The 115,343-nt window shown below is 60.1% G+C and carries 90 protein-coding genes (1 of these 90 running past the window's edge); 50 read left to right on the top strand and 40 right to left on the bottom strand.

The genetic code is table 11. From position 1 onward, the window contains the following. The 5 genes from T3A99_RS02375 to T3A99_RS02395 all read right to left on the bottom strand — a co-directional run. Positions 1-8,432, bottom strand: an 8,432-nt coding sequence (locus tag T3A99_RS02375) for a non-ribosomal peptide synthetase (RefSeq protein ID WP_322833897.1), incomplete at its 3' end; no start/stop codon positions are given. Positions 8,433-8,490: 58 nt separating this feature from the next. Continuing rightward, positions 8,491-11,553 (bottom strand): amino acid adenylation domain-containing protein, encoded by a 3,063-nt coding sequence (locus tag T3A99_RS02380; RefSeq protein WP_322833898.1) that lies wholly within the window; start codon positions 11,551-11,553, stop codon positions 8,491-8,493. 111 nt (positions 11,554-11,664) lie between these two features. Further along, complete coding sequence (locus tag T3A99_RS02385) at positions 11,665-12,711, bottom strand: TauD/TfdA family dioxygenase (protein WP_076384134.1); 1,047 nt, start codon at positions 12,709-12,711, stop codon at positions 11,665-11,667. Between the two features lie 17 nt (positions 12,712-12,728). Next, entirely contained in the window at positions 12,729-16,157 is a 3,429-nt protein-coding gene (locus T3A99_RS02390; RefSeq protein ID WP_274090195.1) for a condensation domain-containing protein, read from the bottom strand. Positions 16,158-16,164: 7 nt separating this feature from the next. Further along, positions 16,165-17,142 carry a TauD/TfdA family dioxygenase gene (locus T3A99_RS02395; RefSeq protein ID WP_080962841.1) on the bottom strand — a complete coding sequence of 326 codons (978 nt, stop codon included), beginning with the start codon at positions 17,140-17,142 and terminating at the stop codon, positions 16,165-16,167. A gap of 248 nt (positions 17,143-17,390) precedes the next feature. Between T3A99_RS02395 and T3A99_RS02400 the strand changes: the two genes are divergently transcribed. Together T3A99_RS02400 and T3A99_RS02405 are read left to right on the top strand one after the other, a co-directional pair. Beyond that, complete coding sequence (locus T3A99_RS02400; RefSeq protein ID WP_322833899.1) at positions 17,391-19,451, top strand: TonB-dependent receptor; 2,061 nt, start codon at positions 17,391-17,393, stop codon at positions 19,449-19,451. Between the two features lie 109 nt (positions 19,452-19,560). Next, the gene (locus tag T3A99_RS02405) at positions 19,561-20,982 is read left to right on the top strand and encodes a diaminobutyrate--2-oxoglutarate transaminase (RefSeq protein WP_274090193.1); all 1,422 of its coding nucleotides are present in this window, start codon (positions 19,561-19,563) and stop codon (positions 20,980-20,982) included. Positions 20,983-21,097: 115 nt separating this feature from the next. Here T3A99_RS02405 and T3A99_RS02410 read toward each other — a convergent pair whose 3' ends face one another. Together T3A99_RS02410 and T3A99_RS02415 are read right to left on the bottom strand one after the other, a co-directional pair. Then, positions 21,098-21,838, bottom strand: a complete 741-nt coding sequence (locus T3A99_RS02410; protein WP_260990089.1) for an NADPH-dependent F420 reductase — start codon at positions 21,836-21,838, stop codon at positions 21,098-21,100. Positions 21,839-21,948: 110 nt separating this feature from the next. Then, positions 21,949-22,707: an SDR family oxidoreductase gene (locus tag T3A99_RS02415; RefSeq protein ID WP_047225525.1), complete on the bottom strand. Its 759-nt coding sequence runs from the start codon at positions 22,705-22,707 to the stop codon at positions 21,949-21,951. Positions 22,708-22,829: 122 nt separating this feature from the next. Between T3A99_RS02415 and T3A99_RS02420 the strand changes: the two genes are divergently transcribed. Beyond that, positions 22,830-23,399, top strand: coding sequence for a TetR/AcrR family transcriptional regulator (locus T3A99_RS02420; protein ID WP_047225855.1), 570 nt, complete (start codon positions 22,830-22,832; stop codon positions 23,397-23,399). A gap of 70 nt (positions 23,400-23,469) precedes the next feature. On the opposite strand, the gene dctA is transcribed toward T3A99_RS02420, so the two are convergent. Continuing rightward, on the bottom strand, positions 23,470-24,777 hold the full coding sequence (dctA, locus tag T3A99_RS02425; RefSeq protein WP_322833900.1) for a C4-dicarboxylate transporter DctA: 1,308 nt from the start codon (positions 24,775-24,777) through the stop codon (positions 23,470-23,472). A gap of 102 nt (positions 24,778-24,879) precedes the next feature. After that, a complete protein-coding gene (locus T3A99_RS02430) occupies positions 24,880-26,049 on the bottom strand; it encodes a mandelate racemase/muconate lactonizing enzyme family protein (protein ID WP_047225527.1) in 1,170 nt (389 codons plus the stop codon). A gap of 99 nt (positions 26,050-26,148) precedes the next feature. On the opposite strand from T3A99_RS02430, the gene T3A99_RS02435 reads away from it, so the two are divergent. Next, the gene (locus T3A99_RS02435; protein ID WP_047225528.1) at positions 26,149-27,024 is read left to right on the top strand and encodes a LysR family transcriptional regulator; all 876 of its coding nucleotides are present in this window, start codon (positions 26,149-26,151) and stop codon (positions 27,022-27,024) included. Between the two features lie 104 nt (positions 27,025-27,128). On the opposite strand, the gene T3A99_RS02440 is transcribed toward T3A99_RS02435, so the two are convergent. From T3A99_RS02440 to T3A99_RS02450, 3 genes are all read right to left on the bottom strand, one after another. Then, entirely contained in the window at positions 27,129-28,055 is a 927-nt protein-coding gene (locus T3A99_RS02440) for a sugar ABC transporter substrate-binding protein (protein WP_305466152.1), read from the bottom strand. 79 nt (positions 28,056-28,134) lie between these two features. Beyond that, positions 28,135-28,926: a TIM barrel protein gene (locus T3A99_RS02445; protein WP_322833901.1), complete on the bottom strand. Its 792-nt coding sequence runs from the start codon at positions 28,924-28,926 to the stop codon at positions 28,135-28,137. Then, entirely contained in the window at positions 28,923-29,945 is a 1,023-nt protein-coding gene (locus T3A99_RS02450; protein WP_322833902.1) for a Gfo/Idh/MocA family oxidoreductase, read from the bottom strand. The genes T3A99_RS02445 and T3A99_RS02450 overlap by 4 nt, the downstream gene beginning before the upstream one ends. 194 nt (positions 29,946-30,139) lie before the next feature. Between T3A99_RS02450 and T3A99_RS02455 the strand changes: the two genes are divergently transcribed. Then, positions 30,140-32,131: a sigma-54 interaction domain-containing protein gene (locus T3A99_RS02455; protein ID WP_322833903.1), complete on the top strand. Its 1,992-nt coding sequence runs from the start codon at positions 30,140-30,142 to the stop codon at positions 32,129-32,131. Between the two features lie 118 nt (positions 32,132-32,249). On the opposite strand, the gene T3A99_RS02460 is transcribed toward T3A99_RS02455, so the two are convergent. After that, on the bottom strand, positions 32,250-32,507 hold the full coding sequence (locus T3A99_RS02460; protein WP_218277731.1) for an Atu4866 domain-containing protein: 258 nt from the start codon (positions 32,505-32,507) through the stop codon (positions 32,250-32,252). Between the two features lie 327 nt (positions 32,508-32,834). After that, positions 32,835-33,599: an SDR family NAD(P)-dependent oxidoreductase gene (locus T3A99_RS02465; protein ID WP_047225533.1), complete on the bottom strand. Its 765-nt coding sequence runs from the start codon at positions 33,597-33,599 to the stop codon at positions 32,835-32,837. A 243-nt stretch (positions 33,600-33,842) separates the two neighbouring features. Here T3A99_RS02465 and T3A99_RS02470 point away from each other — a divergent pair, with 243 nt between their 5' ends. The 4 genes from T3A99_RS02470 to T3A99_RS02485 all read left to right on the top strand — a co-directional run bounded on the left by T3A99_RS02470 (position 33,843) and on the right by T3A99_RS02485 (position 36,693). Continuing rightward, positions 33,843-34,784 (top strand): helix-turn-helix domain-containing protein, encoded by a 942-nt coding sequence (locus tag T3A99_RS02470; RefSeq protein WP_047225534.1) that lies wholly within the window; start codon positions 33,843-33,845, stop codon positions 34,782-34,784. Between the two features lie 209 nt (positions 34,785-34,993). Continuing rightward, the gene (locus tag T3A99_RS02475; protein WP_047225535.1) at positions 34,994-35,419 is read left to right on the top strand and encodes a YciI family protein; all 426 of its coding nucleotides are present in this window, start codon (positions 34,994-34,996) and stop codon (positions 35,417-35,419) included. A 23-nt stretch (positions 35,420-35,442) separates the two neighbouring features. Further along, the gene (locus T3A99_RS02480; RefSeq protein WP_076384152.1) at positions 35,443-35,850 is read left to right on the top strand and encodes a VOC family protein; all 408 of its coding nucleotides are present in this window, start codon (positions 35,443-35,445) and stop codon (positions 35,848-35,850) included. 198 nt (positions 35,851-36,048) lie between these two features. Continuing rightward, a complete protein-coding gene (locus tag T3A99_RS02485; protein WP_052915277.1) occupies positions 36,049-36,693 on the top strand; it encodes a hypothetical protein in 645 nt (214 codons plus the stop codon). Here T3A99_RS02485 and T3A99_RS02490 read toward each other — a convergent pair. Then, positions 36,688-38,541, bottom strand: coding sequence for a protein Hnh (locus T3A99_RS02490; protein WP_223194322.1), 1,854 nt, complete (start codon positions 38,539-38,541; stop codon positions 36,688-36,690). The genes T3A99_RS02485 and T3A99_RS02490 overlap by 6 nt on opposite strands. Before the next feature lie 56 nt (positions 38,542-38,597). Beyond that, on the bottom strand, positions 38,598-39,278 hold the full coding sequence (locus T3A99_RS02495; RefSeq protein ID WP_076384156.1) for a peptidoglycan-binding domain-containing protein: 681 nt from the start codon (positions 39,276-39,278) through the stop codon (positions 38,598-38,600). A 373-nt stretch (positions 39,279-39,651) separates the two neighbouring features. Between T3A99_RS02495 and T3A99_RS02500 the strand changes: the two genes are divergently transcribed. From T3A99_RS02500 to T3A99_RS02525, 6 genes are all read left to right on the top strand, one after another. Further along, positions 39,652-40,320, top strand: a complete 669-nt coding sequence (locus T3A99_RS02500; RefSeq protein WP_047225539.1) for a GntR family transcriptional regulator — start codon at positions 39,652-39,654, stop codon at positions 40,318-40,320. Between the two features lie 76 nt (positions 40,321-40,396). Further along, the gene (locus T3A99_RS02505; RefSeq protein WP_322833904.1) at positions 40,397-41,203 is read left to right on the top strand and encodes an ABC transporter substrate-binding protein; all 807 of its coding nucleotides are present in this window, start codon (positions 40,397-40,399) and stop codon (positions 41,201-41,203) included. Between the two features lie 11 nt (positions 41,204-41,214). Next, positions 41,215-41,991, top strand: a complete 777-nt coding sequence (locus tag T3A99_RS02510; RefSeq protein WP_047225541.1) for an amino acid ABC transporter permease — start codon at positions 41,215-41,217, stop codon at positions 41,989-41,991. Positions 41,992-41,993: 2 nt separating this feature from the next. Then, complete coding sequence (locus T3A99_RS02515; protein ID WP_107322847.1) at positions 41,994-42,773, top strand: amino acid ABC transporter ATP-binding protein; 780 nt, start codon at positions 41,994-41,996, stop codon at positions 42,771-42,773. Between the two features lie 62 nt (positions 42,774-42,835). Next, positions 42,836-44,446: a gamma-glutamyltransferase family protein gene (locus T3A99_RS02520; protein WP_188250734.1), complete on the top strand. Its 1,611-nt coding sequence runs from the start codon at positions 42,836-42,838 to the stop codon at positions 44,444-44,446. 239 nt (positions 44,447-44,685) lie between these two features. After that, entirely contained in the window at positions 44,686-47,580 is a 2,895-nt protein-coding gene (locus tag T3A99_RS02525; protein WP_188250735.1) for an EAL domain-containing protein, read from the top strand. A gap of 17 nt (positions 47,581-47,597) precedes the next feature. Here T3A99_RS02525 and T3A99_RS02530 read toward each other — a convergent pair whose 3' ends face one another. After that, on the bottom strand, positions 47,598-48,224 hold the full coding sequence (locus T3A99_RS02530; RefSeq protein WP_076384161.1) for a LysE family translocator: 627 nt from the start codon (positions 48,222-48,224) through the stop codon (positions 47,598-47,600). A gap of 303 nt (positions 48,225-48,527) precedes the next feature. Between T3A99_RS02530 and T3A99_RS02535 the strand changes: the two genes are divergently transcribed. Continuing rightward, on the top strand, positions 48,528-49,220 hold the full coding sequence (locus T3A99_RS02535; protein ID WP_047225546.1) for a type 1 glutamine amidotransferase domain-containing protein: 693 nt from the start codon (positions 48,528-48,530) through the stop codon (positions 49,218-49,220). Between the two features lie 110 nt (positions 49,221-49,330). On the opposite strand, the gene T3A99_RS02540 is transcribed toward T3A99_RS02535, so the two are convergent. Then, on the bottom strand, positions 49,331-50,227 hold the full coding sequence (locus T3A99_RS02540; RefSeq protein ID WP_047225547.1) for a LysR family transcriptional regulator: 897 nt from the start codon (positions 50,225-50,227) through the stop codon (positions 49,331-49,333). A 111-nt stretch (positions 50,228-50,338) separates the two neighbouring features. On the opposite strand from T3A99_RS02540, the gene T3A99_RS02545 reads away from it, so the two are divergent. Continuing rightward, complete coding sequence (locus T3A99_RS02545; protein ID WP_076384163.1) at positions 50,339-51,166, top strand: SDR family oxidoreductase; 828 nt, start codon at positions 50,339-50,341, stop codon at positions 51,164-51,166. Positions 51,167-51,211: 45 nt separating this feature from the next. Here the strand turns inward: T3A99_RS02545 and T3A99_RS02550 are convergent, their stop codons facing one another. Next, complete coding sequence (locus T3A99_RS02550) at positions 51,212-52,102, bottom strand: LysR family transcriptional regulator (RefSeq protein WP_047225549.1); 891 nt, start codon at positions 52,100-52,102, stop codon at positions 51,212-51,214. A gap of 168 nt (positions 52,103-52,270) precedes the next feature. Here T3A99_RS02550 and T3A99_RS02555 point away from each other — a divergent pair, with 168 nt between their 5' ends. The 7 genes from T3A99_RS02555 (at position 52,271) to T3A99_RS02585 (ending at position 60,282) form a co-directional block, all read left to right on the top strand. Continuing rightward, positions 52,271-53,353, top strand: coding sequence for a 4-oxalomesaconate tautomerase (locus T3A99_RS02555; RefSeq protein ID WP_188250736.1), 1,083 nt, complete (start codon positions 52,271-52,273; stop codon positions 53,351-53,353). A 41-nt stretch (positions 53,354-53,394) separates the two neighbouring features. Beyond that, the gene (locus T3A99_RS02560) at positions 53,395-54,720 is read left to right on the top strand and encodes a dicarboxylate/amino acid:cation symporter (protein WP_188250737.1); all 1,326 of its coding nucleotides are present in this window, start codon (positions 53,395-53,397) and stop codon (positions 54,718-54,720) included. 140 nt (positions 54,721-54,860) lie between these two features. Beyond that, the gene (locus T3A99_RS02565; protein ID WP_047225552.1) at positions 54,861-56,165 is read left to right on the top strand and encodes a CitMHS family transporter; all 1,305 of its coding nucleotides are present in this window, start codon (positions 54,861-54,863) and stop codon (positions 56,163-56,165) included. An 88-nt stretch (positions 56,166-56,253) separates the two neighbouring features. Continuing rightward, on the top strand, positions 56,254-57,507 hold the full coding sequence (locus T3A99_RS02570) for an OprD family porin (RefSeq protein WP_188250738.1): 1,254 nt from the start codon (positions 56,254-56,256) through the stop codon (positions 57,505-57,507). 349 nt (positions 57,508-57,856) lie between these two features. After that, positions 57,857-58,198, top strand: a complete 342-nt coding sequence (locus tag T3A99_RS02575; protein ID WP_240539567.1) for a hypothetical protein — start codon at positions 57,857-57,859, stop codon at positions 58,196-58,198. Positions 58,199-58,296: 98 nt separating this feature from the next. Further along, positions 58,297-59,199 carry a universal stress protein gene (locus tag T3A99_RS02580; RefSeq protein ID WP_188250739.1) on the top strand — a complete coding sequence of 301 codons (903 nt, stop codon included), beginning with the start codon at positions 58,297-58,299 and terminating at the stop codon, positions 59,197-59,199. A 198-nt stretch (positions 59,200-59,397) separates the two neighbouring features. Then, the gene (locus T3A99_RS02585; protein ID WP_160892096.1) at positions 59,398-60,282 is read left to right on the top strand and encodes a universal stress protein; all 885 of its coding nucleotides are present in this window, start codon (positions 59,398-59,400) and stop codon (positions 60,280-60,282) included. Here T3A99_RS02585 and T3A99_RS02590 read toward each other — a convergent pair. After that, positions 60,279-61,082, bottom strand: coding sequence for a helix-turn-helix domain-containing protein (locus tag T3A99_RS02590; protein ID WP_223194323.1), 804 nt, complete (start codon positions 61,080-61,082; stop codon positions 60,279-60,281). The two genes, T3A99_RS02585 and T3A99_RS02590, sit on opposite strands and share 4 nt — an antisense overlap. A gap of 97 nt (positions 61,083-61,179) precedes the next feature. Here T3A99_RS02590 and T3A99_RS02595 point away from each other — a divergent pair, with 97 nt between their 5' ends. After that, complete coding sequence (locus tag T3A99_RS02595; RefSeq protein WP_188250740.1) at positions 61,180-62,136, top strand: threonine dehydratase; 957 nt, start codon at positions 61,180-61,182, stop codon at positions 62,134-62,136. On the opposite strand, the gene T3A99_RS02600 is transcribed toward T3A99_RS02595, so the two are convergent. Together T3A99_RS02600 and mhpT are read right to left on the bottom strand one after the other, a co-directional pair. After that, positions 62,133-62,324, bottom strand: a complete 192-nt coding sequence (locus T3A99_RS02600) for a hypothetical protein (RefSeq protein ID WP_047225559.1) — start codon at positions 62,322-62,324, stop codon at positions 62,133-62,135. The two genes, T3A99_RS02595 and T3A99_RS02600, sit on opposite strands and share 4 nt — an antisense overlap. A 156-nt stretch (positions 62,325-62,480) precedes the next feature. Further along, positions 62,481-63,698 (bottom strand): 3-(3-hydroxy-phenyl)propionate transporter MhpT, encoded by a 1,218-nt coding sequence (gene mhpT, locus T3A99_RS02605; RefSeq protein ID WP_240539566.1) that lies wholly within the window; start codon positions 63,696-63,698, stop codon positions 62,481-62,483. Between the two features lie 336 nt (positions 63,699-64,034). Between mhpT and T3A99_RS02610 the strand changes: the two genes are divergently transcribed. Then, positions 64,035-65,345: an OprD family porin gene (locus T3A99_RS02610; RefSeq protein WP_322833905.1), complete on the top strand. Its 1,311-nt coding sequence runs from the start codon at positions 64,035-64,037 to the stop codon at positions 65,343-65,345. A gap of 103 nt (positions 65,346-65,448) precedes the next feature. On the opposite strand, the gene T3A99_RS02615 is transcribed toward T3A99_RS02610, so the two are convergent. The 4 genes from T3A99_RS02615 to T3A99_RS02630 all read right to left on the bottom strand — a co-directional run bounded on the left by T3A99_RS02615 (position 65,449) and on the right by T3A99_RS02630 (position 69,230). Continuing rightward, positions 65,449-65,949, bottom strand: a complete 501-nt coding sequence (locus T3A99_RS02615) for a lipocalin-like domain-containing protein (RefSeq protein ID WP_160892106.1) — start codon at positions 65,947-65,949, stop codon at positions 65,449-65,451. A 51-nt stretch (positions 65,950-66,000) separates the two neighbouring features. Beyond that, entirely contained in the window at positions 66,001-67,389 is a 1,389-nt protein-coding gene (locus T3A99_RS02620; protein WP_080962847.1) for a tripartite tricarboxylate transporter permease, read from the bottom strand. Next, entirely contained in the window at positions 67,386-67,862 is a 477-nt protein-coding gene (locus tag T3A99_RS02625) for a hypothetical protein (protein WP_188250742.1), read from the bottom strand. The genes T3A99_RS02620 and T3A99_RS02625 overlap by 4 nt, the downstream gene beginning before the upstream one ends. 69 nt (positions 67,863-67,931) lie before the next feature. Next, a complete protein-coding gene (locus T3A99_RS02630) occupies positions 67,932-69,230 on the bottom strand; it encodes a hydroxymethylglutaryl-CoA reductase, degradative (RefSeq protein ID WP_076384183.1) in 1,299 nt (432 codons plus the stop codon). 137 nt (positions 69,231-69,367) lie between these two features. Between T3A99_RS02630 and T3A99_RS02635 the strand changes: the two genes are divergently transcribed. The 5 genes from T3A99_RS02635 to T3A99_RS02655 all read left to right on the top strand — a co-directional run bounded on the left by T3A99_RS02635 (position 69,368) and on the right by T3A99_RS02655 (position 76,699). After that, entirely contained in the window at positions 69,368-70,738 is a 1,371-nt protein-coding gene (locus tag T3A99_RS02635; RefSeq protein WP_047225565.1) for a PLP-dependent aminotransferase family protein, read from the top strand. Between the two features lie 647 nt (positions 70,739-71,385). After that, positions 71,386-72,081: a tRNA (adenine(22)-N(1))-methyltransferase gene (locus tag T3A99_RS02640; RefSeq protein WP_188250887.1), complete on the top strand. Its 696-nt coding sequence runs from the start codon at positions 71,386-71,388 to the stop codon at positions 72,079-72,081. 193 nt (positions 72,082-72,274) lie between these two features. Beyond that, positions 72,275-74,020, top strand: a complete 1,746-nt coding sequence (locus tag T3A99_RS02645; protein WP_188250743.1) for an OPT family oligopeptide transporter — start codon at positions 72,275-72,277, stop codon at positions 74,018-74,020. A 67-nt stretch (positions 74,021-74,087) separates the two neighbouring features. Beyond that, the gene (locus tag T3A99_RS02650; protein WP_047225571.1) at positions 74,088-75,374 is read left to right on the top strand and encodes a DUF2254 domain-containing protein; all 1,287 of its coding nucleotides are present in this window, start codon (positions 74,088-74,090) and stop codon (positions 75,372-75,374) included. Between the two features lie 83 nt (positions 75,375-75,457). Further along, on the top strand, positions 75,458-76,699 hold the full coding sequence (locus T3A99_RS02655; RefSeq protein ID WP_188250744.1) for a cation:proton antiporter: 1,242 nt from the start codon (positions 75,458-75,460) through the stop codon (positions 76,697-76,699). 69 nt (positions 76,700-76,768) lie between these two features. On the opposite strand, the gene T3A99_RS02660 is transcribed toward T3A99_RS02655, so the two are convergent. The 7 genes from T3A99_RS02660 to T3A99_RS02690 form a co-directional block, all read right to left on the bottom strand. Next, entirely contained in the window at positions 76,769-78,133 is a 1,365-nt protein-coding gene (locus T3A99_RS02660) for an MFS transporter (protein ID WP_160892116.1), read from the bottom strand. 52 nt (positions 78,134-78,185) lie between these two features. Next, on the bottom strand, positions 78,186-79,415 hold the full coding sequence (locus tag T3A99_RS02665) for an OprD family porin (protein WP_076384193.1): 1,230 nt from the start codon (positions 79,413-79,415) through the stop codon (positions 78,186-78,188). A gap of 119 nt (positions 79,416-79,534) precedes the next feature. Next, positions 79,535-80,899: an MFS transporter gene (locus T3A99_RS02670; protein WP_322833906.1), complete on the bottom strand. Its 1,365-nt coding sequence runs from the start codon at positions 80,897-80,899 to the stop codon at positions 79,535-79,537. A gap of 82 nt (positions 80,900-80,981) precedes the next feature. Then, the gene (locus T3A99_RS02675; protein WP_047225576.1) at positions 80,982-82,259 is read right to left on the bottom strand and encodes an FAD-dependent oxidoreductase; all 1,278 of its coding nucleotides are present in this window, start codon (positions 82,257-82,259) and stop codon (positions 80,982-80,984) included. A gap of 91 nt (positions 82,260-82,350) precedes the next feature. After that, the gene (locus tag T3A99_RS02680; RefSeq protein ID WP_047225577.1) at positions 82,351-82,833 is read right to left on the bottom strand and encodes an aconitase X swivel domain-containing protein; all 483 of its coding nucleotides are present in this window, start codon (positions 82,831-82,833) and stop codon (positions 82,351-82,353) included. Next, entirely contained in the window at positions 82,830-84,113 is a 1,284-nt protein-coding gene (locus T3A99_RS02685) for an aconitase X catalytic domain-containing protein (RefSeq protein WP_322833907.1), read from the bottom strand. The genes T3A99_RS02680 and T3A99_RS02685 overlap by 4 nt, the downstream gene beginning before the upstream one ends. Next, positions 84,110-85,822 (bottom strand): dihydroxy-acid dehydratase, encoded by a 1,713-nt coding sequence (locus tag T3A99_RS02690; RefSeq protein WP_188250746.1) that lies wholly within the window; start codon positions 85,820-85,822, stop codon positions 84,110-84,112. Before T3A99_RS02690 ends, T3A99_RS02685 begins: the two co-directional genes overlap by 4 nt. 122 nt (positions 85,823-85,944) lie before the next feature. Between T3A99_RS02690 and T3A99_RS02695 the strand changes: the two genes are divergently transcribed. The 3 genes from T3A99_RS02695 to T3A99_RS02705 all read left to right on the top strand — a co-directional run bounded on the left by T3A99_RS02695 (position 85,945) and on the right by T3A99_RS02705 (position 90,033). Then, positions 85,945-86,877 carry a LysR family transcriptional regulator gene (locus T3A99_RS02695; protein ID WP_047225580.1) on the top strand — a complete coding sequence of 311 codons (933 nt, stop codon included), beginning with the start codon at positions 85,945-85,947 and terminating at the stop codon, positions 86,875-86,877. Between the two features lie 102 nt (positions 86,878-86,979). Then, on the top strand, positions 86,980-88,221 hold the full coding sequence (locus T3A99_RS02700) for a thiolase family protein (protein ID WP_076384201.1): 1,242 nt from the start codon (positions 86,980-86,982) through the stop codon (positions 88,219-88,221). 57 nt (positions 88,222-88,278) lie between these two features. Next, positions 88,279-90,033 (top strand): acyl-CoA dehydrogenase, encoded by a 1,755-nt coding sequence (locus T3A99_RS02705; protein ID WP_322833908.1) that lies wholly within the window; start codon positions 88,279-88,281, stop codon positions 90,031-90,033. A gap of 64 nt (positions 90,034-90,097) precedes the next feature. On the opposite strand, the gene T3A99_RS02710 is transcribed toward T3A99_RS02705, so the two are convergent. Genes T3A99_RS02710 through T3A99_RS02720 form a run of 3 tightly spaced genes read right to left on the bottom strand, consistent with a single transcriptional unit; the run spans position 90,098 to position 92,935 of the window. Further along, a complete protein-coding gene (locus T3A99_RS02710; RefSeq protein ID WP_107322823.1) occupies positions 90,098-91,465 on the bottom strand; it encodes a sensor histidine kinase in 1,368 nt (455 codons plus the stop codon). Next, complete coding sequence (locus T3A99_RS02715; protein ID WP_322833909.1) at positions 91,434-92,120, bottom strand: response regulator transcription factor; 687 nt, start codon at positions 92,118-92,120, stop codon at positions 91,434-91,436. The genes T3A99_RS02710 and T3A99_RS02715 overlap by 32 nt, the downstream gene beginning before the upstream one ends. Then, complete coding sequence (locus tag T3A99_RS02720) at positions 92,120-92,935, bottom strand: MipA/OmpV family protein (protein WP_322833910.1); 816 nt, start codon at positions 92,933-92,935, stop codon at positions 92,120-92,122. The genes T3A99_RS02715 and T3A99_RS02720 overlap by 1 nt, the downstream gene beginning before the upstream one ends. 330 nt (positions 92,936-93,265) lie before the next feature. Here T3A99_RS02720 and T3A99_RS02725 point away from each other — a divergent pair, with 330 nt between their 5' ends. From T3A99_RS02725 to T3A99_RS02760, 8 genes are all read left to right on the top strand, one after another. Further along, positions 93,266-93,970: a heavy metal response regulator transcription factor gene (locus T3A99_RS02725; RefSeq protein ID WP_322833911.1), complete on the top strand. Its 705-nt coding sequence runs from the start codon at positions 93,266-93,268 to the stop codon at positions 93,968-93,970. After that, entirely contained in the window at positions 93,970-95,343 is a 1,374-nt protein-coding gene (locus T3A99_RS02730; protein ID WP_322833912.1) for a heavy metal sensor histidine kinase, read from the top strand. Before T3A99_RS02725 ends, T3A99_RS02730 begins: the two co-directional genes overlap by 1 nt. Positions 95,344-95,477: 134 nt before the next feature. Beyond that, positions 95,478-95,738, top strand: coding sequence for a DUF2790 domain-containing protein (locus T3A99_RS02735; RefSeq protein WP_083714399.1), 261 nt, complete (start codon positions 95,478-95,480; stop codon positions 95,736-95,738). Positions 95,739-95,782: 44 nt separating this feature from the next. Continuing rightward, positions 95,783-96,838, top strand: coding sequence for an oxidoreductase (locus T3A99_RS02740; RefSeq protein ID WP_047225589.1), 1,056 nt, complete (start codon positions 95,783-95,785; stop codon positions 96,836-96,838). A gap of 69 nt (positions 96,839-96,907) precedes the next feature. Next, positions 96,908-98,227, top strand: coding sequence for an NTP/NDP exchange transporter (locus T3A99_RS02745; RefSeq protein WP_322833913.1), 1,320 nt, complete (start codon positions 96,908-96,910; stop codon positions 98,225-98,227). A gap of 322 nt (positions 98,228-98,549) precedes the next feature. Further along, a complete protein-coding gene (locus T3A99_RS02750) occupies positions 98,550-99,962 on the top strand; it encodes an acyclic terpene utilization AtuA family protein (RefSeq protein WP_322833914.1) in 1,413 nt (470 codons plus the stop codon). Beyond that, positions 99,962-100,270 carry a DUF4387 domain-containing protein gene (locus T3A99_RS02755; protein WP_047225592.1) on the top strand — a complete coding sequence of 103 codons (309 nt, stop codon included), beginning with the start codon at positions 99,962-99,964 and terminating at the stop codon, positions 100,268-100,270. Before T3A99_RS02750 ends, T3A99_RS02755 begins: the two co-directional genes overlap by 1 nt. 83 nt (positions 100,271-100,353) lie before the next feature. Next, the gene (locus T3A99_RS02760; RefSeq protein WP_322833915.1) at positions 100,354-101,730 is read left to right on the top strand and encodes an MmgE/PrpD family protein; all 1,377 of its coding nucleotides are present in this window, start codon (positions 100,354-100,356) and stop codon (positions 101,728-101,730) included. Here the strand turns inward: T3A99_RS02760 and T3A99_RS02765 are convergent, their stop codons facing one another. Next, on the bottom strand, positions 101,731-102,924 hold the full coding sequence (locus T3A99_RS02765) for a citrate/2-methylcitrate synthase (RefSeq protein WP_047225593.1): 1,194 nt from the start codon (positions 102,922-102,924) through the stop codon (positions 101,731-101,733). Between the two features lie 335 nt (positions 102,925-103,259). Here T3A99_RS02765 and T3A99_RS02770 point away from each other — a divergent pair, with 335 nt between their 5' ends. The 7 genes from T3A99_RS02770 to T3A99_RS02800 all read left to right on the top strand — a co-directional run bounded on the left by T3A99_RS02770 (position 103,260) and on the right by T3A99_RS02800 (position 111,257). Continuing rightward, positions 103,260-104,549: a CitMHS family transporter gene (locus tag T3A99_RS02770; protein WP_047225594.1), complete on the top strand. Its 1,290-nt coding sequence runs from the start codon at positions 103,260-103,262 to the stop codon at positions 104,547-104,549. 90 nt (positions 104,550-104,639) lie between these two features. Continuing rightward, entirely contained in the window at positions 104,640-106,037 is a 1,398-nt protein-coding gene (locus T3A99_RS02775) for an OprD family outer membrane porin (protein WP_322833916.1), read from the top strand. Between the two features lie 53 nt (positions 106,038-106,090). Next, a complete protein-coding gene (locus T3A99_RS02780; RefSeq protein WP_322833917.1) occupies positions 106,091-107,119 on the top strand; it encodes a phosphoglycerate dehydrogenase in 1,029 nt (342 codons plus the stop codon). Then, positions 107,116-108,483, top strand: coding sequence for an acyclic terpene utilization AtuA family protein (locus tag T3A99_RS02785; protein WP_288911416.1), 1,368 nt, complete (start codon positions 107,116-107,118; stop codon positions 108,481-108,483). The genes T3A99_RS02780 and T3A99_RS02785 overlap by 4 nt, the downstream gene beginning before the upstream one ends. A gap of 1 nt (position 108,484) precedes the next feature. After that, the gene (locus T3A99_RS02790) at positions 108,485-108,799 is read left to right on the top strand and encodes a DUF4387 family protein (protein WP_139049841.1); all 315 of its coding nucleotides are present in this window, start codon (positions 108,485-108,487) and stop codon (positions 108,797-108,799) included. Positions 108,800-108,878: 79 nt separating this feature from the next. After that, entirely contained in the window at positions 108,879-109,883 is a 1,005-nt protein-coding gene (locus T3A99_RS02795; protein WP_322833918.1) for an alpha/beta hydrolase fold domain-containing protein, read from the top strand. A 156-nt stretch (positions 109,884-110,039) separates the two neighbouring features. Further along, complete coding sequence (locus T3A99_RS02800) at positions 110,040-111,257, top strand: alpha/beta fold hydrolase (RefSeq protein WP_047225861.1); 1,218 nt, start codon at positions 110,040-110,042, stop codon at positions 111,255-111,257. Between the two features lie 81 nt (positions 111,258-111,338). Here T3A99_RS02800 and T3A99_RS02805 read toward each other — a convergent pair whose 3' ends face one another. Next, positions 111,339-111,833: a DoxX family protein gene (locus tag T3A99_RS02805; RefSeq protein WP_047225600.1), complete on the bottom strand. Its 495-nt coding sequence runs from the start codon at positions 111,831-111,833 to the stop codon at positions 111,339-111,341. Positions 111,834-112,064: 231 nt separating this feature from the next. On the opposite strand from T3A99_RS02805, the gene T3A99_RS02810 reads away from it, so the two are divergent. Beyond that, positions 112,065-112,973: a LysR family transcriptional regulator gene (locus tag T3A99_RS02810; protein ID WP_173406868.1), complete on the top strand. Its 909-nt coding sequence runs from the start codon at positions 112,065-112,067 to the stop codon at positions 112,971-112,973. A gap of 11 nt (positions 112,974-112,984) precedes the next feature. On the opposite strand, the gene T3A99_RS02815 is transcribed toward T3A99_RS02810, so the two are convergent. Continuing rightward, positions 112,985-115,120: a xanthine dehydrogenase family protein molybdopterin-binding subunit gene (locus T3A99_RS02815; RefSeq protein WP_322833919.1), complete on the bottom strand. Its 2,136-nt coding sequence runs from the start codon at positions 115,118-115,120 to the stop codon at positions 112,985-112,987. A 42-nt stretch (positions 115,121-115,162) separates the two neighbouring features. Then, positions 115,163-115,343, bottom strand: the 3' portion of a protein-coding gene (locus T3A99_RS02820) for a (2Fe-2S)-binding protein (RefSeq protein WP_047225603.1). It continues 275 nt past the right edge of the window; the window shows 181 of its 456 coding nt (coding positions 276-456); its start codon lies off the right edge, out of view — the gene reads right to left on this strand; the stop codon is at positions 115,163-115,165.

Genomic DNA, 115,343 nt, shown 5'->3' on the forward strand with positions numbered 1-115,343 from the left:
AGGGTCGCGCCGGTGATCAGCGGCCAGAAGAACTCCCACACCGACACGTCGAAGCTGTACGGGGTCTTTTGCAGAACGCGGTCGTTCGGGCCAATCGGGAAGGCGTCCTGCATCCAGTGCAGGCGGTTCATCAAGGCGCCGTGTTCGTTCATCACGCCTTTGGGTTGGCCGGTGGAACCGGAGGTGTAGAGCACGTAGGCCAGGTCGTTGGCCTCGACGCTGATCGGCTCTCCAACTTCAGCGTTTGGCAACGCATCCAGCGTCCAGGCTTGATGTCCGGTTGGCAGGCGCGACAGCCACTGCGCTTGGGTCAAGGTGACCTTGGCATCGGCGTCTTCGATCAGGAACGCCAGGCGCGCGGCCGGTAGTTCCGGATCCAGCGGCAGCCACGCGGCGCCGGCGTGGACGATACCGAGCAAGGCCACGACCATCTCCACCGAACGCTCCATGCACAGCGGCACGATGCTGTCGGTGCCCACGCCGGCGGCGCGCAGGGCTCGGGCAACGGTTTGCGCCCGTTGATCCAGCTCGGCATAGCTCAGGCGCTGGCCGTCGAACACCAATGCCGGGGCGTTGGGGCTCAGGGCGGCTTGTTGACTGAGCGCGGTGTGCAGGTCGGGCGGGCCGCTGTAGTTGCGCTCGGTGGCGTTCCACTCGATCAGTTGGCGATGACGCTCGGCCGCTGGCAACGGTGTCCAGTCCCCGAGACGGGTCTGCGGTGCTTCGAGCATGGCTTCCAGCAGTTGTTGCCACTGCTCCAGCCAACGCCGGGCCGTGGTTTCGCTGAACAGCGCGGCGCGGTATTCCAGCAACACCGACAGCACCTCGCCGTCGTGCACTTCCCAGTTCAGGTCGTACTTGGTGGCCTGGGCGGTCACCGCCCGTTCGCGCACCTGCAACTGCGGCCAGTGAGCCGAGGACGAGTCAGCGTTCTGCATGGCGAACAGCACTTGGAACAGCGGCGTCTGGCCGAGGCTGCGCGACGGCTTCAAGTGCTCCACGACCTGGTCGAACGGCACGTCCTGATGCTGCTGGGCATCCAGCACACGGTTGCGCACCTGGCCCAGCAAACCTTCGAAATCCAGCGTCGGATCCAGATCGGCGCGCATGACCACGGTGTTGACGAAGCAGCCGATCAGCGGTTGCAGCTCGGCGAATGGACGCTGGGCCACCGGGCTGCCGACCCGTACGTCGCGCTGGTTGGCGTAGCGCCCCAAGAGCAACTGCGCCGCACCGAGCATGAGCATGTACAGCGTGGCGCCGCGTTGCTGGGCGAACTGCCGCAGGCGTGCCACCAGGGCAGACGGCAATTGCAGTTGCACTGCGCCGGCCGCTGGGGCGAGCTGGTTCGGACGGCCCTGTTCGGTCGGCAGGTCCAGCAGGTAGTCGCCGTCCTCCAGTTGGTTGCGCCAGTATTCCAGTTGGCTGCTGAACGCGGTCTGTTGACTGGGCTCGCGTTGCCAGAGGGCATAATCGGGGTATTGCAGCGCCAGCGCCGGGAGTGCCGCCGGAGTGCCCTGGCACTGGGCGGTGTAGAACTGTCGCAGTTCATCCAGCAGGTTCTGGCTGGAGGCGTCATCGGTGGCGCAGTGGTGCAGGCTGAGCAACAGCAGCGACTGGGCGCCGCCGCTGCGTTGCAGCAGTGTGGCACGCACGGGCACTTCGGCGGCGAGGTCGAAACGGCGGCCAGTTTGCGCGTGGATCGCCGCGTCGGTCAGTTGTTGCCACTGCTCGTCGCTGGCGGCCTGCAGTGGCGTGACTTGCAGGGTGATAGCGACTTGCGGTTCGACGATCAGCGCCAACTCACCGTCGCTATCGCGCACGATGCGGCTGCGCAGAATCTCGTGGCGCTGGACCACGCCGTCCAGGGCCGTTTGCAGGGCCTGGACATTGAGTTCGCCGTCCAGTTGCACGGCGCTGACCACGTTGTATTCACCACCGCCGGCGCTCAATTGTTCGAGGAACCACAAGCGTTGCTGTTCGAACGACAGCGGCAGGCGCGCCGGACGTGCCGGTGCAGCGAAGGTCGCCGCCGGGGCTTGCAGGGGATCGCCCAGCAGCGCGGCCAAGGCTTCCAGGGTCGGGTGTTCGAACACCGAGCGCAACGGTGGCACGCTGGCGAACTGTTGACGCAGGCGGGCAAACAGCGCCGCCGCCAGCAGCGAGTGGCCGCCGAGGTAGAAGAAGTGGCTGTCACGGCCGATCTGCGACGACGGCACGTTCAGCAACTCGGCCCACAGGGCGGCCAGTTGCTGTTCGGCGGCGCTGCGCGGTGGCTGCAGAGCGTCTGGCGCGGCATGGATGTCCGGGGTCGGCAAAGCCTTGCGGTTGAGTTTGCCGTTGTCGGTCAGCGGCAACTCATCGAGCAGTACGAATGCCGAGGGCACCATGTAGTCGGGCAGGGCGGCGCCAATGGCTTTGCGCCAGGCGTGAATATCGGCCTGCTGGTCGCAGGTCACGTAGGCCACCAGGCGCTTGTCGCCGGGCACGTCTTCACGGGCCAATACCACGGCCTGGCGCACGCCCGGTTGGGCGCCGATCAGGGTTTCAATTTCTCCCAGTTCGACGCGGAAGCCACGAATCTTCACTTGATGATCCATGCGTCCTAGGTATTCGAGCTGGCCGTCGGGCAGCCAGCGCACCAGATCGCCGGACTTGTACATCCGCGCGCCGGGCTGCGACGAGAACGGGTCTTCGATGAACACCTTCGCCGTCTGCTCGGCACGGTTGAGATAGCCCAGGGTCACGCCCGCACCGCCGATGTGCAGTTCCCCCGGGACGCCCACCGGCATCGGGTTGAGGAAAGCATCGAGCACGTAAGCGCGCACGTTGGCGATCGGCCGGCCAATGATCGGCCGCAGCGGGAAGTCATCCACCGCGCAACCGGTTGCATCGACCGTGCATTCGGTCGGGCCGTAGGTGTTGAAGAAGCGGCTGCCGGCAATTGACGGCAAGCGTTGCCATAGCTGCGCATCCACCGCATCGCCACCGAACAGCACGAAGCGCGGCAGGTACACCTCGCCACGACGAACGCCGTCACTTTCAAGCAAGGCCTTGAGCTGTGCGGGGGTGCACTCGAAGGCTTCCAGACGGGTGTCGCGGAAGAACCCGGCCAGGGCCTCGGGGTCGTAGCGCACGTCTTCCGGGGTCAGGTACAGGCTGTGGCCGTCGAGCAGCAGGATCAGCTCGGCCACCGAGCTGTCGAAGGCGAACGAATAGTTGAAACTGGTGCGCATCGGCTGGTCGGTGTAGCGGCGATACAAACCATGGATGCGCGCCCAGGCCAGGTTGACCACCGAGCCGTTGGTTACCAGGGTGCCCTTGGGCTTACCGGTCGAGCCGGAGGTGTACATGATGTAGGCCAGGTCTTGCGGGCCGGCGAGCGGGGCAGGGTTGCTGTCCGGCTGGTTGGCGAACAGCGCTGCGTCGCTGTCCAGGCGCAAGCGTGGCAGTTCGGCGCCCAGCTGTTCCAGCAAACCCTGCTGGCCGAGGAACAGTGCCGGCTGCGCGTCTTCAAGCATGTACGCCAGGCGATCCATCGGGTAGGTCGGGTCCAGTGGTACATAAGCGCCGCCGGACTTGAGAATGCCCAGCAGGCCGACCAGCAGTTCCAGCGAACGCTCGACACACAGCGCCACCGGGCGGTTGGCACCGACACCACAGTTGCGCAGGTAATGCGCTACCTGGTTGGCGCGCCGGTTCAGTTCGCCGTAGCTCAGGCTGCGGCCTTCGAAACACAGGGCGTCGCGTTCCGGGGTGCGCTCGGCCTGTTGTTCGAACAACTGGGCAAAGGTCAGGTGCGTCGGCACCTGCATCTCGGTGCGGTTCCACTCGACCACGGTGCGTTGCCACTCCGCGTCCATTAGCAGCGGCAAAGCGGCGACCGGGCGCTGTGGCTCGGCGAGCATGTGTTCGAGCAGATGCTCCAGGCGCGCGAGAGTCTGGCGGGCGCTGTCGGCGACGAACAGGTCGAGGGCGAACATCAGCTCCAGCTGGATCGGCGCATTGGCCGGGCACAGCACGTGCAAGTCCAAGTCGCATTCGGAGTGCCGCAGCGGCGTGTCCAGGGCTTCGAATTCCAGCCCGGGGAAGCGCAACCGCGACTCCATAGCCAGTTGCTGAGCGACCATCACCTGGTACAGCGGCGCATGGCTGAGGCTGCGTGGCAGTTGCAGGCTGTCGACCAATTGTTCGAACGGCAGGTCCTGATGCAGCAAGCCACTGCGCAGACGCTCGGCCACTTGTTTGACCAGGGCGGTGAAGTCGGCTTGCGGCTCGAAGTCCGCGCGGATCGCCAGGTTGTTCAGCAAGATGCCCAGCAGGCCTTCGGTGCCCGGTTGTTCCCGGTGGGTGACCGGGGTGCCGACCAGTACCGTGGCGTCGCCGCTCAAACGGTGCATCAGCACGGCAAAACCTGCGAACAGGACGGTGAACGGCGTGGTGCCGAGGCGACTGGCAAAGGCTTGCACTCGACCACTGAGGTCGGCGCTGAGTTCACGCTGCACGATCCCGGCGCGGTAGCTTTGCACCGATGGCCGTGGATGATCGGTGGGCAAGGCCAGCAGCGGGCTGGCGTCGCTGTCGCGACGGTCCAGGGTGGTGGTCCAGTAATCGAGTTGGCGCTTGAGTTCCGCGCCTTGCAGATGTTCGCGCTGCCAGAGGGCGAAGTCAGCGTATTGCAGTGGCAGGGCCGGCAGTTCGGCGGCGGCGCCCTTGCAACGGGCTTCATAACCCAGGGCCAGCTCGCGCAGGGCGATGGTGGCCGACCAGGCGTCCGAGACCAGGTGATGCAGGGCGATGCCGAGCACATGCTCGTCCGGCGCCAGGCGCAGCAAGCGCGCCCGCAGCAACGGAGGGCAGGTCAGGTCGAACGGTTGCTCGAAGGTGTCTTGCAAGGCATTGAACTGCGCGCCGGCGCGCGCGGTAGCGGTCAGGCTCGACAAGTCTTCGAAGGGCAGCGAGATGTCCAGCGCTGGGCTGATGCGCTGGCAGGGCACGCCGTTGTTATTGTGGATGCCGGTGCGCAGGATTTCGTGGCGCACCAGCAGGTCGTTCAGGCTGGCGTGCAGCGCCTCGATGTCGAGTTCGCCCTTGAGGTGCAGGGCGAACGGGATGTTGAACAGGGTGGTGCCCGGCGTCAGTTGCTCGATGAACCACAGGCGCTGTTGCGAGAACGACAGCGGCAGCAGCGTCGGGCGTGGCCGGGCCTGGTGCATGTTGAGCGTGCTGCTCTGCGGTGCGGCGGCCTCGGCCTGGCGGGCGCCGATGGCTTCGGCCAGCAAGGCCACGGTCGGCTGTTCGAACAACACCCGCAACGGCAGGTCGAGCTTGAATTGGGTGCGCAGGCGGGCAACGATCTGGGTCGCCAGCAGCGAATGCCCGCCGAGGGTGAAGAAGTTGTCTTCCACGCCCACTGTGTCGCGTCCCAGGACCTCGGCCCAGACAGACGCCACGCTGGTTTCCAGCGCGTTGCGCGGGGCGATGCTGTGCTGGGTGTCGGCCTGCCAGTCCAGCTCACGGGCGGCGAGGGCTTTGCGATCGACCTTGCCGTTGTTGTTCAGGGGCAGCTTGTCCAGGCAGACGAAGGCCGCCGGCACCATGTACGGCGGCAGTTGCGCGCGCAGGTGCTCGCTCAGGTCGTCGCTGCCCAGGGCCTGGTCATGGGCCGCCCAGTACGCCACCAGCCAGGCTTCGCCGAAGGTGTTTTCCCGCAGCAGGACCGCGGCTTCCCGCACGTTCGGGTGCTGCGCGAGACGGTGTTCGATTTCCGTCAGCTCGATCCGGTGCCCGCGCAGTTTGACCTGCTGGTCGCGGCGGCCGAGGTATTCGATTACCCCGTCTGCACGCCAGCGCCCCAGGTCACCGGTGCGGTACAGGCGACCTTCGAGTTGAGGATGGTCGATAAAGGCGTCAGCGGTGCGTTGCGGGTCGTGCAGATAGCCGCGGCCGACGCCGACGCCTCCGACACAAATTTCCCCGGCCACGCCAACCGGCACCGGACGCAGGGCTTCGTCCAGCACGTACAGGCGGTTATTGGCGGTCGGCTGGCCGATGGGCATGTGGCTGACTTCGGCCCCCGGTGCTTCGAAGATCGGCTGGAAGGCCACGTCGTCGGCGCATTCAGCCGGCCCGTAGGCGTTCATCAAGGCAATGTCGGGGAACCGGGCGAACCAGTCGCGGGCCACGGTCGGCGGCAGGGCTTCACCGGTGGGCAATACCCAGCGCAGGTCCGGCAGTTGCAAATCGCATGGGCACAGCGCGAGCAGGGTGCGCATCAGGCTCGGGACGATTTCCAGCACGTTCAGGCGCTCGCTGGCGAGCACTTGCAGCAGGCGTTGCGGGTCGTGGGCGACCTCATCCGGAAGAATGTGCACGGTGGCACCGAGCACCGGCGCGGCGAGGAACTGCCACACCGAAATGTCGAACGCCACCGAGGCGGTCTGGGGAATCCGGTCGGCGGCGCTGAGGCCCAGGGCCGGTACTTTGCCGAAGATGTTGTTGAGCATGCCGCGCTGTTCGATCATCACACCCTTCGGAGTGCCGGTCGAACCGGAGGTGAACAGCACGTAAGCCAGGCTGTCCGGACCGGCGAGCACCGGCAGAGGCGCGTCGTTGCCGGACGTCCAGCAGGCCTCGGCGAACAGCGCCTCGGGCGCCCGGTCGAGGCCGCTGAGCAGTTGATCGAGCAGGCCGCTGCAGGCTTCGCTCGCCACCAGCAGAGTCGCGTGGGACAGCCCGAGGATTTCCCGCAGGCGCTCGGGCGGGTGATTGACCTCAAGGGGCAGCATCGCTGCGCCCGCCTTGAACACGGCCAGCATCATGGTCAACAGCGCCAAGCCACGAGGGGCCACCAGCGCGACCAGTTGATCTGCCCCGGCACCGGCCTCGCGCAGGGCATGGGCCAGGCGCGTGGAACGCAGGTCCAGCTCGGCGTAGGTCAGCGACTCACCGGCGCAGATCGCAGCGACCTGATCACCGCGCTGGGCGACCTGGGCGGCAAACAGCTCGGCGTAGCTTTGATCCAGCGGGAATTCATGGGGGTTGAGTGCCCACTCGCCCAGCAACTGTTGGCGCTCCTCGGCGGCCAGCAGTTCGAAGCTGGCCAACGGCGCGTCGGGGGCGGCGAGCATGCTGCGCACCAGGCTGGCGATGTGGCCCAGCAGGCGCTGCACGGTGGCGGCCTCGAAACGTTCGCGGTCATACGACACGCGGATGCCCAGCTGTTCCTCCGGCAGGATCACCACGGTCAAGCCGTAGTGGGTGTGCACGCTGTGGTCCATACCTTCGAGGCTGAACTGGAAGCCGCCTTCGAGGATCTGTTCGTCGATGGGCGCGTTTTCGAATACCAGGATGCTGTCGAACAGGGTCTCGCCCCGGGGGAAATCGCTCCAGCCCTGGATGTCGGTCAACGGCGTGTGCTCGAAGTCGCGCATGTCGACGTTGAGCTTTTGCAGGTCGCCCAGCCAATTGCCGAGCGTGGCATTCGGGTCCACCGACACCCGCAGTGGCAAGGTGTTGATGAACAGGCCGATCATTTGTGCGACGCCGGTCAGGTCGGCCGGACGCCCGGCCACGGTGACGCCGAAGACCACGTCCTGTTGCCCGCTGTAGCGCGACAGCAGCAGTGACCAGACGCCCTGGAAAAACGTGTTCGGGGTGATCCGCCGATTGCGGCAGAACGCCGCCAGCGCCTGGGTTTCCTGCTCGTTCAGGTGAATCAGTTGGTCGTCCACCAGCACCGCATCGGTGTAGCGGTCGCGGGTCACGCCGTTGTCCACGGTCAGTGGTGTGGGCGCGTTTAGCCCTTGCAACTGGCCGCGCCAGAATTGCTCGGCCTTGCCCGCATCCTGGCGTTGCAGCCACTGGATGTAATCGCGAAACGGCCGAGGGCTTTTCAGCTCTGGCGTGCGGTCGTTGCACAGTGCTTCGTAGACTTTGAGGAAGTCCACGGTCACCAGGGAAATGCACCAGGCGTCCATCAGGATGTGGTGGAAGCTGCGAATGAATTCGTAGGACTCGTCAGCCAGGCGCACCAGTCGAAAGCGAATCAGCGGTGGCTTGGACAGGTTGAAGCCGACTTTTTGCTCGTCTTCCAGCAGGGTGCGGATCCGTGCTTCCTGCTCATGGGGGGCGAGCCCGCGCAAATCGAGGGTGTCCAGCGGTACCTTGACCTGACGATGGATCACCTGCACCGGTTGCTTCTGGCTTTTCCACTGGAAACTGGCGCGCAGGGAAGGGTGCAGCGCTACCACCTGGCGCCACGATTCGAGGAACGCGCCTTCATCGATGGCCCCGCCGATGCGGTAGCGATCCTGCATCAGGTACACACCGGAGTCTTCGTGCAGCAGGGAGTGGAACAGCATCCCTTGTTGCAGCGGCGACAGCGGGTAAATGTCTTCGATCGGGTTACCGGTGGTTTTTTCGCTGGTCATTGAAAGGATCCTGCGTAAATAGGGGCGACGGTGATGGCGTGGTGACGAGAAGAACCGTTCACAGGTCGGCCTCGTCCAGTTCGGCCATCAGCGCTTGCATTTCGTCATCGGACAGGCCCGAGGCGCTGAATTCGGTGCTGTCGGCTTGCGGCTCGGCGGCGCTCGGATCCAGCGGTTGCGCGACCTCGGCCATGGCTGCGACGGTCTGGCGTTCGAAGACTTGCTTGGCCGACAGCGCGATGCCTTGCTCATGGGCCTGGGCCACCACTTGCAGGCTCAGGATCGAGTCGCCGCCGATGGCGAAGAAATTGTCGGTGACGCTCACCGTCGAGAGTTTCAAGACCTTGGCGACGATGGCTTGCAGGGTGGTTTCCATGGCGTTGCGCGGCGCCACGTGGGCGCTTTCGTCGAGCTGCTCCGGGTCGGGCAACTGGCGGGTGTCGAGCTTGCCGTTGGGCGTGCGCGGAAAGCTCGCCAGGGTCAGCACCAGGGCCGGCACCATGTACGACGGCAGACGCTCGCCGAGGAAACGCTTGATCGCCTCCGAGTCCGGTGCGTAGCCGTGGGCGGCCAGGATATAGGCGAGCAGGCGCTTGCCGGCGGCATGTTCCTGGACGATCACCGCGGCTTCGCGCACGTCGCTGTGGCTGCACAATTGGCGTTCGATTTCGCCCAGTTCGATGCGGTAGCCGCGCACCTTGACCTGATGGTCCTTGCGCCCCAGGAATGCCAGGCGCCCGTCGGCCAGCCAGCACGCCAGGTCGCCGGTGCGGTAGGCGCGAGTGCCGTCGGCCAGGGTAACGAAAGCCTTGGCGGTTTCTTCGGGTTTGTGGCGATAACCGCGGGCCAGGGTGGGGCCGGCGAGGACGATTTCACCCGGTTCGCCGATGCCGCAAGCCGTGTCGAATTCATTCAGCAGGCGCAGGTCCATGCCGGCGATCGGACGGCCGATGCTGACGTTCCGGCTTGGGTCCAACACCTCATAGGTGGCCCAGACGGTGGCCTCAGTGGGACCGTATTCGTTCACCAGATGTGCGCGTGGCAGGGTCTTGCTGTGTTGCGCGATCAGCGATGGTGGGCAAGCCTCACCCGCGACGATCCAGCAGGCGAGGCTGTCGGTTCCCCCGCTGCGCTGCAATTGATCGAGCAGGGCTTGGTACAGCGACGGCAGCGACAGGCCGTGGCTGACCTGGTGCTGGGCAATCAACTGCGCCAGGCGGGCCATCTCCAGCTCTTCGCCTGGGGCGGGCAATACCAGGCGTCCGCCTTGGGCCAGGGTCCAGAAAATCCCGGCGACCGAACTGTCGAAGGCAAACGACGACAACAACAGGTAGGCGCGCACCGGAGTCTCATAGGCCGCCATGCGCACTTGGGTCGAGAAACTCAAGGCGCCGTGGCTGATTTCCACGGCTTTCGGCGCACCGGTAGAGCCGGAGGTGTAGATCAGGTAAGCGAGGTCGTCGGCGTCCGGCAAGGGCAGCGCCGGACAGTCGCCGAGGTCCTGTGTTGTCAGCTCATCCAGCACGAAGCGTTGCAGGTTGGCCGGCACGCTGTCAGCCAGTTCGGCGCTGACCACGATGTGGGCGATGGCGCTGTCGGCGAGCATGTAGGCGCGGCGGTCGGCCGGGTAGGTCGGATCGACGGGCACGTAGGCGCCACCGGCTTTCAAGACCGCGAGCATGGCGACAATGGCCGCGTTACTGCGGGCGAACAGGATGCCGACGGGCACCCCTGGACCGATGCCGGCGGCGACCAGTTGATGGGCCAGTTGCGTGGCGCAGGCGTCGAGGCGGCTGTAGCTCAGGTCACCGTCCTGGTCGCTGAGGGCGATGGCGTTCGGTTGTTGGCGAACCTGACGGGCAATCAATTCCACCAGCGTCACCGGTTCGATGGAGGGTGCGCTCGCGCCGGCACCGATCAACTGCGATTGCAGCGCGCCACCCAGGGGCAATTGGGCCCAGCCCCGTTGCGGTTCGGCCAGGGCGCCGTGCAGCAGGTGCAGCCATTGTTCGGCGAGGCAGCCCACAGCGTCGGCGCTGAGGACATGGCGGTCGTAGACAACCTGCGCGTGCAGGCTGTCGGGCAACTGGCGGACGTTCAGGCAAGCCTTCAACGGGTTCATGACCGCACTGGCGTGGCGCTCCCGGGCATCGCCGGAGCGCCAGGCAAAAGCGTATCCGGCGTGGTGGTCGCCGGTGTAATAGTCTTGCCAGCCAATCAGCCGTTCCAGGGTGGCGGCCACTTGCGTGCTTTGCTCCAGCAGAGTCGCCTGGTCATCCAGTTCGATGCTCACGGGCAGGCACTGCTCGAACAGGCCCAAGGTGTTTTCCAGTTCCGCGCCGCGACTTTCATGGATCAGAGTGACTGGCACCTGTTGCTGGCCGGCCAGCCGTCCCAGGACCGCTGCCCATGCCGCCAGCAGCAGTTCCGGGGTCAGGGCCGGGTGACGGGCGAGGTCGGCCGGCAGCGTCAGCTCCAGTCGGGTCGGCGCAAATCCACCATCGAGGGGCGATTCCAGCGGCAGCTGCAAGGTGGCCTGTTCGGTGTCGCCCGCAGGTTTCCAGAAGCTCACGCCCGGATGATCCGGTGCGTCTTCCACCAGGCTCCAGCGCCATTCGGCGTAATCGGCGTACTGCAGGGTTTCGGACAGGTCCGTGGCAGTGTCTTGCAGCAATGCAGCGGCCAGCCATTTCAGGCTGGCGAGGTCGAAGTGGCTGCTGGCCGCCGCGAGGTCCAGCACGCCTTGCTCATCGGACAGGCGCACCAGGGTCACCCACAGCGGGGTTGTCCAGTCACGGGGCTGGGTGGCGAGCTGAGCGAGCGCGGCGTCCTGATCGGCGCGGCTGTGCTGGCGCAGGTCCTGGAGGTTCACCGCCAGTGAGCCGGCTTCGTCAATCACCTGCACCGGGTGGCGCAGGCCTGGCACGGGCATCAGGCGTGTGCGCAGGATTTCGCTGCCGGCCATTAGTGCCTGCAGGCGGTTGTTCAGTGCATCGACGTCCAGCGGTTGTGACAGCGACCATTGCAAATGACAGCTGAACGGGTGCTGCGCTGCGCCGTGGGTGTGGGGGTAAACCGATGCCTGTTGCGGGGAAATACGAAAACCTTGAAGTCCGCTCATGTTCATCTCGACTGGAAAAGGGCTTGAGCCTGGATCACCGCACAGACGTCGGGGCTTGCTGGACTCGTGTCAGGCAAGCCGCCTGCGAACGGCGGGTGGACCCGTTGAATGTCAGACGGCAACGTCGCTCGACAGCAGGGCTTCAGCCATGCCGGTCATGATGGCGCGCTTGCCGGTAAAGGGTTCGCGACCGTGCACGGCGAGCATGTTGTCGATGAACAACACGTCCCCTTGCTGCCAACTGAAGCGCACCAGCGAGTCGAGGTAGGCCGCGCGTAGCGATTCCAGGACTTGCGGCTCGATCGGTTCGCCATCGCCGTAAAAGGTGTTGGTGGGCAGGTCGAGGTCGTTGAAGTTGCTTTGCAGCGAATCGCGGATTCGCTCGGGCAGGGTGCTGATGTGGAAGAACGTGGCGTGGTTGAACCAGACCTCTTCGCCGGTGCGCGGGTGGCGCACCACGGCCGGCCCGCGTTGGCGGGTGCGCAGGCGATTGTTGTCTTTCCATTCCACTTCGATGCCGACGCTGGCGCAGTAGGCTTCCACTTCGCGGCGGTCTTCGGACTGGAACACGCTCTGCCACGGCAGGCCGAAACCGTCGCCGTAGTTGCGAACGTACAGCACGCCTTTTTCCCGGAACCGCGCTTCGATCTGCGGGCTGATCCTGGCCTTTACGGCGCGGGTCGAGCCGATCGGTGTTTCACCGCCGGTCTCGGACGGCAGTTGGCAGTAGAAGAACAACCGCAGCGGGAAGCGCGGCGAGTAGGAGTGCTCGTTGTGGGGGAAAATCATCTGGTCGGCCGGGTAGTCGGTCGAGGTGTAGATGTTGCCGCCGACCCGTGTCCGGGGTGACGCGCGGAACATGTATTCCAGCGCTCCGGGGGAGAGGGCGGCGATCACCTGGTCGAACTGCTCGACAGACGCGACGTTGAAGCCGCGAAACAGCAGGGCGCCGTACTGCAGCAGTTTCTTTTCCAGCGACTCGCGTTCCCGGGCGGCCCAGGCGATCAGGTCAACGCCGCTGACCGCCGGTTCGATCACCAGGGGCAGCGCGTGGTCCGGGCTGAGCAGGCGCTCGGTGACCAACTGTTGTTCCGAGACGTTCATGGCTTTGCGACGCACGGCGCCAAGGGCACGTGGCGATGGGGGCACGATAGACATAACGGCATCCGACTCGGTTAAAGGGACAAGGAGCGACGTTTGGCTTGCATCATCTGGCTACGACCGGCCAGCGCCTGGGACTGCTGTCGCTCCCGGGTAAAGGCCTGATCCCAGCTGTCGATGCGCTCGGCCAGTGCCGGCAACGGCTCGTCCAGCAGGCTGTGCATCTGCTCCAGCAGGCGCGTCCACAGGTGTTGCAGGCGCAAGGCACGGTCCCGGTCGAAGTATTCGCCGCGATACTTGAGGGTCGCGGCGAGGCCTTCGTCGCCGTGCACCAGGTCGAGCACCAGGTGGAAATCCCCCGGTGCCTGGGCTACGTCCAGCGCGGACAACTGCGCGCCAGCGATGGCGGTCGGGGTCACCCGTGACGGTTGATAGTTGAGCTTGACCTGGAACAGCGGCGAGTGACCGGGGCGGCGCTGCGGCGCGAGTGCCGAGACCACCAGATCAAAAGGCAGGCCTTGATGGGCATAGGCCAGGCGCGACTCATCGCGAACCTGCTCAAGGAAACCGGCCAGGGTCGCTGCGCCGCGCAAGTCACAGCGCAGGGTCAACTGGTTGACGAAGAAACCGATGACGTCGTTGTGCTCTGCCAGCGGTCGGCCGCTGACGTCGGTGCCCAACAGGAACTGCGGCTGGCCGCCCAGTTGTTTGAGGACCAGTTGGTAGCTGGCCAGCAACAACATGAACAACGTCATGCCTTGTTCACGGGCCAGCGCTGCCAAGCGCTCACAGCCGGTCTGCGGCACGTTGAAGTCCAGGCTGTATTCGCCCGGGGCCTGGCCGCTGCCACCCAGTTCCAACGTTTGCGGCATGCCGGCCAGGTGTTCGCGCCAGAAGCCTTGCTCGGTGGCGATTCGCTGTTCGCTCCAGTGCAGGGCTTCCCATTGGGCGAAAGCCAGGTATTGCCCCGGCAGCGCGGCGTCCGCCGAACCCGCCAGTTCTGCCAACAATATTTGCGCCGAGCGTCCGTCGAAGGCGATGTGGTGCAGCGTCAACAGTAGGTCATGCTGTTGGTCATGGCGGCTGAGCAACTGCGCTCGCAGCACTGGGCCGGCTTGCAGATCGACCGGGGTGGCGTGTTCTTGGGCCAGGCGTTCGTCCAACGTCTGCTGTTGCTGCGCTTGGTTCTGCTCACGCACATCATGATGGACCAGCGCCACAGCCGTGGCCGGCAACACCTGTTGTTGCGGGCCATCGACACTGTCGCGGTACACCGTGCGCAACACGCCGTGACGCTCGACCAGCGTGTTCAGTCGCAGGGCCAACGTCTCGATGTCCAGCGGACCTTGCAGGCGCAGGTGCAGTACCAGGTTGTGGCGGGTGTCATCCGGGTTCAGTTGGCGCAGGAACCACAAGCGACGCTGGGCGAACGACTGATGCCCCTGACTGGGGTTGGTCTGCTCGGTGGGAGCATCGGCCGTTGGCGTTGGATCATTGAGGAAAGCGTGCAGGTCCAGCGCCCATTGCCCCAGGGTGGTTTCCCCGAACAGGCTTTGGGTATCGAGGTTCCAACCCAGGTCCCTGTGCAGGCGCGCGGCAAAGTCGGCCACGCCGATGGAATCCAGGCCCTGGCCGATCAGGCTGAGGTCGAAGTCGGCGGAAAAATACGGATTGACCGCGTGCAGCGTCTGTTCCAGCCATTGGCGGCAGGCGGCTTGGGCCTGTTGCGACGTTTCGGTCGCCAGGCTCTTGAGCTGGGCAAGGTCAAGGGGCTCGTCGTTCGAGGCCAGCGTTCCACCGCTCTGGGCGATGATGCTCAACGTGCCGGCGGCCAGTTGTTTGCGCGCACCTTGACGGGCGATCTTGCCGCTGGTGGTCATCGGGATGGTGCCGGCTTGCACCAGCACAATCTGGTCGATGCCGCAGTCGGCGGCTTCGCGCACAGCGTTTTGCATCGACGCGAACAGCGCCGGATGATGCGCCGGGTCGACGAACTTGCGCTGCGGCTCGGCGACGATCACTAGTTTCTCGCGGCCCAGTGCCGGGTCCATTTGCGCGAAGGCGGCGATGCGTCCGGTACGGATGCCCGGCTCGGCGTCGGTAATGGCGAATTCGATGTCGTGGGGGTAAAGGTTGCGCCCATTGAGAATCAACAGGTCCTTGAGCCGCCCGCAGATCACCACCTGGCCTTCGTGCATGAAGCCCAGGTCGCCGGAGCGCAGGTAATGTTCCGATGAGCCGACTATCCGTGCCTCAAAGGCTTCACGAGTGGCCTCGGGATTCTTCCAGTAGGATTCGGCGTTGCTCGGACCCTTGAGCCAGACTTCGCCGATGCGATTGGCGGCGCAGCGCTCGAAGGTGTGCGGGTCGACGATGGCGATGCTGTGCAAGGCTTGCGGATAACCGCAGGCGACGAACTCCACCGCGGCGGCATCGGCAGCGGCCAGGGCCACGCGACCGCTCTCCAGCACGGCTTTGTCCAGGCGCAGCACCACCGGCAGCGCATCGGCCGGCGTGGCGCTGACGCACAGCGTTGCTTCGGCCTGGCCATAACCGGGGCTGATGGCCAACGGGTTCAGGCCGCAGGCGGCAAAACGCTGGGCGAAGGCTTCCAGGGTGCCGGGATGGATCGGCTCTGCGCCGTTGATGGCGTGTTTCCAGTTGCTCAGGTCCAGCTGTGCGATCAGGTTGTCGCTGACCACGCGGTTGCACAGGGCATAGGCGAAGTTGGGGGCGAAGCTGGCGGTGGCCCGGTAGCGACTCAATGCCTGCAGCCAGGTCGACGGCGCATTGACGAAGGTCTGGGAAGCCATCAGGTAGCACGGCATGCCGCTGTAGAGCGGAGCCAGCATGCCGCCGATCAGGCCCATGTCGTGATACAGCGGCAGCCAGTTGACCATGGCGCCGTGCTCGTCGAAATCGTACGCCTGGCGCATCAGTTCGACGTTGGCGATCAGGTTGCGCTGACGCACCTCGACGCCTTTTGGCGAGCCGGTCGAGCCTGAGGTGTATTGCAGGAAGGCTACGGTCGAACCGTCGATAGCCGGGCGTTGCCACTGGCTGGTCGGTGGTGTGCCCAGGTGCTGGACGGTCAGCACCTCGACGCGGCCCTCCACCAGTTCCTGCAGGCTTTCGCAATGATCCGCCGGTGCCAGAATCAGCGCCGGCTCGGCATCCACTACCACGTTGCGGACGCGGTCGAGGTGGCGCGGTTTGCGCGACGGTGGCGGAAACAACGGCACGGCAATCAGGCCCGCATATAGGCAGGCACAGAAGGCGCGGGCGTAGTCGAGGCTGCTGGGCAGCATCAACAGCACGCGATCACCCGGCGCATAACGCGCTTGCAGCGCGGCCGCCAGGGACTGGGACTGCTCGTGCAGTTGGGCAAAGGTCAGGGTTTCGCCGATGTTTACACCGTCCGGCAAGAAATGCAGGGCAGCACGCTGAGGGAAGTGCTGGGCGTTGGCTTCCAGCACCTCGATCCAATGTTTGAATGAAAACATGTGCAATTCACGCCATGGCCACGATGACTTTGCGGTCACCGGTGAAAGGATTGCGACCGTGTGCCACCAGTCGGTTGTCGAGCATCAGGATATCGCCCGGTTGCCAGGGGAAGCTGATGGCAGTCTCGCGGTAAACCTCGCGCACGGTGTCGAGCATGTCGTCGGCAATGGCCGAGCCGTCGCCGAAATAGACATGGCGCGGCAGGTTCTCTTCACCCACCGCTGCCAGCAGGCTGGCGCGTACGCTCGGTTCGATGGCCGAGACATGGAACAGGTGCGCCTGGTTGAACCAGACCCATTCACCGGTATCGGGATGCTGCTGCACGGCGGCGCAACGCTGGCGGGTGCGCAGGTCGCCATCGGCTTTCCATTCCCACTCGATGTCATTGTCCCGGCAGTAGCGTTCGACCTGGGCACGGTCCTGGGTGTTGAAGACTTTTTCCCAAGGCAGGTCCAGGGCGCCGCTGTAGTTGCGTACGTAGAGCAACTCGCGGCTGGCGAACAGCTCGCGGATCTCGGCGGGCATGCGCTGGTAGATCAGGCGGCTGTCGGCAATCGGGGTCTCGCCGCCGGTTTCACTGGCCTTGATGCAGTGAAACCAGATGCGCGAAGGCCAAGGGCGGGTGTAGGCCTGCTCGTTGTGCAAGGGTATGAATTGATGGGCCGGGTATTCCGTGGAGCTATAGACCCCGGCGAAGACCTTGCTGCGTGGCGTGGAGCCGAATTCGTAACTGGCCAGCGGTGTACCGAAGCTGGCGGCGAAGCGCTTGAAATCGATGGGCGTGGCGACGGTGAAACCGCGAAACAACACGCCGCCAACCGTGGTCAGGGCATGAGCCAGGCGGTCGCGAATCGAGGCGTCCAGATCGTGGATCGACTGTCCCGATGCCCCCTGCACCAGCAGGGGTAGCGACTGGGCGCTTGCATCCGTGGGCGCCATGGAAAAAAGCTCGGAACGCCCGTTCAGGTGTTCGATTGAGGTCATCCTTGTACATCCTCTTTTGTCTTCTTCGACCAGTCACAAGACCTTGAAAGCAGGGCAGCGGTCGGTTGTGTAGGACTCGTCTGTAATGTATTCAGATCAATACAAGACGTCATACTAGGTACAAATGAGATAGATTATCAATACTATTTATTTAATTTTTTTTTTGGATTAGACTCCGCTCCGCTGGCGCCATACAGCCTTCGGCCAGCTCAAAAAACCTAAAAATATCTGTCGCAGGGGAGCGGGGCGTGAATTTCAAAAAGAACACAATTGCGTTGGCTGTAGGGTCGGCAATAGGCCTGAGCAACGCTGCATGGGCGGCCGAAGAAGCCGGCACGATGGAGATTGCTCCGATCACCGTGACAGGTGAAAAAATCGACCGCACGCTTGAACAGACCCAGTCCAGCGTCGTGGTCCTCACCGACAAGAATCTGCGAGAGCACGGCGACAAGGACCTGGTGGATGTATTCGCCCGTACGCCCGGTGTCTATAGCCAGGCCGGCAATGAAAACTGGGGTATCCGTGGTGTGCCGGTGTCCGGTTTTGACGATCAGGGCCCAGCGACCCTCAATGGTGCCGTATCCGTTTATGTCGACGGTGCCGTACAGCCGAACCGTGCGCTGACCCTCAGCCCGGTCCCGCTCTGGGATGCCGAGCAGGTCGAAGTATTCCTTGGCCCGCAATCCACCACCCAGGGCCGTAACTCCCTGGCCGGTGCGGTGGTTATCCGGACCAAGAACCCAACTTTCGAACCGAGCTTCTCGGCACAAACCAATGTGGGCAATTACGGTGAGCGCGGGGCGGCGGTGGCCGGTGGTGGCTCTATCGTCGACGACAAGATCGCCGGGCGTATCGCCGTGGACTATGGCGAAGGTGACGGCTACATCCGCAACACCACATTCAATGACGACGCCAACCCGCGTCGCACCAGCAACACCCGCGGCAAATTGCTGATCCTGCCCAACGACGACACCGATGTCCTGCTGACCTACGCCCACAGCGAGCACCGCCAGGGCGACCGTTCGACCATGCGCGTCAACGGCAAGCCGAGCTATTACGATATCGCGTCCAACACCAAGGCCTTCGACAACCTCAAGCAGGACACCCTCAGCGCCAAGGTGGATTATCGTCTGAACGACGACTGGTCGCTGACGAGCATGACCGCCAATACCAGTACCGACTACAGCAACCGTCTGGACTTCGACCAGAATGCCGTGGACAACGAGGTCGTTCTGCGCAAGCAAGACGGTAACCTGTTCAGTCAGGAACTGCGCTTGAATTACACCTCGGACACGGTGAAGAGCTTTGTGGGTGCGTACTACGGCCACAACAGCAACGACTTCCACGACCGGCTGTTTTTCGATGATGTGCTGTTCGGTACGGTCAAGGGCGATACCACGATCGAGAACAAGGCTGTGTTCGGTGAAGTCAACTGGACATTCGCACCGCGCTGGACCTTGATCACCGGCCTGCGTTACGACCACGAGACTAACGACACCGACGTCGAGCAGGACGATTTCTCCGAGCCCGCCAAAGTCAAAAAGTCATTTGACGCCGTGCTGCCGAAACTCGGCATCGACTATGAGCTGGCCGCGAACCAATACCTCGGTTTCATGGTGCAAAAAGGCTATCGCGGCGGTGGCGTCAACCTGCGTTCCGGTAGCGGTCACCAAGCCTACGATCCGGAATACACCACCAACTACGAGCTGTCCTACCGCGGTTCGTTCTTCGACCAGACCCTGCGTACCCGCGCCAACTTGTATTACACGGATTGGAAGGACCAGCAGATCAGCGTGCGGCAGAACGGTAGCTCCGTCATTGATATCTACAACGCCGGTCGCAGTGACATCAAGGGTCTGGAAGTCTTCGTGGAGAAGGACATCACCGAACAGCTGACCTTGAACGTCGGCGCCGCCGTGACCGATAGCAAATACAAGGACTTCGTCGCTGACAATGGTCAGGACAGGAGCGGCGAGTCGTTCCTTTATTCGCCTAAGTACAAGGCTTCGGTGGGGGGTGTCTATCGCTTCGACGACCGTCTGATACTCGGCACGGACATTGTATATCAGGGCACCGCGCCTTCGGAGTATGAATTCGATTCAAACGGCAAAGTCACTGGCGAGCGTAAGAGCGACGCCTATGTGCTGGTGAACTTCAACGCCGAGTACAAAGTCACCAAGAACGTCGCTGTGTCCGCTTACGTCAAAAACGCCTTCGACAAGGAGTACGTCACCAACAACCGTAACGACGACATCATCGATGTCGGCGCGCCGCGCACGGTGGGGATGATTTTGCGCTACGACATGTAAAACCCATAGGCGCGGGGAGGCAATCTCCTCGCGCCTGCCCTGCAACGTATCGGATGTTTGTTTCCAGGCTGTTCGTTCCCTTCCAAACCCAGCCTCCATGGAGGAAATCATGAGTGCTTTTTCGAATGTCACAGCGGGTGGCGCGCAACAGCTGCGCCTGTTGCACACCGGCCTGTCGAGTCCTTACTGCCTCGATTCGACCCCACTGCTGGACCGTCAGCAACAGCAGGAATCCAACGCCCGCAGTTACCCGCGACGCATTCCGCTGGTGCTTGAAAGAGCCCATGGCATTTATGTGCAGGACAGCCGGGGGCAAGTGTTTGTCGATTGCCTGGCCGGTGCCGGCACCCTGGCGCTGGGCCACAACCACCCGGTGATCATCGAGGCCATCACTCAGGTCATGGCAGCCGGTGTGCCGATGCACACCCTGGACCTCATGACGCCTGTGAAGGACGCATTTGTCCAAGAAATTTTCGCTTGCCTGCCTAGCGAGTTCGCTCGCCATGCACGCATCCAGTTCTGCGGCCCGAGTGGGGCCGATGCGGTCGAGGCCGCGCTCAAGCTGACCCGCACCGCCACTGGGCGGCATTCGGTCCTGGCGTTCGAAGGGGCCTATCACGGGATGACCCTGGGGACGCTGGCCATCAGCGGCAACCTGTCACCGAAAAATGCCCTCGGCGCATTGATGCCAGGTGTGCAGCGCCTGCCGTTCCCGCACGATTATCGTTGCCCGTTCGGGGTGGCCGGCGATCAGGCAGTCACGTTGAACGTGCGTTACCTGGATCACTTGCTCAACGACCCTGAAAGCGGGGTGACCGCACCGGCGGCGCTGATCCTGGAGCCGATTCAAGGGGAGGGTGGGGTCATTGCCGCGCCGGACCGCTGGCTGCAGGAACTGCGCCGATTGACCCAGGCCCACGGCATCCCGCTGATCGTCGACGAGATCCAGTGCGGCATTGCCCGCAGTGGCCGGATGTTTGGCTTCGAGCAATCGGGTATCACGCCGGATGTCATCACCCTGTCCAAAGCCATCGGTGGCGGGTTGCCGCTGTCGGTCATGGTCTACCACGAGTCGCTGGACGTTTGGCAGCCGGGTGCCCACGCCGGCACATTCCGCGGCAATCAGTTGGCGATGGCGGCCGGTACCGCGACCTTGCGTTTCATCCGCGATGAAGGCCTGGTCCAGCACGCTGAAAAGGTCGGCGCTTATCTGCAAAAACAACTGCAGGCGCTGCAAAACGAGTTCGCCTGGATCGGCGATGTACGGGGTCGCGGCCTGATGCTCGGGATGGAAATCGTCGACCCGCAGGGCACCCTTGATGTACAGGGCCATCCGCCGGTGGACACAGCCCGGGCCAAGGCCTTCCAGCAAGCTTGCCTGAAGCACGGCTTGATCGTCGAGCTTGGCGGGCGCCATGGGGCGACGGTGCGCTTCTTGCCGCCGCTGATCATCACTGAGCAGGAGATCGATTTTGTGGGGCAGATCCTGTTTCAGGCAGCAAGCACGCTCAGCGAAGGCTCCGCGCAATAATCATTTTATCCGCCGATGCGCGCCCGCCGTAACGGATTGTGCTTTGCCGGCGTTGAGATTGAGCGACGGCTACCGCCTAATCTGGCGGTGGCCGCGCGATTTAGCAGTTCGATAGTCAGGCTGTCATTGCACGATTCGTGGCAACAATTTGCTCATGTGTAAACTGACCACCGGGAGCCATGAATCTGGCCAGAAGTGCGTCCCGGTTTTGAGGCGCCCTGATTTTATCAGCCGCACACAAGGCCGATTTTAGCTCCGGCAGGGTTAGTTCGGTGCAGTATGCAGGCGTGCCTGGTTGCTGATGCCATGAACTCTCAAGGCTGCCAGCGGCAAGCGCGGTGAACCCGGTATCCTCGACAAGATCCTGCGCGATCGCCTCGGCATAGGGGTCATCCCCAGCCACGGGTAAGGCGATGCGTGTTGAAGACCCGGCTGGTTGGCCTTTGTCGGCAAGAGTCGCTGCGAGAACGGCGTTCCATGCCTTGACGACTGGGCGACCAATCTGCTCGCTTACCCAGATGCTCTCGGGCTTGCCGTCGTCTACCTCCTTGATCGCCCCGTCTCGTCCCGGATAGTAATTGGACGTGTCAATGACGACGACCTTCTCGGGAACATGACTTAACGTTTGGCGCAGATCGGGGTACTTCGCGAAGGGGATCGAGAGGATAACCGCATCCACATCCGACACAGCGTCTTCCTTGGTCACCGCCCGTACACCGATTTCGTTGGCGAGGTCCTGAATACTTTGAGGGTTCTTCGAGTTGGCCAGTTTCACTTCATGGCCGCATGCAGCGAGCTTACGGGCAAGAGTAGCCCCAATGTTGCCCGCGCCGATAATTCCGATTTTCATGTCAATAACCTCCTCGCATACAAACAATATTCAATTACCGTTGCCTGGGTGTGCGAGCGAATTAAGTGTGTGGCGAAGATCCAGCAATACTTCAGGTGTCATCCGCACGGTTGAGATCATTCTGCCGGTGGTTTGTATCCCGCAAGCATTTCGAGTACCTCAGCATGTGAACCGCTCGCTTCAGCAAACCGTAGTGGCTTGGCGCGCTCGACGACCAGTTCTTTTGGGGTCGGAGCGATCTCGAGCAGCTCGAAGATTTCATTCAGGAACTCGTCCAAGGGCATGGCGTGTTCGTCATTTTCCTGTCCAAGCAAAGTGGTACGCACTCCCGGTGGCGCAAGCTCGATGACCTCGACTGATGAGTTCTCCAGCTGCACTCGAAGACTTTGAGTGAATGAATGAACTGCCGCTTTGGTTGCGCTGTAGGTCGGTGTCGCAGGCAGCGGGACGAAGGCCAACGCCGAACTGACATTGATAATCGTGGCACTGGGCTGCTTGAGCAACTGGGGAGTAAATGCATACACCATGCGGATCGTGCCCAGTAAGTTCGTTGTCACGATATCTTCGGCTGTGCTCAGGTATTGGGCATCAGCCAGATCCTCCCAGTGCATGATGCCCGCGTTGTTTATGAGCACGTTCAGATTGGGGTGACTGAGCGCAAGCGCTTCGCTGGTGCGCTGGATGGATTGCGGATCGCAGACGTCCAGCACTACCGATTCAATGCCTGGATGTTCCGACACGATCTTGTCGAGCAGAGCCTTGCGCCGTCCCGCGATGATTACGTTGTTTCCCGCCTGGTGAAGCCTTAACGCCAGACCAAGGCCTATGCCTGAGGTGCTGCCGGTAACCAGAATCGTGTTGCCCGTGCTGTTCATAGTAAACTCCAGTAAGAGAACAAAAGCGGACAGCTGTCCACTTGTGTTGAAAATTACCGGACACCTGTCCGTTTTGCAATGCAGCGAAGGAAATAACTTTGCCCAGGAATGACGAAGTGGCGATGCGTTCTGACGCCAAGAAAAATCGAGAACGAATTCTGAAGGTCGCTGTGGCAGAGCTGACGCTCGATCCTGCGGTCCCGCTGAGTGCGATTGCGAAGAAAGCCGGGGTAGGACAGGGCACGTTCTATCGCCATTTCGCCAACAGAGAGGCGCTGGTATTCGAGGTCTACCAATTCGAAATGCAGCAAGTGGCCTCGTTGGCCGAACAGCTGCTCGCCACAAAACCCCCTAAGGAGGCCCTCCGAGAGTGGATGGACTGCCTCGTTGAATATGCAATGACCAAGGCGGGACTTGCGACCGCGATACGGCAAGCAGCCTCTACTTACGAATTTCCTGGGAAGTCGGGATACGCGCCGGTCCAGGCAGCCGCCGAGTTGCTTTTGAGGGCTAATGAAAAGGCCGGAACGATTCGTAGCGGGGTTACCCACGACGACTTTTTTCTAGCCACTGCTGGAATATGGCAAATAGATTCCCAGAGCGAATGGCGCCCACGTCTCGCCAGATTGATGGACTTGGTGATGGATGGTCTATGCGCAGGTAGCCCTGAAAGCCTGAAGAATAACGTGTAGCTTTCGTCCAAACGCAAACCACTACCGGTCATGCCGTGGTTTAAACGGAATGACCGGAGCGCCTTACGGATTATTTTTGCGCCAGCAATGCCTTTCTTGTCGCCTTTTGGTGTTTCATGGCGGCGATCTCACGCTCGCAGGCCTCGACATCGAACGAGTTGTCCCACTTGGCAACGGCGATGGTGCCGATACCGTTACCGATCAGGTTGGTCACGGCTCGCGCTTCGTTGAGGAACCGGTCAATGCCCAGGAGCAAAACGAGGCCGACCAGAGGAATGGAGTGAATGGTCGTGAGCGTTGCAGCCAGTGTCACAAACCCCGCACCCGCCACCCCAGCCGAGCCTTTTGAAGTCAGCAGGAACACGCCTAGCAGAATCATCTGATCCACAAAGGTCAGTGGCGTATTGGTCGCCTGTGCGATGAAGATGGCGGCCATGGTGAGATAGATACAGGTGCCGTCCGCATTGAAGGTGTACCCCGTAGGCAACACCATGCCCACTACCGATTTTTTGCAGCCAAGCTTTTCAAGTTTCACCATCATTCGTGGCAGCACGGCTTCGGTTGAGCAGGTGCCAAGGGTGATGAGGATTTCATCTTTGAAATAACGAAGAAATTGCAGAAGCGGCATGCCCGACCATCGAGCAACCGTACCCAGCACGACCACGATGAAAAACAAGGTCGTGATGTAGAGCGCGACCAGCAACTGGCCGAGTGACAGCAAGGTGCCAATCCCGTATTTGCCGATCGTGAAAGCCATGCCGGCACCCGCGCCAATCGGCGCCAGGCGCATGACCATTGCAACGATCTTGAACAGGCCTTGCAGGAACAGGTCAAGGGTGTTGATCAGTGGCTTGCTGGTTTCACCCATTTGAACCAGGGCGACACCCATCAATACCGAAAGCAGGATGACCTGAAGCATGACACCATTGGAGAATGCGCCGATGAAGGTTTGCGGGATGATATTGAGAAAGAAATCAATGGTGCCGCCTTGCTCACTGGCAGCTTGGCTGTATTTGCTAATGGCACCTCCATCAAGCGCGCTGGCGTTGATGTTCATACCGACGCCAGGCTTCACGATGTTGACCACAATGAGGCCGACGACCAGGGGGATGGTTGAAAGAATCTCGAAGTAGATCAGCGCTTTCACGCCAATCCGGCCGACTTCTTTGATATTGCCCATCTTTGCGATACCCACAACGACCGTACCGAAAATAATGGGCGCCAACAGCATTTTGATCAGTTTGATGAAGCCATCGGCAAAGGGTTGCAGCTTGGCTCCGATATCAGGCACGAAGTAACCGATTGCTGCACCGATCACGATGCCGATCAGCACTTGCACATACAGCTGGCCATACCAGCGGGACTTGGAGATTTCCACGGAAGCACCTCATTTTATTGTTGTGATGGGCATGTGGCTCGGCGTCAGTGGGTGACGCCGGGGGCTGCGGCCTCTTTCAAAGAGACCGCAGATCGAGGTTGATCAGCCTTCGCCCAACTCACGCATCACTGCGTACAAAGCGGACTTGGCCTCGAAGCCAACACCTGGAATATCCGGCAGACCGACATAGCCGTTTTCCACGCGGATGCCGTCAGCGAAGCCGCCGAACGGCTGGAACACATCCGGGTAAGATTCGTTGCCGCCCAGGTGCAGACCCGCTGCGATGTTCAGGGACATCTGGTGACCGCCATGGGGCACTACGCGGCGGGAAGACCAACCCATTTCTTCCATCACCTTCAGGGTGCGCATGTACTCCACGAGCCCGTAGGACAGAGCGCAGTCGAACTGGAGGTAGTCGCGATCGGGGCGCATGCCACCGTGGCGCAGCAGGTTACGGGCATCCTGGTGAGAGAACAGGTTTTCACCGGTAGCCATGGGCAGTTCATAGTGATTGGCAAGCTCGGCCTGGAGTGCGTAGTCCAGCGGATCGCCAACCTCTTCGTACCAGAAGAGGTTGTACTTCTTGATGGCTTCAGCGTACGCAATACCGGTCTGAAGATCGAAACGACCATTGGCGTCGACCGCCAACCGACGGCCGTCGCCAACCACTTCAAGTACCGCTTCGATGCGACGGATATCTTCGTCCAGCGGTACCGCACCAATCTTCATCTTGACGACGTCGTAGCCACGATCCAGATAGCTCTGCATTTCTGCCTTGAGCTTGGTCTGGTCTTTGCCAGGGTAGTAGTAGCCGCCCGCTGCATAGACCCAGACCTTGTCATCGGCCACGCCGTTACGGTAACGGTCGGCCAGCAGGCGATACAGCGGTTTGCCTTCAATCTTGGCGACGGCATCCCATACCGCCATGTCGATGGTGCCAACGGCGACAGAGCGCTCGCCATGGCCGCCTGGCTTTTCGTTGGTCATCAAGGTTTTCCAGATGGCGAACGGATCCAGGTTGTTGTTTTCATGGTCGACGAGCGTGTCTGGATCCGCTTGCGTGATACGCGCCAGGAAACGATCACGCATCAGTGCGCCCTGGCCATAGCGACCATTGGAGTTGAAACCGTAGCCAATGACAGGCTTCCCATCACGAATTACATCAGTGATGACCGCGACAACCGAGCAGGTCATTTTCGAAAAATCGATGTAGGCGTTAGCGATTGGGGAGGCAATGGAAACAGTTTTTTCACGAATGTCTACGATGCGCATGACGGGGTCCTCTTGTTGTTTGTAGGCCCACGTTAGGCTTTGCGATGGCACCCGCCCAATGCTATTAATGCCGCACCCTATGCACAGGAGGCATGGCCCTTGGAACTCGTCTGGCTTGAAGATTTTTCAGCGCTTGCGGAGTACGGCAGCTTTGTTCGGGCGGCTGAAGCGCGGCACGTTACCCAGCCGGCATTCAGCCGCAGAGTGCGCTCGTTAGAGAGTTGGATGGGGGTGCAGTTGTTCGTTCGAACGCCTCAAGGAGCGACGCTTACTGAAGCTGGCAGGCAAATTTTGCCAAGTGCCCAAGAGGCTGCCAGGCGCTTGTACAGAATGCGCAACGAGGCTCAAGAGGTTGCTGGAATGGCCGCCAAGTCGCTTCAATTCGCGGCAACTCACTCCCTGTCGTTTACATTTTTTCCCAAGTGGCTGCGAAGCTCAGAGAACGGTGCCCCCATTGAGGCTGTGCAACTGCACTCAGACAGCATGGCTGCCTGTGAGCAGATGCTGATACATGGCCAGGTTCAGTTTCTGCTCTGCCACCGCCATCCCGATGTTCCACCGCTACTGGCCCCTGATCAGTTCATCGGCAAGAAGGTGGGTGAAGACGTTCTCGTTCCTCTTGCGAGTGCCTGCGCTAACTTCGGCACCTCGCCTGCGGCATTGCCGTACCTCGCTTACACCCATGAATCCGGTTTGGGGCGTATCGTCGCGCACAGACTGCGTGGCAAAGAAGATTACCTTCACCTCAAACCACTTTTTAGCAGCCACCTTGCAGCGGTGCTAATGTCCATGGCCCTGGAAAGCAAAGGCGTGGCCTGGTTGCCCAGGAGCCTCACCGAGCAAGAAATACTGGATGGGCGCCTGGTCAGAGCGCTCGACGAAAGCTGGGATATACCGCTGGAAATTCATCTGACCCGTCCAGTAGCGCCACTCAGTCCATCTGCCGAAGAATTCTGGGCCAGGGTGGGGCAGTGACTCGGCGGGTTTTATATGACGCGCTGTGTTGCTCAATAGGGTTTGGGGTTGTGCATCGCCGCTGATCCCTTACCGGGATCGCGGCGAAGCGTTGAGCGTATCCGCTACTTGTAATGTTGCTCAAACACCGCCAGTTGCTCGGGCCTGATCAGCTGGAAGGGCACCCAGACGTCCGGTTCTACCGCTTCTCCCTTGATCATCTTGAGTGCTGCTTGTACCGCGCTGCTCGCCTGGGCCTTGGGGTCCTGGAATACCGAGGCGACCAGCATCCCGCGCTTGATTGCCGCCAGGCCGTCAGGCAAGCCGTCGATACCGACAATCGCAATCTCGCCCTTGGCTTTGCCGGCCTGTTGCAGCGCCATGGCCGCACCGATGGCCATCTCGTCGTTGTTGGCGACGATGGCATCGAAACGGCTACCCGCCAGCAACCAGTTACTGGTCAGGTCCATCCCTTTGCTGCGCTGCCACTCGGCACTTTGCTGCTCGACAACCTTGATCCCGGGATAATCCTTGAGCACCTGTTTGACGCCTTCGGTGCGGTCGTGGGTAGCGTTTTGCGCCAGGTCGCCCATGATGATCGCGAGGCTGCCCTTGCCGCCGAGCTTTTCGGCCAGATAGCGCATTTGCAACTGTCCGGCCTCAATGTCATTGGACGCCACGGTGACGACGCCTTTGGGCAAGGTACGCTCGTCGGGGTGACGGTTGACGTAGACCAATGGTGTCTTCGCTTCGACCGCGGCGCGGGTGATGTTGGCCGTGGCGGAGGTGTCCACCGGCAGGACAATGACCGCATCCACTTTCTGATTGATAAAACCCTGGACCTGGTTGAGTTGGCGCACCACATCGCCTTGGGCGTCCTCGAATTGAATCTGCACGTTTTCCTTTTTCGCGGCCTCGTCCAGGCCGTTACGCACGTAGGTCATGAAGTTGTCGTCGACCCTGGCGATGCTGACGCCGATGCGATAGTCGGCGACGGCCCATTGGCTCAAGAGCAATAGCAGGGTGGCGAAAAGCAGTGTGCAACGACGCATGATGGTTTTCCTTTTGTTGTTATGAGTTGAACGTCACCAAGAAATTTGCCGCGGGCTTTAAATGAATCCAGTGCCGGCCTCATCCATCAAGCGTGAAGGCCTGTCTGAAACGCTCAAGCGCGACTTCGCTGTCACCGCTGGCCCAGCCTTCGAGGCCGACGACACCGCTGTATCCCATGCCGAACAACGCCCTGGCAATGGCGCGATAGTGGATTTCGCCGGTGCCGGGCTCCATGCGGCCAGGAACGTCGGCGACCTGGATTTCGCCGATGGCGTTGCCGGCGCGCTGGATCAGTTCGATCAGGTTTCCTTCACCGATCTGTGCGTGATAGAGGTCCAGGTTCATCTTCAGGTGCGGGCTGCCCACGGCCTCGATCAGTGCCAGGGTATCGTCAGCGCGGGCGAAAGGCGTGCCCGGGTGGTCGACTTCAGTGTTGAGGTTTTCCAGCAGGAATACCCGGCCCGCGTCTTCGCCCAGGCGGGCTATTTTTTCCAGTGTCTTGCAGGCGCTCAACCACATGCGGCCGGTGGTCTGGGCAACGGGTTTGACTGGCAATCCTTGATCACCCAGGCCGGTGCCGTGCAGGTTCAGGCTCGGGCAACCCAATTGGGCTGCGACGGCTAGAGATTCCTGGGCGCTGTCGAGCAATTGCTGGATACCCTCGGGATCGGTCAGGTTGCCCGAGATGTAGCCGGTCATGGAGGTGAAATCCGCGCCAGTCGCGACGAGAGCCTGGAGGTCTTTGGTCGTCCAGTTCCATATCTCGACGCTGAAGCCCAGCGCATGGATGCGTTTGACCCGCTCGATAAAGGGCAGGTCGAGAAAGACCATCTCGGCGCTGATCGCCAGTTTGAACGGTATGAAACTCATGAATGAGCTCCTTGTACGCGCACCGGTTTACCCAGTTGGAAGGACTCGATACAAGCGCGAGCAATGGCCAGTGCCGCCCGGGCGTCTTCACCGCTGGCCAGAGGTTTTTCGCCACTGCGTACGCAACTGACAAAGTGGTTGAGCTCAGCCACATAGGCATCACGCAGCAAGTCGGTGTCCATGCGCTGGGTGTCGGCCTGAACCCCATTGGCCAGGTACCGCAGCAGGTCGGAGTCGTTGACGTTGCCCATGGTCAGCATGCCAGCGCTGCCGAACACTTCGCCGCGGACATCGTAGCCATAGACCGCCTGGAAATTCGCTTCGGCCGTGGCGATGGCCCCGTTGTTGAAACGGATCGTGACCACCGCGGTGTCGAGAAATCCTTTGTCTTTGTAGGCCGGTGCGATCAGGGCATCGGCCATCACAAAAACCTCAACCGCTTCGGCGCCCGGATTCAGGTAGCGCAGGGTATCGAAGTCATGGATCAAAGTTTCGAGGAAGATCACCCATTGCGGTGACGCGGCGGGGTTGTTCAGCGCCGGGTCGCGGGTCAGCGAGCGCAGCAGTTGTGGCGTACCGATCCGGCCGGCAACCACGTCCAGATGAGCGGTGCGGAAACTTCTGGCAAAGCGCCGGTTGAAGCCGACCTGGAGTGTCACCCGTGCATCGGCAGCCGCAGCTATGGCGCGATCGGCTTCGTCCAGGGTGATCGCCATCGGTTTTTCACAGAACACACTTTTGCCGGCCCGGGCCGCACTGATCACCAGTTCGGCATGGCTGCGCGCCGGGGCGGCAATCAACACGGCGTCGATGTCCGGGTCATCAAGCAGTTGCTGTGGATCGGCATAGACCTTCTGCACGTCCAGTTCTGCCGCCAGGCGCGCGGCCTGGCCGGGAGTAGGGTCGGCGATGGCAGCGAGGCACGCGCCGGGGATGTGACGGGCGGCGGTGAGGCCGTGGAAACTGCCCATGCGGCCGGCGCCGATAAGGCCAAGGCGGATGATCCTGGATGTACTCACGAGCATGACTCCCTTTATTGTTTTTACGACTCGGCGCTAAGAATGTCCTCGTCTGGATAAGCAGGGAGCAAGCGCTGTGCCAATAATCAACTCATTGATATTAAACAGGTTTTATTCATTGTCGTTTGCATTGATGTTCATTTTGATTACATGTCTATACTGACATGTCGAAAATATGAACATATGGCCGAATAATGAATCAGCAACCTGCCGCCTTGAGCGCCGAAGACCGCGATTACCTCACCGCGCTTGGCCCGGCGTCATTGAACGAAGGGCCCAGCACTGCGCTGGATGAGGCCTGGCGAGCGTGCTTGCAGGGGGTAATCGATCGCCCTGCCGGAATCAGGCGGGTGATTTGGGAGTCCTGGTTGCGCAGCGTCCATGCCGGCCTTGACCCGGAAGACGGCGAGTACCGTTTTGTCGCGCCCGACGACCTCGCCGCGACACTGGCAGCCAACCGGGTGCTGATCGCCGCGGCGGCTCAGGTCATGCGCGGTTTGCTCGCCTACAACCCCAAGGGCCATATCAATCTGACCGATACCCAAGGCACGACTTTGTACTTTTGTGGCCTGGACCTCACCCCCATAGGCAGTCGCCTGCTGGAGTCGGTACAGGGCACCAATTGCACCGGGCTGGCGATCGTTGAAGACCGTTTGGTCTATGTGCTGGCCGAGGAGAACTTCGGGCTTGGTCTGCGCCAGCGCCGCATGCATTGCGCCGCCGCGCCTATCCGGGATGCCCAGGGCCGAACCTTGGGTATGTTGACCTTGACGGCGGAGCCAGGCTGGTTTCACTTCCATACGCTGGGCACCGTCCAGGCCGCGGCCGAGGCGGTCTCGAGGCAGATGGCGCTGCAAACCTTGCTGGAAGAGCAACAAACCGTGCTTGAAGTGCTCAACGAGGGCTTGGTGGTATTGGATGAGCAGGGCTGCATCAAGGCGCTCAACCATTACGCTCGTCAGTTGTTCCGCGTGGGCCATGACCTGCTCGGCAGTCCGTTCAAGGGCCTGGGACAAAGTGAGCTGACCGATGCCGTCCTGCTTGCCAGCGGGGAGGGCGTACGGGACCTGGACTGCACCTTTGAACTGCACGACCACAGCCATCTGGCCTGCCTGGTGTCGGTCTGCCCGCTGGAACAAGGCGGGCGGATTGTTTCGTTGCGCGAAAACCGACGCATTCGGGAAATCACCCGGCGGATCATGGGCACCCAGGCCAGCTACACCTTCGAAACCATCCTCGGCCATTCACGGGCGATTCAGGATGCAGTGCACCTGGCACGGATCGCCAGTCGCAGTGATTCGACCACGCTGATCCTCGGCGAGAGCGGCACAGGCAAGGAGCTGTTCGCCCAGGCGATCCATAATGCCAGCGACCGTTGTGGCGGTCCTTTCGTGGCGGTCAATTGCGGCGCCATTCCCCGTGACCTGGTGCAGAGCGAACTGTTCGGTCATGTCGAAGGCGCTTTCACCGGATCGGCTCGCGGTGGCTCGGCAGGCAAGTTCGAATTGGCCGATGGCGGGACGATCTTCCTCGACGAAATCGGTGACATGTCCTTTGATGCGCAGGTCAGCTTGCTGCGCGTCCTGCAGGAAGGCGAGGTGACACGGGTGGGGGCAAAAAAATCGCTGCGGGTCAACGTTCGCATCATTGCCGCCACTCACCGCAACCTGAGCCAGGCGGTGGCCGAGGGCGCCTTTCGTGAGGACCTTTACTACCGGCTCAACGTCCTGAACCTGACCGTGCCGCCACTGCGAATGCGCCGCGAAGACGTGCCGTTGCTGGCGCGGCATTTTCTCGCGCGTTGTGCCCGGTCGCTCCGCAAATCGACGCAGGACCTTTCTCCCGTGGCACTGGATATGCTTGGCGCCTACGATTGGCCGGGCAATGTTCGCGAGCTGGAAAACGTCATTGAGCGGGCGACCAACCTGGCGATGAGCGAACTGATCCAGCCGAGCGATCTTGCGCTGGAGATCAGGCAGCGAGGGCGACTATCGACGTGGGCGAGCGTCCCTGAACCTCGGACGGCGCCGGACCTTGGCACCCATGAAATGAATGCAATCATTGCCGCCCTCACAGACACGCGCGGAAACATCCGCCTGGCGGCTCAACGGCTGAATGTGTCGCGTGGGGGGTTGTACAACAAGATGAGTCGGTATGGGCTCAAGGTTGATGCGTTTCGTTCTTAGCCGGTGGTGCAACGCTGGCGATGAAACGGACGACCAGTCTCCGCTCGAGGGTGGTTTTATGCATCCTTCATGCTGGCGAGACGAGAAACGCCCGGCCAAAAGGAGCCGGGCGTCTCTGTTACTTGCGATAGAGGACCATCCCGGCGTGGTAGAGGACGCCGTCCCGAAACGTTCCATCGGCAGTGAAGCCCGTGTCGTCCCAGTAGCGGATGTAATCGCCTTCCACCTCGTAACGCCCCTGATAAGCGCTTTCGCGATTTCCGCGAGCCTCGTCGTAGCGCCCATTTGGCAACAGCTCATGGCGAATATTCCCATCAGCGGTGATCCACATGCCGGTGTAGGGGTGACTGGCGGTAGTAGGTTGAATACGTCGCATGTTCCATTCTCCTTCTGCGGTTAGATCAGCCGAGACGACAACGGCGCTCAAAGCGGTACCGATCAACAATCGGCTGATGCTTTTCATGTTCTGCCCTCACATTTGAACAGCGAGTTCGGATGGCCCTGTCCGGGCCGTCCGGTGTCATCCGTTTCGTGAGTCCAGATTAGGGAGTGGATCCGCTTGGCCGTTATGTCAAAAATGTCGCGGGTTTGCCTGATCCTGTATGGCGTAACCGACACCGAACCGGCTTATCGATCAAGACCAAAGTCAACAGACGCCGGCCGAGGGCATCCTTGCCCCGGGGTGTGCAGCGACAACGCCGCATTAGCCCGCGGTGACGGTCATGCCGCCATCGGCCATAACCACCGAGCCGACCATGAAACTCGCGCGGTCCGAGGCGAGGAAGGCGACGATTTCGGCAATTTCCTCCGGCTGCGCAGCGCGGCCGATGGGTGCCGCTTCGCCGTGTTTGGCCAGAAAGCCGGGGCCGTCGTCGACCACGTCATTGAGGATGTTGGTCACCACATCGCCGACGCCGATGGCATTGACGCGGATGCCATGCTCGATCACTTCGAGCGCCAGCGTGCGGGTCAACTGGGCCAGCGCGCCCTTGGACGCGGTGTAGGCTGCGATCGTCGGAAAGGCAAAGTAGGATGCGTAAGAGGCGATGTTGACGATTGCCCCGGATCTGTTGGGCATCATCGCTTTCACCGCCTCGCGGCAATGCATGAAGGCCGCGGTGGCGTTGACTGCCTGAATGCGCTCCCAGTCTTCACGGGTCATGTCGATGACAAGCTTGTTGATGATGATCCCGGCGTTGTTGACCAGGATATCCAGCCGGCCGAACTGCTCGACGGCCAGGCCGACCGCGCGCTCGGCGGCTCCGTCTTCGCTGATGTCCGCCACCAGCGGCACCAGCCCGGGACGGGCGAGCTCTTCGACGGCGGGGTTCAGGTCTTCAGCAACGACCTTGGCGCCACGAGCGTGCAGCAACAGTGCGATGGCTTTGCCGATGCCACTGGCCGCGCCGGTGACCAGCGCGACTTTGCCTGCGACTTCGTGGGGGATGCTGTAGGTGATATCAGTCATGATGCTCTCCTGCGTTGCGAGCCGAGGAGACATTCGCCGGCTCCGCGCCCGTGAGGCGCTGTCGTTATCGACGGCTTCACTGTCTCTCAATGTGCATGTTCGGGCTTTCGCAGGCTTGCCTGGACTGTTGGGGTTTTGCTCCAGCATGCGAGGCTGCGGCGCACACGGTCTGTCGCGCAACCTTGCTCATGGCCGCCGCCGCGTTATCCTGTTGGCACCAGTCCTCGTCAGAGGGCTTTGTCGATGGAGCATCCTGTGCACCAACCCGATCCGCAAAACCTCGCCAGCGATGCTCAACGCATTACGGGCGAATCGATGCTGCACTATTTGCCGGGAACGCCGCAGACGTTACCGCCGCGCCCGCAGATGCAGGACGTGGTGATGTTGCGGTTCAGCCATCACAGCATCGTCGAGCCCATCCTGGTGCCCGCGGTGGTCGAGCCTCTGCTGGTGTGGGTGCTGGCGGGCGCGGCTCGGGTCGAGGAGCGCGTTCTGGGTGGGGAATGGGTCGCGTCCGACGTCAAGACCGGCGACTTCTTTCTCACCAACACTGGCGAACCCTACGAGATGCGCTGGCAGACCCAAGGCTGCGACGCTTTTGAGGTGATGCACCTGTATCTCGGCCTGCCATTGATTGATCAAGCCGCGCGCGAGGTACTGGGCGAACACGCCGACCCGGTCAGCTTCCTCGATGTTTCCGGTGACCGGGATGAACGAATCAGTTTCCTGTTGGAGCAACTGCGCCAGGAACTCATCGACGAGCGCCAGCCCAGCCCCTTGTTTGCCCACAGCCTGGCTCAGGCGCTGGCCGTGCATTTGGTGCGGCGCTACCTTGACCCAAACCGCAGTGCCCGGCGCAACAACGCGTTGCAGGCCTACAAACTGCGCCGCGTTATCGAGGCAATGACCGAGGGGCTTGCCGCCGATTTCAGCCTCGCGAACCTTGCGCGGGTTGCGCAACTGAGCGAGTACCACTTCAGCCGCATGTTCAAGCGCGCCACCGGGCTTTCACCCTCGCAGTACTTCATTCGCTTGCGCATGAGCCGCGCCCGGCATCTGCTGCTGGAGACGGACCGAAGCATCATCGATGTCGGGTTGGAGGTCGGCTATTCGAGCCCCAGCCATTTTTCCCAGGTGTTTCGCCGCGAAGTGGGGGTCACGCCCAGCGTCTATCGTCGGGCATGACGGCTGTTTAAGCGTTTCTGCGGTTTGCAGTGTTCATTCGGATGGTGTGAAAGGCTGCGCCGTTGGTCCGAGTGATCCATGGCTGAAGCCGCAACGGCCTGCCAAAAAAATAATTGCGTCAGGCTGTCGATTTCGACCCTTGCCATCCGATTAGTCCGTAGAGCCACCACAAGGGCGGCTTAATCCATCCACTCTCAGGAGACAAGCGCATGCGATTTATGGTGATCGTCAAAGCCAGCCCGGAATCGGAAGCCGGACAGATGCCCAGCGAAGAATTGCTCGCCGACATGGGCGCCTACAATGAAGAATTGCTCAAGGCCGGGGTGATGCTCGCCGGAGAAGGGCTGCATCCCAGTGCCAAGGGTGTGCGCGTGCAGTTTTCCGGCAAAAACCGGACCGTCGTCGAGGGGCCTTTTGCGCAAACCAGGGAATTGATTGCCGGCTTCTGGATCTTCCAGGTCCAGTCGCTGCAGGAAGCCATCGACTGGGTCAAACGCTGCCCGAACCCGATGATCAGTGACAGTGAAATCGAGATCCGCCAGATCTTCGAAGCCGAGGATTTTGGCGAGAGCTTTACCCCCGAGTTGCGCGAGCAGGAAGAGCGTCTGCGGGCGCAGTTGTCCAATCAATCGTGAAGCCGACTACAGGAGTTGCGAGCATGAAAATCATCCCTTACCTGACCTTCAACGGCCGCTGCAAGGAAGCCTTTGCGTTGTACAAGGACGTCCTTGGTGGCGAGCTGTTTTCCATGTCCTTTGCCGAGGCGCCGGAGGACGTCGGCATGCCCAAGGACGCCGACCTGATCATGCACACCTGCCTGATCGTGGGCAATTTCAGCCTGATGGCTTCCGACTGCCCGCCAGGCCAGCCGTATCGCCAGCCGCAAGGCGTGTCGGTTTCCCTCAACGTCGACAGCGTGGAAGAGGCCGAACGGCTGTTCAATGGCTTGAGTGCAGGTGGCACCGTGCAGATGCCCCTGGCGAAGACCTTTTGGGCGGAACGTTTTGCGATGTTCGAAGACCGTTTCGGGATTGCCTGGATGGTCAATTGCGAGGGGGGAAAATAAGCGGCTGTATCTCGCAGCGGTTTACTGGACATCTATCGGAAAAAGATCAGTACAAAGGTGCGCGCCATCCTGGACCGGAACTCCTGTCCGGTTGGCGCGGCATTCCGAATGGTCGCCGGGTTTCGCAACACACCCTGAGTTGGGATGCCTGGATCATCTACACTGCCTTTTCATCCTCCTGCCCGGGACTGGCAGCCTATGCGGATTTGTTTTTTTGACGGGGCCGATCGCATCGAGCTGGGTACTCGATCCAACCTTGCTGATGGCCAGTCCGTGCTGCGAGAGGGAAGCCCGGCGACCAGGATCGATGCGCGTGAACCATGGCAGGCAGAGCACTTTGTTCGCCGACATTTTGCCGGGGCCGGTGAAGTACCCCGTCTGCGCGGGCTATTGTCCGCCCAGGGGGTTCTGGTCCATCTGCTGGACGATGACGAGGTTCGTCATCAGGTCGCGGGCAAGCTGTCGAGTGGCGAGTTGTGTGCTTACCTATATCCACATCAACGACCGATGCCCGTTCGCGTACCGGCCTCGGTCGCTGTGGAAGCGGTTGTTGCACCGGTGTCCGCCGCGGCTCGCAAGCGTGCGCGGGTAAAAACCTCGTCCGAGTCCGTCAATCCACTTGAGCCGGTTGCGCTGACCTTTGTGGAGATCGAGTTACTGGATATGCAGGGGCAGCCCGTCAGCGGGGAGCCCTACGTCATTGTGCTGCCCAATGGGACCCAGCGCAGCGGTGTGCTTGACGAACTCGGCCGGGCGAGAGCGGAAGGGGTTGATCCCGGCAACTGTCAGGTGACGTTTCCCAAACTCGATCAGCGTGCCGTCGAGCGATGCCGCGGCTCATGAATTGGATCGCAAACGAATGTGCTTCCACGCGGCGTCCAGGTCTTGGGGCATGCCGGCGCGCTTGCGCAGCCCGGTGGCCTTTGGCGTGATCCAGGGCTTCGGCGGGGCTGGCAATTCAAGTGGCGTCACTTCTCGGGGAATGTCGCCCGCTTTCAGCTTGGCGACGGCGTTGGCGATTTTCGTCAGCGTGGTGCGCATTTCAGTGGTGCTGTTGCTGGCATCTTCGTTCCCACAGGCTTGGCAACGGCGGTCGAGCTCAGCGGTAAGCTGTTCAGCATCCTGTCCTATCTTGACCACTTCGTTGCACCAGGGCGGTGTCTTAGTCAGGTTTCGATCCTGGTCGAACGCTTGCGTCACCACCTTGAGTCGGGCGACGACCTGATTGCAATGGGGCGTGAGGTCTTCTGCGAGATCCGGCCCGTATCTATTGAGGTTTCGCCTCATCGCGTCTATCGCATTGCTCCACGTACTCTTGTCGCACTCATAGGTTTCCAGGGCGTTGTAGACATCCAGGAAGTTGCGTTCGTGGGTCAGATAGCCGGCGACGAAAGCCGGGTCGTAACGGGTATAGTTCTTTTGCCACAGGAAAAATTGGGCGTGTTCAGCCATGACTTTTTCCAGGCGATCCCGGCAGACGTATTCGATGTGCGTTTGCTCAAAGCCGGCATTCCATAGCGGAGCATACACCTCAAGGGTGTCGCGCAATGCTTGCAGCGCCTTCATGTCCGCCTTGTAGGTAGCGAGGATGGTCGCATGCAGACTGAGCCGGGGGAGTTCGTGGACGCTGCGGGTGGCCGGGGCTATCCCGCTTTGTGCGGCCTGCAGCTGAGTGATGTGCTCGCGCAACTGCATCACGTGCCGAGCCAGTTCCAGGCTCCAGCAGGCAAAGGCGTCCATTGCCAATCCAGAGAACGGTGCCTGGGGCGTTGTCGAATAGAACAAAAACTCGATAGCGCAGCGCGTTGGATTGTCCGATACCTGATAAGCGTCGGGGTATTTCACCAGGTGGCGCAATGTCGGTTCCTGCAAGGTCTTGAACCACTCTTCTCCACGTTGCCATTTCAGGAATTCGATTGTCAGGTCGAGGCTGTGGGTCATCTCCAGAAAAACGCCTCGCAACATTGTCAGATGCCGCATGCGGGCGAACACAAGCTCCTTGCGGTTCAGACCGAGCACAAGGATATTCTTGCCACCCCTGTCGCTGGTGGGCTGCATTTGTTGGTTGAGGTCATTCAGAGGGGCGGGGATGGCCAGTCCTGTCGCGCAATTGAAGTTGATGTGCTCGCGGGGATTCTCGGTGACAGGATTGATCAACACCGGTTTCTCGGCGTTGTGCGGGTCGTCCCACGCGTCGTGGCGCGGTGGCCTAAACCGGCCCCATTCGCCAATGGCGTCCCAGAACTCATCCTCGGTGTTGAAGTCTTCCAGTCTCGGCGGCGGTTGCGCCAGGTTGTCCGGTATCACGTCAAAGTAGTTCTTCTTGTAGGTCTCGTTGCACTCCTTGCATGACCACAAGTGGTTGCTCCAGTCGTACACGTACTGAAAATAACCGAGGTTATCCATTGCCTTGTCGTTCACTGGAACGAAACCGTCGTGGCGTTTTTTCGGCCGGAAATGTTCAACATCCCCGCCTGCGGTGTCCATGAAGCGTGCCTCGCAAAAGGCGCACTTGCCATATTGGTCGACCTTGAGCAGCGCTTTGGCGTGGGGCGGTTTGTATTGGTCGTCATCGATGACGACCTTCACCGAGCCTTTGGGAACACTTTTTGTTTTGGCGGTGTTGGTGCCTTTGGTGCAGAGGACCACCGAAGCGCCAGCCTGGACAGCCTGCAGGACGTTGTTTTTCATGGCATCGTGCGAGCGCTGTAGCGCGGGAGGGGCCGTAGGCGTTTTGCGAACCCTGATCATACGGGGGCCTCGCCGTGGTAGCCGTGGAGCGCGGTGCGTACGGCATCGCCGAGTAAGTCATTGTCGTCGGGCAATCCGGCCTGCATCTTGAACGCACCGATGGCCACACGGGTCGCGTCATCCATCTGACCATCGCAGTCGCCGTTGAAGTAGCCAAGGCCACGCAGACGCTGCTGCACGCCTTTGAGGGTACTGATCGGGTCGAGCGCGCGCAGCCTCAGATGATAGTCGCGGGAGAAGCCGTCAAAGGTTACGCGCACGGTGATGTCGTCGGCGGTGGGCTCCAGAGGCCAGACGATATCGCCGTTGGCTTCGGCTTCGCCACTGCCCAGCAGCGTGTCACCGCGCAGTACCTGAAAGTGCCGGGCCAGGCCCTGTCCGGCGAGGGCATAAGGGCGAAACCTGAGCATGGCAGGGGTGTTCAGTACGCGGAAGGTGTGTCTTTGCCCGGTGGCGTTCTGTTCGAAGGTCGCTTTCACACGCGGCGGGACGAACAACGAATCACCCGCCGCGAGCGCCGTCCCGTCCGGGTGTTGACGGCGCAGATCGGCATTGCGCGGGTGATCCCAGAGTGTCTCGCGCGCATGCCCGTAGGCGTAGGCCACACTGTCGACGCTTTCGGTGGCCCCCAGTATAAGGACGATGCCGTCACCGCCCGGGTCCGATCTGGCATTCATACGGTTTCTCCTTCCCTGGAAGTCGCACGGTGGTCATCTGGGGGCGCAATCGCGCCGATTCAGCAGGCGATTAAAACCTTAGTAGGTTATGGCCGTTTTGGAAGGTCATTACCGAGCGCTGTTTGGTGAGTCACCTTCGGACACTCCCAGGGCTGGCTGATTGAGTGTTACCTGGCTACCACTGTGCACACTAATGGGCGTCGCTTGAGCCATTTGGTAGCACGTCTACCCAATTGACGCCGGGCCCATGCACGCCCCATAGCAAGACCCTTTCCTTCAAATCAATCACTTGCACATCGATCCATTCAGTTGGCACGCATTCTGCTTTTTGAATTTATGGATAATTGGATACAAAAATTCAAAAGGTGCTGCCATGCAATTCGCTCCGAGTTACGTTGGGCGCCCGTCGATGACGGCCGAGGAGGAGGCTTACAACTTCCTGCTGGACGCCATTTGCGGGGGACGATTGCGCAAGGGTGACCGGCTGATCGCTGAAGACATCGCCAGCGAGATCGGTATGAGCCGGATGCCGGTGCGCGAGGCGTTCCGTCGATTGGACGCCCAGGGCCTGGTGACCCTTAGACCCAATCGCGGGGCCGTTGTCAGTGGCCTGGATATCGATGAGCTGCACGAAGTCTTCGAGATGCGCAGCGTCCTCGAAGGCCTGGCGATCCGTGTCGCGGTAGCCAGGATAGGCGAGCGCCAATTGGCAGCCTTGGAGCGTCTGCTGGACGAGATGGACGATTACCGCGAGGAAAGCGCCGAGTGGGTCAGCCGGCATCGCGCCTTTCATGAATACCTGTGCAGCCTCAGCGGTCGTCCCCGGTTGCTGAAGCAGATCAGTGCCCTCTATTCCTTGATCGAGGCGCCCATGCGCCTATGGCTTGAGCACGTGGAAAAACCGCTGAGTGCGCGCCAGGAACACGCGGTGATTCTTGAGGCGATTCGTACTGGCGACGCCGATAAGGCCGAGGCAGTGGTGCGCGCGCACATCGAAGGCACCGTTCCTGAGTTGATCCAATTTCTGCAATCGAAAAAATAACCAGAGCGGGCCCCGCGCCTGCCGTTGTTTTGACTTTGAGTACTGCCCGTTACTAACTGAACTGGAGTGTCTGGTCATGCATAAGCCTCGCCTGTTGGTTGCCGCCCTATCCTTGGGATTCTGTGCGCAGTGGGCGGTTGCCGCGCCCGTTGTTCCGGAGCGCTTGCTCAAGGTCGAAAAACTCGTCTATTGCTCAGGCATGGATTCGCCGCCCCTGGTGTCCTTCGATGAAGCGCAGAAACCCAGGGGCTTGACCGTTGACCTGGGCCTGGAAATCGCCAAGCGGCTGGGCGACAAGAAAGTCGAGTGGCGGGTGATTCCCTTTTCCGGGCTGCTCCCGGCTTTGCTCGCCAAGCAGTGCGACATGATCGTCGACCAGTTGTTTGACAAGCCCGAGCGCCGTGAGGTGATCGATATCGTCAACTACATGTACTCCAGCCAGGCGGTGGTCGTGCCCAAGGGTAATCCGAAGGCAATCAAGACGCTGTCGGACCTGTTCGGGCATAAAGTCGCGGTGCTCAATGGCTCCACCATCAAGACCCTGCTCGACGCCGAGAATGAAGCGCTGGCCAAGGCTGGCAAGCCTGGAATGAAACTGGTGGTCTACAACACCGATACCGATGCATTCCAGGCCTTGCGCATCAGCCAGGTCGATGCCTACGGCACCACGGTGGAAACCGCCGGTTATTACGCCACCATGGCCCCCGATTTGTTTGAGGAAGGGGTGCCTGCCTTCAGCCGGATTCTTACCGGACTGGGTATTCGCAAGGACGACACGCAACTGAGCGCCGCAGTGCAGCAGGTGATCAACGACATGCGCAGTGATGGCAGCTACAGCCAACTGCTCAGCAAATGGCATGTCGCCAGTGACACTCTTGATTGAGGTGAGCGTTGATGAACTTCAATTGGGATGTGTTTTGGCAGTACCTGTTGCAGCCCAGTGATGTTTACCTCACCGGGCTCTGGCTGACCTGCGTGATCAGTGTGTTGGCGATGCTGCTGGGCTGCTTCCTGGGACTGGCCGCGGCGTTGCTACGGTTGTCGAGCAATCCGTTGCTGCATCTACCGGTGCGTTTTTATGTGTGGCTGATGCGGGGCACGCCGTTGCTGGTGCAGATTGTCTTTCTCTATACAGCACTGGCGGCAGGGGGGATTTTCCGCTTCGAAGACATCGATCTGTTCGGCCTGGTGATTCCCGGCAATATCCAGGCGGCGATCATTGCCCTGGGGCTCAACGAAGGTGCCTATATGGCCGAGATCATCCGGGCCGGCATCGGCGCGGTGGACAAGGGCCAGTACGAAGCCGGGCGTTCCCTGGGCATGACGTTCGCCAAGCTGATGCGCCGCATTGTCTTGCCCCAGGCTTTCCGGGTCATCGTCCCGCCACTGGGCAACGAGTTCAACGTGATGCTCAAGAACACCACGTTGGTCAGTGTGATCGGCGTACAGGAGCTGTTGCTCAGTACCCAGATGGTCACGTCGGCGACGTTCCGGGTGTTCGAGTTGTACCTGGTGGTGGCGATCTATTTCCTCTTGTTGACCACTCTCTGGGGCTTTTTCCAGCGCTGGCTGGAAGCCCGTTTCGGCCAATCGGACCGACCCTCGTCACCACCGCCGGCGTCGACGCGGATGTTCGGTCGCAGCACCCTGAACCTGTTGAGGGCACGTTAGCCATGGCGCACAAAAGTGAAGAGCTGATCATCGAGGCGCTGGATGTGCACAAGTCCTTTGGCGAGCTGCAGATCCTCAAGGGCATATCCCTGCAAGTACGGCGCGGCGAAGTGGTGGTGCTGATCGGTGCCTCCGGCTCGGGCAAGACCACCTTTATCCGCTGCATCAATCTGCTGGAAGACATCCAGGGCGGGCGCATCCGCGTCAATGGCCGGGCCATGGGCTATCGCGAGCGGGCTGACGGCAGCCTGGTGCGTGAGTCGGAGCGCAACATCGCCCGCCAGCGCCGGGACATCGGCATGGTGTTTCAGCGCTTCAACCTGTTCCCCCACATGACGGCCCTGGAGAACATCATCGAGGCGCCGATCCAGGTGCTCGGGATACCGCGCACCGCAGCGCTGGAAGAGGCGCGCAACCTGCTGGAGCGGGTCGGTCTGGCGGACAAGGCCAACCACTACCCGTCGATGCTCTCCGGCGGCCAGCAGCAACGGGTGGCGATTGCCCGGGCCCTGGCGATGAAACCCCAGGCCATGCTGTTCGATGAACCCACCAGCGCCCTCGACCCGGAAACCGTTGGCGAGGTGCTGCAAGTCATGAAAGCGCTGGCAGAGGAGGGCATGACCATGGTCGTGGTCACCCATGAAATGGGCTTTGCCCGCGAAGTGGCAGACCGTGTGGTGGTGCTGGACCAAGGTGAACTCATCGAGCAAGGCCCGCCGGAGCAGATCTTCAGCCATCCCACGCACCCGCGAACCCGGGCTTTCCTCAGTCGCGTGTTATGACCGTTCCAAGGGTGTTCGCCCTGAGTCCCGCCAATGAATCCTTGTGTTGAAGAGTCTTTGCCATGCTGAAATTTTCTGCTCACGAGTACCCTTATCCGTCGCAACGCCAGAGCGTTTTTGCCCGCCGGGGCATGGTCGCCGCGTCCCAGCCTCTGGCTGCCCAAGCGGGCATCGAGATCATGCAAAAGGGCGGCAACGCCATTGATGCGGCCATCGCCACGGCGGCGGCGCTGACGGTGGTCGAGCCCACGGGTTGTGGCATCGGTGGCGATGCTTTTGCCTTGGTCTGGTGCAAGGGTCAGTTACATGGCCTCAACGGCAACGGCCATGCACCGGCGGCCCTGAGTATCGAGGCGGTCAAGACGGCCGGCCATGAACGGATGCCGCTCTATGGCTGGACGCCGGTAACCGTCCCGGGTTGCCCATCGGCCTGGGCCGAGTTGTCGCAACGCTTTGGCAAGCTGCCCTTTGCCGTGTTGCTGCAGCCGGCGATCAGCCTGGCGCGGGACGGTTTTGCGCTGTCGCCGGTGGTTGCCCATCAATGGCAGATCGCTTTGAACGAATTCACGCCTCATCGTGATCAGGTCCTGGATGCCTGGTTCCAGACTTTTCTGATTGACGGTCGCGCGCCACGGGCCGGGGAGATTTTCCGCAACCCGGCCCAGGCCCGAACCCTTGAAGAATTGGCTGCCACCCGCTGCGAGAGCCTGTATCGCGGCGCCTTGGCCGAACGCCTGGATGCCCACTCCCGGGCCAGCGGCGGCTACCTTCGCGCCACGGACCTGCAGGATTATCGCGCCCAATGGGTGGCACCGATCCACGTCAACTATCGAGGCGTCGATGTCTGGGAAATCCCGCCGAGCGGACAGGGGCTGGTGGCCTTGATGGCGCTGAAAATACTGGAGGGCTTCAGCTTCGATCACCGCGACAGCCAGCAGACCTGGCATCGCCAACTGGAGGCCATGAAGTTGGCCTACAGCGACGGCCTGCACTACATCACCGACCCTCTGCACATGCGTGTGGCGGTGACTGACCTGTTGAGCGAGGAGTACAGCGCCTGCCGTCGCGCCCAGATCAGCGAACAGGCCCAGGCACCCAAACCCGGCGATCCCCACGCCAGCGGCACGGTGTACCTGGCGACTGCTGACGGGGAAGGCAACATGGTCTCGTTCATCCAGAGCAACTATCACGGATTCGGCTCCGGCGTGGTGCTGCCCGACAGCGGGATTGCCTTGCAGAATCGCGGACAGGAATTCAGCCTGGATCAGAGCCACGCCAATTGCCTGGTCCCGGGCAAGAAGACTTTTCACACCATCATCCCTGGTTTCCTCACCCAGAATGGCCAGGCCCTTGGCCCTTTCGGCGTGATGGGCGGTTACATGCAGCCCCAAGGCCATGTGCAGATGGTGATGAACCTGGTGGACTTCGGCCTGAACCCGCAAGCGGCGCTGGACGCTCCGCGCTGGCAGTGGCTTGGTGAGATGAAAGTTGGCATCGAGCAGGGTGCCTCCGGCGACTTGGCCAATGCCTTGGCGCGGCGCGGTCATGAAGTGCAGATCGCCAGTGACCGGACTGATTACGGACGAGGCCAGATCATTCTCCGCGACCCGGTCAGCGGTGTCCTGTGCGGCGGCACCGAGCCCAGGGCGGATTCTCATATTGCTGTGTGGTAGGCACGATGAACCGGCCGTGCTTGCAGGGACTCCCGGGGGCGTATGGTTGAGAACCCGGGAGGACGAGCGCCGCCGCAGGCAACACTCCATGACCGATGAAACACTCATTGCGTCGTGATAGCACTCAAGTGAATAAAAACGATTGAAAAAACCCTCTGGACGCTATACACCGAAGGCTCACTGGCATATTGCCCGGCAATCAGTCATTCAATCTCGCCACTGTGGCGCAGGGAGCGCTGATGAGTTTTCGCCCATTGAGCGATCCCCCGCAGCCATCGAACCATTACGGTGTGGCAATTCACCTGCAAGAAAACCCGGATGCGGCCGGCATGGCATACGTTGGCAACGAAGACGCGATCGAACAATTGCTGGAATCAGCGCGCACCTGGACCCACACCACCCAGTGGGTGGTTTATCGCGCCGGTGAACAACTGCATCTGCTGGGGCAGGGCGACCCAGGGCAACAGTGGCCGGCCAGCGTTGCGAACGCCGAGTTCGAGACCTTCTGCCGGACCAGACGGTTGTGCCGCTGGCCGACCGGTCGGGGCGAAAGTGTGCTGGGTTGGCTACTGGCGCCAGTCACCGATACCGAGGAGCCGGCCCTTGCCGAGTTTGCCCGATGCCTGGGCATCCAGGTACAGACCAATACCCTGGCCCGGGCCCAGATTACTCAGCGTGTGCTGTATGAAATTACCTACCTGGCCAGCTCCACCCGCGACCGCTCCGTGTTCCTGGTGGGGGTTCACCGGCTGCTCGCCAGCCTGATCGATGCCGAGAACTTTTATCTCGCGCTGTATGACCCCCACAGCGGAAAAATCGACTACCCGTACTACGTCGACATCATCGACGTCGATGCCGTGGAGTCCCAACACTACGAATACCTTGACCCTTCACGTCTGTCGTTGACCGGCCAGGTGCTGACCTCGGGCCAGCCGTTGCTGATCGATGCCGCGGGCATTTGCGCCGCTCAGGCCGAGGGTCGTTTCTATTGCGTGGGTGATCGTCCCGAATTCTGGATGGGCGCTCCGCTGAAAAATGCCGCCGATGAAGTGTTTGGCATGCTTGCCATGCAGGTCTACGACGTTGCACGCACCTACAGCGCCGAAGACCGCGCGCTGTTTCTGGTGGTGGCCCGGCACGTGGCCATGGCGCTGGACCGGATTCTGCACCGTGAGGGCATGGAAGAGACGGTGATGCGTCGCACGCTGGAACTGTCGGCAGTCAATGACGCGCTGAGGCAGGAAGTGGCAGATCGAGAGCGCGCCGAACACCTGCAGAGTGCGCTATTTCAGATTGCAGAACTGTCGAGCCAGCCTGGCGACATGGCGGAGCTGTTCCAGACCTTGCATGGCATTGTCGGGGATCTGCTGTTCGCGGAGAACTTCTACATCGCGCTGTTCGACGACGCGATCGGTGAAGTGACCTTTCCGTATTATGTCGATGAGCGCAAAACCACCCTGCCTGAGGCACGCCGTGGGTGCCGGGGCCTGACTGAGTACGTTATCCGCCAGCGTCGTCCTTGCCTGATTGATCCTTTCGACGCGGATCGGTTGTCTGCACAGGGTGAACTCGAAGTGGCCTACGAGTCGGTCCGCTTCCATTCCTGGCTGGGCATTCCGTTGTTCGATGGCGATGTGGTACGGGGTGTGCTGGCGGTGCAAAGCTATACCTCCCAGGTGCGCTACACCTTGCGCGACCAGGAACTGCTGACGTTCGTGTCACGGCACATTGATACGGCATTGTCGCGCCGCACGGCCGCAGAAGCGATCCATGCCGCCAACCTCAAGCTCGAAGCCAGGGTGCAGGACCGCACCCGCGAACTGGATCACGCCAACGCCAAGCTGCAACACGAAAACGCCCATGATGCGCTGACCGGGCTGCCGAATCGCTCCTACCTGCAGCAGCGCCTCAATCTGGCCTGGGCGCGGTTCGAGAGCGAAGGCGGGCAACTGTCGGTGATGTTCATCGACCTCGACCGTTTCAAGATGGTCAACGACAGCTTCGGCCACCATTTTGGCGATTTGCTGTTGATGCAGGCCGCCCACCGCTTGCGCAGTTGCCTGCGTGACACCGACATGCTGGCCCGCCTGGGGGGCGATGAGTTTTCAGTGCTGGCGCCCGAGGCGACACTGGAGGTGGTGATCGAAATCGCCGAGCGGATTCTGTCGGTGTTCGACCTGCCGTTTTTCATCAATGGCCACGAAGTGTTTTCGTCGTGCAGTATCGGTATTGTCAGCGCCGACAGTCAGTTTCACCACGAACCCGCGGACTTGCTGCGCGATGCCGATGCGGCGATGTACCGGGTCAAGAATGCCGGGCGCGACAGTTACGCGGTGTTCAACCAGGAAGTGCGTCGTGAAGTCTCGGACCAGGTTGAGCGTGAAGGGCACCTGCGCAATGCGCTCAAGCGTACCGACGAACTGCTGCCGTATTTCCAGCCGATTGTCAGCGTCGAAAGCGGCGAGCTGGTGGCCCTTGAAGCGCTGATCCGCTGGCATCAACCGGGTGGCCGGATCATCGCGCCGGGCGAGTTTCTGCCCGATGTCGAGGGGTTGCGTCTGATCGGTCGACTGGATCTGTACATGCTCACCAGCATCGTGGCGATCCTCGCACTACCGCAACACGCCAATTGGCCACCGGTGCATGTCAATTGCTCCAGCTACAGCATGACGCGCCCGGATTTTGCCGATGATGTGCTGGCACTGTTGGCCCGTTACAACGTCGCGCCGTCGCGGATCTGCCTGGAGTTGACCGAAGGTGCGCTGGTGGCCGAGCCCGCCATTGCCCGACTGACCATGCAGCAATTGGCCGACAACGGCATGTCGGTGGTGCTCGATGACTTTGGCGCAGGATTTTCCTCCCTGAGCTATGTGCATCAATACCGTTTCAGCGGTTTGAAGATCGACAAGTCGTTCATTTTCGAACTGACCACCAGCCCCCGCAGTCGCGCGATCGTCCGGGCGATCGTGCGTATGGCCGAATCACTGGACCTTAGCGTGGTGGCCGAAGGTGTCGAAGATGAAGCGACGTTGCTCTTGCTGCGGGAGATGGGGGCAGGGCAGGCCCAAGGTTATTATTTCGCCAAGCCGATGGGGCTGCAGGCATTGCTGGCGACTTCGCTGGTTGGTGGCTAGGTGCGTGGAACGGGCGGTTATTTCTGCCTGAGGGCGGCGATGGACAGGCCTGAGACGATGAAGGTCAATCCCGCGCCCAGGTTCAGTCCGTTGGCAAGGCGAGGGCGTTGACAGATGTATTGCGACAGGCGCGTGGCGAAGACCCCCATCAACGAGAACCCCACGGCCGTCAGCAGGGCGAACCAGAACCCGTAGACCAGCATCTGTACGGTGACCGAGCCGAGCGCGGGGTTGATGAATTGAGGGATGAACGCCAGGACGAACAACCCGGGTTTGGGGTTTAGCGCCGCCGAAAGAAAGCCTGTAAGCAAAATGCTTCGCAGTGGCTGTCGTGCGGCGGGCGCGAAGGTTATCAGGCTTCTGGAGCGCAGCACCTTGATCCCGAGCCAGACCAGATAGGCCGCCCCTACCAATTTGACGACCCAGAAGGCAACCGTCGAGGTCTGGATCAACAGCGTCAGCCCCAACGAGGCGGTGGTGACGTGAAACAAAATGCCCAGCCCAGACGACAGGCCGGACACGATGGCGGCCAGGCGACCCTGGCTCAGCCCCCGTCCTATGGCCAGCAGATTGTCAGGACCGGGTGACAAGACCAGCAGCACGCAGGCTGCGGTGTAGGTGAACCAGATATCCATCGGAAACACGGTGAAGCTCCCTGTGAGGTATGAATGGGGTCAACGGATGATGCCCGCGAGGCTGTCCTGGATTGTGGCGCTGGCAGAGACAAGGCCAAGGTCTTTCATTTCTAGCAGCGGTGAACCGGTTCGGCAACTCAATAACGGGCCCCGAACTCCTCGGCAGCGGGGCTGATGGTGGGAGTAACACTGGGATCAACGACCGTTTCATGAGGATTCGCTTCACCCACTTGAACGTCTGCTACCACGCGGCCTCTGACGTAATGCAGGGCGAACATACGCCGCTCATTCCGACTTGGAGGATAGGTTTACATGAACATTCTAATGGTCCTGACGTCCCACGATCAGTTGGGTGACACCGGCAAGAAAACGGGGTTTTGGCTGGAAGAATTCGCCGCGCCCTATTACGTGTTTGTCGACGCCAAAGTGACGGTTACGCTCGCCTCACCAAAGGGAGGGCAACCGCCGCTGGACCCCAAGAGCGACGAGGAACAGGCCCAAACGGACGCCACTCGCCGCTTCAGCGCCGATACCCGGGCCCAGGCAGCGTTGGCCGACACGGTGCCGCTGGGCGAAATTGATCCCTACGACTTCGATGCCGTGTTCTATCCCGGAGGTCATGGGCCGCTGTGGGATCTGGCCGAGGACACTGATTCCAAGACCCTCCTCGAAGCCTTTTACGCCGCGAATAAACCCATCGCGGCCGTCTGTCACGCGCCTGGGGTGCTCAAGAACGTCAACGCGCCGGATGGCCATCCAGTGGTCAAGGGCAAGAAAGTGACCGGGTTCACCAACTCTGAAGAAGAGGCCGTGGGATTGACCCAGGTGGTGCCATTTCTGGTGGAGGACATGCTCAAAGCCAGAGGTGGCGAGTATTCAAAGGCGGCAGACTGGGCGAGTTACGTGGTCGAGGATGGCCATCTGATCACCGGCCAGAACCCGGCTTCTTCCGAAGCCGCCGCCAACGCGCTGCTCAAGCGCTTGCAGCAAGAGCAGAAGGCTTGAGTCAGCTCAAACAAGGGCCGGATCGCAACCGACGCGTCGGCCTTGAGGCCGTCGCGCGTTCACCTCGCAAGGGCGCATGCCGTTATGTTCGAATGCACAGTCGCGGACAATCAATGAGACTCGCGCAAGACCTCGATGAAGGCCTGCAAGCCTGATGGGATATAGCGGTGCCCCGGATAATACAGAAACAGCCCAGGAATCCTGGGGCACCAATCCGCGAGGACCTCGACCAGACGGGCGTCTGCCAAAGGTTGCGATACCGTCTGCTCTGGCACGTAAGCGATGCCGAGCCCGGATATGGCTGCATCGACCATGATTTCGGCATTATCGAGGGTTAGCTGTCCTTTGGGCTCGATGACCAAGGATTGTCCGTTCCTGGAGAATTCCCATCTATAAGGTTTACCACTGGGCATCCGGATGCAGATGCATTGATGTCCTGGCAGATCATCCGGCGTAAGGGGGACAGGATGAGTCTTCAGGTATTGGGGGGACGCCACGGTAATAAATCGCGTATCCGTTCCTATCGGCACGGCGATCATGTCTTGGGGGATCGCTTCACCTAAACGGATACCGGCGTCGAAGCCCTCGGCCACGATATCGATCAGACGGCCCTCGGTCACGAGGTCAACCGACATCTGGGGGAAGCGTTCCAGGAATATCGGAAGGGCAGCTTTCATCAAAACGCGCGCGGCCTGTTCGCTGGCATTGATCCGTAAAGTGCCGCTGGGAAGATCCCGGTATTCATTGACTTCCTCAATCGCCAGCTCGAATTCGCGCAACACAGGCGCCAGTCGTCTTAGCAGACGCTCTCCCGCTGCCGTCGGTGAAACGCTGCGCGTGGTGCGGTGCAGCAAACGCACCCCAAGACCGGCCTCCAGCGTTTTCATCATATGACTCAGGGTAGAGGCTGACAGGCCCAACTCATCGGCCGCTTTACGAAAGCTGCGATGAGCAACGATGCGGGTCAGCGCGCGTAAATCGGCAAGCGAAAGGGGCAATTGATTCATGGCTATATTTCATTAGCTCATCCGAATTCTGCCCCATAGTAGCAGCAGTCCGGCTGACGTAGTTTGGTCTCACATCGATGGCAACTCACCCTTCATTCGGAGATCAAGCACATGAGCAAAACTTGGTTAGTGACTGGAAGTTCGTCCGGCATTGGTCTGGCGGTGGTCGAACAATTGCTGGAACGGGGGGACCGTGTGGCGGCTACTTTGCGTAAGCCTCAGGCCTTGAGTCACTTGAAGACACGCTACGGCGAGCAACTGTGGACAGCGTTGCTCGATGTAAACGACGCATTGGCCATCCGCGCTGTGGTTCATCAGGCGTTCACCGAGCTAGGACGTATTGATGTTGTGGTGAGCAGTGCGGGCTACGCGTTGTTTGGTGCGGCGGAGGAAGCCAGCGATGAACAGATCGACCAGCAGTTGCAAACGAATCTGCTCGGTTCTATTCAACTCATCCGTGCCTGCCTACCGTTTCTGCGCAAACAGGGGGGCGGTCGAATTCTTCAAGTGTCCTCGGAGGGCGGGCAGCTCGCTTACCCGAACTTCAGCCTTTACCACGCAAGCAAATGGGCCATTGAGGGATTCGTTGAGTCGGTCGCTCTGGAGGTTGCGCCTTTTGGGATCGAGTTCACCCTGGTAGAGCCGGGCCCGACACGAACTAATTTCGGCGCCGCGCTGGTTCGTCCGCCCGCGATGGCTGAGTACGAGCAAACGCCTGCCGGTGAAGTGCGTAAAGCAATCGCCGAGGGTACTTTCCCGCTTACCGGAGACCCGCAGAAAATGGCCAGGATCATGCTCGAGATTGTCGACGTCGATCCCGCACCCAGGCGTCTACTGCTAGGCAGCGGGGCTTACGAGCGTGTTCGCAATGCCCTGGTCCAACGGCTGGCTGAGCTGGAGCAATATCAAGCGCTTGCAATGAGCACGGAGGTTGACTGAGATCGGCCCGTTTCTCATCCAGTCCTGATCATGGACCCCGAAAAATCAGTGTTCCCATTGTTCAAGCAATATCGAGACAAATTTTTCCGCGGCCGGGGAGAGCGATGCGCCCCTTCGATAGACCAGGCCCAGCGATCGATTTACCACCGGGTCAATCAACGGCACGCTGACCAGTGTCGGATGATCCTCGGCCGGCATTGCCAGGCTGGGCATGGCCGACACCCCGAGGCCGGCCTCGACCAACCCCAATGACGTAGACAAGTGCTGCACTTCGTAGAACCACTGCGGACGCCAGCTCAAACCCGATAAAGCATGGTCAAGCAGCATTCGATTGCCGCTGAGACGACCGACACCGATCAGTCGGTAATCGCTGAGCTCAGACCAGCTTACCGAGCTGCGTCTGGCCAGTTCATGGTCGCGTCGACAAGCTAAAACGAAAGGTTCGTTGACCAATGGCACGAACTCGATATCCGGGTGCTGGCCACTCATCATATTGATACCGAAATCGGCTTCGCCACGCAGTACCGCCTCGAGCCCTTCGTTTGCGCTGAGGTCGAGCAGGCGGATGCGGATTTTGGGGTAGCGCTCGTTATAGAGGCGGATCACCGAAGGCAGGAAATAGAAGGCCGCGGTGGGGATGCAGGCCAAGGTCACCCGACCGATCTGGCGCTCCGCCAGTTCGCGAATATTGAGAATCGAGTCGTCGAAATCATCCAGCAAGCGCCGCGCCTTGGGCAGGAAATCGCGCCCGACGCTCGTCAGGCTGACCTTGCGGGTGGTGCGATCCAGCAAGGCGGTCCCCAGGCCTTCCTCGAGTTTTTTCATGCGCCGGCTCAGGGCCGGTTGAGAGAGATGCAACGCATCGGCGGCTTCATGAAAACTGCCTAGTTCAGCGATTTTCACGAAAGATCGTATGTCCTGAAGCTCGTATTCCATGTTCTTTCTCACCGGGCAAGAGCGATGCGCTGGGAAATCATCGTAAATTAATTCATTCGTGAAACGCAATAATTGCTCTGATCTTTGCATTGGAAACACTTTTAGAACCCTGCCACTCTTGTGTCCAGAACATCAATTATCCAGATTGATCAACAAGAGTTAGTGTTCATGCAGCGAATTCCTTGTGTGCTGATGCGCGGTGGTACTTCCAAAGGGCCCGTATTTCTTGCCTGGGACCTGCCCAGTGCCATCGCCGAACGTGATGAGCTGCTGCTCAACCTGATGGGGTCCGGCCATGAGCTGGAAATCGACGGCATCGGTGGCGGCAGCCCGCAAACCAGCAAAGTGGCAATCGTCAGCCCATCGTTGCACCCGGACGCGGATGTCGACTATCTGTTCGTCCAGGTCATGGTTTCCCAGCGCCGGGTCGATACCGCGCCCAACTGCGGCAATATGCTGTGCGCCGTCGGCCCGTTCGCCATCGAGCAGGGGCTGGTCAAGCCTTCTGGCGATCTGACCCGCGTGCGGATCCGCAACCTCAATACCGGGACCTTCGTAAATTCAGAGGTGCAAACCCCTGAGGGCAAGGTCAGCTATGAAGGGGACACCGCCATCGACGGCGTGCCTGGCACGGCGGCTCCGGTGCAACTGACCTTTCTGGATGCGGCTGGCAGCAAGACCGGCAAGCTCTTCCCGACGGGGCAATCGCTGGACCTGATCGATGGTATCCCGGTGACCTGTATCGACATGGCGATGCCGATGCTGATCGTCGAGGCCAGTCAGCTTGGCAAGCGCGGCGATGAAGGCCCCGCTGAACTGGACGCCGATAAAGCGTTCCTGCAACGCCTGGAGTCCCTGCGACTCAAAGCCGGCCTGGCCATGGGCCTGGGTGATGTCAGTGACAAGGTCATCCCCAAGCCGGTATTGGTGTCGCCTGCCAAGTCGGGCGGGACGGTCCAGGTGCGCTATTTCATGCCGCACAACTGTCATCGCGCCTTGGCGATCACCGGCTCCATCGGTCTGGCTACCGCTTGCGTGACTGAAGGCAGCGTAGTGGCGCAGTTGCTCGGCGGCATCAGCGAGCCGCGTCTGCAGCAGGTTCGTATTGAGCACCCAAGCGGCGGTATCGATGTCGTGCTGTCCTATACCGGCGAAAAGGGTGAGACCATTCGTGCCTCGGTGGTGCGCACCGCCCGCCGGCTTTTCTCAGGTTTCGTCTACGCCACCGCTTCACACCGGCTGGCCGGATAGTCCAGGCAGTCATTGTCGTTTGCATCAGAACAATTCTAAAAATGGGTGATGCCATGAAAGTTGTTAAATCGCTCTACTTCCAGATCATCTGCGCCGTGCTGCTGGGCGTGCTGGTCGGGCACTTCTGGTCGCAACAGGCGATTGCCTTGAAGCCGCTGGGTGATGCTTTCATCAAGTTGATCAAGATGATGATCGCGCCGGTGGTGTTCTGCACGATTGTCACCGGCATCGCCGGCATGAGTGACAAGCGCTCGCTGGGGCGCTTGTTGAGCAAGACCATGCTGCTGTTCCTGGCGCTGACGGTGATCAGCCTGATCATTGGCCTTGTGTCGGTCTACCTGTTCAAGCCCGGTGCAGGCATGAACATAGACCCGACCCAGTTGAGCACCCAGGGCCTGTCGCAATACACCGACTCCGCTGCGAAGCTGAGTGTGGTGGACTTCTTCATGCACATCATTCCCGACACCTTTATTGGCGCTTTCAATAAAGGCGAGGTGCTGCCGGTGCTGTTTATCGCAGTGCTCTGCGGCTTTGCCCTGTCGTCCTTGGGCGAGCGCGGCAAGCCAGTGCTGGATATGCTGGAATCAGCTTCGCACATGGTGTTCAAGATATTTTCCTACCTGATGCGTTTTGCTCCGATCGGCGCTTTCGGAGCCTTGGCCTTCACTGTCGGGCAGTACGGCATCACGTCGCTGGGCTCGCTGGCCAAGCTGATCATGACCCTGTACGTCGCTTGCGCCTTCTTCGTCTTCGTTGTGTTGGGCAGCATTTGCCGTGCACACGGCTTCAGTTTGTGGAAGCTGTTGCGTTATCTGCGCGAGGAATTCCTGGTGGTGCTGGGCACTTCTTCGACTGAACCGGTGATGCCGCGGATGTTGGAAAAGCTCCAGGCCCTGGGTTGCAAAAAGGGCGTCGTGGGGCTGGTGCTGCCAACCGGTTACTCGTTCAACCTCGATGGCACGGCGATCTACCTGTCGCTGGCGGCCATCTTCATTGCACAGGCCTGCAACATCGACCTGACGCTGACCCAGGTCATCACCATGCTGGCGATCATGTTGCTGTCTTCCAAGGGCGCCGCAGGTGTTACCGGCAGCGGCTTTGTCGCGTTGGCCTCGACCCTGACCGTCATCCACGATATTCCTCTGGCCGGTTTGGCCCTGTTGATCGGGATCGACCGGTTCATGTCCGAGGCGCGGGCGCTGACCAGCCTGGCGAGCAACGCAGTGGCGACCGTGGTGATCTCCATCTCGGAGAATGCCTGCGACCGCGATGTGCTGTTGCAGACCCTGGATGGCAAACCCTCCCCGAGGCACATCCAGGCAACGGAGCACGCCTGGGACGACACAAAGGTCGCGAATCACATCTAACCGGTCACGGCTGACCCGACATCACCGCGTTATCTTCCTGAATACCTGCGCCAGGCAATCATTCGAGTGTCGCCTGGCGAGTGGGATGGCGTGCGCCTGAATGTCGGCCAAGCTACTCATAACAACAAGAGATCTGACTTATGCTCGCTTTACTTGGCTTGGCCATGGTGGTGGTCTTCACCTTCCTGATAATGACCAAACGTTTGTCACCGATCGTCGCCCTGACGGTGGTGCCAATAGTCTTCGCGGTGATCGGCGGGTTTGGCGGTACCACCGGCAAGATGATGCTGGACGGCTTGAAGATGGTCGCGCCGTCGGCGGCGCTGCTGTTGTTCGCAATTCTGTTTTTCGGCCTGATGATCGATGCCGGTCTGTTCGACCCGCTGATCCGCAAGATCCTCAAGCGAGTTAACGGTGATCCGATGAAAATCGCCGTGGGCACGGCGCTGCTGTCGCTGTTGGTGGCGCTGGACGGTGACGGCACGACCACGTACATGATCACCTGTGCAGCGATGTTGCCGCTGTACAAGCGCATCGGCATGAACCCGATGATCCTGGCGACCATTTCCATGCTCTCGTTGAGCATCATGAGCGGCATGACGCCCTGGGGCGGCCCGGCGACCCGTGCGATCGCAGCGCTGGGCCTGGATGCCGGTGAGTATTTTGTGCCTTTGCTGCCGACCATGATCGGCGGTGCGATGTGGGTGGTGTTCACGGCGTTTCTGCTGGGGCGTGCCGAACGCAAGCGCATCGGCAACACCCATCTGCAAAGCGGTGGGGGTAATTGCTACATCAAGGCGATTATTGAAGACACGCCGCACAAGCGCCCGAAACTGGCCTACGTCAACCTGCTGCTGGTGACGGCGGTGATGGTTGCGCTGGTCATGGGCCTCATGCACTCGGCGATCCTGTTCCTGATCGGTTTTGTCCTGGCGTTGATGATCAACTATCCGCAACTGGATATTCAGAAAGAACGAATTCTCGCTCATTCGGGCAACGCCATGACCGTGGTTCTGCTGGTGTTTGCCGCGGGTATCTTCGCCGGGATCTTCTCTGGGACGAAAATGGTCGATGCGCTGGCGCAAACCCTGGTCGACTGGATCCCGCCATCCTGGGGCCATTTGTTCCCGTTGGTGGTTGCCATTACCAGCATGCCGCTGACCTTCGTACTGTCCAACGATGCCTACTACTTCGGTGTCGTGCCGATCCTGGCCAACGCCGCAGCGGCCTATGGCATTGATCCGGTCGAGATTGCACGGGCCTCCATTCTCGGCCAACCGGTACACCTGATGAGTCCGCTGGTGGCCTCGACGCTGCTGCTGGTCGGCATGGTGGACCGTGATCTGGGCGACTTCCAGAAAGCCACCGTCAAATGGGCGGTGCTCACTTCCCTGGTCGTGACTGCGTTGGCCTTGCTGACTGGGGCAATCAGTCTGTTCTCCTGATTCTCCAAACCTCTTTGACACCTGACGCCCCATGCCAGTGGGGCGGACGGTCAGCTGCATTCCAAATAACAACAATGAGTAGTTTGATATGACCTCTGTTTATAACCGTGGAGCTTTATTGACTCTCCTGGCTTTGTTGCCGCTGGCCAATGCCAATGCGCAAGGCTTTATCGACGACAGCAAACTCAAGCTGCAATTGCGCAATGTTTACATCAATGAAAATTTCCGCGATGAACATGGCATGAGTGCGCGAGCGGCAACGACCGCCAAGAGCGAGCGCACCGAATGGGGCCAAGGCTTTTTGCTTGATTATCAGTCGGGATTCACGACCGGCAGCCTCGGTTTGGGTATTGATGCTTTGGGCCTGCTGGGGGTCAAGCTCGACTCCGGCCGCGGTCGTAGCGGCACCGGCCTGCTGCCTGTGCATGATGACGGTCGTGCCGCCGATGAATTTGCGAGCTTCGGGATGACCGCCAAGGCTCGATTTGCCAAGACCACCGTCAAGTACGGTACGTTGCTCCCTAAAACGCCGGTGCTCATTTACAACGATGCCCGACTGCTGCCTCAGACCTACCAGGGCGGCCAGTTCACTAGCACCGACATTGATAACCTTAGCCTGACGGGCGGCTATCTTGATCGTTTCAAGTTGCGAGATTCGAGCGACAGTATGCCCATCGTGCCAGACGGCTACAGTGGCGATAAGTCAGGGGACTTCAGTTACCTCGGTGCCGATTACAAGTTGGGCAAGACGATTCGCCTCAGCTACTTTCATGGCGAACTGGAGAACTTCTATCGGCAGAACTTTGCGGGTGTCCAACATGATCTGCCGCTCGGCCCAGGCGTGCTGACCAGTGATCTGCGCTACTTCCGCAGCGTTGATAGCGGTTCTGCCTATGGCGGTAAAATCGACAACCATATGCTCAGCGGCCAGCTGACTTACGCTGTCGCAGGCCATACCGTAGGCGGCGGCTATCAAACACTGAAGGGCGACGCCGGGCTGCCCTACATCAGCGGCGCGTCCGTTTATTCTTTCAGCAACGCCGGCATAGGCAAGTTCGTAGAGGAAGACGAGAAGACATGGATGCTCAACTACGGCTACAACTTCGCGACCCTGGGCGTCCCCGGCCTGACGTTCTCCACGCGTTACCTTAGCGGCGACGATGGAGAGTCCAACACCACCATCAAAGAGTGGGAGCGCGATGCTGAACTGGCTTATGTGGTGCAGCAAGGGTCCTTCAAAGGGTTGGGCGTGAAGCTGCGCAATTACGTCTACCGCTCTGAATTCTCGAGGGGACGGGACAGTAACCGGATCTACCTTACCTACGATATCGCCCTTTGGTGATCGTTCGTCGCCCGCCTGATGGCGGAGGGGTGGGCGGTCATCGTCGATTTTCCAGGGCCGGGCAGGGTGGCCCAGCAAGGGCCACCAAGCCTGCAACGGTCTACTCCTGAACGCCCACCGCGTGTTGCTGTAGCCAGAAAAATGGCAAACAGCAGCACGAGGTTGATCCAGATCAAACGGCATTCGTTGATCGGCGCCATTCTTTTGATAAGCATGGGGCAGAGATACGGTCATGACAAACAACAGACCCATCAGCGGGGCGCAGGTGGTTCAGGACCGGAGCAAATCCGCATTGCCCGGGTTTTTGCATCTTCGGGGCACACGCTCGAGAAAACGTCAGGCAGCCATTTTGCTGTCGATTCTGGCGGTGCTGACCTCGGGATATTTCACGGTGTCGTATTTCGCGACCCATGCGATGCAGGATCTGGCAGACACCTGTACCGAGCGTTATGAGCTTGAGCTGGAGAATGCCGATATAGGCCCGCTGCCAGAGGCGCTGCCGCGCTCCTTGTGTGAATGTCTGGCAAGTTCGCTTCTCGACAAAAACGGAATCATGCGTCTGGCATTGGTCGACAGAGGCCTGCTTGAACCGCTGGCCCTTGAACCTGTGACGCAGAAGGACGCTTCGGCCTGCATTGATGCCCTGTGGGTGCCGAATGTCGAACTGGCCACGGGCTTGCCCCATGAATGAAGTTCAACAGGACTAAAAAGCCGCTCTATGCGGCACCTGTCCACCCAAGCAGGAATGCGCAGGGACGCCATTTTTATCATCGGATGCCGAGGTGTGAAATGACTCATCCATTGCGTTTACTGTTTCTTGCCCCCCCTCAGGCAGCTCACTCTCCCGGATTGGAGTATGCCGGCGATCTGGCACGCGCCCTGGGCGTGCCACTGCACGTGGCGATGTTCACTGAGCCCCACGGTGTAGAGCCGCCCGGCCATGCAGTCACCGAGAGGCCCGACATCGTGCGCGATAACTTAATGTCGTCGCGTCGCAAATGGCTGGAAAGTGAAAGTGCGCACCTGCAGGAAAAAGGCGTGGATGTCCATCCAGAGCTGGTATGCGCCAGTTCCTCGGCAGTCGAATGCGTTGCCTATGCGCAGCGTGTTGAAGCGGACTTGATCATCAAGGACATCCAGGAACGCCCAGGCCTGGCGCAGCGCGGTTTGTCAGCACTGGACTGGGAACTCTTGAGCGTCAGCCCGATTGCCGTGCTTTATGTGTTGCCGGGCCCGATTCAGACACCCAGCAAGTTTCTGGTAGCGGTTGACATGGAGTCACAGGCGAAAGGAAACCGCGACAATCATTCGCTCATCGAGGCGGCCAGGCACTTGGCAAACGCCTGCGGTGCCTCATTGCACGTGATCAGCGTTTACGACTGTGCCGCTGCCAGCCACGGTGACCTGTCCCTCTATGAGGCCCAGGTACAGGCGTTCGATGCCTTGGCCAGCCAGCATGGTATTGCCAGCCAGCATCGGCACTTCATTCCCGGCGCTCCGGCGAATGCAATTCATGCTTATCTGCAGCGCAGTGCTTACAACCTGTTGGTCATCGGTGCGGCCGATCATCATACGCAGGCCTCTGATATCGGCTTGACCGCTGAAGGGATACTCGAAGACCCCATGTGCAGCGTCCTGATGATCAAGTTGCCAGCCGACGCAGCGCCGCAGCAGGCCCAACGATACGGTTAGACCGCTGCCTCTATGCCGCTGTGGCCTGCCGGCGGCGTGAAGAACGGCAGCCTTGCTCCGGTTGATATTTATCAACGTCAGGCATCTTCCGACGGCGCAGTCTGAAATGACGCTGGTGCCCGATCCGGCGCAGATGTCACGGCTGAATGTGTAGCTGGCAGTGGCAGAGGTTGAGTTTCACCTGTCTGGAGGCAGATCATGGGCCGGTATCAACAGCTGTTACTCATCACCCACCTGGCCCTGCGCCATTCTCCGGTGATCGACCATGCCGCAGCGCTTGCCAAGGCCAGCGCTGCACGCTTGCATATAGCGGCGTTGATTCCTGCCTTGAACCTGTTGTCGCTGCTTGAAGAGGGTGACCGTGAAAAGACACGCGAGCGTTACCTGCAGGACCACCGCGACTGGTTGGGGGAACAGGCGAAAAAGCTACATGCCAGAGGGGTCGATGTGACCACCGAGCTGGCGTGGGCTGATGACATGGAAAAGGACATCCTGGACCACTTCAGCGAATTGCAGCCTGACCTGTTGATCAAGGAAATCCAACATGAGTCGGTGCTCAAGCGTGCTTTTTTCACCCCGTTGGACTGGCACCTGCTGCGTTACTCACCGGTACCGGTGTATCTGGTGGGCGGGGTTCGACCTGCCTTGCCGCGCAAGGTCGTGGCGGCGGTAGAGGCGTCGCTGGCCGAGCCTGGACAAAATGAACTCAATGATCGCGTTATTCGCCAGGCCTGCAGTCTCGCCGAACAGTGTGATGCTGAACTGCACTTGCTGTATGCCTACGACATATCCCAAGACTACCAGGCGTCAGACACAGGCTTAACGCTGTCGGAGCTGACCCGATGGCAGCGCAAAGCGTTGGAACAATCGTTTCTGAAACTGGCCAGTCGATACAACGTTCCGCCTGGCCGCAGGCATTTCGTTCTGGGACACCCGGTTGCGGCGCTGAGTGAGTTTGCCAACACACATCACATGGACGTCATCGTGATGGGCAGAGTCCAGGATCCAGGCGGAGAGAAACTGCTTGGCAGCACCACCGAGCATATCTTGTATCAGGTGCCTTGCAGTGTTTTGGCGGTCTAGCGCAACTGCATCGGGCTCACCCCGAGCCGTTGCTTGAACGTGGTTGCCATGTGCGCCTGGGAATTGAACCCGCAGGCGAGGGCGATTTCCGACAGCCTGGCGGTGGAATCACGCATCAGTGCCCGGGCCTTGGCCAGACGCCGGTCGATCAGGTAGCTGTGCGGGCTTTTGCCCGTGGCGAGCTTGAAGGCCCGCATGAAATATCCTTCGGACAACCCCAGCAAACCTGCCATCGCTGACACGCCCAGCGGCCCTTCAAGATTTGCTTCGATAAACTCATCAAGCAGGCGCATGCGCCGGGGAGTGATAGCGCCTTGGTCCGGTGTCGACAACGCGCTATCACCGGTTGCCCGTTGCGCCAGCGCCAAGGCCCAGGTTTCCCAGTCATCTTCCACGCAGGCACGTAACAGCGCGCCGCGCATTCGCAGCGCGAGGTCAATGGCCTGTTGATCGATGTGATTGTTGAATGGGTGATCCCCGCTCAGGGGGATACCGTCGGTCCGCGTTACGCGCAGGTATTCACCGCCCATGAGCGACTCGGAGAACACGTCGCAGCCGGCGGGAACGAATGCCAGGCCGTTGGGCATGGCCTCGAAAGGATGCACCCGGTCGCTGCCCAAGGCGTGCAGGCCGCGCTGGCTGTCGAAGGCAAACCCGATGGAGGCCTGGGCCGCCACATAGCGGGTCGAGTAAGCGGCGCTGGGCAACAATTCGATCGCCCAGGACCCAGTCTCGACACGGCGGACCGGTTCAGACAAGGGCGATGGCTGTAGGCGGTTTTGATGGTTCATGAGCGCCATAGTAGTGAAGAAGCGGCGCAAAAGTCAGGTCGGTTTTTTGAAAGCCGACCCACGGCGGCGATGCCTAGACTGGCTAACCACTCAGGGAGATAGCTTCATGTACCGATTGACTCGTGACGATATTGAACAGGCGGCTCGCCATGTGTACCAGGTGATGCCCGCCACCGCCCAGTATGCCTGGCCCTTGCTGGCTCAGCGGCTGGACTGCACGGTGTGGGTCAAGCACGAGAACCACACCCCCACCGGCGCTTTCAAGATACGCGGCGGCATCACCTTCATGCATTGGCTCAAACGTGAACATCCCGGTGCGAAGGGCATCGTCACCGCCACCCGCGGCAATCATGGCCAGAGCCTGGCGCTGGCGGCGAGCGCGCTGGGTTTGAAGGCGTTGATTGTCGTGCCGCAGGGCAACTCGGTGGAAAAGAACACTGCCATGCGCGGCTTTGGCGGCGAAGTCATTGAGTGTGGGCGGGATTTTGATGAGGCCCGTGAAGAGGCCGCCCGTTTGGCGCAAGCGCATGACCTGTTCCTGGTGCCACCGTTTCACACGGAACTGGTCAAAGGCGTGGCCACTTACGCCCTGGAACTGTTCACTGCCGCGCCGCATCTCGATACCGTCTACGTGCCGATTGGCTGCGGATCGGGCATTTGTGGCGTGATCGCCGCCCGCGACGCACTGGGCCTGAAGACCCAGGTGGTGGGCGTGGTGTCCCGTGAAGCCGCGGCGGCAAAGTTATCTTTTGAGGCGGGCGAAATACAGGAAACCGCTTCGGCAAATACCTTCGCCGATGGCCTGGCCGTGCGCAAACCGATCCCCGCAGCTTTTGCCCTCTACGCAGCCGGGGCCGCACGGATCGTAGCGGTCAGCGAACAGGAAATTGCCGAGGCCATGCGCGTCTATTACACCGACACCCATAACCTCGCCGAAGGAGCCGGGGCCGCCGCCTTGGCGGCGCTTATTCAGGAACGTGAAGCTCGGGCGGGGGAGACAGTGGGGGTGATTCTGTCAGGTGGCAATGTCGATCGATCGGTGTATGCGGGCGTAATCGGTTAGTGACCGTCAGCCACCTTGCGCTCGATCTCCGCGATTTTTCGACTGAGCTCCTCTGCTTCCTGCTCCTTGGTTTGAGTTGAGGGGGGCGTAGCGCTGTCCTCAAGATTCTTATCGACCGGTTTGCCAGACGTATCGGTCGGCGGGGTACTCGAGGTTGCTTCTGATTCGATGCCGTTATCGCTGTTCATAATCGCGTTACCTCTGTTGATCTACACATTAGAGGCAGGGGTATGGAATGAGTTCGAGATTATTGCAGACGATAAAGTCAGGAATTGACGCCTTTCAAACAGCTTCACCTTGAGCCCCCACAACAGCACCTGTTTACCTACGCCGCTCGGATGGCCTCAGGCCTTGACCTTACTCATCGACACGTTCAACGAAGTCGAGCGGGCAATGACGCTGATGATCGTCAAGGCTGCAATCACCAAACCGGGCGAGGTGGCCAGCAGGACACCGGTGGTGCCGGCTCCGGCCGCCAGAATCTGCCCGGCCGCCAAAGGCCCGGCCACCGAGCCCAAACGACCGATCGCTACCGCTGCGCCGACGCCGGTGGCGCGCACTGAAGTTGGGTAGGAAGGCGGGGCCAAGGCGTAAAGCACCAGTTGCGCAGCCATCACAAACAACCCCGCGGCAAAACCGGCGATGGCCATGGGGATGATGCCCACGGACAGGCCAACCCCGCCCAGCGCTGCCAGCAAGCCGGTGTACACAAACAGCACCACCTTGATGCCGTTGCAGCGATCCAGCAACACTCCGCCGAGCAGGGAGCCGAGGGCGCCGCCGATATTGAAGAGCATCTGTACCAGGCCTGCCTGGGGTTTGCTGAAACCTTGTTCCAGCAGTAACGAGGGCAGCCAGTTGAGCAACATGTACATCACGGTCAGGGTGAAGAAGTAGCTCAACCATAACGCCAGGGTAACGCTGGCGCGGCCTTCGCCGAACAAGGCCTGGCCGGTTGAAGTGCGCGTCGGGTTGACGCTGTTTTGTTGTTGGCGAAAGGCGTTGGATTCAGGCAGCAGCACCATCATCAGTGGCACCACCAGCAATGGGGCAAGGCCGCCGATGATGAAGGTCGTCTGCCAATGTTCGGGAAACAGCATGGCGACCACCGCCGCCAGTGCCCCACCCAATGGCACGCCGGCATACATGATGCTGATGGCCGTACCGCGACGTTGCTCTCCCACGGCTTCGGCACACAGGGCGATCAGGTTGGGCAGGGCGGCGCCCAGGCCCAGGCCAGTCATGAAACGCACCAGCAGCAGGCCGGAGAAAGAGCTGACGTAGGCGGTGCTGAGCGAGAACACGCCAAACAGCAGCACCGCTGCGATGAGGATTTTCTTGCGACCGATGCGATCGGCAATCCAGCCACCGAAGAAGGCGCCCGGCAGCAAACCGATGATGCCGGCACTGAACACCCAACCCATCATTTTCGGGTCCAGGGCAAAGGTCTGACGCAACCCTGCGGCGGCAGTGCCGGCAGCTTGCAGGTCAAAGCCTTCAATCAGAGCGACGATAAAACACAGGGCAATAGTCAGCGTCGTGCGACGTGATGGAGTGTCCATGGCAAACCTCTTTATTGTTTTTGTGAGTGTGCTGACGGGCGCACGCAGGCTTGCTCGCATCCAGCAATGCCAAGCCGCAATTAAGATTAACAAAGATAACTAAAAAGTGAACGCTAACGGAAAATGTCCAAATGCATCGACATAAACCTATTAAAATCAACAGGATGTCATGTGTTTTTTAGTTTTTCTTGGAAATAGATACGAATATTAATGTTCGATTATCGGCCATTGTGGATTGACGGCACCTCCGGCTTTTCCCACTCTCTGGCCCGAGATCGCGGCTGGATGGCTGGCGATCACGTTCAAAAAAACAACAACAATAAGTGGACATAGGACATGACGAATTCACCCCGGGGCGTCCTTGCGACGACCTCAGACTTACCTCTTTGCGCACGCGGTTTCGTCCTGTTGGGCTTATGTGCGGTCGCCACTCCAGCGCTGTCGGAAGGTTTCATCGACGATAGCCGCGGCACATTGACCTTACGCAATTTCTACCTGGACCGGGATTACAAGGACGAGGGGGCGAAAACCGCGGCCCGGGAGTGGGCTCAGGGTTTCATCATGAATGCGGAGTCGGGTTTTACCCCGGGCGCTGTCGGCTTCGGCCTGGACGCCCGTGCATTGATCGGGGTCAAGCTGGACTCGTCACCGGACCGCAGCGGCACCGAATTACTGCCGGTATCCAGCAGCGACAAGCGCGCGGCGGATGAATATTCGCGCCTGGCCATGACTGCCAAAATGCGCTTTGCCCAAACCACGGTGAAGACCGGCGATGTGTCGATTTTCCTGCCGTTCGCCTTTGCCAGCCCGTCGCGGTTGCTGCCGCAGACTTTTCGCGGCACCACGCTCAGTTCCAAGGACATTGACGGACTGACGCTCAATACCGGCTATATCGATCGCATCAACAGGCGTGACTCCACTAACTACCAGTCGATGAGCATCGCTTCGCCGAACGGGCGTTTCAACGGTGCGGCCACCTCATCGCACATGGCTTATGTCGGTGGCGATTATCAGGTAAACAAAGACCTCAGCCTGCGCGCCTACCACGCCGAAGTGGCCGACCTGTACCAGCAGAACACCCTGGCCTTGCTGCATAACATGCAAGTAGGCGAGGGCACGCTGACCACTGATCTGCGCAGTTTTTTCAGCGACGAAGATGGCAGTGCCAAGGCCGGCAAGGTTGATAACCTCAACCTGTCGGCGCTGTTCGGCTATCGCCTCGGCGGGCATCACCTGAGCCTGGGTTACATGCACGCCAGCGGCGACACAGCGACGCCTTATGTGTCAGGCACTGAGTTGATGGGCATGAGTGAATTGACCATGAGCTCGGACTTTCTCAATGCCAAGGAACGGACCTGGCAGGCAATCTACGACTATGACTTCGCCGCCGCCGGGGTGCCCGGCCTGAAGAGTCGGCTGCGTTACGTGCGCGGTGACAACATCGCACTGGCGGCGCTCAATGCCGACGACCGCAAGGAGCGGGAGTTCCAGATGGAGCTGGGGTATGTGATCCAGAGCGGTCCGCTGAAGAATGTCGGGTTGATGGCGCGCAAGTCGATCTATCGCAACGACTTCCCGAGCGGCGCGGCATTTCGTGATGAAAACCAGACCCGCTTCCTGGTGCTCTACACGGTGCCGATCTGGTAAGCCGTGGGGCGAGTGGATACCAGCAGTGCGCAAGCGTGGGCTGAGCAGTGCTCAGCCCACTCATGAACTGAGTCGGCCCCGCAGGGCTGCTCGCGACGTAGAGTTACTTTACCCGCTCCCAGATGATGTGAACCTTCGTGCCATCGGGGCGCTGGAAGTTTTCCACCATCCGGTTGCCGTCGACTTTCAGTTGCAGGTCATCTTGAGTACGTGTCGCGCCCACCCAATTCGGGAACGTAGATCCTTCGACGGTATTGCCGGTGAACTCGCCGTTCTGGTCGACGGTATATCGTCCGAAAAAACCGATGCTCCCAGCCATCGCTGCCCGGTTTTCCTCATCGGTTCCTTCGCCCCGAGCGTTGGATCGAAACGCGGGCACTCGCGGATCGGTGAGCACCTCGACGAACGTCAACTCTTCAGTGAACACCAGCCATCCATGTGGATTGGGGCCGTACGCATCCGATCGGCTGCCCTGGCGCTCAATGGTTGCGCTGACCATTTTCCATGTTCCGACCAGCGGGCTTTTCATGGCGGAAAACGCTGCCGTGCAAACCGAAAGGGCCATGATCGCACCTACCGTCAGTAGCGATATTTTCAGGGTCATTGGAATCACCGTTGTTGGTTATCTGAACACTGTTGTAGAGAGTTAAAAACATCACGCATTCATCAGGGCAACCAGGGCAGGCACAGACAGTACGGCTGTGTAATAGCCCATGAACTGCACACCGATGTTGAAGCCCAAAAAGCGTGAGAGGAAACCGCCCAGCAGGCCGATGGTGACGATCACCAGCAACCCCAGCAGGCCACCTTCCCAGATGCCGATCACCAGGATCAGGCCAACAAAGGTCGAGATCACGGCTTCGTGACTGATCTTGCGCGACACGTAGGAGGCGGCTCTGTGGGCGTAATTCATGGTGAAGGGGTAAGCGATCAGGATGGCCACGACCACCGCCAACACGCCGTAGCCAAAAAATTCCCAGGTGCTGAGCAATGAATGCAGGTTGTTCACCTGGCCTGTCGTCGCGTCGACGCTAAAGCGCGGCGGGGCGTTGAACAATGGCGCTGCCGGGCCCGCTGCGACAGGGCTCAGGGGCAGGCCGAAGGCGATCAGCGGGATCAATGCTTCGGCCAGGTAGGTTGACTCCGTAACGCCGTTTCGAGCGGTGATGACAGTGGTCAGGCGATGGTAGACATGCTTGACCCTCGAACCGACGAGCTCGCCCATGATCACGGTCATGGCCACTGGGCTGAACACAAAGGTCGCGCTGGAGATCACCGCCGTAATGGCCGTCCACATGCTCTGCTTGCTGTCCAGCACCTTGAGCGGATTAGGAAAGAATCCACCCCAGCTTTTTACGTCGGGCGACAGGGAAAACGTGCGCACTTGCTGGCGTCGCATGGTGTCCCGTTCGGCGGGTGCGAGCAGCGAGAACAGCGCGGCGATCAACGGGCCAATCGCGATGCCCAGAAAGTAACTGACACTGAGCTTGACGCCGAACTGCGCGGTCATGGTTTGCAGGCCAACAATGATCATGACGAACGGGATCAGCGTCAGCACGGCCGCCAGACGGCCTTTGGAGAACCACGCGATCGCCACCGCCGCAAGCAGGAACACCCAAGGCGCAGCCTGCTTGATCATGTCGCCGAACGGCGCGAGCATCAGCGCGAACAATACGGCCATTGGCACCGCGATCAACGCGGCAATGACCGCCCCGGAAATCATCTTGCGCAGGGCAATGTGGGGCACGCCCAGATTGCGCAGAAAGTTGGCCTCGCGCATCAGTGGCGTCGCCATGGTGTCGCCAGGAATACCCAGTAGCGCCGTTGGTACGGCGTGGGTCATATGTTTGGCGACGGCGCCGGCCAGAAAGAATGTCAGCACGCCGGGGGCAGGTACGCCCAGCAGGACGACCAGCAAGGTCAAGGGGGCGAGGGTAGTGGTTTCATCGCTCCCTGAGATCAGCCCGATCCCGGCAAAAATCACCGCCCCCAGGATCCCCATGCCCAGTGCCATCAGGACCTGATCCATCAGTGGAACGATCATGATTGACCTCCATTGCCACTGACTGCACCGACGCCAACAGTGGGTGTTGCAGCCGGGCTCTTCTCGGGAGCGAAAAGGCTTTTCTCGTAATCGGCGAACAGCTCATAAAGGTCCATTTCCCGCAGTTCCGCGATCGTGGCCGGCGGCAGATCAGCCAGACTGCCCAGTGGGCCGTACTCGTTCTGCAACTCAATCAGGATTTTTGCGCGCCAGGCCGGATCAGCCAGATGTTCGATGACATTGCGCTTGGGTTTGAAAAGCAGCGCACTGATGGCGCCACCTGCCAGGCAGCCGACAATACCTACCAGCATCGCGTAGGCGCGGGCCATTTGCACGGAATCCACCCAGCCGACAAACAAGTGCTGGGCGATAAAAAAAGCGCCGAGGCTGACGGCTGCACCGATGCCTATGGAATAGAGCAGGTGGCGACCATCAACCGTGTCGCCCCATACTTCGAACAGTTCGGGTTTCATAAGGATTCTCCCACCTCCCCTGAGGGGTTTTATTGTTATGAACGTGAAGAGATGTGGTTGAGTTCGTGACTACGAGCCCGACTCCTGCGCGCGTTTTTGCTCAAGCAGCTCAGCGGCTTTGTCCGAGCGCACGTCCCGGGCTTCGACCATCTGCGCGACCAGCCAATTGACCTCATCGCCTCTGGCCCCCGCCGAAAGCGCAATGTTGCGTGCATGCAAAGCCATATGCCCGCGTTGTATCCCCTCGGTCGACAGCGCCCGCAATGCGCCCAGGTTTTGCGCGAGGCCGACCGCCACGGCTATCTCGGCAAGTTCCTGAGCGCTCTTCACTCTCAGGATGCGTAACGACAGTTGCGCCAGCGGGTGAGTCTTGGTCGCGCCGCCGACCAGGCCGACGGGCATGGGCATTTCCAGCGTTCCCACCAGATGGCCCTTGCAATCTTTTTCCCAGGTCGTCAGTGAACCGTAATGCCCGTTGCGACAGGCATAGGCGTGTGCCCCGGCTTCCACTGCGCGCCAGTCGTTGCCGGTGGCGACGATCAAAGGGTCGATGCCGTTCATGATGCCCTTGTTGTGAGTGGCTGCACGATAGGGATCGACGACCGCAAAGTTGTAAGCATCGAGGATGCCTTCAATGACGTCCTCGCCCTTGTAGGCCTTGGTGGTGAGATGTTCCGGTGCAATGCGGATCTGGGCCCGGGCAAGCCGCAGGTCGGCGAGGTTCGACAGAATGCGCAGTCGTACCTTGCCGCCGGTAATCTGCTCCATCAGCGGGGCCACTGCTTCAGCCATCGTGTTCACGGTATTGGCTCCCATCGCGTCGCGTACATCCACGATAAGGTGGGCGACCAGCATGGGGCCGCGCGGGCTCTGGGCGAAGGTATGCACTTCGATGTCGCGGCAACCTCCACCTAGCTGGTTCAGCAGTTGATCCTTGCGGTTAGCCAGTTCGATGATTTCGTCCTTGCGGCGCAACAGACTCAAACGGGCATTGAAGGGATCGTCGATTTCCACTATCTGCACTTGCGCGCGCATCAGCGGCAGCGAGCTGGAGGTCTGAAAACCACCGGCTTCGCGCGCCAGTTTGGCCATGAACGAGGCGGCGGCGACCACCGAAGGCTCCTCGACGACCAACGGCACGATGACGTCGCGTCCATTGATCTGGAAGTTGCTCGCCACAGCGTAGGGCAACTCAAATTTTCCGATGACGTTCTCAATCATGCCATCGGCTATTTCCAGGGGCAGGGCGCCAGCGTCGCGGAGCAGGGCAACGTCATCTTCTGCAAGCTCAAGCAGTTGTTGCAAGTGGCTCAGGCGTTCGGCGGGCGACAGGCTGCGGAACATCGGGAGGCGGGAGTCGATACTCATGGTAGCAATCCAGTTGCAGTTATTGTTTTCGAATGCCTGCCACCCTATGCGTATGTGTCCTGGCAAAAAAGGTACAGTTTGGACAGACAGTACCTAAGCTGTACCCTCTGCGAATAATTCATCCAGGACTTCGTACAATGGCGCGACTGACGCTTGCCCAAGAGCTGACGGCCTCCTTGGTGACGCAGATCGGCAACGGTACCTACCGAGTGGGCGACCGTTTACCGTCCCTGCGCGAGTGCATGCGCTTGTTTGGTCATTCGAAAAACACAGTGATCAACGCTTATGAATCGCTGGCCTCCCAAGGACTGGTCGAGGCGCGTCACGGGCAGGGTTTCTTCGTGACACGAGGCGCCCCGAGCAGCAGCGAACCGGAAGAGCCGCTGCCCTTTACCCGGGCGATGGACACCATCTGGCTCATGCGCCAGCAATTCGTCCGTGAGCCGGGTCACTCGCCGCTTGGGGAAGGTTTTCCGCCCGTAGAGTGGCTGATGGATCTGCGATTGGACAAGTTCACCCGTCAGATCATGCGCATGGGGGTGACCACGCTCTTTCGCTACGGCAACCGGCTGGGCAATGCTGCACTTCGTCAACACCTGGTGCAAAAACTGGCGAGCTATTCGATTACCGCCAGTGCTCGGCAAATCGTCACGACCCATGGGGCCAATCACGCACTGGATCTGATCATCCGCCGCTTCATTGCCCCCGCAGATTACGTTTTCGTCGAAGACCCGGGTTATTACCCGCTGTTCGGCAAGCTGCAACTGCAAGGGGCGCGAATGTTATCCGTACCCCGATTGCCGGACGGGCCGGACCTGCAAGTGCTGGAGCAGCATCTTCTGTTGCACAAACCGAAATTGTTCTTCCTTCAGTCGGTTGGGCACAATCCGACGGGCTCCGATATTTCCCCCGGCAAGGCTCATCGACTGGTGCAGTTAGCCCATGAGCACAACTTCATTCTGGTGGACGACGACGCTTTGGCAGATTTCAAGCCCGCGTCGGCCATCAAGGTGTCTGCGCTGGATCAGTTGAACCGTTCACTGTACGTGGGCAGTTTTTCCAAATCGGTTTCCGCGGCATTGAGGGTGGGGTTTATCGCCGGGAGCAAGGACGTCATCGATGAACTGGGTGATCTGAAAATGCTCCTGCATACCAGCACCTCGGAGCTGTGTGAGCGAACCATTGATGTCATCCTGACCGAGGGGCATTTTCTGCGACATCAGATCCGCCTCCAGGAGCGGCTCAAGAGTGCCACTGCGGCAGGTTTGCAGATGCTCGATGAGATAGGCGCCGAGGTGTTCTTCCGACCAGAGCAGAGTCTGTATTTGTGGGCCAGGTTCGCCCACATTGACGACGCCAGGGAGCTGACCCGGCAACTACTGCCGAAGGGATTCATGATTGCTCCCGGCCATATTTTTTCACCGGAGCAGTCGCGTATAAATCCCTGGACCAGATTGAATGTCGCCTACCTGAATGACCCGTTGCTTAAAGCCGAGTTGAGTGGCTGAGGGCGCACCGCTCATGCTGCTAAGGCTGGGTTTGCGTTCCGGTCGAGACCACACTTTCGTTCCGATCTACGCCCCGCGCCTCGGCAGGCACCCATAGGCGTTCGCTGCGACATTTGAATTTCACACCTTTGCGCGGCGCCATCGTCCTGGCTGAGTCCATGCACACAGCCCTGGACGCATAAGTCGGCCCCGGCTGTCGCTCTTCTACACAACCTTCAACGCCGCTGCAGATAGCCATAACCACAAAATAAACAGTCATCATCCTGAATGCTCCTATAGAGCGATGCGATCAATACATCTGCGTCAGGCCTGAAAATGCTGGCTGTGACAGACGGATGATGAGCCTGCATTCAAATCCCCAGCAATGGCTTGCACGGGCCAATCGTCGGAAAAATGTCGTTAGTTCAGGTTTATTCAGATTTGGATTTTTCGACGCCAATTCGTTGGCGTTTTTTGCCGCTTCAGTGGGTATTCCCTATGGGAAAAGCTGCGTGGCAAAGGAGCGTGGGCGGTAGCGCGGCTCACTCGAAAAGATTGTAATGGGAGCAGCCCGCGTTTAAGGTGCGCGCGTGATTTTTGAGCGGTCACGCGCTCCAAGGCGAATACAAGACGGGACCGTGGGCAACGGTATTGAACAGGAGCAGGCGTTGAACGAACAGACATTGTCCCTGCGCCTGGAGCGTGTGGCCGCGCATATACCCGCAGGTGCGCGCCTGGCCGATATCGGCTCTGATCACGGCTACCTGCCGGTGGCATTGATGCGCCGTGGTGTGATCGCAGCGGCGGTGGCTGGCGAGGTGGCGTTGACGCCGTTTCGTTCGGCTGAACGCACCGTGCGCGAGAACGGTTTTACCCAGCAGGTCATTGTCCGCCTGGCCGACGGCCTGGCGGCGATCGAGCCAGGAGACGGGATCACGGCAGTCAGCCTGTGCGGCATGGGCGGCGAGACGATCCGCGACATTCTCGCTGGCGGCCAGGCGCACCTGAGCGGTGAGGAACGGCTGATCCTGCAGCCCAACGGCGGCGAGCAGCCACTGCGTCAATGGCTGATGGAAAATGGTTATCGCATCTGCTTCGAAGAAGTGCTGCAGGAAAACCGCTTCTACTACGAAATCATCGTCGCCGAGCGCGCCGGGCCGGTGACGTACACCGCGCAGGAGTTGTACTTCGGGCCATTGCAGATGCGCGCCCGCAGCCCGGCGTTCCTGGCCAAGTGGCAGCGCATGCTGCGCCTCAAACAGCGGACCCTGACTCACTTCGCCCGGGCGCGACAAGCCGTGCCCGAGCAGAAGGTGCAGGACATCGCTTTGCAAACCCGCTGGATCACCGAGCTGCTGGGCTGAGCCCGGTACTCGGAAAATAACCAAGCAATCATCCCTCGTCGACCTCGTCACCGCCCCCGGAAAACTTCGATATGAGCGTTAAGCGGTCGCAAGGGCTTGCCCCTGTCATGTGAACCTTCCGCCCATGCAGCGCTCACTTGTTAAATCGCCGCGTTGAGTGATCGCGCTGTCTCATTGCCGATAAGGAATTCGCATGCACCCAACTTCGCCAACCATCGCCCTGGATTACCCTGTCGAACGTGAGCTGAGCCTGCGAGCGGTCAGTACGGGAATCGTGATTGGTATCCTGTTGACGCCTTCCAATGTGTACGCCGGCCTCAAGATTGGCTGGTCGTTCAACATGTCGATCATTGCCTTGCTGATCGGCTATGGCATCTGGCAAGGCCTGGCCAAGCGTTCGGCCGTTCAACTGCCCTGGACGCTGCACGAAAGCAACATCAACCAGACCGTGGCCTCGGCCGCAGCGTCAATCATTTCCGGTGGGCTGGTTGCGCCCATCCCGGCCTACACCTTATTGACCGGTCAACAGTTGGACGTCATCCCGATGATCGCCTGGGTGTTCTCGGTGAGCTTCCTGGGGATCTGGATCGCCTGGTACCTGCGACCCTCGCTGCTCAATGACAAAGCACTGAAATTCCCCGAAGGCATGGCGACCCTGGAGACCCTTCTGCACATCTACAACCAGGGCCACGAAGCGGCGAAGCGCTTGAAGGTGCTGCTCAGCGCTGCGCTGCTGTCCGGGCTGGTCAAGTGGGTCGATACCTTCGTCTGGGCTTTCCCGCGCTGGTCGCCGACCCCGCAGTTGGAACGCCTGACGTTTACCGCGGACCCTTCGCTGTTGTTGGTGGGTTTCGGCGGGATCATCGGGATTCGCGTTGGCCTGACCCTGCTGCTTGGCGCCTTGTTGGCGTGGGGTGGATTGGCGCCGTGGCTGCTGGAGCAAGGCTTGGTGCAACTGCCGCCGGACAGCAGTGGCCCGCAGTTCGCGGCGTTGGTGGAGTGGCTGCTGTGGCCGGGCGTGAGTCTGATGGTCTGCTCGACCCTGACCTCTTTGGCGATTCGCTTGTGGGCTCTGCACAAGTCCACCAAGGCGGGCGGCGGGACGACTTGGGTGGTGCCCAAGACCGGACCTGCCAGCGGTTTCCTGGTGGCGATCGTGTTGGTGGTGAGCCTGCAAGCGCTGTTGTTTGGTATCAACCCCTGGATGGCGTTGTTGACCATTCCCTTGGCTATCTGCCTGGCCGCCGTGGCGGCGCGGGTGGTGGGGGCCACGGGCATTGCGCCCATCGGCGCCATCGGACAATTGTCCCAACTGAGTTTTGGCATCGTCGCCCCGGGGCAGGTGCCGATCAATTTGATGAGCGCCAACACCGCGGGCGGTTCGGCTGGGCAATGCACGGACTTGATGAACGACTTCAAGGTGGGCCGGGCGATTGGCGCAACGCCGCACAAGCAGTTGATCGCCCAGACCCTGGGGATCTTCGTCGGAAGCATCGTTGGGGTGTTGGCCTATCTGACCCTGATCCCGGACCCGCAATCGATGCTGCTCACCCAAGAGTGGCCGGCCCCGGCGGTCGCTACCTGGAAAGCCGTGGCGCAAACCCTGACCCTGGGGCTGGACTCGCTGTCAGCGAGCATTCGTTGGGCGGTCATCATCGGTGCCGTGGCCGGCTTGCTGTTGGGGATCCTCGACAGCGTATTGCCGGCACACCGGGCCCGTTACTTGCCAAGCACGGCGGCTTTGGGCCTGGCGTTCGTCTTGCCGGCCTCGGTGTCGCTGATGATGGCCCTCGGCGCGGTACTCACCTGGCTGGTGAGCTGCCGCTGGCCGCGCCTTACAGAACGTTTTGCCATTACCGCGGCGGCGGGGTTGATTGCTGGGGAGAGCATTACCGGGGTGGGGGCGTCGTTGTGGCAGATGGTTGGGAATGGCGGATGATCTCAAACCGGCACGCATGAATGAGCGGGTATTTTCCCGCCTGCAACCGTACTGAGAAGGAGACAACATGATTGCTCGCTGGCGCTGGCTGTTGACGCAGCTGACTAAACAGCTGTGGTTCAAGGCTACGTTGTTTTCGCTGCTGGGCGTGGTCACGGCGTTGCTGGCCATCGCGCTCAAGGAATGGATTCCGTTCTCTTTGTCTGCCCGGATAGGCGCCGATGCCGTCGACAACATCCTTGGCATCATCGCTTCCAGCATGCTCGCGGTGACCACCTTCTCTTTGAGCATCATGGTTGCGGCGTATGGCGCAGCAAGTACGGGCGCCACGCCCCGTGCCACAACGCTGGTGATTGAAGACACCACGACGCAGAACGCACTCGCCACTTTTATCGGCTCTTTCTTGTTCAGTCTGGTCGGCATTATCGCGCTGAGTACCGGCGCTTACGGCGGGCAAGGGCGCGTCTTGCTGTTCGCAGTGACGATCGGCGTGGTGATTCTGATCGTGTACATGCTTTTGCGCTGGATCAATCATCTGTCCAAACTGGGGCGGGTCGGCGAGACGATTGATCGCGTAGAGAAGGCGACCATCGCCGCGATCAACCATCGAGTTCGATGGCCGTTTCTTGGCGGTTGTGCATACCCCGACGGCTGGGTCATGCCGTCGTCTGCGCTACCGGTCGTCAGCGGCACCACCGGTTATGTCCAGCATATCGATGTACAGGCACTCAATGAGGTTGCCAGGGGGTGCGAGGCTCAGTTATTCCTGGAGATCTTGCCCGGAAGTTTTGTCCACCCGGGTATGCCGCTTGTCCATATCGCGCGAGCCAGCGAGGAAGGGCTCGACGGGGACGACCCGCTCGCCAGTAAGGTTCTCGCCTGCCTGAGCATCGGCGTTCGACGAACCTTTGAACATGATCCGCGTTTCGGGCTGTCAGTGCTTTCGGAAATCGCCTCACGGGCTTTATCAAGTGCGGTCAACGACTCCGGAACGGCCATTGACGTGCTGGGCCGTGGTGTTCGCAGCCTGGCCTGCTGGGGCACGTTTGAGCTTCATGAAGCGGTAACGCAACCGGAATGTGATCGTGTGTTCCTGCATGGCCTGAACGTTGACGACCTGTTTGATGATTTTTTTGGCCCCATTGCCAGAGATGGCGCCGGCATTGTCGAAGTGGATATTCGGATGATGAAGGCGCTGATTGCTCTCAGCCAGATCAATCCTGGATTGTTCAGCGCAGCCGCGACCAGGCAGGCTGATCGCTTGCTCGCGCGAGCCGATGCCGCGTTGGTGCTCGATGAAGAGAAGCAGCGGCTCAGAGCGCTTGCCGCAAGGCTTGTTTGCGCAACGGCTTAGTTTTTTTGTCGGTGCCAGGCGCAGCGCTTTGTGAACGCAACGTTAGCCGCACTTGAAATGTACCCAATGGACCCCTCTGCCCAATGCTAGACATTATTGCAATATTCCTCTGCATCACAGCAGTACTCGCTTACCTCAATCGGCGCTACGTAGGGCTACCCCCGGCCATTGGCGTGATGGGTATTGCCTTGGGCTTATCGTTATTGAACATGGCCTCCGATGCGCTGGGCTTTCACTCCCTGCACACGCTTGAGCAATCACTGGTGGAGTCCATCGACTTCTCCGAGTTGCTGATGGAGGGCATGCTGTCATTGCTGCTGTTCGCGGGGGCCCTGCATGTCGACTTGTCGCAACTGCGCGCCTATCGATGGCAGGTGGCGTCCCTGGCTGTGGTTGGCACGACTGTGTCGACGCTGTTCATCGGCTTCGGGCTATGGTGGCTGCTGTCTTTTACCGACCTGGAGTTGCCGCTTGCCTACTGCCTGGTGTTCGGTGCGCTGATTTCACCCACCGATCCGATTGCGGTCATGGGCATTCTGAAATCCGCCGGTGCTCCAAGTAGCGTGGAATTGGTGATTTCCGGAGAGTCGCTGTTCAACGATGGGGTCAGCGTTGTGCTGTTCTCACTGATTCTGGCGATGATCGCCAGTGGCGACGCGCCCTCCGTTACCGGCGTTTCGCGGCTCTTGCTGGAGGAGGCGGGCGGCGGTGCGCTTTTGGGCGCGGTTGTTGGGTACGTCACGTTCCGCATGCTCAAGAGTATCGACAGCTATCAGGAGGAGGTGCTCATCACCCTGGCCGCTGTGCTCGGCGGATATGCCCTGGCCACTCATTTGCACGTGTCCGGCCCGCTGGCGATGGTGGTGATGGGGTTGATCGTCGGTAACCATGGACGCTCTTATGCCATGTCTGAGCAGACCGAGAAAAACCTGGACATGTTCTGGGAGTTGATTGACGAAATACTCAACGCGGTCCTGTTTGTACTGATCGGTCTGGAAGTGATTCTGATCCACTTCACCAGCCCGCTCATTGTCACGGGCTTGATGGTGATCGTGCTGACCTTGTTCTCGCGTCTGTTGACGGTAGGCGTCCCGATAGCGGTCCTGGGGGAGCGTTTCCGGTTACCTGAAGGCTCCTGGAGCGTGCTGACGTGGGGTGGGCTGCGCGGCGGGATATCGGTGGCCCTGGCGTTGTCGTTGCCACCGGGGGATGCTCGCGATGTCGTGGTTGGCATGACCTACCTGGTCGTGGTGTTTTCGATTCTGATCCAGGGTATGACCATCGGTAAGCTGGTCAAGCGCGTGATTCCTTGCTCGGGCGAATAGCGCTCATGCAAGTCGTGGACGTGGCTCCTTGACTTGCATGATTCTGCGTCGCTGCTGCGTTGAATGTTTCTAGGGCTGCGATGTGGTCAGAAGCTCGGCGCTCACGGTTGAGCGCCGATCAATGCGTGCCACGACATAGGCACACACTCCAAGTACCGCAGGGCATAGAGCCAGTACTGCGAAGCTTTTCACCACGGGCATGCCGCTGTTGAGCACGTAGGCCCCGAGTAACGGCCCGCATACAGAGCCGATCTTACCCATTGACGCTGCCCATCCGGCGCCGTTGCCGCGAATGGCACTTGGGTAGAAAACCCCAGCGATGCTGGTGATGCCGTAGTGGCTGCCTTTGACGAAAATAGCGCCCATCAGGCTCAGTGCAATAAAGGCGTCTCCTTGCAGTTCGCCAATGCCCAGGACCAGCAGAAAAGGTAATGACAGCAGGGGATAGATCATCACGGCGTAGGGCCCCCGGGTGTCGACCACTCGCATCAATACGAGCCCGGCCATGGCGCCGCTGAACGAGGCGAAGGAGCTCACCCATGATGCAGTCGCCCGGTCGAAACCGGCGTACTGGTACACCAGCGGGCTCCATGACGCGAGAAAATACATGGCCATGGAGCTTGCTCCAAAGCCAATCCAGATCATGGGAGTGATCCATTTCAGTTTGCCGATGAACAACTGTCCGACACGGAAAGGTCGGTGACCGATGTCGATTTCATCGGCAAGAAAATAGCGGTCCCCGGCGCGAAGATCGATGTCTGGATCCAGGCGCCTGAGGATCCGCGCCACGGTTTCGGGTCGTCTTTGCTTGCTCACCAGAAATCGCACCGATTCTGGCAGGGTGAAAAACAACAGCACACTGGAAAGCAACGTTGCGATGCCGCCCAGCGCGAACACACTGGCCCAGCCATAGTGGGGAGCCATCCACACGGTTAGAGGGCCGGCAACCGCGCCACCCAGGCTGAAGCCAACCATGATGATTGTGATCACGGTTGCACGGTAGCGCTTGGGCACAAACTCGATATTCAGCGCCCAACAGAGTGGCAACATGGCGCCCAAGGCAAAGCCATTGAGAAAGCGCAAGATCAGCAGCGAGGCGTAGCTATCGGCCAAGGTGAACAGCAACGTCATCAGGCCAAAGGCGCTGGTGGACAGGATGATGGTCGGGCGACGGCCGATCCGGTCACCCAGATAACCGAAAAAGAATCCACCCAACATCATGCCGAACAAACCTATGGAAAAGATGTTGCCCAGTTGCAACTTATCCAGGCCAATGTCCTCGGCCATGTAGGCGGCGGTGTGGGAGAGCATCAGCAAGTCGAAGCCATCGAGGAAGGTGATCAGCACCGACACACAGATGATCAGATAGTTGAAACTCGACAGTCTGCGCCCCTCAATCAAGGCGGCGACGTCAATTGCGCGTGACGGGATCATGATTGCTCTCCGCACAGTAAGATCCAAGTGAGCGTGTTCCGGCTTGCCGGACTCACCACAGTTTCCAGGTGTAACCGACGATCAAGCGATTTTCATCGAGCTGCTGGGTCAGACCATCCCCCGACCGGTACGTGACGTTGCGCCAGCGCAGGTTCAGGCCCTCCAGGGCACCGCTCTGGAAGACGTATGTCAGGTCGGTGTCACGTTCCCACTCACTGCCGTCGTTGACCGTACGGGTGCGGATATCGCTGCCTTTCACATAACGGGTCATGAACGTCAGGCCCGGTATCCCAAGCGCGGCGAAGTCATATTCGTAACGCAATTGCCAGGATTTTTCGTTGGCTTTGGTGAAGGAGTTGTAGGTGACGAGGTTCGCCACATACGGAGTACCGGTGTCGATCACGGGGAACACACTGTCTCCGGATAGGTGCTGGAACGCGGCGGCGAATCGCTGGGCCCCGACGGTCAAAGTGAACATGCCATTGAAGTTGCGGTTATCGATCTTCCCGGCTTTTGCCGCGCCTGTGTCGCTACTGTCGACGTAGCGCAAATCGGAGCGCAGGCTCATGCCTTCCCCCAGTGGCAGGACGTGAATCACTCCGGAAAAGTGCTGGCGGTAGATGTCCTGCAGTTCACCCTGGTGGTAGCGCAGGGTCAGGTTCTTGCCCAGCGTATAGTCGCCGCCGAGCAGGTCCAGATGATCGCTGCTCTGGCCGGCATAGCTGATGTCGTCATTACTGGAGGAGTCGCGACCGTTAGCCTCTGTCAATCTCGCTGCGGTGACGGTCAGGTTCTCGACTTCGCTCGACGTCAGGTAGGCACCGGTGAAGGTCGAGGGCAATAGTCGGGTGTCGCTGTAATACGCCAGCGGGTGAATAGGCATCAGGGTTCCTACCTTGAGCCGGGTCTGGGACAGACGCATTTTGGCGGTCAGTCCCAGTTCGCTGTACTCGTCGACAGGCTGGTTGCTGTCGGGCCCGTAGGGCAACAGTGCGGTGCCCCGTCGACCTCGGCCCGAGTCGAGCTTGATCCCCAGTTCACCCAAGGCGTCGAGACCAAATCCAACGGTACCTTCGGTGTAGCCAGACTGAAGTTCGGCGAAGAAACCTTGGGTCCATTCTTCGGCCTTGGCCTGGGGGGCGCCACTCTGGCGAAAGTCGCGATTGAGGTAAAAATTGCGCGTGGTCAACGTCGCGCTGCTGTCCTTGAGAAAGTCTGCCTGGGCGTAGCTGCCGTGGCAGAAGAGGGCAAATGCGGTGAAGATGGCTAGATTCCTGTTCATTTTTTTATTGCTCTCAGGAGAGGGAATACGATTATTCAGGGCGAGTTTTGCCTGACCGCGTCGGTGACGACGCGGCGCAGCAGGCGTGGCTCAAGGTGTTGTGAATCAGAGGCAGGCGGTCACGTCTGTGACGGGGCCGGCAATGGATCCACCGCAAGGTCGTGGCGGGTCAGGTGACCGATGACGAACGCACAGGCGGCCAGCATTGCCGGACATATGGCCAGGACCAGGAAGCTCTTGACCACTGGCATTCCGCTGTTCAGTACATAAGCGCCCAGCAATGGGCCGAGGATCGAGCCGATCTTGGCGATCGAGGTGGCCCAGCCCGCGCCATTGGCGCGGATAGCGCTGGGGTAGAAGACCCCGGCGATACTGAGGATCCCATAGTGGGAGCCTTTGACGAACACGGCCCCGACCAGGCTCAGCATCAGGAACGCGGTGCCCTGCATGCCGGTGATGCCCAATACCAGCAGGAAAGGCAATGCCAGCAGCGGATAGATCATCACCATGTAAGGGCCGCGGGTATCGACGAAACGCATCATCGCCAAGCCCGCCATTGCGCCGCTGAACGAGGCGATCGAACTGACCCACGAAGCTGTCGCGCGGTCAAAGCCTGCGTACTGATAGACCAGTGGACTCCACGAGGCGAGAAAGTACATGGCCATGGAACTGGCGGAGTAGCCCAGCCAGATCATCGGGGTAACCCATTTCAGGCGGCCGATAAACAGCTGGCTGACCCGAAATTCCTTGCGGCCCAGATCTGGTTCGTCCAGTAGGACGAAGCGGTCGCCCGGTCGCACATCCAGGCTCGAATCCATACGCTTGAGCGTTGCCGTGATTTTTTCCGGGCCTTTGCGTTTGCTGGCCAGAAACCGCACCGATTCGGGCAGGGTGAAAAACAGGAGCACGCTGGCGGCCAGGGTCAGTACACCGCCGAACACGAACACGCCCTGCCAACCGATATGCGGCGCCAGCCAGACGGTGATCGGGCCGGCCATCGCGCTGCCCAGGCTGAATCCGACCATGATGATGGTCACCACCGTCGAGCGATAACGCTTGGGTACGAACTCAATGTTCAAGGCCCAGCACAACGGCAGCATGGCACCTAGGGCGAAGCCGTTGAGAAAGCGCAGGACCATCAGCGATTCATAGCTGTTGGCCAAGGCAAACAGCAAGGTCAACACGCCAAATGAGCAGGTGGAAAGAAGAATGGTGGGACGCCGCCCGATTCGGTCACCCAGGTAGCCGAAGAAGAATCCACCGAGCATCATTCCCAGCAGGCCGATGGAGAAAATCTCACCCAGCTGGATCTTGTCCAGACCGACCTCATCGGCAATGTAGGAGGCCGTGTGCGACAGCACCAGCAAATCGAAACCATCGAGGAAGGTGATCAGAACCGAGACCAGAATCACCACGTAGTTGAAGCGTGAAAGTTTGCGACCTTCTATAAGCGCCGCTACGTCCAGGGTGCGGGACTGTGACATGTGCGTTCTCCACTGCATTTTTTATTTTTGTTGGAGTGGCGCCCCCCTATGGATGGTGGGCGCAGTCGAACTGCTTTAAGCACTATTCCAGATTGAACGCCAGCCGCTCGCGCAATGCCGGGGCAGGTATATCACTCAACCTGCCATCGGGGCCCGCGAGGTCCAGCGCGTGGGCCGCAGCGGCCCCCATTGCGATACAGGGGCCCATCACCCGGACACTCGACAGCGCGGCCGCATCGGCGTCGATGCAGCGACCGGCCACGACCAGGTTATCGCTGCCTTGGGCAAGCATGCTGCGCAACGGCACACTGTGAACGTGATCGTCACCAAAGGGCTCCCACTGGTAACCGCTGGTATTGCCGTGCAATTCCACCGGCCAGGAGGTGCGAGCTACCGCATCCGGGAATATCGTTGCCGCCCGCACTTCGTCAGTCGTCAGATGGTGATGTCCGACGATCCAGCGCGTCTGGCGAATACCTGGCAGCGCGTACGCCCGTACCTTGGCCTTGCTGTAGGCCTCGGGGTATTCCGACTTGAGGAAGTTGATGACCTGGTCCACCTGCTGGCGTCCGGCGATCGCGACATGGGAAGCGGCCACCGGATCCAGAGGCGTTTCGATGTGAGTCATGTTGAAGGCTGCGGTGCCACGGCCGGGGAACTGAAAGAACAGTCCGTCGTCGCGTTCGATACCGTAGCTTTTGGCTTTTTGTTTGACCCGTTCGGTGAACTGCGCGCGGGTGGGCAAGTACGCTTCATTGATATGCTCAAGGACGAACATCTGGGTGCCATAGATGGGGGTGTCCGGCTCGCGACAGGCAAGTCCGGCATTCCAGACTAACGCCGCGTCTCCGCTGGCGTCGATAAAGCCGTTGGCTGCGACACGCACATCGCCGTAGCGAGTGGCCAGTTCCACTTCGCGGATCCGCGGACCTTCGCGCACGACATCGCGTAACACCGCACCGAGCACCACGGTGATCCCGGCGTCGAGCACTTTCTGGCCAATCCATCGACCCAAGGCAACTTCGTCGTAGTAAACAACAGTCGTCAGGGGGCCAATGGCCTGGTGCAAGTCCCCCGAGGCGCCCAGGTCACGCAGGATATCGTCGGCGATTCCGTGGGTCAGCAACCGGCGGTTCGGACCATTGGAGAACAACCCGCAGAAGGTCCCGATAATTGAGCCGACCGCCTGGCCGCCGAGCATCGGCAGGGCATCGAACAGCACTACGCGTTTGCCGAGCGCAGCGGCCTCCAGAGCGGCGGAAATACCGGAAATACCCGCGCCGGCAATGCATACGTCGGCCTGCAAGCGTTGAGCGGTGGGGGCGCTGGTACGGCGTACCGTGCGAATGACATGAGCCATAAAACTACCTTTGAGATGTAAAAAGGGCAGCCGATCCCGAGCCCGATGACCAAGGGTCACGGGAGCGGTTGTTGCGGCTGGCAGATTCCGGTTACGACAGGTCTCGCCTTCGCTCCGACCCGGTCGGGTGTTGCGATACGAACTGATCGGTTTGCAGCTGACGCGGAGTCACTTCAACGGTCCCGGCGTCGGCGTCGACGCGAACCCAATCCCCGGTTTGAATCCGGCTCAACGGGTCTTCGGTGAAGTCGGTCATGGCGGGCGCATGGACGACCACGGCGCCAAGGCCCATTTTTGCGGTCATTTCGTTGAACAACATGGCGCCAGGGGCTACGCCGGCGAGGCGAGCGATATGGAACTGCGAGGACCAGCCGGACGAACCTTTGGCGCCGGGAAACACCAGCACTTTGCCGGCGAAACTGATGCCCTTGAGTTCGTGACGGGTCTCGATGACGGTGCCGCTGCGGGGGTCGATACCGCCCCAGCCGGAGATGCGGTCCCGGGTCACCAGGGCCTCGCCTTCGAAACAGCCGCCGACGACCTTGCGGCCTTTGAGGGTGAAGGTTGTGCTCATCTCAATACTCCTTTCCAACGGCCCTCGATGGCGGCCTGGACGCAATCGGCGGTGCTACCGAACCACGCCTGGATACCCATGATCGCCGGCAGGTAGTGCGCCTGTTTGGCCGAATCGACTGCCGCCACCCGCGTGCCCGTGGGAAGTACCTTGCCAATGGCTGAGCAGGTATCGGTCATCAGATGCCCGCCGGCCTGTTCGATGATGCGGGTGTAGCCGGCGACGTCGGCCAGTTGTTTGATCGACGCCGCCGTAAATATCCAGAACTCGGTATTCGGACTCAGGCGTTGGCCTTCCAGCAATTGGCAGACCTCCCAGATCTGTTCGAGGCTGTAGTGCGGGCAACCGAGCATCACGAAGTCAATCTCGTCATCGCGAGCGGTGATATTGACTTGCTCGTAGGCCCAGCGCCGTTCGGCCTCGCCGAAGCGCATTGCGGCCAGGGGAGGGGACGCGCCAAACGCCTGCTCGCTGGTTTGGGCTTCAGGCGTCACCCCAACCAGGTGATACATCTCCACCCCACCGCTGGAAGCCGCCGCCGCCCCGAAGTGCTTGAGGCGAGCCAGGTTGGGTTGGTGACTCACGCCTTGGATGACCGGGATGCGGTCCTGCACCTGCTCGCCGACCCAGTAGCCGAGCAATCCCCAGTCCGCCGTGGTACTCACGTCTATGTCCAGCTGGATCAGGTGGGTACCGCGACGGTTTTCCTCGATGTGCAGGCCCCAATAGGGGATCTTGCCGGTCAGCATCGCCGCGCCCGTGCTTTCCCGGCCTTCGGCATTGGTGCGGGCACCGAGTACCGAGTTGATATAGATCACCGCAGAGGATTCCATCCATGCGCAGTGTTCGCCTTTTACCGGCACGTTGCCGACTTGATAAGGCGTACAGGTATTCAAGGGTTGTACCCCCAGACCGCTGCTGTAAGCCTGACCTGTTTCATAGATGCGGACCACGTCTGGCGAGATGCCTTGGCGTACAGCGTGCCGGGGGTCGATGCCTTGCTGCAGGTGGCTGCTCGGGACCTTGACCCGAGGAATCTTGACCAATTCGGCGCTGTCGAGGTTGAACTCGCTGAACACCGCATCCATACCGCCATTTTGGTCTGCGTACTGACGCAGAAAGGGCGTGGTGGCTCCGATGGTACCGGCGACATTGCGCGTATCCACCAGACATTGCGCATCCAGGGCTTCGCCATAGCGCACCAGCAACTCCATGGCTTTTTGCACCGCCGGACCTTGATCGCCAGCGAGCATGGCTTTTTCGTCGTCGCGCAACTTCATTGCGGTTGCTCCCCGGGATGGGTGATATCCAGTGGCTTTATCAACACCGCACCGTGTTCCATGGAGGACACATTGTGGCGGTATATATCCAGCCAACCACCACCGAACTGGGGGGCCGCAGGTATCCAGCGGGCGCGTCGGGCTTGCATTTGTGTTTCGCTGATATTGGCGTCAAGGGTGTTGAGATCCAGGTCGATGTCGATGATGTCCCCGTCTTCCACCAGTGCGAGCGGGCCACCGACGGCTGCCTCAGGAGCCACCTCCGCCACGACCAGGCCTTTGCACACCAGCCCCGAGAGGTGACCGTCAGTCAGCATTGCCACGTGGTCACCCAGCCCGGCCCCGTCAATGGCGAACACTACCTTCGAGGCGCCACCGCCCATGGCGGGCCCGCCCTGTACACCTGCGCCCCGCATGACCACGACATGGCCGGGCTGAATGCGTCCATCCTGCAACGCTTGGATGGCATCGGCGGAGCGCTCGAAACAGATCGCGGGGCCCTTGAACTGGCGTGGCTTGCGCGGGTCGATGCCGTATTTGACGATGCCGGCCTGCGGGGCAATGTTGCCGCGCAGCATCACGATGGCCGGTTGCGTGGCAAAGGGAGCGTGCAACGGGCGGATCACCTCGTCGTCACTGACGGTCACCCCCTGCAGGTTTTGCGTCAGGGTTTTGCCGGTGACGGTCAGCACGTCACCGTGCAACAAAGGTTCAAGGCGCTTGAGCAGCCCACGGCCACCCCCCGCTGCTTCCATTTGCTCAATGCTGTGTTCGCCCACTGGTCGTACGCCGACCAGCACCGGTATCTTTTTTCCCAGTTCCCTGAAGAGTTGGTACACGTCCACGTCAATGCCACCTTCAGCCGCCACCGCCTGCATATGTTTGATGGTGTTGACCGAGCCTCCGGCGGCGAGAATTGTCGCAACGGCGTTGGCAAAGGCAGCAGGCGTCAGGATGTCGCGAGGTTTGAGATCTTCCTCGATCATTTCCACAATGCGCTTGCCTGCCTGATGGACGAAATCGAACATCTGCGGGCTATTTGCTGCAATAGGGGAACTGCCGGGCAAGGCCATGCCCAAGGCTTCACATACCAGATGCATGGAGTTGGCGGTGCCCATGCCCGAACAGACCCCAGGCCCTCTGATGGCGTTGCGTGCCATGCCAGCCAGTTCCTCGACGGGCAGTTTGCCGGTGACCACGTGCATGGAGCTGATGAATACATCTTCGATATCGACGTGCTGGCCATTGTATTCGCCGCTTGGCTGATACCCGCACACTACGATCAACGTCGGGATGTTCAGCCGGGCAGCTGCCATCAACTGACCGGGTACTGTTTTGTCGCAAGAGGCCAGGCAGATCATGCCGTCGAGCTGAGCGCCTTCGACCGCGACTTCGATGTCATTGGTGATGAGGTCTCGGGCGGCGAGCATATAGGCGCCTCCCGCACCGGCACCGGTGATGAAGTCACTGGGCGCGGCCGTACGAATTTCGAAGGGCAGCGCACCGGCATCGCGTATCGATTGCTTGAGGCTGGCAGCGATACCATCCAGATGACTGAAGCAAATCGCCAGGTTCGAGGACGAGTTCACGATGGCGATTTTCGGTTTTTCCAGCTCGCTCTCCTCAATGCCCAAGGCGCGCCACTGGGCGGCGCGCACAGCCCACAAGTAGGATCCGTAGGGGAAATTACTGCGTAGCTTCTTGGGCATGATTCGCTCCGTTGTTTTTATTAGATGTCGATTCGGTTAATTACCTTAACGATCTTGTACCGAGTCTAGGCTTCGACCTAGAATCCGAAAACCTTATTTTACTTATAGATAAAATCCAAAATATGGATATCAAGGACGTCGATCTCAACCTGCTGAAAGTCTTCGATGCGCTGCGCAAAAAGCAAAGCGTGACCCTGGCCGGTGATCTCATGGGGCTTAGCCAGCCAGCCATGAGCTTCGCGTTGGCCAAGTTGCGCACGCTGTTCGATGACCCATTGTTCATTCGCACTTCACGTGGCATGCAACCTACGGCCAGGGCCCTGCAGATCGCTGAGCCGGTGCAACGGATTCTGGAGATGGTCAGCAGCGAGGTGTTGCCATCCACCGGTTTCGTTGCCGAACACTCCGAGCGACAACTGGTGCTGTGCATGTCGGATATCGGCGAAATGGTGTTCCTGCCCAGGTTGATGCGGATGCTCGACAGTAAGGCGCCCCAGTTAAGAATCCGTACCCTGGCGTTGTCCTCGGAGCAGTTGGAGGAGGGGCTGGATGCCGGCGAGGTGGACGCGGCAATCGGCTATTTTCCGCGCTTGCTCAATACCTCGATCCGGCATCGCGCGTTGTATCGCCATTCGTTTGTCTGCATCGTTCGTCGTGATCATCCCACCATCGGTGACAGCATGAGCGCCGAGCAATACCAGAGCGCAATGCATGTCGCGGTCCAGCCTGACGGGCGTGGAATGAGTGGACTGGATCGTGAGCTGGCGAGCCACGGCATCACCCGTCGAGTGCGTTTCAGCCTGCCACGGTTTATGGGCGTGCCATTTCTGGTGGCCGAGTCCGACATGATCGCCACTGTACCCTTGGCAGTCGGACGCAGGTTTGCCGACATCACGGATGTGCGCCTGGTGCCGCTGCCTTGGGATATTTGCGGATACGACATTCACCTTTACTGGCATACGCGGTTCCACCATGACCCAGCGAACCGCTGGTTGCGACAATCCTTCATTGAATTGCTCGATGACTTTTCTCCCGCAGACCAGATACAGATTTAATAGGTATCGGAAATAGTTAATTGACATAACTAATATGGCCGGTTAGTTTTTTGCTCACCTTCAAGTGCGCAACAAGAGAGCAGAAGCCATGGAGCTCAGGGCGTGAGCAGTGCAGGGCAATATTCAGCCTTTGTCGATGTAGCGATTTTCGATGCGGTGCGCACCCCCTGGGTTGATCTTGGTGGTGCCCTGGCCCAGGTTTCGCCTATCGATCTTGGGATCAAGGTTGCTCGTGAGGTGCTGGCCCGGGCCGGCATCGATCCTATGGCCGTAGACAGCGTGCTGGCCGGCTCCATGGCCCAAGCCAGCTTTGACGCCTATTTGTTGCCGCGGCACATCGGGTTGTACAGCGGCGTGGCGCAAACGGTTCCTGCGCTGGGGGTACAGCGCATCTGCGCCACCGGCTTTGAGCTGCTGCGCCAGTCTGCTGAACAGTTGCGCGATGACGTTCAGTTAGCCTTGTGCGTGGCCAGTGAATCGATGTCACGCAATCCGATCGCCGCCTACACCCACCGGAACGGGTTTCGTCTCGGTAGCGAGGTGCAATTCAAGGATTTTCTCTGGGAAGCCCTGTACGACCCGGCCCCCGGGGTGGATATGATCGCCACCGCCGACAACCTGGCGCGACGCTATGATCTGTGTCGCGAGGCGGTGGACCGTTATGCGTGCGACAGTCATCAGCGAGCCTTGCAGGCCCAGCGCGCAGGTGCCTGGTGTGAGGAAATCGTCCCCATCGATAACCAGGTGTTCGAACTGGAAGGCTATCAGCCAAGGGGCATCAGCCTGCCGCGCGGCACCGGTATCGTCACCCAGGACAGCCATCCACGACCTACTGACTTGTCGGCTCTATCGCGCCTGCGGGCGTTACATGTGGGGGGTGTACAAACCGCCGGTAATAGCTGCGCAGTCGTCGATGGTGCGGCGGCGGCCCTGGTAGGACGAGGCTCGGCCTGCACGCGTGTGCCCCTGGCTCGCTTGCTGGCCAGCGCGGTGGTCGGTGTGGCCCCGGAGTTCATGGGCATCGGCCCGGCACCAGCGATCCGTCTGTTGCTGCAACGCAGCGGATTGAGCCTTGATGACATTGCCCGTTTTGAGATCAACGAAGCCCAGGCGGCCCAGGTACTGGCTGTCGCGCAGGAGTTGGAGCTGGATCATACGAAGCTCAACGTCCAGGGGGGCTCTTTGGCCGTCGGGCATCCACTGGCTGCTACCGGCCTGCGGTTGGTCATGACCCTGGCCAGGCAGTTGCGCCAGCACAATCTGCGCTACGGGATAGCCGCAGCATGTGTCGGTGGTGGCCAGGGCATGGCGTTGTTGATCGAGAATCCGACCTGCCACACCTGAGTTTATGCCCGCCCGCAGTGGTGGGGCGGTCTGTTTTATATCCTGACGAGGTGACTTATGTGGAGCTACCAGGCGCCTCTGCGCGATATGCAATTTGTGTTTGAGCATTGGTTGCAGGCGCCCGCCACATGGCGTCGCTGTCAGGCGTTCGATGCGCTTGATCTGCCGTTGGCGATGCAGGTGCTGGAGGAGGCGGGGCGCTTCACTCAGAACGTGCTGGCCCCGTTGAACAGCAGTGGCGATCGTCAGGGTTGCCGTTGGAGGGCAGGCCATGTCAGTACCCCGGACGGCTTTGCCAGTGCCTATCAGGCCTACGTTGACGGTGGCTGGCCAGCGCTGGCTTGTGGCGAGGCGTTGGGTGGACAGGGGTTGCCGCAATTGCTCGATGCCGCGCTGCAAGAGATGCTCTATGCCAGCAACCATGCCTGGGCCATGTACACCGGCATCGTCTACGGTGCGTACCTGTGCCTTAAGAGCCATGGTGCTCCTTGGCTGCAAGAGCGCTATCTGCCCGAGATCGTCAGTGGCCTAACCCTGCCTACCATGTGTTTGACCGAGCCCCAGGCAGGCAGCGATGTCGGCCTGCTGCGCTGTCGCGCCGAGCCTGGCGTAGATGGCAGCTATCGCCTGCATGGTAACAAGCTGTTTATCTCCGGCGGCGAGCACGACCTTACGGAAAATATCCTGCACTTGGTCTTGGCACGCTTGCCCGATGCGCCGTCGGGCAGTCGCGGCATCTCTCTGTTTCTGGTGCCCAAGCGACTGGACGATGGCCAGGCCAACGGTGTGCGCTGCGACGGTCTTGAACACAAGATGGGTATCAAGGGAAGTGCCACTTGCTCCCTGGTGTTCGATGGCGCTCAAGGCTGGTTGATCGGCGAAGCCAATCAGGGCCTGGCGGCGATGTTCGTGATGATGAATTCGGCGCGCTTGCATGTCGGCCTGCAAGGCTTGGGGCATACCGAAGTGGCGTGGCAGAACGCGAGGAAATATGCCGCCGAGCGCTTGCAGATGCGCGCACCGCTGAGACCCGAAGGGGTGCAAGCGCAGGCTGCCGACCCGCTTCACTATCATCCGGCCATGCGCCGGGTGTTGCTGGAGTTGCGCGCTGCCAGCGAAGGCATGCGAGCCATCGGCTATTGGGCCGCCCATTTGCTGGATCAGGCCGAACATGCCGTGGATCCACAGACCCGACAGCATGCCAGTCAACTGGCGCAGCTGTTGACGCCGATCATCAAGGCGTTCTTTACCGAACAGGGTTTCCGCCAAGCCAGCAGCTCCTTGCAAGTGTTCGGCGGTTACGGCTATGTCACCGAGTTCGCCATTGAGCAGACCTTGCGTGACAGCCGCATTGCCATGATCTATGAGGGCAGCAACGAAATTCAGGCCAATGACCTGCTGCTGCGCAAGGTGCTGGGAGACCATGGCCAGGCGTTTGGCTTGCTGCTGGCGCAGCTGCGCGAAGAGGCGCGGCTGGGTGGCGACTGGGTTGAGTGCCAAGGGTTCGCCGCGGCCCTGGAAAATCTCTGCAACTCGCTGGCGGCTGTGGTCGAGGACGTGGTCGGACGGACACGAGAAGACCGCGAATACCCCTATCGAATCGCAGGGGATTTCCTCCAGTTGTGTGGCGTAACGCTGCTGGCCTTGTCCTGGGCGCGGGCAGCACGGGTCTCCAGGGCATTGCCTGAAACGGATCCGCTACGCGCCGGCAAGTTGCAAAGCGCGGGGTTCTTTTTTGACTACCTGCCGTCCAGGCTGGCACAGCATCTGGCTGCTATCGTGGATGCTCGGGCTACCCTGGCGTTTATCTGAGGGGCGAGGGCGGGGGTGTTCGCCCGAGCGCGGGTACTCAAACCCGGATAGGGTCAACCAACCGCTACGGCCAAGACAACTCAAACAGCAGGCCCGGCTCCGCGCGCTTTGCAGACAGCATCCAGCCATGGGCCCGGGCAATTTCCTGGCAGATCGTCAGGCCAAGCCCCGCGCCATGATCACGGCGATGTGGCCCACGCCAGAAGCGCGTGAACAGGTGCGGCAATTGCTCGCGATCAACGCCGGGGCCCCAATCGCGCACCCTGAGTGCGCCCGCGCTGACGTGCATCCTGACCTCAGTACCGCGGGGGGCGTGTTGAATGGCATTTTCCAGCAGATTCTTGAGCAACGTGAAGAGCGCGCTTCGATCGGCCTGCCATTGGCCGCCTTCAGGCGTTTCGTCAACCAGAACAAGACGTACGTCGACGGCCTCGGCCATACGCTGCAGATAGCCGCAGGCTTCCCTGGCGACATCGGCTATTTCCACTGTGGCAAAACTGTAATTCTGAACCTCACTGGCTTCGGTCAGGAGCAGCAGTTGCTGGACTTGCCGTGTCATGTGCGCCACATCATCGAGCAGGGCATTGTGCGCGTGACTGTCTTGCATCAGTTCGATTTGCGCGCGAATCAGCGCCAGCGGTGTTTTCAACTCGTGCGCGGCGGTTGCAAGAAACTCCTGCTGGACACGATAACCTCGCTCCAGGCGCGCAAGCGCCTGGTTGAAGCTGGTGACCAGCGGCTCGACCTCGGACGGCACGGTTTTTACCTGCAACCGCGAGTGCAGGGAGCGAGGGGAGATGGCCGCCGCTGACTCCGACACTTCACGCAAGGGTTTGAGGGTGTAGCCTAACGTGAAATAAGCGCAGGCGCCGAAGACGAACAGCAGCACCAGGCTGAACAGCGCGATCCCGGCCCCCATGAATGGCAAGGCAAATCCCCCATGGAGCAAATCCATTAGCCTTTCGCTGGCGGCAAATTGCAGATACCAGGTCTTGCCTTGGTGCTCGACAGCCGCGGTGGCGGCGTACATGACGATGCCTTCACGTTCGAACTTGAATCTCGGTTGTTGCGATGGAGGATTCGATGCGACTGAAGACCAGAACGTCGCGTCGGTGGAGGTCAGGACCACATTGCCCGTTGAATCCAGCACGCGGTGGCCGATTTCCCGCCCCAGGCTATCGAAGGTCCAGACTCGGTCACCCTCGCTGCTGTCGAAGCCGTTGGGCCGGCCAGTGGCATCGAACTGGAGCTTGCCGGCCAGTTCATGGGTGCGCTCGGCGACGTCGGTGGTCAATAAAATATCGCTCTTTGAGGTGACGAGCGCGAGCACCCCTAATGCAATCAGCAGAATACTCAACCCCACGCCGACCACGTAGGCGAGCAGCACCTTGAAGCTGATGCTATTGCGCCACGTTCTCTTGACGAAGGGCATAACCGAGACCTCTGAGGTTGATGATTCGTTGGCGGGAGCCGATGGCAAGCAGCTTGCGGCGGATCCGGTGAAGGGCCACATCCAGTGCGTTAGGCGTCACGGCTTCGCTCAAGCCCCAGCCTGCCGCTTCTATCGCGGCGCGACGCACGATTTCTCCTGGCTTTCGCAACAGCAACAGCATGATCTGCATTTCCGCCGGCGCGAGAGGAATGCTTTGGCCGGCACAACACATGATGCCGGTATCGGGTTGCAGGCTCAGGTCACCATGACTCGGCGCGAGTGGACGACAGTCCACGGGACGCCTTAGCAACGCCCGCACACGCGCGACCATCTCATCCATGGCGAATGGCTTGGGCAGATAATCATCTGCTCCAGCATCCAGGCCTGCGACACGGTCGTGCAGCGCGTCGCGCGCCGTGAGAACAAGGCAGGGCAAGCCATGCCCGGCGTTGCGCAAGCGCTGCAACAAGACGAGCCCGTCGCCGTCCGGCAAGCCGCGATCAAGAATCAGCGCCTGGTAAGGGACCCGCCCGATAGCCGCCCACGCGCCATCGATGCGGTTGACCACATCGACGGCGATGCCGGCGCTCGCCAGGCCTTTGCACACCAGATGCGCCAATCGCTCGTGGTCTTCGACCAGCAGAATACGACTCATCAGAAGCGGTACAGGTAGCCGAAGAGCACGCTGTTGTCGGTAGAACGGTCTACCAGCGGGCTGTCCTTGATCTCATCGGCGAGGCGGGTGGCCTTGACGTCAAGGAACACGGAATGATGGTCATCGAACATATAGTTTCCACGAACGCCAAGTTCGGTATTGAGGCCGGATTTTCCATCATAGGCCGCTCGATCAATGCGAGCTTCACTTTCGCGAACACCAAAATAATAATCAACGTACTTTTGGTCCTGCCATATCGCCGCCACTCGTGGCGTGAGGGTGAGGTGTTCACCCCATTGCCAGGATCTCTCAAGACCCAGGGTGAAGCGCTGGCCCTTGCTGTTGCCCGATACGTCCGTCAGCCACTGGGCGCTGACATCGGCCAGAGGGTTGCGCCACTGCACCTTGGCGCCGGCCCAGAAGCCACCTTTACGATCACTCATGCCATCCAGGAAGCGGGCATCGTCGTTGTCATAACCACTGAAGTCGTATTCACCGACGATGCTCAGATCCAGTTGCTGGGAGTCGTCGAGAGTGAAACCCGGCAGCTTGATCTCGGCGGTAGGGCCGAATACTCGTACGTAGTCATTTTCAAAGTAGATCAATGGTATGGCCTGAGTTTCACGGTCGACGCCCTTGTACGGCTGCTGGCTGCTGACCGCCCCAATGCCAAGGCCCCAGGATGAAGTCGACTCGGCGTTTGCCGACTCAGCGGCGAGCGCGACCATGGATGAGCACAGACCGAGCACCAAGGCTTGAGTGGTGGCAGTCAACCGGATCGCACTTGAAACGGCAGACAGGGGCGTGCAATGCATGGGGTTCTCCAGATCGATAGGATGAAAGCGACCCTATCGTCGAAAAGTTCTTCTTACTGGACACTTACCATCAACCGACATCGATCCCTTCCTGGTAAGAGTCGCCAAGGATTCCCTATCCGATAGTGGGCACCGGTGCCCTGCAGCCCTTTGAATATGCTTGTCAGTCGATTCTGACAAGAATGTCAGCAAGCGGTCAGTTTGCGGACACCTTGATTGTCTAGACTGGTGGAGGGTAGCTACAGGCTACTTTGCAGGTCGTGTGCAAAAATTACCCAAACCTGGATCCCTGATTGCCCGGTTGTCCCGCTTCCCGAGAGGAGTTACCTGATGCGCTTGCTCATCGTCGAGGACGAAGAAAAGACGTCCTCCTATGTGCATCGTGGCCTGAGTGAGCTCGGCTACATTGTCGATGTGGCGAGTAACGGCATCGATGGGCTGCACTATGCGCTGGAAATGGACTATGACGTCGTGATCCTGGATGTCATGTTGCCGGGCAAGGACGGTTACAGCGTGCTGGAGGGTTTGCGCCAGCAGAAGAAAACCCCGGTCATCATGTTGTCGGCCAGGGGGACGGTGGATGATCGCGTTCGCGGGTTGCGCGAGGGCGCTGATGACTACCTTGGCAAACCTTTTTCCTTTGCCGAACTGGTCGCCCGCGTTCAGGCATTGATCCGTCGTCGCACCGCAGACACGGCTGACCTGACCCATCTGCGCATCGACGACCTGGAGGTCGACCTGCAAGCGCGCAAGGTGACCAGGGCCGGGCTGCGGCTGGATTTGACGGCCAAGGAGTTTTGTCTGTTGAGCCTTCTGGCGCGGCACCAGGGAGAGATTCTTTCCAAACTGATGATTGCCGAGCAGGTCTGGGACATGAATTTCGACAGTGACGCCAACGTGGTCGAAGTTGCGATCAAGCGCGTCCGGGCCAAGGTCGATGTGCCTTATTCGCGCAAACTGCTGCATACCGTCCGTGGCATGGGCTATGTACTGGAAAGCCGCGAAGCCGATGGCAGACAAAATGGTACGTCATGATGAAAGGATCGATAGCCAAGCGGCTCGCCCTGATGTTTGCGCTTTCGGTCATGCTGATCACCGCGATCAGCGCGACGCTGCTGCGCTGCTCATTGAAGACATCGCTCGAAGATCAGATGCAAAACGAGTTGATCCTGCGCCATTCCGTACTTGATCCCGTGCTCACAAAATACGATTCACCGGCATTCTGGGTCGGCTTGCGTGAAAAGCTCGATGGCCTGACGCCCACGGATCAGCGGGTGCGTTATTGGGTCCTGGTTGACGACCCTGCCTACAGCTATGGCGGAGCGATGCCGGACGGCCAGGATTGGTCGAAGCGCCCGGATGGATTTTTCAGCATGGCGATACCCGAACGGGATCGTCCCATGGTGCTGCAAGTCAAGACCATCTCCGCCATGGGTAACCGCCCGGAGTTGCGCTTTATCGTGGGGCTAGATTCCACGCCGTTCATGAAGACCCTGGACCATTTCACCAAGACGTTGATCCTGACTTCGGCGCTGGGCGTCGTACTGGTCGCGCTGCTGGGTTACTGGATCGCGCGTTTCGGCCTGGGGCCGGTCAGGCGCCTGAGCCGTCAGGCCAACAGCCTGCCGCCAGGTGATTCAAAGCAGCGACTGGACACCGAGGCACTGCCCGACGAGTTACAGGAACTGGCGGTGTCGTTCAACGGGGCCCTGGCTCGTCAGGAGGCCGCCTGGTGCCAGCTCGAAGGGTTCAATGCCAATGTCGCCCATGAGCTGCGAACGCCGTTGACCAACCTGATCGGGCAGACCCAGGTTGCGTTGGCCCACGGGCGTGATGTGGCTGAGCTTCAGGATCTGCTGCAATCGAATCTGGAAGAGCTTGAACGCATGGGCACCATCGTCAATGACATGCTGTTCCTGGCGGGTGCCGAAAGCGGGCAGCGTGCGACCGAGCTCAGTGATGTTTCGCTCTACGAGGAGGCGTCCAAGACGGTGGAATACCTGGAGCCCGTCTTGCACGACAAACAGTTGGACGTGGTGATCAAAGGCGACATGCGCGTATGCATCGACCGACGCCTTTTTCACCGCTCTTTGGCCAATCTGCTGCAAAACGCGGCGCGATACGCGGTGCCGCAGAGCACCATCACTGTAAGCCTGGAACGTCTTGGCGCGCAGGCCAAGGTAAGCGTTTCCAATGCGGGTGAGCCCATTGACGAGGTGCACCTGCAGCGCTTGTTCGAGCGCTTCTATCGCGCCGATGTCGCCCGGGCGCGAAGTGACGCGCACCATGGCCTGGGGCTCTCCATTGTGCGAGCTGTGGCGTCCATGCACGGTGGCCGTGTGTTCGCCCACAGCAAGGATGGCTTCAATACCTTCGGATTTTCCCTGACCAGCCAGGCAGCCCGCTAGTCGCCATCACCCGATGGCCGGCGTGGCTCGCCGGCGTTTGACATCTTCCTGTCAGTCAGCAGTCACCTTGACGTCAGTCACCTCCCCCTAGAGTGCTACGACCATCCCGGTAAAGGACAGTCGTGGAGTCCACTATGAACATTCAAAACGTGTCGATCGCCAGTCTTCTGGCATTCATCACTCTGAGCGGTTTGCCTCTGTTCGCCGAAGAGAAAGCGGATGTGCCTGCCTACGAATATGGCATGCCGCTGGATATCGCCAGGGTCATCCGCATTGAAGAACCGGAGTCGCGGGTGTGCGAGGTCGTGCGCGCAAAGATGACCTACGTGAATACACAAGGGGTCACAGAGCGCGTCAGCTTTCTGAAGCAGTCTGAGGTGTGCGTGCTCCAGTGACCGTTCGGCAGTGCTGGTTCTTCATCCAAATAGAGAGCTCAACCATGTGCATCAGAACAGCAGCAACCGAAACGGGCCTTTCAAATAACCTGAGCCGACTGGTGAAGCTGGCTCGAACACTGACCGTTGGCGCCGTGCTGCTAAGCGCGGTCAGTATCGATGCGTCCAGTCGCGTCGCGCCGAAACCGGACTGGTCGACCCGCGACATGCCTTCCCAGGAAGGTCGAATCGTCCTGATCACCGGCGGCACGAGCGGCATGGGGTACGAGGACGCACTGGCGCTGGCCCGGGCCGGCGCCGACGTCATCATTGCTGCGCGCAACCCGGAGCGTGGCGCGCAGGCCATCGCGCAAATCAAAACGTCCGTACCCGACGCCAAGGTGCAGTTCGAGGCCGTGGACCTGGCCAATCTTTCATCGGTGCGCAGCCTGGCCCAGCGTCTCAATCAGAGACTGCCGCGCCTGGATGTGTTGATCAATAATGCCGCCGTCATGGCGCCTCCTGAGCGGGGTACCTCCGCGGATGGCTTCGAGCTCCAGTTGGCGACCAACTACCTGGGGCACTTCGCACTGACCGGCCTGCTGGTGCCGTTGTTACGGCAAAGCCAGGACGCTCGCGTGGTGAGCCTTTCGAGCATCGCCGCGGCTCGCGGAACAATGAACTTCAACGACCTGCAGGCTGAGCAGCAGTACCAACCTTTGGCCGCCTACGCGCAGTCCAAGCTGGCCATCCTGCACTGGACCTTTGCCTTGCAGCAGCGCAGCGAGGCCGCAGGTTGGAACATTCGCAGCATCGCTGCGCATCCAGGCGTCGCCGTCACCGAGTTGGTCGCGCGTGGTCCGGGTCTGAACAGCGAGTTCGGCCAGCGATGGGCCAAGGATCGCGACGTATACCATTCAGCTGCCCAGGGGGCGCTGCCCACGCTGTATGCCGCCACCGCGCCTGAGGCGGTTGGCGGTGCCTACTACGGCCCCACCGGCGACGAGGAAAAACGCGGCCCATTGGGCTTCGCCAGGATGCCGCCGGCCGCCACCCATGAGGCGGATGCCGAACGGCTCTGGACCGTCTCCGAGCGACTGACCGGCGTCACCTACCGCTGATCATGCCTTGGGCACGGCAATCCGTTGCGTGCCCACTCTCTTGCCTGTTGTCGCCTTCCAGGAGTCTCCATGAGTGCGCCTTCCTACTTGCATCGACTGAGCCTTGCCGTGAACGCCCGTGATGATGAACTGCGTCCGGCGCTGTGCGGGTTCTTGTTGTTTCTCTGCCTCTTTACCGGCTACTTCATGCTGCGCCCGATACGTGAGTCGATGGGCATCGCGGCGGGCGTGGAGAATCTGCAATGGTTGTTCACTGCCACGTTCCTGGTGATGCTGGCGGCCGTTCCGTTGTTTGCCTGGGTCAGTTCCCGGGTCCCGCGCTTGCGCCTTGTTGATTGGGTGTACGGCTTCTTCGGGATCAACTTGCTGATGTTCGTTGAACTGTTCGAGTTTCAATCGGACAGCGTCTGGCTCGCCCGTACTTTCTACGTATGGATATCGGTTTATAACCTGTTCGTGGTGTCCGTGGCCTGGAGCCTGATGGCGGATGTATTCGACAGTGAACAGGCCAAGCGGCTGTTTGCCTTCATCGCTGCCGGCGCCAGCATCGGCGGTCTGCTGGGGCCGGCCCTGAGCGCGGCCCTTATTGATGCCATTGGTGCCTCGGGCTTGATGTTTTTGGCCGCGCTGTTGCTGGGTGTCACATTTGTATTGAAGCGGGCGCTGATGGGCTGGCGCGAAAAGGGCGGGGCTGGGCGGCCTGGTGCGGCACCGACGCAAAGCCCCGGGCAGCCACTGCAGGGCAATCCGTTCAGCGGTTTGACGGCGGTGCTCAGGTCACCCTACCTGTTGGGGATCGCCGGGTTCGTCGTGCTACTGGCGACGGTCACCACCTTTCTCTACTTCGAGCAGGCGCGCCTGGTGGCCGAACATTTTCCAAGTCGTGAGGCGCAGGTCCGGGTTTTCGGCACCATTGACTTCATCGTGCAGGCTGGCGCTCTGGTGTCTCAGCTGTTCATCACCGGGCGCATTGCGCCGAAGCTGGGGGTGCGTGCGTTACTGGCGATCGTGCCGCTGCTCATGTGCATCGGGTTCGTGGGCCTTGCACTAGCCCCCGGTTTCGCGCTTCTTGCAGCCTTGATGATCGTGCGGCGAATCGGTGAATACGCGTTCGTCCGGCCGGGCAGGGAAATGCTCTTCGCACCCTTGGATGCCGAGAGCAAGTACAAGGCCAAGAACTTCATCGACACCGTGGTTTATCGCGGCGGTGATGCGCTGAGCGGTTGGGCCAAGAGCCTGCTCGACATGCTGGGGCAGGGCACTGGCCTGGCGGCTCTGATCGGCGCGGGCTGCGCGCTGCTGTGGGCCTATCTGGGATGGCAATTGGGACAGCATGCCGATAACCAGCAGCAGGCACGGGGAGTGGGCGCCAGCGCCGTCGAAACATAACCCGGAGTACACAAAAGGCCACGCGGCGGGAGTGCGCGGGGTGGTTCATCATCGCATGAGTCCTGCCGGTCATCGCGTTCCCGGAATGCGCTGGAGATCAAAGTTTTATTCTGAAAAGTGTGCAGGCTCAGACGAACTTTCAGTGGTGTTGAACTTAATCGATAAAAGTATATTTCGGTCAGCGAATTAATGGAGGCGAATGCTCGGAAAGAATACCCGGCAACCCGTTGGGTAACGGGCCTATATTGATAATTTTTGTCCACTTGTCAACACGATTACAGCCCTTATTATTGCCTGACTGAGTGAATCGGAAGAGGGTTTTATGGGGCAGGTATTTGAAGGTTGCGTCAAAGTGATCGTTCCTTGTGGTTCATTAGGGGCGGGCGTTCGTGAAGAAGAAATTACTTATGGACTGGTGGCCGGTGCGCAAGCAATTGCCACGGACGCCGGTTCTACCGATAGCGGAGCAGCGTATCTCGCACTTGGAAAATCGAAGAATAACCGCGGGGCGGTCAAACGCGACTTGACGATATTAATGAAGGCGCAGGCCTGGTCCGGGGTGCCGATAATTGTCGGCACGGCAGGACAGGCCGGTGGCGATCTCAACCTGGACTGGACGCGCGATATAGTCCTGGAGGTTGCAGGAGAGTTGGGCGTCACACCAAAGATTGCGCTCATATATTGTGAACAGGACAGGGATACCGTTAAGCAGCTGAACGCACAGGGGCGTATCAAACCGCTGCCGCCTCACGGTGAGCTCGATGACGCTACGGTGGACAGCTGTGAACACATTGTGGCGGCGCTGGGTGTAGAACCGTTCATTGCCGCGCTTGAAGCAGGCGCCGATATCATTTTGGCGGGTCGTTCGACCGACACGGCGGTCATTGCCTGTTATCCGATCTGGAAGGGCGCGCCCTGGGGGCCGTCCTGGCATGCCGGCAAAACGGGGGAGTGCGGTGTCCAGTGCGCCGTTAACCCGACATTGGGCTCGGGAATATTGCTCAGCGTTGATGCGCAGGGTTTCGACGTTGAGCCATTAAGTAAAGACAATCAGTGCACGCCCCATAGCGTCTCTGCACACATGCTTTATGAAAATAGCGACCCGTTTCGATTGGTGGAACCCGGCGGTATCCTGAACGTCGCACAAGCGCGCTACCAGAAGCTGAACGAGCGAGCCGTTCGTGTCGTAGGATCTGAATGGGAGACGATGCCCTACACAATGAAGCTGGAGGGCGCCGCGGCCGGTCTCTATCAGACAATCATGTTAGTGGGTATCCAGGACCCTGATGTACTCCATGATATTGATGGGTTTCATGACCGCCTGCTGGAAGCCCTGTACACCCGGACCCGTCAATCCATCCCGCCGCAGGAGTTGGGAGAGTTTCATATCTCGCTGCGAATGTATGGCTGGAACGGCGTCACCGGCGTAAAACCCCCCGTTGGAACTTTGCCTCCGCCGGAAATAGGCATGCTATTTGTCGCCACAGCAGCGACTCAAGAAATGGCAAATACGATTGCCCAAGCATGCAATCCCTACTTTTTTCACTACCCCAGCGTAATGGGCAAGGAATTGCCTTCTTACGGCTTTGCTTTCACCCCGGCTGATATACCTCGTGGTCAGATTTATGAGTTCAAGTTAAATCACGTGGTGCAATTGGAGGACCCATTTGAGTTGGTGCGTATTCAATGGATCGATCTTTCCGAGTCAACGTTGGCTGTGAAGGAGTTGAGTTAATGGTTAAGTTGCGTGATGTATGCCGACATGTTCGATCCAAACAAGCCGGACCGTTCTGGATTACCTTCGATATATTTTTTGACGGGCGTGAAAATTTTGAGCGTTACTCACAAAGTGCAGCACTTTCATCTGCGCAATTCGCAAGGCTCTATGGCACCGATCCGGCACGGGTGAAACATATTCCCGTTGCTGACCTGGAAATGGTCAAGATTTCCTACCCGCGCGCTACGCCGCAAGGCGGGATGGTGGAGCGCGACATGCATGCCGGCCAGCAATACGTACGTTTACTCGACGTCATTCTGGACTGAGAACCGCACGCGTCACCTGGCAACAGGTGATGCCGTCGCCGCCATCGGCGCAGACCCAACCCTGGTGCAGAACAGAGGCAACCATGAGCAATACGACTATTGCGCTGCAACTTGCAGAGTACGCGCATAAATTCAGGCATCAGCGACTGCCCGAAGAGATCATCGCGTTGGTGCGACAGCGCTTCATTGACAGTCTGGCGTGCATATTGGGGGCCTACGGAGCGGCGCCTGTGAATGCCGCTGTGCGTTATGCGGTTGCCAATCCCGCGCAGGCGTCCAGCGTGTTCGGAACAACTATCCAAACAACGCCAGAGATAGCGGCGTTTGCCAATGGCGTGATGGTCCGTTTCCTGGACTACAACGATGGCTATATGGGGCTGGAGCCGGGCCATCCGAGTGACAATATTCCGGCCTGCCTGGCGCTAGCAGAGGCCGAGGGGGCCACCGGGGCAGAACTCATTTCGGCCATTGTGCTGGCCTATGAGATCCAGATGCGACTGCAGGACGCGGCCAGCCTGAACAAGCGCGGCTGGGACCACGTCAATTACATAAATGTGGCGATGGCCGCGGCGGCTTCCAGTCTGATGAAGCTGGATGTGGCGCAGACCGCACAGGCAATCAATATAGCGTTGAGCGCTCATCTGGCCATGCGCCAGGTCCGCAGTGGATCCCTGTCGGACTGGAAGGGCTGCTCGGCCGCAAACGCTGCACGTAATGCGATCTTCGCTGCCCAGCTATCGCGTCACGGCATGACAGGCCCGTCGCCGGTGTTCGAGGGGGACATGGGATTCTTTAAACTGGTCTCAGGCCCGTTCGACCTGGATACGGATCGTTTTGGTACGCCCGAGAATGGTGATTACGCTATACGGCGCTCCCTGACCAAGACCTTTCCCACCAACGGTGAGCTGCATACCGCGGTGTGGGCAGCCCTGGACATACGTGCTCGGATTGACGATCTCGATGATATCGCTTGCATCGTTATCCAAACGTCCGAGTTCAACCGTCGAGTGTTGGCTGACACCCCTGAAAAATGGTTGCCCAAAACGCGAGAGACGGCGGATCACAGCTTGCCCTACAACGTGGCCCGGGCGCTGCTCGACGGTGACATCACCATAGACTCTTATTCGCCGGAAAAAATGGCTGATCCCATGGTGGTTGCCCTGATGGGCAAGATCAGCGTGGTGGAGGATGGCGCGCTCACCGCATTGTTTCCGCGTCATCTTGCCAACCGCGTCAGCGCCACGCTGGTGTCAGGCGAAATCGTCGTAAGCGAGATGATCAGCGGGCCGGGGTCCGTCGAAACACCGATGACCGATAGCGATTTTGAACGAAAATTCAGGAGCATGGCCTCACCTCATCTTGATGAGTCGGCGCAGGCCAAGGTGCTTGGGTATGTGGCTGAACTTCAACACCAATCCGAATTCACATCGCTGTTTGCGGCCATGGTTGCTTCTGTCTAGTCACTGGCGGTGGGTCGCTCTTGGCAGAGTCCCCGTGTACCGAGCGCGGGGGCGAGCGTCATGATGCTGGTTGTATTGCTCGCTGGCGTGGGCTATCCAGCCGATCAATCTTCCGACACCCGCCAGTGCGATTTCCTGCCGATGCAACCCAAGCTTTCTACCGATGAAACTCACCAGGAGAATGAATTCCGGGGGGTATGCGACGAGTTCCGAGGCGACCGAAAAAGCTTTCTGCAGCTTGGCAAATTCGGGGTCGCCCTCGAAGGCAGCGGTCAACGCTTTCATCAGATTGGTAGCACGTGGGTCACTGACTGAGTGGACATTAGGTCCGAACCCGATGATGTGCCCCTCCTGACTGTACCGTTGCAATATCGGTTGGGTGGGATCGGTAGCTGTACAGATTTCCTCGATCATCCTGCTGGCGGCTTCGTTTCTGCCATAGGCGATCTTATGACCCCTGGCGGCCGCGAGTCCCGCGATCGCTGCGTAGTAGGGGGTGGCGCCGGTCGTGGCGGCAACGCGAACGCTGTGAGTGGCGTGGTCCAGTTCATGATCGACGCTGAGGATCAGAAGACGCCTGATCAGATCGGCGTGGGCTGGCGGGGCTGCGCAGGCCTGGGTAATGAATTCGTGCAAGGGTTGTGTGCTTGGTTGGGTCGCGCCCACGACCAACGCGGCAAACCATCTCACAACATCGGCGCCGGTGCGTGCATAGCTGTCGATGGAAAGATCGAAGGCTTTGGGGTTCTCCCTTTGAACCAGCGGGAAAAGTGCAATTGCCTTCTCCGGCGCTGACATGTGCTCATAGATCTTCAGCAGTTTGACGCTATCCTTCGGCGCGCGCGGCAGCGACGGTCCGAAGGCCGATGGCACCTGCCACATCAATCCGGCGACCTCCTCGACCGTGGCGTGGTCGGCGAGCTCGACGACGTCGTGCCCCCTGTAGAAGAGGCCGTCATCGGTGATCAATGTAATGGCGCTGTCCGATGACGACGAGCGCTTTGCAGCGTGCCCCGCGGGGCTTTTCACCAAGCGCTGGATGTCTTCGGCCCAATAGCGACGCTTGGGCGTGTTGGCGATCTTGACGGACCGAATGTTCTTCCGGCTGACGTAGGCATAAAGGGTTGGAAGGCTGACCCCCAGCATTCCAGCCGCTTCTTCTGCCGAAAGGTAAAGGTCTTCTTGATCAGGCATGACGGATCCGAACAGGTTGATGGGGGTTTGTACATATTCATTAAATATACCTGCCTTGCGTCAATGTCTACCAGGATATCCATTCCGTCGTGTTTTCAAAGGGAGTCAGCAATGGACGGTCTACACAGAGGGACCGACGGATGTGGGCATTGAAAGCCGACCAGCGTCCCTGAGATATCTTTTCACGAGCACGTTTGCCCCAGTATTTGCGGGATGTTGACGAAAAAAATCAAGATTTACAGGGTTTTCTCCCCTATGTAGATTCCTCGGGAGTGGCCGGTCGTTCACATTGATTTGCTACGACATTGATAAAAAAACAAGAAAAGGTGATAGGCATGGCTTGGTTAGGTTTCGCAATGGTCATCACGTTTATGGCGTTGATCATCAGCAAGCGACTTTCTGCTGTGACAGCGCTCATCCTCATCCCGATTGCTTTCGGGCTGGCCAGCGGCGCAGGACCGGAGTTGGGCGGCATGGTGATGGAAGGCGTCCAGCAAGTGGCGCCAACGGCATTGATGTTGATGTTTGCAATCCTGTATTTCGCAATCATGTTCGACGCGGGGCTGTTCGAGCCCGCGGTTCGCCGAATTCTGCGTTATGTGGGAAATGATCCCCTTCGTGTGGTGCTCGGCACCGCTTTGCTGTCGTCGGTCATCTCCTTCGATGGGGATGGGGCAACGACGGTGCTGATCGTGACAACGGCGTTTTTGCCGCTCTACCTTCGCCTTGGGATTAACCCGCTCATCCTTGCACTGATGCTTCTGTTGACCAATACGGTCGTTAACATCATCCCTTGGGGTGGGCCGGTAGCGCGGGCTGCCAGCGCGCTGCATCTGGATGTCAGCGAGATATTCCTGGGCCTTGTACCCGCCATGTTTGCAGGTCTGGCCTACGCGTTTATCGTGGCAGTGTGGATAGGCCGCAAAGAGCGACGCCGTTTGGGGTGGACGCCCATGGCAAAGGACACTGTGTCTGAAGAGCTGCCTCTACCCCTTATCGAATCGGCCACGCAAAACCCCAGGCTGTTCTGGGTCAACCTGGCACTCACGGCCGCGCTGATGTACGCCATGGGTACAGGACTGGCACCGTTACCCCTGGTGATGATGGTGGGGTTTTCCCTGGCGTTGCTGATCAACTATCCACGTTTGGCGGAGCAGAAAGCGAGAATCGCCGCTCATTCCGACAGTGTGTTGACGGTCATTGCCCTGATATTCGCTTCAGGGGTCTTCACTGGCATTCTATCCGGCACGGGAATGGTCGATGGGATGTCGGCGCGGATCGTGCAGATGATTCCTGATGGCGGCGGGCAGTACTTCAGCATCATTACCGCCCTTGTCGCGCTGCCGCTTAATTTCCTGCTTTCCAATGACGCGTTCTTCTTTGGGATCTTGCCGGTGCTTGGCGCGGCGGGCGCGGAATATGGCATAGACCCGATGCACATCGCCCGCGCCTCGGTGCTTGGGCAACCGGTTCACGCATTAAGTCCACTCGTTGCCGCTGTTTATCTCATCAGCGGGATTATCCAGCGGGACATGGGCGAGATGCAAAGATATTGCTTGTTGTGGGCAATCGGCAGCAGCCTCACGCTCATAGCAACCGCCATCGTTACAAGAGCAATTATTTAAAGATCCACCTGTATCCCTGCACTGCTTGTTTAAAGCAGTGCCAGCTCACGCCTGCTCATTGAAAAAATAAAAATAATAATTGAGGTGATCATGAAATCGACTAAAGCCGTCGCAATGACATATCTCGCTACGCTGTTTGCATCGGGCAGTTGTTTCTCCGCGAGTATTAGTTATCCGGATAGATTTCAGCATGAAGGCAAGTTGAATGCTTATCTTCGATCCGCGTACATCAATACGCGAATATCCAACGACCTGATTGAAGACCGCTTCGGCGGGTTCTCGACCGGCTCGGAGTTGGGTGGGGTAGGGGTCGGCGCGATCCTGGACTACAACTCAAACTACTGGGGCGGCTTCGTCGGCTTTGATGCGTCCCTGTACGGTGTGGCAATGATCGATGCCGAGCAGGACAGCCGTGACTTGTTTGATAATGACGATGGTTCTAACGGTGGCTTTGCAAAAGTCGGGCAAAGTTACTTGAAGTTGCGCCACGTCGGCGAGGGATGGAACGCAGACTCACAAATAGGCCGAGGCCGATTTGACGCGGGCACCCTGGTCAGCAATGACACGCGACTCGTGCCAGGTTCCTATCAGGGCGCGCGAGCCCATTTCAACTTGACTGACGTGGGCATCGGCCCGCTACCCGGAACGATGGCTTTCGAAGCGGCTTATATCGATCGAAGTTCTCCGCGGGACAGGCAGGCGTTTGGAAAGCTGCTAAGCCAGTCGGGTGAGGACATAAGCAACGTCTACACCTATGGGGTCAACTACGATCTAAAGGCCGTTGAGTTGAGCTATGCCCGTGGTGTGTCAAAGGACTTCAATGAAAATACCCGTTATGGCTTGACCCTGCAGGCACCTATCGGTGAAACGGCAGGGGTCATTTTAGACACCCAGTATTATCAGTTCCAAAAAGCGGGACGGCTGTGGGAGCAAGATTGGTCCGCCGGTGACGCGGCCTATGATAAAGAGGCCACGTGGTTAAACGTCAATCTTGGTTTATTGCTCGATAAGTTGCGCCTGGGTGTTTCTTTCTCCGAGACACACGCCGAACTGAGTAATGGCAACCTTGGCTACGCCTACTTCGATCACGCGGATAACGTGGACGGGAGAATGGATGCGTGGACCCGTTCCGGCAACGATTTCAACAATCATGGTGAAAGAACCTGGCAGCTAGGGGCCGAGTACGACCTGAGCGGTATTTCACTCTTGGGGGCGTCATTGGATGGGTTTAAAGTCATGGCGCTCTATAAGCAGGGAAACTTTGACGCCGTGAACCCGTTCAGTGGTCAGAAGACGGATGTTCGGGAAAGGCAAAACGAATACCGCGTTTATTATCGGTTCGATGACAAAGAATACGCCGGCCTTTCCGTGGGATTGATTTATATCGACTACAGAATCGACCAGGATTTTGTTGCGCTTGTTTCCGCCCAGCCGAATAACGTTGTCAATGGCTCAGAAGCCCGGGTGTATCTGGATTATGCGTTTTGACTGGAGTGTGTTCATGGAATTCGGGTTATTCAAACTAAGTCGAGAGGTGGGCGATGCCTAAACTTCGTCATCGGGTTGTCGTCACTCAGCGTTTTTTTGATTCGGCGACCCTTGATTTTCTCAAGCATTGCGGTTGCGAAGTCATCATCGCAGAACTTGCGCCGGGAGTTGCCGACGGGAGTTTGAGTGAGCGGCAATTGATCGACCTCCTGGTTGACGCTGACGGGTGGATTTTAGGGCACGCCAATGTGACGGCCAGCCTGCTCGGTTCGCTCCCTCGGCTCAAGGTGATCTCCCGCCGTGGCGTGGGGTATGAGCGCATTGATACGGCGGCGGTGGAAGCGGCCGGAAAGGTCGCAACGATCGCCGTCGGTGGAAATGATGCAAGTGTCGCTGACCATACGATTGCACTGATGCTCGCGGTGTGTCGCAAGCTAAAACAATGTCAGGCGGGGCTGTCTGCCAACGACTGGAGCATTCCCTTGGGCGGTGACCTGTATCGCAAAACGGTCGGAATCGTTGGATTGGGCAGAATCGGCAAAGGCGTCTTGCTGCGCCTCGCCGGGTTCGAAGTCAAACCCCTGATTTATGCCCCTCGCCCAGACATTTCACAAAAAGCCAACGGGGGGCAAAGCTGCTTTGTAGATCTGGAGACCCTGTTTCAGGAAAGTGACTTCATTACGCTTCATGCCCCCCTTAACCCGCAGACCCGGGGAATGATTGACCGCCGCGCTTTAAAGTCGATGAAAGCTGGCGCCGTGCTGATCAATACCGCCCGAGGTGGCCTGGTGCGCGACGCGGATCTGTTGAAAGCCCTGCAACAGGAAGACATCGCCGGGGCAGGACTCGATGTGTTCGAAAGCGAGTCCGACCCTTCACTGTCGGCAGTGACAGAGCAGCTCATCAAACTTCCCAATGTGGTCGTGACCCCCCATGCCGGCGCCTCTACGGTGGAAGGCTTGAATCGCACCAATTTAATTGCAGCCCAGTGTGTGGTGGCGGTCCTGGAAGGGCGGAGCCCGCCTGGGCACTGTGTCATCGCAGACGGCCGTCGACATACCGTTGCAAAGGAAAATACATGAACGTCAAGATCAAGGTGCTTACACCAACGGGTGCAATCGGCACCGGATTCCCGAGAGATGCGTTTGAGAAGGCGCTTCTGGAATGTCCCGATGTGATTGCAATGGATGCGGGGTCCACCGACTCGGGTCCGCACTATCTCGGTACGGGCACGACAAAGTCTTCTGCTTCGATATTGCGCGCAGAGCTCCGGGTCTTCATGCAGGCCCGGGAAAAGCTGGGGATCCCGCTCATCATTGGCAGCTGCGGAACCTGTGGTTCCGACGCGGGTGTCGATTTGATGCGCGGGCTCTGTGAGGAGGTCGCGGCAGAGCTGGGGCAGACCGTACGTATCGCGGGCATCTACAGCGAGCAGCCAGCAAGTGCTGTGAAAACAGCACTTTTGGAGAAGCGGATCAAACCGCTGCAGCTTGATTTTATTGATGATGCCTTGGTGGATCGCTGTTCTCGAATAGTCGCGCTCATGGGCGTGGAACCCTTCATTCATGCGCTCCAGGAAGGCGCGGACATCATCCTGGCCGGTCGCTCCACGGACACCGCCGTCATGGCGTCGCTCCCGATCATGCGAGGGGGACATCCAGGGGCCGCCTGGCACGCCGGGAAGATTCTAGAATGTGGCGCGTCCTGTACCACCACACCCGCCCAGGCCGTGGTCATGGCAACCATTGACGAAACGGGATTCACCATCGAGGCGATTGGTGAGGGGGCCCGGCTTACGCCACGATCGGTGATGGCTCACATGCTCTATGAGAACAGCAATCCCTACGTGCTCGTCGAGCCGGGTGGTGTGCTGGATGTTGAGGGGGCTGTGTACACCGCGATCGACGAGCGAACGGTGCGGGTAGAAGGCTCGATCTGGAAACCCAGTGAAGACTACACCGTCAAGCTGGAAGGTGCGGCGCCTTGCGGGTTTCAATCGGTTGTCATGAGTATTGTCCGGGACACCGAGTACCTTGAGCGCTTCGATGAATGGCTCGCCTGTCTCGATTCGGTGATGCGCCAGCGAATAGAAAAACATCTGAACATCGGATCGGGCGACTACGACCTGCAGTTTCGCGCGATTGGCAAGAACGCGGCGTTGGGGGACTTTGAATCGCGATCCGCCACCCCAGTGGAAATAGGCGTCATGGCCCTGGCGACTTCCGCAACGGCTGAGCGCACGAAAGACATCGTCGCTTTGCTCAATCCTTACCTGTTGCACTTCCCGTTGCCAGGTGACAAAGACCTGCCCACCCATGCGTTTCCATTCTCTCCAGCCTCGATGGACCGGGGAGTGGTTTATGAGTTCGTGCTCAGCCATGTGATGGTCGTGGCGAATCCGTTGGCACCTTTTCGATTTGACATGAAAACCATTGAGGCGGCGTGAGATGAATACCATGGAAGCACTCGGCTACGAAATCCGCTCCAAGAACGCCGGCCCCTTCTCTTTGACCATTGATGTGTTTTGTCAGGACTCGGATGTTTTTGCCCGGCTGGCGGGCGAACCGAAACTGCAAGCGCCGGCCATTGCTCAGCTCTTTCGCCGGACCGTCGAGTCGATCAGCGTGTTTCGAATCGATGCATTGAATGTGATCAAGATCAGCCTGCCGCGCCCCGTAATACAGGGGGCTCTGCAGGATCGTGATATGCACGGTGCGCAATGGGCCTTCATGGTGAGGGACGCGCTCCTGGAATCCGATTAATCATCAGCGCCAATCAAGGCAGGTCCTAATGGCGCCATTGTTCAGCGTGGCGCCAGACAACCGATAATCAGAGGTGGCGATGTCCAGGCTCGGTGGGAAGTGCGAAAACCCGAAAGTGGGCGGTGAGGGGACAGACGGGGTGCTCGTCGATCCGAACGAGGTTCATCCAGACCTCATCGGCGTCGCGGCGACGTTACGCGAGCTGGGTCTGCTTCCTGTCGTCGAAGGAGAGATTCAGAAGGTTCGCGCGCAGTTGCAACGAATCAGCGCATGGGCGTCGCGACCCAGCGTGCCTTTGTCCTGCGAGCGCATGTTGGAGTTTTCGGTCAATTGTCGGGTTGTTCCGTGCAAGCTGTATTGGCCGGAAGACGATGAGACGCCCTTGCTGCTGTTCTATTGTCACGGCGGCGGGTTTCGACACGGAGCACTCGCCGATTGGGACGCTCCTCTGCGCCAGTTGGTGCGTGACAGCGGCTTGGCGGTGTTGTCCATCGGCTATGCCCTCTCGCCGGAATACCGTTTTCCAGTGGCGTTTAACGAGGTGGTGTCGATAGTCAGCAGGGTCATCAATCTGGGGACAATCACTCATTGTCCTGTGCGGGGGTATGCCCTGGGTGGGGACTCGGCGGGCGCCAATCTGGCCCTGGGCGCCGCCCTTGCGCTGCGCGACGCTGGAATGGATGCGGTGCGACAGCTGATGCTGTACTACGGCTCCTATTCCCGAGGCGTTTCTTCCGATTCGTGGCAGAGACTCGGTGGGTATGGCGGGCAAAACTTGTCTGCCAAAACGATGAGCGCTTATTGGGCGAGCTACCTGGCCGAGGATGAAGATGACTGGCGGGTGCAGCCGATCACCGCTGATCTGGCTGGGCTCCCGCCTGTGCGCTTGATCGTCGGAAAACTTGATCCGTTGTACGACGAAAACTGTGAGCTGGCGGATAAGTTGCACGCTGCCGGTGTGGCGACGCACCTGGAAGTCCTTGCGAACATGACCCACGGGTTCCTGCGATTCAATGAAGTTGCACCTGTCGTACGGGATGTGATTTTCACCCAAGCCACTGCGTTGCGTCAGGCACTGGCGTAGTGCGCCGTCCGGCCAGTCATCCTGATCCTGAACACTGACTCTCGTGGCCTCCAGACCATTGTGCTGGGGCCTTCTTCATCATGAGGCGAACGCTAAATGCTGATTCTTCGAACCCTTGCTTCTTCACTTGTGACGCGGATCTGTCTTGGGAGCATCATGACCCTTGCGTTCAGCGCAATGGCTGCCGGTGAACTTCCGGTCGGGCGTGCCGCAGGTGATATGGAGCTTTCTGCGTTTTATCGCTGGCAGGACCCAATGCCCACTGTTCCCGGTGTTTTGCTGAGGAGCGAAACGCTCAAACCGCAGGAGCGGGTGCCAGCCGCAGCGCAAACCATACGCATGCTCTACAGTTCCACGGACCAGCGTTGGCACTCAGGCCAGGTGCCTGTCAGCGGCACGCTGTTCATGCCGAGCGGTCCTGCTCCGTCTGAAGGTTGGCCGCTCTTGGCCTGGGCCCACGGTACGCTGGGGATCGCCGACATATGCGCGCCCTCGTGGACCGGGTTCAGAGCGCGTGACGCTGCGTACATCAATCGTTGGCTGGAGCGCGGATTCGCCGTCGTGGCCACTGATTATCAAGGCCTGGGGGGGCCAGGGCCTCACCCTTATACGGTCTGGCAGGCCGAAGGCAGCTCTGTCCTGGATGCGGTCCGTGCTGCCCGCGCACTCAAGCCCGGTGTGATTGCCAACCGCACGATCCTGGCGGGGCAGTCCCAGGGGGGCGGCGCCGCTCTGGGCGCGTCGATACTCGCCGCCAGCTATGCACCTGAACTCAATATTCTCGGTGCGGTTATCACAGCGCCCAATAGCACATTCCCCGACGGGCCCATCGCGCTTGAGGCGCGCCATTCCAATACGATCTTCCTGTCGTTGGCCACTGGCGGGTTACGCGACAACGCGCCCCGAATAGACGACCTACTGACGCCTGAAGGGCTGCAGCTTCTCGACGTTGCCCGGCAAAGCTGTACGCGGGAAATTGCCCTCAAGTCGCGGGAGCTGAAAATCGGTTCGTTTTCGCAGTTGCTGACCATCAGTGCGCAAGCGTTGAGCGCACTGCGCACGCCCACGACCGATATGCCCCAGGCAACGATCGCTTTTCCATTGCTGATTGCCACCGGCCAGGCCGATGAGACCATCACCCCGGTACGACAGTACGCGGTGGCGGCGGCGCTGTGCGCGGCTGGAAACCAGGTCACCTGGCAAACCTATGAAGGATTGGGGCATGACGGGGTGATGCATGGCTCGTTGAATGAAGCGTTTGCTTTTGCACGCGCCCAACTCGAGGGGCAGGGCTATGATTCGAACTGCGCCACGATTCAGCGGCCTGGGGCGCCGGGTGAAAGGAATCCGAGCGCTCCATTCAACGATGATTGAACACGGGTGAATTCGTTGCTCATTTAACCGCCGTGCTTATCGACTGTCAGCCGATGCCGGTCGATAAGCGTCGCGCGGGCGTCAGAATTCACGCCCCCATAGGCGGTCCAGTGAGTGACGACCTGCCCCCTTGAAGGCGATGTAAGTGAACAGAAAGCCCATCAACACCGGGTATTCGATGCCACGGTCTATCCAGGGCCAGTTCGGGCCAAGGATGTAAGCGATCGCCGCCATCTGTATGGCCATCGCCACCGCCAACGGCCGGGTGGCCAATCCTAGCGCCAGCAGCAACCCACCCAAACCTTCAAGCCAGGCGACGAACAGGCCCAATAGCGCGGGGAATGGCAGATGCAGGACGTTTGCGATCAAGTGAATCGAACCCGCCATGGGATCCGCCATCGAGCCGTGTGAAGTTCCCAACAGCTTGGGCAAGCCATGGGTCACCATGATGATCCCCAGGCATAACCTGAGCATTGCATAGGCGAGAGGCTCGCCCCATTGATAAAAAATACCCAGGGCCGGGACGACCAGCTTCGAGGGCTGTTCAGCATTGGGAGCGTGAGATGTCGGTTTCATCTGAATGATGTCCTGGAGTCGTTTATCAAAAGGTTGACGAGGACAGTGTGGTGTCTTCCTGCCGATGGATAAATCGACGGGGCTGCCATGACCATTCACCTCCCATAAACAATCGGCCCACGCTGGACCTCGCACCGTCGTGAAAGTGATACTGATTGCTTCGATGGGGTGGATTAGTCAGGCATCGCGGGTAAGACTGTTCATCTCTCACCAATAAAAGGGCGTCACACGATGGACAAATTCGATGCCTTGCAACTGTTCATCCGCATCATCGAGCAAGGCAGTTTTACTCGTGCCGCCAATGGTCTGAATATCCCGCGGGCCACAGCTACGCTGGCCATCAAGGAACTGGAGCGGCAGCTCGGTGCGCGTCTGCTCGAGCGTACAACCCGGCGGGTGCGGCCGACACTCGACGGCCAGGCCTTCTATGAGCGATGCAAGGCTGTGCTCGCAGATCTGGAGGACGCCGAGTCTTCACTCAGCACGGTCGTGGCGAATCCGCGCGGCACTTTGCGTCTGGATTTGCACGGGACCCATGCGACTCGGATCATCCTTCCGAACATCCAGGATTTTCATCGGCGCTATCCCCAAATCAACCTGGTCATCAGCTGCGGCGACCGGCTGGTGGATCTGGTGAGCGAAGGCGTCGATTGCGTGGTCCGTGCCGGTAATCCGCGTGATTCTTCGCTGGTGGCCAAGCGGCTGGCGTTGATGCCTGAAGTGGTCTGTGCCAGCCCCGGCTATCTGGCCGAACACGGCACGCCTATGTTTCCACAGCAGCTTGCTGAACATCAGGCCGTGGGCTTTTTTGCCAGCAATCACGACATACGTTACCCGTTCACCTTTGTCATTGACGGCCAAGTGGTCGAGCTGGAGCCGGGGGGCTGGATTTCAGTGAATGACGCCGAGTCATACTGCTGCTGTGCGTTGAACGGCTGCGGACTGATCCAGGTGCCGCGCTTTCGCGTGGAGCAATACCTGGCGTCAGGGGAGTTGGTCGAGGTCCTCGGTGGCTGGCCCAGTCCCGGACTCCCGGTTTCGGTGTTGTATCCCTATCACCGCCAGCTCTCTCCACGACTCAAGGTGTTTGTCGAGTGGGTGAGCGCCCTGTATGCCGAACGCTTTGGCCCGCTGACCTGAAGGCCTTTGCTTCATGTACTGCTCGATGGACGCAACGGCAGTTCGCGCAAGCGTTGACCCGTCAGGGCGAAGACCGCGTTGGCCACCGCCGCAGCGATGGGGGGCGTTGCGGGTTCGCCTACACCGCCAGGGCTCTCGGTGCTGGGCAGCACATGCGCCTCGATCTGCGGCATTTCGTTGATGCGCAGCACCCGGTAATCGTGAAAGTTGGACTGTTGGATACGACCCTCCTTGATGCTCATCTGCCCGAACAGCGCTGCGCTGAGGCCGAAGACAATAGCGCTTTCCATCTGTGCCTTGATGTTGTCAGGGTTGACCGGGATGCCACAGTCGATCGCGCACACCACGCGATGAACGCGGATATTCCCACCTTCGATGGAAACCTCCACCGCTTGAGCACAGTAGCTGCCAAATGACTGATGCACGGCGAGGCCGTGGCCGCGTCCCGGTGCTGGCGTGCGCCCCCAACCGAAGCGTTCGGCGGCAAGGTTCAACACGCCCAGGTGCCGTGGGTCCGATTCAAGCAGCAGGCGGCGATACGCCAGTGGGTCCTGTCCGGCGGCGTGTGCCAGTTCATCCACCGCGCTCTCCATGACGAACGCGTTGTGGCTGTGCCCAACGGAGCGCCAATACCACACCGGAATGTTCGACCGAGGGGCGTGCGCTTCGACCCGATAGGCCGGGCTGCGCATGATGTAGGGCGAGTCGCTCATGCCTTCGACAGACGTCGGGTGAATGCCCGACGCATCCGGAAATATCGATTGCCCCGCCGTGGTTTGCGACCAGGCCACCGGTCGCCCGTCCGCCCCCAAGGCAACGCGCAGGTGTTGGGCGAAGGCTGCCCGGTAGTAACCACCCTGCATATCATCCTCGCGACTCCAGAGGGTTTTCACCGGCACATTCACAGCCTTGGCGACTTCCACCGCTTCGGCGATGAAATCCTGCAGGGCACGCCTGCCAAAACCGCCGCCCAGGAAGGTGGTGTGAATACGGATTTGCTCAGGGGCAAGACCGGTGATCTTTGCCGCGGTTCGTTGATTGAACGTTTGCATCTGGCTGCCGACCCAGATGTCGCAGCCATCGTCGCTGAGCTTCACGGTGCAGTTGAGTGGCTCCATTGTGGCGTGCGCGAGGTAGGGCACGCTGTACGCCATCTCGACTACCTTGCGGGCAGACTTCAGGGCTTGCTCCACCTCGCCGCGTTGCGTGACGACTTCACCTGGTGTGTGGGTCAGGGCGGTTAAATCCTGGCGTTGCTGGTCGCTGTCGAGGATGACGGTGCCGCTTGCAGCTTCCCATTGCACTTGCAGTGCATCGCGCCCGCGCTTGGCCGCCCAGTAGTGATCAGCGACGACTGCAATGCCGCTGGGGACTTGAACCACATGGCGTACGCCGGGCAGGGCCTTGGCCTGGGTCGCATCGAAGGCGCGGACGCTGCCGCCGAGCATCGGCGCCCGTGCAACCACGGCGCAGAGCAATCCTTCGAACTGGATGTCGATGCCATACTTCGCGCGACCGCTGACCTTTTCTGGCGAGTCCAGTCGTAGGGCGCCCTTGCCGATGAGCGTCCAGGCTGCCGGATCTTTCAGGGGCAGCGTCGCCGGATCCGGCACCGGGAGCGTGGCGGCCTGTTCGGCCAGTTCGCCATAGCGCAGACGGGTGTTGCCGGCGATGACCTCTCCATGTTCTGTGCGCAATGCGCTGGGGGCCTGGCCAAGACGAATGGCCGCTGCCTGGATCAACAGCGCCCGCGCCATTGCGCCCGCCCGGCGATAACGCTCGAACTCATCACGAATGCTGGAAGAGCCGACCGTGCCCTGAAACCCACGCCGCAGACTGGCATAGACGGCGGCAGCCGGCGCATGCTCGACCTTGAGTGTGCTCCAGTCCGCGTCCAGTTCTTCGGCGATGAGCAGGGTCAGGGTGGTCCAGACCCCCTGACCCATCTCGGAATGGGCCAGGAAAATGGTGATGCTGTCATCCGCGGCTATGCGCAGAAATGCATTGGGCGCGAATTCGGCGGACTCCAGGTCTTGCGCCATCAGGCGTCTGCCAACGGGCACCGTGAAACCGACAATCAGGCCAGTGCCGAGCACGGTGCCGGACTTAAGAAAACTGCGACGAGAAGAGACAATCATGGCATTCATTGCAGAGCACTCCCTGGCTGAAAGGTGGCTGAGAGGATGGGGTCAGGCTTTGCTCAGTTCGGCGGCCCGGTGGATTGCCAAACGAATGCGCTGGTACGTACCGCAACGACATAGATTGCCGGCCATGGCCTGATCGATGTCGGCGTCGGTGGGGGCAGGGTTGCTGGTCAGCAATGCAGCGGCGGCCATGATCTGACCGGACTGGCAATAGCCGCACTGGACC

The sequence above is a fragment of the Pseudomonas sp. N-137 genome, assembly GCF_034555295.1.
GTDB lineage: Bacteria > Pseudomonadota > Gammaproteobacteria > Pseudomonadales > Pseudomonadaceae > Aquipseudomonas > Aquipseudomonas rhizophila.

Coding starts and splice junctions, on each gene's coding strand:
- T3A99_RS02635 (WP_047225565.1), top strand. CDS start 69,368: ATGGCGCGACTGACGCTTGCCCAAGAGCTGACGGCCTCCTTGGTGACG.
- T3A99_RS02795 (WP_322833918.1), top strand. CDS start 108,879: ATGTCCAGGCTCGGTGGGAAGTGCGAAAACCCGAAAGTGGGCGGTGAG.
- mhpT (WP_240539566.1), bottom strand. CDS start 63,698: ATGGACACTCCATCACGTCGCACGACGCTGACTATTGCCCTGTGTTTT.
- T3A99_RS02570 (WP_188250738.1), top strand. CDS start 56,254: ATGACCTCTGTTTATAACCGTGGAGCTTTATTGACTCTCCTGGCTTTG.
- T3A99_RS02415 (WP_047225525.1), bottom strand. CDS start 22,707: ATGAACAGCACGGGCAACACGATTCTGGTTACCGGCAGCACCTCAGGC.
- T3A99_RS02755 (WP_047225592.1), top strand. CDS start 99,962: ATGGTTAAGTTGCGTGATGTATGCCGACATGTTCGATCCAAACAAGCC.
- T3A99_RS02600 (WP_047225559.1), bottom strand. CDS start 62,324: ATGAACAGCGATAACGGCATCGAATCAGAAGCAACCTCGAGTACCCCG.
- T3A99_RS02510 (WP_047225541.1), top strand. CDS start 41,215: ATGAACTTCAATTGGGATGTGTTTTGGCAGTACCTGTTGCAGCCCAGT.
- T3A99_RS02420 (WP_047225855.1), top strand. CDS start 22,830: ATGCGTTCTGACGCCAAGAAAAATCGAGAACGAATTCTGAAGGTCGCT.
- T3A99_RS02610 (WP_322833905.1), top strand. CDS start 64,035: ATGACGAATTCACCCCGGGGCGTCCTTGCGACGACCTCAGACTTACCT.
- T3A99_RS02750 (WP_322833914.1), top strand. CDS start 98,550: ATGGGGCAGGTATTTGAAGGTTGCGTCAAAGTGATCGTTCCTTGTGGT.
- T3A99_RS02540 (WP_047225547.1), bottom strand. CDS start 50,227: ATGAATCAATTGCCCCTTTCGCTTGCCGATTTACGCGCGCTGACCCGC.
- T3A99_RS02620 (WP_080962847.1), bottom strand. CDS start 67,389: ATGATCGTTCCACTGATGGATCAGGTCCTGATGGCACTGGGCATGGGG.
- T3A99_RS02735 (WP_083714399.1), top strand. CDS start 95,478: ATGAACATTCAAAACGTGTCGATCGCCAGTCTTCTGGCATTCATCACT.
- T3A99_RS02390 (WP_274090195.1), bottom strand. CDS start 16,157: ATGTTTTCATTCAAACATTGGATCGAGGTGCTGGAAGCCAACGCCCAG.
- T3A99_RS02790 (WP_139049841.1), top strand. CDS start 108,485: ATGAATACCATGGAAGCACTCGGCTACGAAATCCGCTCCAAGAACGCC.
- T3A99_RS02760 (WP_322833915.1), top strand. CDS start 100,354: ATGAGCAATACGACTATTGCGCTGCAACTTGCAGAGTACGCGCATAAA.
- T3A99_RS02470 (WP_047225534.1), top strand. CDS start 33,843: ATGGAGCATCCTGTGCACCAACCCGATCCGCAAAACCTCGCCAGCGAT.
- T3A99_RS02815 (WP_322833919.1), bottom strand. CDS start 115,120: ATGAATGCCATGATTGTCTCTTCTCGTCGCAGTTTTCTTAAGTCCGGC.
- T3A99_RS02625 (WP_188250742.1), bottom strand. CDS start 67,862: ATGAAACCCGAACTGTTCGAAGTATGGGGCGACACGGTTGATGGTCGC.
- T3A99_RS02730 (WP_322833912.1), top strand. CDS start 93,970: ATGAAAGGATCGATAGCCAAGCGGCTCGCCCTGATGTTTGCGCTTTCG.
- T3A99_RS02645 (WP_188250743.1), top strand. CDS start 72,275: ATGCACCCAACTTCGCCAACCATCGCCCTGGATTACCCTGTCGAACGT.
- T3A99_RS02630 (WP_076384183.1), bottom strand. CDS start 69,230: ATGAGTATCGACTCCCGCCTCCCGATGTTCCGCAGCCTGTCGCCCGCC.
- T3A99_RS02520 (WP_188250734.1), top strand. CDS start 42,836: ATGCTGAAATTTTCTGCTCACGAGTACCCTTATCCGTCGCAACGCCAG.
- T3A99_RS02805 (WP_047225600.1), bottom strand. CDS start 111,833: ATGAAACCGACATCTCACGCTCCCAATGCTGAACAGCCCTCGAAGCTG.
- T3A99_RS02430 (WP_047225527.1), bottom strand. CDS start 26,049: ATGCGCATCGTAGACATTCGTGAAAAAACTGTTTCCATTGCCTCCCCA.
- T3A99_RS02535 (WP_047225546.1), top strand. CDS start 48,528: ATGAACATTCTAATGGTCCTGACGTCCCACGATCAGTTGGGTGACACC.
- T3A99_RS02715 (WP_322833909.1), bottom strand. CDS start 92,120: ATGAGTCGTATTCTGCTGGTCGAAGACCACGAGCGATTGGCGCATCTG.
- T3A99_RS02465 (WP_047225533.1), bottom strand. CDS start 33,599: ATGACTGATATCACCTACAGCATCCCCCACGAAGTCGCAGGCAAAGTC.
- T3A99_RS02695 (WP_047225580.1), top strand. CDS start 85,945: ATGGATATCAAGGACGTCGATCTCAACCTGCTGAAAGTCTTCGATGCG.
- T3A99_RS02550 (WP_047225549.1), bottom strand. CDS start 52,102: ATGGAATACGAGCTTCAGGACATACGATCTTTCGTGAAAATCGCTGAA.
- T3A99_RS02595 (WP_188250740.1), top strand. CDS start 61,180: ATGTACCGATTGACTCGTGACGATATTGAACAGGCGGCTCGCCATGTG.
- T3A99_RS02665 (WP_076384193.1), bottom strand. CDS start 79,415: ATGAACAGGAATCTAGCCATCTTCACCGCATTTGCCCTCTTCTGCCAC.
- T3A99_RS02670 (WP_322833906.1), bottom strand. CDS start 80,899: ATGTCACAGTCCCGCACCCTGGACGTAGCGGCGCTTATAGAAGGTCGC.
- T3A99_RS02780 (WP_322833917.1), top strand. CDS start 106,091: ATGCCTAAACTTCGTCATCGGGTTGTCGTCACTCAGCGTTTTTTTGAT.
- T3A99_RS02775 (WP_322833916.1), top strand. CDS start 104,640: ATGAAATCGACTAAAGCCGTCGCAATGACATATCTCGCTACGCTGTTT.
- T3A99_RS02445 (WP_322833901.1), bottom strand. CDS start 28,926: ATGAGTTTCATACCGTTCAAACTGGCGATCAGCGCCGAGATGGTCTTT.
- T3A99_RS02585 (WP_160892096.1), top strand. CDS start 59,398: ATGGGCCGGTATCAACAGCTGTTACTCATCACCCACCTGGCCCTGCGC.
- T3A99_RS02525 (WP_188250735.1), top strand. CDS start 44,686: ATGAGTTTTCGCCCATTGAGCGATCCCCCGCAGCCATCGAACCATTAC.
- T3A99_RS02615 (WP_160892106.1), bottom strand. CDS start 65,949: ATGACCCTGAAAATATCGCTACTGACGGTAGGTGCGATCATGGCCCTT.
- T3A99_RS02455 (WP_322833903.1), top strand. CDS start 30,140: ATGAATCAGCAACCTGCCGCCTTGAGCGCCGAAGACCGCGATTACCTC.
- T3A99_RS02490 (WP_223194322.1), bottom strand. CDS start 38,541: ATGAAAAACAACGTCCTGCAGGCTGTCCAGGCTGGCGCTTCGGTGGTC.
- T3A99_RS02395 (WP_080962841.1), bottom strand. CDS start 17,142: ATGACCTCAATCGAACACCTGAACGGGCGTTCCGAGCTTTTTTCCATG.
- T3A99_RS02745 (WP_322833913.1), top strand. CDS start 96,908: ATGAGTGCGCCTTCCTACTTGCATCGACTGAGCCTTGCCGTGAACGCC.
- T3A99_RS02660 (WP_160892116.1), bottom strand. CDS start 78,133: ATGATCCCGTCACGCGCAATTGACGTCGCCGCCTTGATTGAGGGGCGC.
- T3A99_RS02485 (WP_052915277.1), top strand. CDS start 36,049: ATGCGGATTTGTTTTTTTGACGGGGCCGATCGCATCGAGCTGGGTACT.
- T3A99_RS02385 (WP_076384134.1), bottom strand. CDS start 12,711: ATGTCTATCGTGCCCCCATCGCCACGTGCCCTTGGCGCCGTGCGTCGC.
- T3A99_RS02810 (WP_173406868.1), top strand. CDS start 112,065: ATGGACAAATTCGATGCCTTGCAACTGTTCATCCGCATCATCGAGCAA.
- T3A99_RS02440 (WP_305466152.1), bottom strand. CDS start 28,055: ATGCGTCGTTGCACACTGCTTTTCGCCACCCTGCTATTGCTCTTGAGC.
- T3A99_RS02545 (WP_076384163.1), top strand. CDS start 50,339: ATGAGCAAAACTTGGTTAGTGACTGGAAGTTCGTCCGGCATTGGTCTG.
- T3A99_RS02725 (WP_322833911.1), top strand. CDS start 93,266: ATGCGCTTGCTCATCGTCGAGGACGAAGAAAAGACGTCCTCCTATGTG.
- T3A99_RS02800 (WP_047225861.1), top strand. CDS start 110,040: ATGACCCTTGCGTTCAGCGCAATGGCTGCCGGTGAACTTCCGGTCGGG.
- T3A99_RS02405 (WP_274090193.1), top strand. CDS start 19,561: ATGAGTGCTTTTTCGAATGTCACAGCGGGTGGCGCGCAACAGCTGCGC.
- T3A99_RS02675 (WP_047225576.1), bottom strand. CDS start 82,259: ATGGCTCATGTCATTCGCACGGTACGCCGTACCAGCGCCCCCACCGCT.
- T3A99_RS02655 (WP_188250744.1), top strand. CDS start 75,458: ATGCTAGACATTATTGCAATATTCCTCTGCATCACAGCAGTACTCGCT.
- T3A99_RS02505 (WP_322833904.1), top strand. CDS start 40,397: ATGCATAAGCCTCGCCTGTTGGTTGCCGCCCTATCCTTGGGATTCTGT.
- T3A99_RS02560 (WP_188250737.1), top strand. CDS start 53,395: ATGGGTGATGCCATGAAAGTTGTTAAATCGCTCTACTTCCAGATCATC.
- T3A99_RS02565 (WP_047225552.1), top strand. CDS start 54,861: ATGCTCGCTTTACTTGGCTTGGCCATGGTGGTGGTCTTCACCTTCCTG.
- T3A99_RS02765 (WP_047225593.1), bottom strand. CDS start 102,924: ATGCCTGATCAAGAAGACCTTTACCTTTCGGCAGAAGAAGCGGCTGGA.
- T3A99_RS02650 (WP_047225571.1), top strand. CDS start 74,088: ATGATTGCTCGCTGGCGCTGGCTGTTGACGCAGCTGACTAAACAGCTG.
- T3A99_RS02580 (WP_188250739.1), top strand. CDS start 58,297: ATGACTCATCCATTGCGTTTACTGTTTCTTGCCCCCCCTCAGGCAGCT.
- T3A99_RS02475 (WP_047225535.1), top strand. CDS start 34,994: ATGCGATTTATGGTGATCGTCAAAGCCAGCCCGGAATCGGAAGCCGGA.
- T3A99_RS02480 (WP_076384152.1), top strand. CDS start 35,443: ATGAAAATCATCCCTTACCTGACCTTCAACGGCCGCTGCAAGGAAGCC.
- T3A99_RS02515 (WP_107322847.1), top strand. CDS start 41,994: ATGGCGCACAAAAGTGAAGAGCTGATCATCGAGGCGCTGGATGTGCAC.
- T3A99_RS02460 (WP_218277731.1), bottom strand. CDS start 32,507: ATGCGACGTATTCAACCTACTACCGCCAGTCACCCCTACACCGGCATG.
- T3A99_RS02685 (WP_322833907.1), bottom strand. CDS start 84,113: ATGAAGTTGCGCGACGACGAAAAAGCCATGCTCGCTGGCGATCAAGGT.
- T3A99_RS02380 (WP_322833898.1), bottom strand. CDS start 11,553: ATGAGCGGACTTCAAGGTTTTCGTATTTCCCCGCAACAGGCATCGGTT.
- T3A99_RS02500 (WP_047225539.1), top strand. CDS start 39,652: ATGCAATTCGCTCCGAGTTACGTTGGGCGCCCGTCGATGACGGCCGAG.
- T3A99_RS02590 (WP_223194323.1), bottom strand. CDS start 61,082: ATGGCGCTCATGAACCATCAAAACCGCCTACAGCCATCGCCCTTGTCT.
- T3A99_RS02690 (WP_188250746.1), bottom strand. CDS start 85,822: ATGCCCAAGAAGCTACGCAGTAATTTCCCCTACGGATCCTACTTGTGG.
- T3A99_RS02680 (WP_047225577.1), bottom strand. CDS start 82,833: ATGAGCACAACCTTCACCCTCAAAGGCCGCAAGGTCGTCGGCGGCTGT.
- T3A99_RS02770 (WP_047225594.1), top strand. CDS start 103,260: ATGGCTTGGTTAGGTTTCGCAATGGTCATCACGTTTATGGCGTTGATC.
- T3A99_RS02720 (WP_322833910.1), bottom strand. CDS start 92,935: ATGCATTGCACGCCCCTGTCTGCCGTTTCAAGTGCGATCCGGTTGACT.
- T3A99_RS02555 (WP_188250736.1), top strand. CDS start 52,271: ATGCAGCGAATTCCTTGTGTGCTGATGCGCGGTGGTACTTCCAAAGGG.
- T3A99_RS02785 (WP_288911416.1), top strand. CDS start 107,116: ATGAACGTCAAGATCAAGGTGCTTACACCAACGGGTGCAATCGGCACC.
- T3A99_RS02740 (WP_047225589.1), top strand. CDS start 95,783: ATGTGCATCAGAACAGCAGCAACCGAAACGGGCCTTTCAAATAACCTG.
- T3A99_RS02705 (WP_322833908.1), top strand. CDS start 88,279: ATGTGGAGCTACCAGGCGCCTCTGCGCGATATGCAATTTGTGTTTGAG.
- T3A99_RS02495 (WP_076384156.1), bottom strand. CDS start 39,278: ATGAATGCCAGATCGGACCCGGGCGGTGACGGCATCGTCCTTATACTG.
- T3A99_RS02710 (WP_107322823.1), bottom strand. CDS start 91,465: ATGCCCTTCGTCAAGAGAACGTGGCGCAATAGCATCAGCTTCAAGGTG.